Here is a 114,017-nt window from a genome sequence, read left to right on the forward strand (position 1 = left end):
GACCCGACGCGCACCCGCAAGCTGCTGATGCACGCCAGCGAAATCAGCAAACTGATCGGCAAGGTCGAACGCGCCGGCTATGCCCTGGTTCCACTGGACCTGCACTACACCAGGGGCCGCATCAAGCTCAGCCTGGGCCTGGCCAAGGGCAAGAAGCAATACGACAAGCGCGAGTCGGAAAAACAGCGCGACTGGGACCGCGAAAAAGACCGCCTGATGAAAACGGGCAGAAGCTGATCTTCTGGCGCTTGGTGCCTAACCCTTGCCCATGCCCCGCCCCAGCAGGCCGCGCACGGCTTCCTGGATATCCGCCGGCAGCACCAGGGTCTTGGCATTCGCCGATTCGGTGAGTTTGCCCAGGGCAGAGAGATAGCGCTCGCCCAGCATGTAACGCATCGGCGCTTCCTGATCGCCGATGGCGGCGGCCACACGGCGGATGGCCTCGGCACTGGCATCGGCCAACTGCACCTGGGCTTCGGCATCCTGCCTGGCGGCGGCCAGGCGCGCTTCGGCCTCGAGGATGGCTGCCTGCTTGGCGCCTTCGGCCTTGGTCACCATGGCCTTGCGCTCGCGCTCGGCGGAAGCCTGGGCTTCCATCGCCCGGACCATGGATTCGGTCGGCTTGATGTCCTGTATTTCCACGGACTTGACCGTCAGCCCCCAGTCGATCGCCTCGTCGGCGATGCTCTCGCGCAGCCGGGCCTTGATCTGGTCGCGGCTGGAAAGCGCTTCATCCAGCTCCATGTCGCCGACGATGGAACGCAGCGTGGTCATGATCAGGTTGCGGATGGCTTCGGAAAAATCCGTCACGCCATAAACCGCCTTGATCGGATCGGTGATCTTGATGAAGGCAATGGCATTCACCAGGATCACCGCGTTGTCCTTGGTGATCACTTCCTGCTCCTGCACATCGAGAATGATGTCCTTGGTCACCAGCTTGTAGGCCACATTGTCGAGGTAGGGAATGATGATGTTCAGTCCCGGATACAGCGTTGCATGGTATTTGCCCAGCCGCTCGACGATCCATTCCGTACCCTGCGGCACGATGCGCAGTCCCTTGGCCAGGGTAACTGCGGCAAACACCAGCAATGCGATGACAACAACGGTACCTGCGCCCATTCGATTCTCCTTCAGGGTTTTCCGACTTTCAACAAACTACCTTCCACCGCCAGCACCTTGACGCGCTCGCCGGTATTCAGCACCACATCGGCATCAGCGATGCAGGGCCAGACATCGCTGCCGAGCATGGGCTTTTGCAGGCGGATCTCGCCTTTCTGAAAAGGCCCCACAGCGCGCGTCAGCAGGCCGATCTCGCCGACCAGGCTGACTTCCGACATGCCGATGCGCGTCTTGTGCGCATCACGCCTGAAGACCTTGAACCAGACGATCAGCAGGCTCACGGAAACCACCAGCCAGAGCAGCAGTTGCGCCGTCAGGCCAGTTGCCGGCAACAACGCCAGCAAGGCGGCCACGGCCAGCGCGCCCAGACCGAACCAGATCAGGACGAAGCCCGGCATAACCAGTTCGGCAACGGTCAGCAAGATACCGCCCACTACCCAGTGCCACCATTCAACCTGCATGAGTCTCCCTTTCCCCTCCGCTGCTTCCGTGCATCCACCGATTGCGCATGCCTTTGCGCACCCATCGGCTGCACTCTAACACGCCCGGGAAGCGCCGATTCATTCCCTCCATGAGCGCAGCGCGCCGTGTACAGTGAATCGTGGATAGTGGAGCGTGGATAGTGAATTTGCTGGCAGCTTCACTGCGCCGGCAGAGTCAAAGACGCCAGCAAGCGCGTCACGAACGCTGCCGTCTGTCGATCCGCATCCACTTGCGGGTTGTATTCGCTGACCTCGAAGCCGACGAAATTTTCCCGATGCGCCAAGCCGCGCAATTCCTCGAGCAAGGCATCGGCATCGAGGCCGTCCGCAACCGGAGTATTCACGCCATGGGCAAACTGCGGATCGAGCGCATCCAGATCGAGCGAAATGCCGAAAGGCTGGCGCTGGCCGCTGCCGGCAACACCGCCAACCCGCGCCAGCGCTTCGGCAAAAGTCGCCGACAGGCCACGCTGACAGATCTCTGCCATGCCAAAAATACGCACATCGAGCCGTTGCAGCAGTTGCAGCTCGGCGCTTTCAAAACTGCGCGCGCCGAAAACGCAGGTGCGGCCGGCCTCGATCACCGGACGGTTTTGCTGCCACGGATTGGGCATGCAACCCAGCAGGGCCGCCAGCGGCATGCCATGCAGATTGCCGCTGGGTGTACTGAGGCTGGTGTGCGCATCGAGATGCGCATCGATCCAGAGCAGTCCGGGCTTTTCCATGCACGTCCGCGCCACCCCGCGCCAGGCCCCGTGGGCAATGGCATGATCGCCGCTGAGCACCACCGGAATCACCCGCTGCTGCGGCCTGCTGGCCAGAACGGCAGCAACGATGCGCTCTTCCAGCAGGGAGGAAATCCGCCGCAGCGCTTCCTCGCGCGACAGTCCGGCCGCGTCGGCAAGGCTCAGCGGTTCATCCCAACTGCAGGCGACCCGGTTGCGGCGCACGCCGTGACCGACATCGGCCAGATGCAAGGCCTGGGCCGCCTGCATGCTGCCGTCGCAAGCGACAGGCGGCACGCCGTAACCGCTGCTAACGCCAATCAGGCGCAATGCCGGTGCAGCCCGGGCCGCCTGGGCTGCTTGCACCACCACTGGCGCCGCATCCCCGCCCATCGCTGCAATTTCCTTGCTTTCCGCCATCCCGGCCACTCCCTCGCCTTCCACGTGCAAGGAAAAAATACTACACGGTAAACTGTACCGCTCCACACTCCGCAATCCACACGCCGGCAAGCCTCCTCATGCTCAGTTATCGCCACGCCTTCCACGCCGGGAATCACGCCGATGTGCTGAAACATTTCGTCGTCACTCAGCTCATTCAGCATCTGTGCCAGAAGGACGCGCCCTTCTGGTACATCGACACCCACGCCGGCGCCGGCAGATATGCGCTGGACAGCGGCTACGCCAGCAAACTGAAGGAATACCAGGGCGGCATCGGCCGCCTCTGGCAGCGCGATGATCTGCCGGCACCGCTGGCCGCCTATGTCGACCTGGTCAGACGGATGAATCCCGATGGCGAGCTGCGCAACTATCCCGGCTCGCCGTGGATCGCCCACGCCCTGCTGCGCGAGCAGGATCACCTCAAGCTGTTCGAGCTGCACAGCAGCGACAGCCAGTTGCTCGGCCAGCAGTTTCGCAGCGCCGGCCGGCGCGTCCAGGTGCAGCCGGTCGATGGCTACGGCGGACTCAAGGCGCTTCTGCCGCCCGCGCCGCGCCGCGCGCTGGTGCTGATCGATCCCGCTTATGAAGACAAGCAGGAATATCGCAAGGTCGTCGAAGTATTGCAGGATGCGCTGCACCGCTTTGCCACCGGCACCTATGCGCTCTGGTATCCGCAACTGGCACGCCACGAAGCGCGGCAACTGCCGGAAAAACTCAAGGCGCTGCCGCTGCGTAACTGGCTGCATGTCAGCCTGAGCATCGCCTCGGCGGATGGCGGCGCAACGAGTATGCCGGGTACGCCGGGTACGACTGGCACGCCCGGCATGATCGGCAGCGGCATGTTCATCATCAACCCGCCGTGGACGCTGGCGGCAACGCTGGAAGAGGTGATGCCCTGTCTGGTCGCCCTCCTCGGCCAGGACGCGACGGCCGGTTATCGGCTGGAACAGGGCGAAACGAAGCCAGGGGCAACGCAACCTCCAACCGCGCGAGAACGGACAGGATCGCGGCTTGCCGGCCGGAAATGATGCAAATCAGCCCTCGAACGAGGGCCTCAACAGCGCCATACGCCTTGGATCCCGTGTAGAATGCGTCCCCTGCATCGGTATCCCGTATCGTTTCCGATACCGCTGCATGCGCTCCGCAAACCCTATCGCGTTGAAGCCCCCCGCCCTCTGGTGTCGTGACAAGGACACCCTCCCGGCGCAAAGCTTTTGTGCCGGAATTTCGCAGAATTTTTCCGAAGATCTGTTTGTTTCGTTGGTTGGCGTAGCACCCTCAACCCGCAACCGGGATTGCAGGCGGCGCATGACTCGTGCCGCCCGCATGCGCGTCCTCATCCTTTTTGATCGCGCATTTCCCGCACGCCAACCCATGAAAGAAAGAACGCTCGTGAACTTCTCCGAACTCAATCTCCATCCCGCCCTGCTCCAGGCCATTGCCGACGCCGGCTACACCACCGCCACGACGGTCCAGCAGCAGTCCATTCCCGCCATTCTCGAGGGACGCGACCTGATGGTCTCCTCGCAAACCGGCTCGGGCAAGACCGCGGCCTTCATGCTGCCGGCCATCCACAGGCTCGCCTCGGCCCCCAAGCCGAGCGGCAAAACCCCGAACCAGCAGCGGCAATCGGCCATGAGCCAAGGCCAGCGTCCGCGCTTCCAGCCGGCCCAGCCCAAGGTGCTGGTGCTGGCGCCCACGCGCGAACTCGCGCTGCAGGTGACGGCCGCCACTGAAAAATACGGCGCCCAGTTGCGCTTCATCAAGTCCGTCGCCATCCTCGGCGGCATGCCTTACCCGAAGCAGATGCAGTTGCTGGCGCGCAATCCGCAAATCCTCGTCGCCACGCCGGGGCGGCTGATCGACCACATGGAATCCGGCAAGATCGATTTCTCGCAACTCGAAATGCTGGTGCTCGACGAGGCCGACCGCATGCTCGACATGGGCTTCATCGACGACATCGAACGCATCGTCGCCGCCACGCCGGCCACGCGCCAGACATTGCTGTTCTCGGCCACGCTCGACGGCATGGTCGGCCAGATGGCCAGCCGCATCACCCGCGACCCACTGGTCATCCGCATCGCCGGCGCCACCTCGAAACATGAAAACATCGCCCAGCGCCTGCACTTCGTCGACGACCTCGCCCACAAGAACCGTCTGCTCGATCACCTGCTGCGCGACATCAGCATCGACCAGTGCGTCGTCTTCACCGCCACCAAGCGCGATGCCGACCTGCTGGCCGAGCGCCTCAGCCTGTCCGGCTTTGCCGCTGCCGCATTGCATGGCGACATGCACCAGGGCGCGCGCAACCGCACCCTGCGCGCCGTGCGCAACGGCGAAGTGCGCATCCTCGTGGCGACCGACGTCGCCGCGCGCGGCATCGACGTGCCGACCATCTCCCACGTCTTCAACTACGATCTGCCGAAGTGCCCGGAAGATTACGTGCATCGCATCGGCCGCACCGGCCGCGCCGGGCGCAACGGCCAGGCGGTATCGCTGGTGAATCACGGCGAACGCTTCAACGTGCGCAACATCGAGCGCTTTACCAGGCAGCCGATTCCCGTCGAAACCATCGTCGGCCATGAACCCGTGCGCGCGCCCTCCAGCTTCGACAAACCGCGCAAGGGCAACAACTGGAATCCGGGCAAGCCCGGCACGCCCGGCAAGCGCTCGTGGCAGAAGCAAGCCGACAAATCGACGGGAAAACCCAGGACGCATGACTTCCACTCGCGTCCAGCCCAGCCGCGCGGCAACGACAACCAGCAACGCCGCAGCGCCGGCCAGCGGCATCAATTTGGCGGGCGCTGAACCTTGTCCTTGAAGATTTCCTGAAGATTTCCCTTTGATCCGCGTGCGCGCCCCACTATGCTCTGGTATCCTTCCGGCCTTTACAAAACCCTTGTGAACCCATTGTATTGACAGGGTTTTTTGATCCGCCTGCATTTATTGGAAAGACCGTCATGTCACACGATCACAGCGCCGCGCAAGAAGATCCCCGCAGTTTCAGGAATGAATTCATGCAGATTCTGCATACCCTGGCAGTGCCGATGTTTCACGAGTTCGCCTCGGATGCGATCGGCAATGGCTTTCCGGCAGACAAACGGGAGGGGCTGGATGCCGATGGCAATCCTTATGCGGCCGTGCGTTTCACCCTCGATCGCACGGCAAGCCTGGACAGCAATCCCGGTAATGAGTGCGAGCTGGTCTTCAAGGGCTTGCTCGCCGAGGAAAAAGTCGACATCCGGGCCGTCTACGATCAGCGCCCGGGCAAAGAGGCTGCCTACCACGAACAACTGGACATCCAGATGATCAACCAGGTCGGCCTGGAAGATCAGCTCACCGACTTCCTCTCGGCCGCCATGGCGGTCCGCCGTGGGCAGCCGATCCCGCCGCGCAAGCGCGAGCAGACGAGCGAGCAGAAGAGCCGCACCGCCGAACTCATGGCGATGCCGCCGGACCAGCCCCAGGTCATTCCCATCGTCTGGAAAAAGCGCGAGAAAAAGTAGGCCGCCCCAGCCTCAGGCGGGCAGCGCCCGTTCCACCAGCCGCACCCAGTAGGCAATCCCCAGCGGGATGATGGCATCGTTGAAATCGTAATGCGGACTGTGCAGCATGCAGCCCGCCCGTCCGCTGCCTGCCTGCCCGGCCACGCCCACACCATTACCCAGCCAGACATAGCAGCCGGGGCGCGCCTGCAGCAGATAGGCGAAATCCTCCGCGCCCATGCTGGGCCGCAAGTCGCGGCGCACCCGCTCGCGGCCGAGCGCCCGCGCGGCGGCTTCGGCGCACAGCGCGGCCTCCGCCGCGCTATTGATGGCCGGTGGATAGCCGCGCGCGTATTCGAGCTGCACCTCGACATCATGCGCAGCCGCGATGCCCGCGCAGATACGGCGCATGCCGGATTCCATCAGCGCCTGCTGGGCTGCGCTGAAAGTGCGCACCGTGCCGCCCAGTTGCGCTTTCTCCGGCAGCACGTTGTCCGCATGGCCGGCATGAAAGCGCGTCACGGAAAGCACGGCCGGCTCCAGTGGGTCGGTATTGCGCCCGACCAGCATCTGCAAAGCCTGCACCAACGCCGCCCCGGCCAGCACCGTATCGGTCGTCTGCTGCGGCATCGCCGCATGACCGCCCCGGCCCGTGACGAGAATCTCGAAACGATCGGCACCGGCCATCACCGGCCCCGCCATGACCGCCATTTCACCGATGGGCAAACCCGGCCAGTTGTGCAGGCCATACACGGCATCCAGCGGAAAAGCCTCGAGCAACCCCTGTTCCAGCATCACGCGCGCGCCGCCCTCATGCTCCTCGGCGGGCTGGAAGATGAAATGCACCGTGCCCTCGAAACGCCCTTCATGGCGCAGTGCCGTCAGCGCCTCGGCCGCACCGAGCAGCATGGCCGTATGACCGTCATGACCGCAGGCATGCATCTGTCCGGGATGGGTCGAGCGATGGGCAAAGCAATTGAGTTCTTCGAGCGGCAGCGCATCCATGTCGGCGCGCAGGCCGATGGCGCAACGGCCATTGCCCGCCTGCAGCGTGCCGATCACTCCGGTGCCCGCCAGGCCGCGGCGCACCGTCAGCCCCAGCCGTTCGAGATGCGCCGCGACGATGTCGGCGGTGCGCCACTCGCCGAAAGCCAGTTCCGGATGGGCGTGGAGGTCGCGACGAATCGCCGCAATGCGCGGCACCAGTTCCGGCAATAATTCCTCAAGCGTCATGTCTCACCTTTCCTGACGACAGACTGAATTATCACTCAACCGGATTCAGCTTCCGCCGGCTTGCTCCGGCTTCCCACGCGTTTGGGCCTGCCGGCGACGGTAGCGGAGCGCACTTCGGCAAACGCAGGACCGATGCCGGCAATATCGAAGCCCTGATCGACGAGCGTGGCGAAAATCGCCATTGCATCGGTCAGGCGCGTCGAGGCGTGCATGCCGTAATGGAACAATGAAACACCGAGCGCACCGCCAAAAAAGGCCGCAATCAGATTCTCGGTACTCAGCGCCGGATTCAGTTCGCCGGTACGCTTGGCCTCCTCGAACATGCCGTTCAATGCCTGATAGAGGCCATTGTTCTGCCTGAGCAATTCGGCCAGCAGCTCCGGATGGCGGCGCATCTCGATCGGGACGGCGGCAAGAAAACCCGTTACCGTCGCATCCCGGTCGGCAGCCGCCGCCGAGGCCATCAGGATGCGCCGGAAGCGCTCGCGCAATGTCGGGCATTCCTCCAGCGCACGCAGGTATTCGGGCAGCAGCACGCTCTGCGCATCGACCAGCGTCGCGACATAAAGCTCCAGCTTGGAAGAAAAATAGGAATACAGCGCCGCGTGCGTCATGCCCACGGCGCGGCCGACATCCTTGAAAGTCGTCTGCGCGTAGCCTTTTTCGGCAAACTGGCGCCGCGCCGCCAGCAGGATCTGGGTCAGCTTGGCTTCCTTGTTGCTTCCGCGCGGTCTGCCAACGCGGGCGGGCCTGAGTGTCATGCGTCAAAATCCCCTGCTATCCACGAAGCCGAACCGGCAGCGCGCCCAGGCGCCTCCAAATCCCCTCAAGCACCGGCAGCCTCCACGCCACTCAGAGCAGCATCTCTCCCAGCCACCAGGCAACGGCCGCAATCAACGCGCTGCAGGGAATCGTCAATACCCAGGCCCAGACGATACTTCCTGCCACGCCCCAACGCACACTGCGGGCACCGTTTGTCGAACCGACCCCCACGATGGCCCCGGTAATGGTATGCGTCGTCGATACCGGAATGCCGAGGGCCGTGGCCAGGAAAAGCGTGACGGAACCGCCGGTTTCCGCGCAGAAACCGCCCACCGGCTTGAGTTTGGTGATCCGCTGTCCCATGGTCTTGACGATGCGCCAGCCGCCGAACAGCGTGCCCAGGCCAATCGCCAGATAACAGGAAATGATCACCCAGGCCGGCGGCATCGAGTCGCCGGCAGCGACATGGCCGCTGGCAATTAGCAGCATCCAGATGATGCCGATCGTCTTCTGCGCATCATTGCCGCCATGCCCCAGGCTGTAGAGGGAAGCCGAAACCAGTTGCAGGCGGCGGAACCAGCGATCGATGCGCCAGGGTGTCGCCCTGACGAACAGCCAGGAGACGATCAGCATCAGCAGCGAACCCAGCAGAAAACCGAGCAGTGGAGAAACCAGGATGAAAGCCACCGTCTTGCCGATGCCCGACCACACCAGCGCATCGTTGCCCGCCTTGGCCGCGCCGGCGCCGACCAGACCGCCGATCAGGGCGTGCGAGGAACTCGACGGAATGCCGTAATACCAGGTGATCAGATTCCAGGATATGGCGCCGATCAAGGCCCCGAAAATGACGTAGTGATCCACGATGCCGGGGTCGATGGTGCCCTTGCCTATGGTTGCCGCCACCTTGAGCTGGAAGACGAACAGGGCGGCAACGTTGAAGAAGGCAGCAAACATCACTGCATGATTCGGTTTCAGCACACCGGTGGAAACCACGGTGGCGATCGAGTTGGCGGCGTCGTGAAAGCCGTTCATGAAATCGAACAGCAGTGCCAGCGTAACCAGCACAACGACCACCCAGAGCCCTATTTCCAGCGAGTGCATGGCGAACGGTCAGGGAACGGTGAGTAAGTGGAAAAAAGGCAGCGGGAGAGGAAAGCGCCGAGTGCGGACATGCCCATCGGGCGCTTTCAGGAGTTTTCGAGCACGATGCCCTCGGTGATGTTGGCCACATCGTTGCAGCGATCCGTCACTGACTCAAGCAGCTCGTAGAGCATCTGCAGCTTGATGATTTCACGCACCTCCGTCTCTTCACGGAACAGCCGGGAAATGGCCGCGCGCATGACGTGATCCGCATCGTTCTCGAGTTCATCGATCTCGCGGCAGACCTTCAGGATCGTTTGCGCATGCTCCATGTTGTGCAACAGGCTGACCACGATCTTCACCCGCTCGCAGCAGGACAGGCATATCTCGGCCAGTTTTCGGGCTTCCGGCGCGATCTTGCGAATATCGTAGAGCACCAGCGATTCCGCGACATCCTGGATCATGTCGAGGATGTCGTCCATGTTGGAAATCAACTGGTGAATGCTGTCACGATCGAAAGGCGTGATGAAGGTTCGGTGCAGCAGCGTAACCGTCTCGTGCGTGATCTGGTCGGCGCGCTTCTCGATGGAATCGATCAGCTTGACATGATCATCGGCCGTCTGCACGGTATTGCCCAGCTTGGCCAACAGGGCCTCCAGCTCAACCGCACCCGCAACGATCTGCTCCGCGTGTGCGTTGAACAACTCGAAAAACTTGCCCTCTGTGGGCATGAAGCGTCCAAACATCTTGGTTTCTTTTTGTTACAAAGGTCGGCATGTTACCAATAAACCCGCCTCCCTGTTGATGATTTTTGCCCACGGTGGGATGTTACAATGCGCAGTTCCGAATCATTCAGGACGCCACGCATGAAACGCAACCGGCTCCCGCGCCAGACACGGCAGACGCCGGATTTCGACGAACTCATCCGCCTGGCAAATGGCTTGGGACACTCCTGCTGCCGCAACGAGGATGCCCACTGGGAGGCGCGCCTTGCCCGCCGCATCGACCACCTGCTCGAAGACGGCGACGAAGCCACCCTGACGGCCGCGCTGGATCATCTGTATGCAGCCAAGGGACCGGCCTACGATGCCCTGGCCGAGATGATCGAGACGCGCTGCGAGAGCCGTCCGGCTGTCGCCCCGGCCGCAGCAAAGAACGTCCCTGCCGCCGCGTTCTCACCACCCGGCACCAGCCTCGTGCTGTTCAATGCGCCCCTGCTCGCCTGGTCGCGCTATGCCATTCCGTTTGGTTCGATCAGCGCGGCGGTGCTGGCCAGCTTGCGGGTACAGTTGCAGGCCCACGTGTTTGCCGAAGGCGTGCAACTGGCGCTGGCCGACTACCTGTTCAGCCCCGACCAGTTGCCGCAAAGCTATTGCGAAACCGCGCAATTGGCCGGGCGTCTGGGTGAATGCGCAATGCACGGGCGCGACCTGAACCTCGATCCGGCGCAACTGCCGGAAACTGCCAGCTTTCTTTCCGACACCCGCTATCTGCTCGGCGTTGCCGCCGTCGCGTCCGGCGCCGCGCTGTTCCGCTGGCAGGAAGACGATGCCGGCAGCGAGCGCGGCGAAGTGCTGCGGCGCTGGCAAACCCAGGGGGGCGAAGCCTTGCGCCCGCTGCTGCCCGGCTGCGCCAGCGAACTCCTGCTGCCGCAGTCCTATCACACCGCCTGCCGCAATGCCGATCGCAGCTCGCGCCCCTACTCGCTGCGCGCCTCGGTCAGCTATCTCGGCAGCATGCTGGACATCGCGGCCAACCAGTTGCGCGCCGTCATCGCGCCTTTCTACGAGCAACAACTGGAGGAATATCGCATCGGCTTCACCCTGCAAAACTCCAACCAGGTGATCCACGGCGTCGTCTGGGCCTTGCTCGACGCCGAAGACGACAATACCGACATTCCGGCGCAGATCGAAACCCTGCTGCGCGAAATCGGCATCGGTGAAATTCTCCAGCTCGATCATCGCCTGCCGCTCGAATACTGCGACGACTGCGGCAGCCCGCTTTATCCGGATCCCGAGGGCGAGCCGGTGCACGCCGAAATGCCCGAGGACCAGATCGAAGTCCTGCCACGCCATCTGCATTGATTCGGCTTGCGCATCGTTGCATCCTTGCGCGCCATCCGCACCACTGTTGCCCAGCATTGATCCTTGCCTCCCGTCCTGCGACGGGAGCCGACGGCCAACGACCCGGGAGCCAAGCATGTCAGACAAGATCATCAAATCCGCTGCCGAATGGCAAGCCTGCCTCAGCCCGCTGCAATACCACGTGACCCGCGAGAAGGGCACCGAACGCGCGTTCAGCGGCGAATACTGGAACACGCACGCGCCGGGCATCTACCGCTGCGTCTGCTGCGGTACGCCCTTGTTCGATGCAGCCGACAAATTCGACGCCGGCTGCGGCTGGCCGAGCTTCAGCCAGCCGCTGGCTGCCGCGGCCATCAGCGAAGCGGACGACCACAGCCACGGCATGGAGCGCACCGAAGTGCTCTGCAAGCGTTGCGATGCCCATCTGGGCCACGTCTTCACCGACGGCCCGGCGCCGCACGGCCTGCGCTACTGCATCAATTCCGCCGCAGTGAAGCTCGAAGCCGCGCAGCCCGACAAAACCTGAGCAACTTACTCAACAATTTGTATAATCTCCGCACCATGAAATTTCTTTTCGACCTGTTTCCAGTCATCCTCTTCTTCCTCGCCTTCAAACTGTCCGAAAAAAGGCCGGAAGCCGCGCTGGACTTCATCACCCAGACCCTCGCCCCGCTGGGTATCGGCAGCGCGATCACGCTCGCCCAGGCCCCCATCCTGGTCGCCACGCTGGTCGTCATCGTCGCCACCGCCCTGCAGATTTCCTGGGTCTGGCTGCGTCACGGCAAGGTCGACAAAATGCTTTGGGCCAGCCTGATCCTGGTGGTCTTCTTCGGCAGCCTGACGCTGATTTTCCATGATGAAGCCTTCATCAAATGGAAGCCGACCGTGCTCTACTGGCTGTTTGCCGCCGTCCTGCTGGGCGCGCCGCTGCTGCTGAAGAAAAACCTGATTCGCGAAATGCTCGAAGCCCAGGTGCAACTGCCCGAACCGCTGTGGCGGAAACTCAATTTCGCCTGGGTCGGCTTCTTTCTGTTGCTGGGCGCCCTCAATCTGCTGATCGCCTTCGGCCTCGATCTGTCGACCGACATCTGGGTCAATTTCAAGCTGTTCGGCACGATGGGGCTGATGTTCATGTTCATCCTCGGCCAGGGCGTCTATCTGGCGAAATACATCGAGGAAAAATGACCATGCTTTACGCCTTGTACGGCGAGGACGCCGCCGACAGCCTGGAAAAACGCCTGGCCGTGCGCGCCGAGCATCTGGCCCGCCTGCAGACGCTCCATGACCAGGGCCGGCTGCTGCTGGCCGGCCCGCTGCCGGCCATCGACGCAGCCGATCCCGGCCCGGCCGGCTTTGCCGGCAGCCTGATCGTCGCCGAATTTCCCTCCCAGGCCGAAGCGGAACGCTGGCTGCAGGCAGATCCCTATGTCGCTGCCGGCGTCTTCCGCAGCCACTGGGTGCGCCCCTTCAAGCAGGTTTTTCCCAAGTAATCCCGACCGGAACCGCCATGAGCAAGATCGACACCATCCGCGCCCGCCTCGCCTGCCTCGAACCGCAATCGCTGGAAGTCTTCGACGACAGCCACCAGCACCTCGGCCACGGCGGCTACCGCACCGACGGCAGCCACTTCCGCATGCAGATCGTCTCGGCCCGGTTCGAAGGCAAAAACAAGGTGGCCCGCCACCGCATGGTCTATGCCGCCCTCGGCGAGCTGATGAAAGAAGACATCCACGCGATGAACATCGACGCCAGGACGCCGGCCGAGGCGGCTGCCGCCCGGACAGCCTAGACAACCCGGCAACCCAGGCAGCCCGGACAGCTCAGGGCTCGACGTAGAAACGGATGCGCTGGATCTTTTTCTCGTGCATGTTGAACTCGAAGAAAATCACGCCTTGCCGCAGTTGCGCGGCAGCGGCGGGATCCGCCAGGGAAAAGCTGGCCGTGACGTAACTGCCGGCCGCCAGGGTCTTGCCGGTCTGCAGATTCCCCTGCAGTTCGGCGAGCCGCTCCATCCCCGCCAGCGGCGCTTCCGCCGGCCAGGCCAGACCGGCGAAATCCGAACTCAGCAGCGTCTTGATGCGCTCGAAGTCGCGCTGGTTGTACGCCGCGACAAACTCGGCAACCTGCGCCTTGCCGGTTTGGCCGATGCCGAAAACACCGGACATGAACTGCAGCATGCCGCGCCAGCCTAGCTGACCGATCATGCGCTGCCCCAGGGCAAGGCCGGCCGTCAGGCTGGCCAGACCGAAGGACATCTGCTGCTTGAGCATGGGCCAAAGCTCCCAATGCGCGGCCAGATGCTGCACCTTCAACTCGCCATCCTCCTCGATCAGCTCATAGTGCGCGTGCATCGGCACGCGCAGGGTGATCTGCGGCGACATGCCGATTTCTATTGTCAGATCGCGCACCACGCTGTTGCCGCAGACGATGTCGCGGTCGACGTGAAAGACGATCTGCATCGGCGCAATGAAGCAATCGTAGAAACGGGAGAGCGGACCATTGCCGCGCACGCCGGTCCGTTTGTCGAACACGCCGCTGACGTGCGCCGGCGCGCCAACCGGATCCTCGACGATGTTGTAACGGGCAAAAATCGCCATCCAGGCCTGCTTGTCGTGGATGGCAACCGCTTGCGGCGATTTCATGATGGTCGCAATTCGATCATCGCGGCTGAATTGAGCGTGCATTGTCCGGCCCCTCCCTGTGTCTGTCGTCGGCAGTCAAAAGTCCGGATGATATTCATAAAACCCGGCACTGCAAAATGACCTGTTCCAGCCAGCCGGCAACCTGCCGATTATACTTTTGTCGAATTGTCACAATGCTTTATTTCTGGAATAGTGCAAGCCATTACAACAGCATGCCGCCTCCCCAATGGCATTCCAGAACTCAAATTCATTGCCCCATTTCGATCAGCCGCCGTTACGCCTGCTCGGCGTAACGGTGGTTATTTTTGCGCTGGTTTCGCTGCTGCTGCATTCACCCGTGCATGGCACCCACATCAACCTGGGTGGCAGAGGCTTCGGCTTTGCCTTCGCCCTGCTGCTGTTCGCCGGCCCGCGCCTGTGGCCCGGCGTCGTCGCCGGAACTGCCGCAGCCTGTCTGCTTGCAGGCCAGGGGATACTGCTGGCGCTGGCGACCGGGCTGGGCAACGGGCTGGCAACCGCGCTGGTCATCGACATGCTGAAGAAGCACGATTTCGATCGCAGCCTGTCCCGTCTCAAGGACTATCGCATGTTGCTGATGTACGGCGCCTTCATCGCGCCCGGCATCAGCGCGGCCTGCGGGACGCTTCTGCCGCTGCTGTCGGGCGCGGCAGCGCCGGGCAACCCCCTCAACGCCTATGTCGAATGGTGGCTGGGCGATTCGATGGGACTGCTCAACGCCGCGCCGGCATTGCTGATCTGGTTCGGCAACACGCGCAAGCTGCCGCGCCGCCAGTACATGTCCGAGTTTGCCGGACTGCTGCTCATTGCCAGCCTGATTGCCGCCGTCATCTTTAGCGAACGGGCATCATACGGACTGCTCGTCGACACGATCCCCAGCCTCATGTTGATGGCACTGATCGTCTGGGCGGCGATCAGCTTCGGGCGTCACGCCACATCACTCTTGATCGTCGTCTTTTTCTCGCTGGTACTTGTCAGCATTCGCCACAATGTCGGCATGTTTGCCGACGAGCAGCATTACGCAACGCTCCTGAGCCTGTGGTGGTTCATTGCACTGTTCAGCATGGTCGGCATGACCCTGGCCATCGTACTCCACCAACTGCGCCAGACGCAGACGGAGCTGCATCTTGCAGCCCAGGTATTCGCCAACAGCCACGAAGGCATCGTAATCGTCAATACGCAAAACCGCATCGTATCGGTCAATGCGGCATTCACGACAATCACCGGATATGCCGCTGCGGAAGCCATCGGCAAGACCCCGGAACTGCTGCGTTCCGGCAAGCATGATGCAGACATGTACGACAAGATGGCCAACCAGTTGAACGAAATCGGCCACTGGGATGGGGAAACATGGAACCGGCGCAAGGATGGCAGCATTTTTCCGGTACAGGTGTCCGTCAGCACCGTACGCGACAGCCACGGCGATATCGAAAACTACATCAGCATCTTTTCCGACATCACCGAGCGCAAGGCCAGCGAGGAGCGCACCCGCCATCTGGCGCAGTACGACTTCCTCACCGACCTGCCCAACCGCGCCCTGCTGCTCGATCGTCTCGCCCATGAACTGGCCAGCGCCAGGCGCTACAACACACGCTTTGCCGTCATGTTCATCGATCTCGACCATTTCAAGCCGGTCAACGACACCCATGGCCACGACGTCGGCGATTCGCTGTTGTGCGAAGTGGCCCGGCGCCTCAAGGAGAACGTGCGCGACAGCGACACCGTTTCGCGTCAGGGCGGCGACGAATTCATCATCCTGGCACCCAACCTGGCGGATACCGAACAGGTGGCCCTGTTCGCTCAGAAATTGCTGCTCATCCTCGCCGAACCTTACCGGATTGCCGGCCACGAACTCCGCATCACGCCCAGTATCGGCATCGCCATCTATCCCCACGACGGCGAAGACATCGACAGCCTGATCAAGAACGCCGACACGGCCATGTATCGCGCCAAGAGTTCGGGCCGCAACAATCTGCAATGCTATGGCCACTGTCAGCCTGCGCCCGGCTGTGACGAGCATTGATGCACGGAGAGGTGCAGCGCGGCCTCAGCCTTCTTTGCGCTTCACTCTCCTTCCCTGACTGCCAGCGCCGTACTCTTACTGCTTCTCGAACACCAACTGCCCGCGCTCGGCGCGCACCTTGATCAGATCCTTGGCGGCGAAGCGGCCTTCGAGTATCTGCCTGGCAAGCGGATTTTCCAGGCGATCCTGGATCGCCCGCTTCAGCGGCCGGGCGCCATACACCGGATCGAAACCGGCCTTGGCGATCTCGGCCAGGGCGTCGTCATCGACCTGCAGGCCGATTTCCAGACGCGCCAGGCGGCGCTGCAGATAGCCCAACTGGATCCTGGCGATGCCGGCGATGTTCTTTTCATCCAGCGCATGGAAAACCACGATCTCGTCGATGCGGTTCACGAACTCGGGGCGAAAATGCGTCTTGACCTCGCCCATCACGGCCAGCTTCACCACCTGGTAATCCGCTTCGGCCATGCTCTGGATCATCTGCGAGCCCAGGTTGGAAGTCATCACGATCACCGTGTTCTTGAAGTCCACGGTGCGGCCCTGGCCATCGGTCATGCGGCCGTCGTCGAGCACTTGCAGCAGCACGTTGAAGACGTCCGGATGCGCCTTCTCGACTTCATCGAGGAGAATCACGCTGTAAGGCTTGCGACGCACCAGCTCGGTGAGGTAACCGCCCTCCTCGTAGCCGACGTAGCCCGGCGGCGCGCCGATCAGGCGGGCGACGGAATGCTTCTCCATGAACTCGCTCATGTCGATGCGGATCAGGTGATCCTCGGAATCGAAGAGGAATTCGGCCAGGGTCTTGCACAGCTCGGTCTTGCCGACCCCCGTCGGGCCGAGGAACAGGAATGAGCCATAAGGACGGTTCTCGTCCGACAGACCGGCGCGCGAGCGGCGGATGGCGTCCGACACCAGGCGCACGGCTTCGTCCTGGCCGATCACCCGCTGATGCAGGCGCTCTTCCATCTTCAGCAGCTTGTCGCGCTCGCCCTGCATCATCTTGGAGACCGGAATTCCCGTCGCGCGCGAAACCACCTCGGCGATCTCCTCGGTGCCGACCTGGGTGCGCAGCAACTGGTTGGGCTGTTTTTCACCATTGCCCGACTTCTCGGCGGCCTTCAACTGAGCTTCCAGTTGCGGCAGCTTGCCGTATTGCAGCTCGGCGACCTTTTCCAGTTTGCCTTCGCGCTGCAGCTTGTTGATCTCGGCGCGCAGCCTGTCGATTTCTTCCTTGATGTGCGCCGAACCCTGCACGGCGGCCTTCTCGGCCTTCCAGATTTCCTCCAGGTCGGAATACTCCTTGCCGAGCTGCTCGATCTCGTCTTCGATCAGGGCCAGACGCTTCTGCGAAGCCTCGTCCTTTTCCTTCTTCACCGCCTCGCGCTCGATCTTGAGCTGGATCAGGCGCCGTTCGAGCTTGTCCATCGCCTCCGGCTTGGAGTCGATTTCCATCTTGATGCGCGCGGCCGCCTCGTCGATCAGGTCGATGGCCTTGTCGGGCAGGAAGCGGTCGGTGATGTAGCGGTGCGAAAGCTCCGCCGCGGCGACGATGGCCGGGTCGGTGATGTCCACGCCATGGTGCAGTTCGTACTTCTCCTGCAGGCCGCGCAGGATGGCGATGGTCGATTCCACGCTCGGCTCATCGACCAGCACCTTCTGGAAGCGGCGCTCCAGCGCGGCATCCTTCTCGATGTACTTGCGGTATTCGTCGAGCGTGGTCGCGCCGATGCAATGCAGCTCGCCGCGCGCCAGGGCGGGCTTGAGCATGTTGCCGGCGTCGATCGCGCCCTCGGCCTTGCCGGCGCCGACCATGGTATGGATCTCGTCGATGAAGACGATGATGCGGCCCTCGTCCTGGGCGATTTCCTTCAGCACCGCCTTCAGGCGCTCCTCGAACTCGCCGCGGTACTTGGCGCCGGCCAGCAGCGCCGCCATGTCGAGCGAGAGCACCTTCTTGCCCTTCAGCGTCTCGGGCACCTCGCCATTGACGATGCGCTGCGCCAAGCCTTCGACGATGGCCGTCTTGCCCACGCCCGGCTCGCCGATCAGAACCGGGTTGTTCTTGGTACGCCGCTGCAGGATCTGGATGGCACGGCGAATCTCGTCGTCGCGGCCGATCACCGGATCGAGCTTGCCCAAGCGGGCGCGTTCGGTCAGATCAAGCGTGTATTTGCCCAGCGCCTCACGCTGCCCCTCGGCTTCCTGTGAGCTCACGTTCTGACCGCCACGCACCGCCTGGATGGCCTGTTCGAGCGCGGCGCGGCTGACGCCATGCTCCTTCAGCAAGCGGCCAGCCTCACCCTTGTCGCCAGCCAAGGCCAGCAGGAACATCTCGGATGCGATGAACTGGTCGCCCGCCTTCTGCGCTTCCTTGTCGGTCAGATTGAGCAGGTTGCCCAGATCGCGGCCGACGCTGATCTCGCCGCCATGGCCTTCGACCTTGGGCAGGCGCTCCAGGGACTTTCTGAGCGCGCCCTTGAGGGCAGCGGCATTGGCGCCGGCCCGCGCCAGCAGCGAGACCGTGGCGCCGTCTTCCTGTTCGAGCAGCGCCAGCAGCAGGTGTTGCGGCTCGATGAACTGCTGGTCGTTGCCGATCGCCAGACTCTGGGCATCGGCCAGCGCCTGCTGGAACTTGGTGGTGAATTTATCGTAACGCATGATGGCGCGGCTCCTGTATGAGATTCAATTGGAGCGCAGATGGGGTTGCCAAGTCCCAATTCAAGAGCCATGCGCAGCGGAAAAACGCCGAACAAGCGCCGAACAGCCCCGATCCATGGCCGGCCGGCAGAAAAGATCTGCCCATGCCGGCTTCATCGGCAGTGGGCCACGTCAAAGTTCGAGATACACGCGACCCGCATCAATCCTGACCGCGATGCAGGGCACCTGGCCGACATCGGGAGCCACGGCCTGCCCATCCGTCAGGCCGATGTTCATGCCATGCAGGGGACAAGTGACGCGACGGCCATGCACGATGCCCTGCGACAGCGGCCCACCCTTGTGCGGGCAGCGATCATGCATGGCGAACACCTCGTCCTCGGCCGTGCGGAACACGGCGATGTCGGGCCCAGAGGTCTTGACGACGCGGCTGCCCAAACGCGGGATTTCGTCCAGCGCGCAGACCAGTTTCCATTCCTTCATGCTGTTCTCCCCATACTCTCCCTATGCCTTGGCGATGTCGATGATCTCGTACTGGCGGCGCAGCGGCTGCGCCGGCGCCTGATCGACGGCCTTTTTCCACGGGTCTTCGTAGCCCCGCAGCGCGTCGAGCAGGCGCGCGCCGAGTTCCTTGCGCCGCACGGCATCCTCGACGACGTTCTTCTTCACATGATCGAGGCCGACGCGCTGGACGTAATGCACGGTGCGGTCGAGATACCAGGCTTCCTCGCGGTAGAGCTGGAGGAAGGCGGCCGTGTATTCGAGCACGTCCTCACGTGTCCCGACCTTGCAGAGAAACTCGGCGACTTCGGTCTTGATGCCGCCGTTGCCCGCGACGTAGATCTCCCAGCCGGATTCGACGCCGATCACGCCGACGTCCTTGATGCCGGCCTCGGCGCAGTTGCGCGGACAGCCGGAGACCGCCAGCTTGACCTTGTGCGGGCTCCACATGCCGAACAGCATTTCTTCGAGGTCGATGCCCATCCGCGTCGAATTCTGCGTGCCGAAGCGACAGAACTCTGCACCGACGCAGGTCTTCACCGTGCGGATGCTCTTGCCGTAGGCATGGCCGCTCGGCATGCCGAGATCCTTCCACACCTTGGGCAGGTCTTCCTTCCTCACGCCGAGCAGGTCGATGCGCTGGCCGCCGGTGAGCTTGAGCATCGGTACCGCGTACTTCTCGGCGACGTCGGCGATGCGCCGCAGTTCGGCCGGCGTGGTGACGCCGCCGAGCATGCGCGGCACAACCGAGTAGGTGCCGTCCTTCTGGATGTTGGCATGGCCGCGTTCGTTGACGAAGCGCGACTGCGGATCGTCCTCGGCCTCGTGCGGCCAGGTCGAGATCAGGTAGTAGTTGAGCGCCGGGCGGCAGGTCGCGCAGCCGTCGGGCGTGCGCCATTCGAGGAAGTGCATGGCCTGCGGAATCGACAGCAGCCTGTGCTCGCGGATCGCCTGGCGCACTTCGGCGTGACTGCGCTCGGTGCAGGCGCAGAGCGGCCTGGTCTTGCTGTCGGCCGGCGCGTAGGCGCCGCCGATGGTCGAGGCGAGAATCTGTTCGACCAGGCCCGTGCAGGAACCGCAGGAGCTGGAGGCCTTGGTGTGCTTGCGCACTTCGTCGAGGGTGAACAAGCCCTGCTCCTTGATCGCCTTGACGATGCTGCCCTTGCAGACGCCGTTGCAGCCGCAGACCTCGGCGCTGTCGGGCAGCGCCGCCGCCTTGTTCTGCCCGGCATGGCCGGCGTCGCCGCCGTGACGGTTGCCGGCGCCACCGAACATCAGGTGATCGCGAATCTCACGGATGTTCTGGCCGTCGCGCAGCATCTGGAAGTACCAGGCGCCGTCGCTGGTATCGCCGTAGAGCACGCCGCCGACCAGCCTGTCGTCCTTCACCACCAGCTTCTTGTAGACGCCACCGGCCGGATCGTGCAGGACGATTTCCTCGAAGCCTTCACCCGCGTCGCCGCCGCCGAAATTGCCGGCCGAGAACACGTCGATGCCGGTCACCTTGAGCTTGGTCGAGGTCACCGAGCCGGCATAGCGGCCGATGCCGAACCGGGCGAGGTGGTTGGCGCAGACCTTGGCCTGCTCGAACAGCGGCGCCACCAATCCATAGGCGGTTCCGCGATGGTTGGCGCATTCGCCGACGGCGTAGATGCGCGGGTCGTAAGTCTGCATGGTGTCGTTAACGACGATGCCGCGATTGCAGTGGATGCCGGCGGATTCGGCAATCCCGGTATTCGGGCGGATGCCGACCGCCATGACGACGAGATCCGCCGTCACTTCCTCGCCATCCTCGAAGCGCACGGCGGCGACGCGGTCATCCGGGCCGGCGACGAGTTCGCAGGTGCGCCTGCCGAGGAAGAATTCGAGGCCCTTGTCCTCAAGCGACCGCTGCAGCATGCTTGCGGCGGTTTCGTCGAGCTGGCGATCCATGATCCAGTCCGCGATATGCACCACGCCGACCGCCATGCCGCGCAGCTTGAGTCCGTTGGCCGCTTCCAGGCCGAGCAGGCCGGCCCCGATGACGACCGCCCGGCTACCGTGTTCGGCGGCGGCGATCATCGCATCGGTATCCGCGATGTCGCGATAGGCGATGACGCCAGGCAGATCCTTGCCGGGAATCGGCAGCATGAAGGGATGCGAGCCGGTCGCCAGCAACAGCCGGTCGTAGGTCTCTTCGGTACCATCTTCGGCCACCACCTTGCATGCGCGCCGGTCGATCCTGACGACCTTCTTGTTCAGATGCAGGCGGATGCGGTTGTCGCGATACCAGTCGAGATCGTTGAGCACGATGTCCTGCAGCGTCATCTCGCCGGCCAGCACCGGCGAGAGCAGGATGCGGTTGTAATTCGGATGCGGTTCGGCGCCGAACACGACGACATCGTAAAGATCCGGCGCGAGCCTGAGCAGTTCTTCCAGCGTGCGGCAACCGGCCATGCCGTTGCCGACGAGAACCAGCTTGAGTTTTTTCATGCCTGCCCCTCGATTGCAAATGAGCCCGAAGACTCTTCAGCAATCGCCGTGCCAGGAGGCTGGACTGGCCTGCACTCAACGGTTTCGATGGATTCGCATGGCATCGACCCCACCCATGCGGTGCGTCCGCGAGCAGACTGCCCCATGAAGGTGCAGCGCAGCGATTGCCGCACGGCGGCGCGCATTGACCCCCACTCGCCCCCATGATCTACTGCCAGCGTCCCCTTCGCAGAGCTCAGGAAACGACATGGACAGGCCTTGCGACCTGCTGATCATCGGTGGCGGCATCAACGGTGCGGCCATTGCCCGCGATGCCGCCGGGCGCGGTCTGTCCGTCTGTCTGGTCGAGCAGGGCGACATCGCCGGAGCAACGTCTTCGGCCAGCAGCAAGATGATCCATGGCGGCCTGCGCTACCTGGAACATTACGAATTCCGCCTGGTGGCCGAAGCGCTGGCCGAGCGCGAAGTGATGCTGAAGATCGCGCCTCACCTGGCGCGCCCGCTCGCCATCGTCATGCCGCACGTGAAGCGGCAACGCCCGGCCTGGATGATCCGTCTGGGGCTGCTGCTCTATGACAACCTGGGACGCCTGCGCCACGACGCGCCACGCACCACGCTGCCTGCCTCCAGTACCGTCGACCTGCGCCGCGCGCCCTTTGCCGGTCTGCTGCATGCGGTGCATGGCAAGGGATTCGTCTATTCCGACGTCATCGATGACGACGCGCGCCTGACCCTGGCCACCGCGCGCTCGGCCGCCGGCCTCGGCGCCGTGATTCGCACCCGCACCCGCTGCCTCGCCGCCCACCGCGACGGCACATGCTGGCGCATCCAACTGGAACATCACGGCCAGCGCAGTGAAGCCGCTGCCCGCGCCGTGGTCAATGCGGCCGGCCCCTGGGTGAGCGCAGTGCTTGCCGCCTGCCTGCCGCAACGGCAACCGCCGCAGCACGGCAGCCACCGGCCAGCGGTCCAGCTCATCAAGGGCAGCCACATCGTCGTGCCGCGCCTGTATGCGGGCGATCACGGCTGGCTGCTGCAGAACGACGATCATCGCGTCGTCTTCGTGCTGCCCTTCGAGGAGGATTACAGCCTGATCGGCACCACCGAAATAAAACTCGAACGCAGCGATGCCGATACCGTCGCCGCTCTCGACGCCCCGCCAACCGCCTCGGCCGGGGAAATCGACTATCTCTGCCGTGCCGTCGGCCGTTTTTTCCGCCAGGCGCCGCAGCCGGCCGATGTCGTCTGGAGCTATGCCGGGCTGCGCCCGCTGTTCGATGACGGCCACGGCGATCCGGCGGCGGTGACCCGCGATTACACCTTCCTGCTGGACGCCCCGCCAGACGCCGCGCCCCTGCTCTCCATCTTCGGCGGCAAGCTGACCACCCATCGGCGCCTGGCCGAAGCCGCCCTCACCCGGCTTGCGCCCTGGTTCCCCGACATGGGCCGCGCCTGGACGGCCAGCCAGGCCCTGCCCGGCGGCGAGTTCGCCGATTTCACGCAACTGCTGGCCGAACTGCGGCGCAGCTATCCGGCGCTCCCGGCCGGCCTGTTGCAGCAGTTGGCGCGCCGTCATGGCAGCCTGACGGCCGCCGTGCTCGGCACAACCTGCGGCCCGGATGAACTCGGGCGCGATTTCGGCGGCGGACTGTTCGAGCGCGAAGTGGCCTGGTTCGTCACGCATGAATGGGCGCAAGACGCCGACGACGTCCTGTGGCGTCGCAGCAAGGCCGGATTGCGCATGCGCCCGGCCGAACGCGCCGCCTTTGCCGCCTGGTTTGCCGAACGCTACCCGGCGCCTGGGCTGGAAGCAAAGGAATAGGAATAAAGGAATAGAGGAGTCAACCGCGCATGAAGTCCTGCATCCTCGCCCTCGATCAGGGCACCACCAGCTCGCGCGCCATCCTGTTCGACGCCAGCGGCAGCATCCGCGGCATCGCCCAGCGCGAATTCCGCCAGCACTATCCGCAGCCGGGCTGGGTCGAGCACGATGCCGAGGAAATCTGGCACAGCCAGCTCGGCGTCGCCCGCGAAGTGCTGCAGAAAAATGCGCTCACGGCCGACGACATTGCCGCCATCGGCATCACCAACCAGCGTGAAACCACCGTGCTCTGGGAACGCAGCACGGGCCGGCCGCTGGCGCCAGCCATCGTCTGGCAGGACAGACGCACCGCCGATATCTGCGATGAACTGCGCAATGCCGGGCACGCGGCCCTGTTTCAGCAGAAAACCGGCCTGCTGCTGGATGCCTACTTTTCCGGCACGAAACTCAAGTGGCTGCTCGACAAGATTCCCGGCGCGCGCGAACGCGCCCGGCGCGGCGAGCTGGCCTTCGGCACCATCGACACCTGGCTGCTCTGGCAACTCACCGGCGGGCGCTGCCATCTCACCGACGTCTCGAACGCCTCGCGTACCCTGCTCTACAACCTGCACGACAAATGCTGGGATGAGGAGCTGCTGGCCCTGCTTGATATCCCGCGCGAACTGCTGCCGGCAGTGCGCGGCAACAGCGAAATCTACGGCATGACCGAAGCGCACTGGCTGGGCGCGGCCATCCCGCTGGCCGGCAGCGCCGGCGACCAGCAGGCCGCCACTTTCGGCCAGGTCTGCCTCAGCCCCGGCATGGCCAAAAACACTTACGGCACCGGCTGCTTCATGCTGCTCAACACCGGCAAGCAGCCGATGGCCTCGCGCCACCAGTTGCTGACCACGGTGGCCTGGCAACTCGGCGACCGGAGCGACAGCACCGAATACGCCCTCGAAGGCAGCGTCTTCATGGGCGGCGCGACCGTGCAATGGCTGCGCGACGGTCTGGGCATCATCCGACAATCGGATGAAATCGAAGCGCTCGCCGCCAGCGTGCCGGACAACGGTGGCGTGTACCTGGTCCCCGCCTTCACCGGCCTGGGCGCGCCGCACTGGCAGCCTCATGCGCGCGCCAGCCTGTTCGGCATGAGCCGCGGCACCACGCGCGCGCACATCGCCCGCGCCGCGCTGGAGGCGATTGCCTATCAAAGCGCCGACGTGCTTACCGCCATGCAGAACGATGCCGGCCTGCGCCTGCGCGAACTGCGCGTCGACGGCGGCGCCGCCCGCAACGACCTGCTGATGCAGTTCCAGGCCGACCTGCTCGATGTCGCCGTGGTGCGCCCCCACATCACCGAAACCACGGCGCTGGGCGCGGCCTATCTGGCCGGTCTGGCGGTCGGTTTCTGGCAGTCGGCGGATGAACTGAGCGCCCTGTGGCGGAGCGAGCGGCGTTTCGAGCCGGCGATGCCGCCCTCCCTGCGCGCCAGCCTGCTCGACCACTGGCGGGCCGCCGTGGCGCAAACCATCGCCTGGCAGCGACAGACCGGGGGTTGAGGCAAAGCAGCGCGCCCGGACACGCAAACATTCAAACAACCGTTCATTGTGCAGTGCACAGAAGGTGCTAGACTAAAAATCCAGTCCCGATCATTCAAGCCAGCAGATTTTGTCATCCACCCAATCCGAGGAGGCATCATGAAATCCGATCAACTCAGCGAATTGCAGCGCAAGAACCTGGAAACCTGCATGAAGCTGGCACAAATTTCCTTCGACAATTCGCAGCGTCTGGTTGCCCTGCAACTCGACATCATCAAAAAACTTTTCGAAGACGGCATCGAAAATGCCAAGGCCCAGACGGCCAGCAAGGATCCGCAGCAAGCCCTTGCCCTGCAGTCCCGCTACGCCCAGGACAGCACCCAGGCCGTCATGGATGCCACGCGCCAACTCAGCGAGCTGTACACGGCTTCCTGCGGTGAATGCGCCCAGTTGCTCAGCGAGCAGTACGCCAACGGCAACAAGGACATGATGGCCTCTTTCCAGTCGCTGTTCAGCACCCTGCCCGGCCAGAACACCAACCTCATGGAAAGCATGACGCAGGCGATGAACACCGTCTCGAATGCCTTCGAGCAATTCGCCAAGGCGGCAACCACCACTTTTGCCACCGAAGCCAAAACCTCCGCAGCATCGGCAACACCGGCAACGAAACGCCGCCACGCCTGAGACATAGGGTCTGAAAACGGCGGCTGCATCGCCGCCGCGCGGAACGCTCGCTGCCACCCTGCTCAGCCCCGCCAAGCGGGACTGAGCATTTTTTTCATCACCGTTCCCAGCGTGCCGCCGCGCGATCGTCCGTCTCGCGCGCATCGACCCAGCGCGCCGCTGCGGCGTCGCCCGCGCCGACTTCCTTTTTCCAGAACGGCGCGCGGGTCTTCAGATAATCCATGATGAATTCACAGGCGGCAAACGCCTCGCCGCGATGCGCGCTGGCGACCAGCACCAGCACGATGCCATCGCCCGGCGACAGCGGGCCGTAGCGATGGATCACCCGCACCCGCGCCAGTTGCCAGCGATCGTGCGCCGCGTTGACGATTTCTTCGAGCGCGCGTTCGGTCATGCCGGGGTAATGCTCCAGGGTCATGCCGCTGACCGCCGCATCCTCATTCACGTCGCGCACCAGACCGACGAAGCTGGCGATGGCGCCGATGCTCTGCTGATTGGCGCTCAGTGCCGCAATTTCAGCAGCGACATCGAAAGCTTCCCGTTGCACGCTGACCGACATTTCAGCCTCCGGTCACCGGCGGAAAAAAGGCGATCTCGTCACCATCGGCAATCGCCGCTTCAGCATCGGCCATTTTCTGGTTCACGGCAGCGCGCAGGCTTTGCGACTCGACCAGTTTGCGCCAGACGCCGCCGCGCCCGGCCAGATGTTCGCGCAAGGCGGCAAGGCTGGTCACGCCGGCGGGCAAGGCCAGTTCCTCGCCGCTGCTGTCCAGCGCTTCGCGCAAACTGGCGAAATAAAGAATTTTCAGAGCCATGGAGGAAACTCACCAAACGGGAAAGAGGAATTGCGGGTGCCGCGCAGCATGTTGGACAGCGTCCGGACGAATCAGTTTAGCAGTTCGAGCCGCAGCAGCTTCATGCCAGACCCACCTGTTCGAGAATGAAGGCGGCGATCGTTTCGCTGTCGTTGAGATCCAGCACCGGCAAGGGCACCTGCAGCAGCGCATCGGCGGCGATGGCGATGATGTTGGGGTTGTCCGGATACAGCAGCGCCTTGCCATTGGCCGGGCGATGCACTTCGATCTTCGGAATGGCCGTGTATTTGAAGCCCTCGACCAGCACCAGGTCGCAGGGCGCCATCAGCGACAGTTGATGTTCCAGCGACGGCTCCTCCTCGTCGCGCAGCTCGTGCATCAAGACCCAGCGCTGGTTCGAGACGAGAAAGACTTCCGTTGCACCGGCCTCGCGGTGGCGGTACGAATCCTTGCCCGGCCGGTCGAGATCGAAACCGTGGTGGGCATGCTTGACCAGCGAAACGCGCAACCCCTGCGCGACGAAGCGCGGGATCAGCCGCTCGATCAACGTTGTCTTGCCGGAATTGGAGTAACCGGCGAAACCGAATACTTTCATCGTCTCATTCCCAAATCAATGTGCGGCCTGCAACATACAGCTTGCAAGTAGCAACTCACATTACAACCCGCCCATCGCGGGCAAATCCTTGCACGGTACGGCCAGCACCGGCGCGAAACCGCCGCCCGGCGTGCGGAAATTGGTGGTCTGCCCCTGCCACAGGCGGGCAGCGACGAGCTGAACCTGGCCGTCATAAACGTAATTGCGCAAGTCGAGCTTGAGATTGGCCGGCACCCCGGCCACGCTCAACTGCCGCGACGAAGGGGGCGCCAGCGCCTGCGCCACATAGGCTTCCCCGCCATGCATGATCTGCTCGAAGACGCGCCGCGTCAGCTTGTCGCCACGATAGGCGGCCTTCGAGCCATAACCGCCTGCCGGCTTGAAAAACAACTGGCGGCGGCGTGCCCAGAGTGCATCGGCATGCGCGGCATCGACCTGCTCGGTACGCGGAATGCCGGCCGCCAGCAGCTCGCGCGTCGCGGCGGCAACGCCCCAGCGGGCGAGCAGTTCATCGTCACAAAGGGCGATCAGGTTGCGCTTGTCGGCATACAGCGCATGGCCATGCGGATGGGGCGTCAGCACGACGCCATCCGCCAGCCAGGCAGCCCGCAGCGCCGCATTGCCGGCCGCCTCCAGGGCGAAGTCGGTCAGGCGGTTGTAGACCAGGTCGATCGGCCTGCCCTCATGCCACAGCCGGCCCGCCCGCCATTCGAGTTCGCGCGGATCGCAGATCACCGCCTCCAGCCCGTGTCGCTCGAACAACTGGCGGAAGAGAATGAATTCCGGATAGAGATATTGCAGCGCCGGCGTTTCATCAACGATGGCGATGCTGCGCAACACCTCGCCGGGCCGCGAGATCCGCCATTCGGCAAGAAACATTTCCATGAACAACTGCTCCGGCGCAGCGCCCGCCACCCGGCCCGGCAGCAGCGTATCGACGCTGTCGCAACAGGCCCGGCGGGCGCGTGCCAGCAGGGCATTGAGCAGGCCGCCGCCGGCATTCGTATTGATCTCGATGAGCTGCGGCCAGCCGCCCGGCGCGGCGGGCAAATGGAAATCGTAACCGAGGAAAACGCCATGCGCCCTGGGGACATGCCTTGCCGATTCGGGCGCATGGGCCAGCACATGCCCGGCATAGACCGGCAGCCTCACCACGCTCTCGACGGCAGCGATCAACGCCGCCATGCGCTGGATATTCTCCTCGCCGACGAATACCGTCGAATCCGAGAACAGATGCGGCCGATCCGTTTCTATCAACTGCGCCAGCAGCTCGCCATCGGGCGCATGCGCCAGCTCGCCGCGCAGCGCCTGGCGATCGAGAGAAACGCACTGGCAATCGAGATTCAGTCTTTCCGCCAGGGAATGGCAATCCTGCCTGCCGAAGCGCACAGGCTTCACCGTCGTCATGAGGCACCATCGCTGTTCCGCGCCGTGCCGAAAAAGGCTTCGACATCGGCGGCATCGCGGCTGCGCCGCATCGGCGGCAGGGATTGCCAGACGCGCCGACCATAGGGCTTGCCGACCAGGCGCGGATCGCAAATCATCAGCACGCCGCGATCGTTCTCGTCCCGGATCAGACGGCCGGCACCCTGCTTCATGCTGATCACGGTACGCGGCAACTGATATTCCATGAAGGGATTCTTGCCAGCCTTGCGCATCTGCTCGATGCGTGCGGCCAGCACCGGATCGTCGGGCGGCGCGAACGGCAGCTTGTCGATCACCACCAGCGAAAGCGCGGCGCCCCGCACATCCACGCCTTCCCAGAAACTCTGGCTGGCGATCAGCACGGCATTGCCGAGACGGCGGAAACGCTCCAGCAACTCCCCCTTGGCCCCGACGCCTTGCAGCAGCAGGGGAAACTCGATGCCGTCGCGCGCAAAACGCGCCTCCAGCGTTTCGTGGATGCGCCGCATGGCGCGCAATGAAGTGCACAGCACGAAAGCCCGCCCCCCGGCCGCGACGATGGCCGGATAGGCTGCCTCGACCACCGCCTCGGCGTAGTCCGGATGATTCGGATCGGGCATGCCGGTCGGCGCGTACAGCAAGGCATTGCCGGCATAATCGAAAGGACTCTCCCAGTAGCCGGTTGCCGCCGCGCCCAGGCCGAGTTCGCCGCAGTAGTGGGAGAAATCGCGCCCCACGGCGAGGGTTGCCGAAGTGAAGATCCACGCCCGCGGCTGGCCTTCGAGCTGGCGGCGAAAAATGTCGGCCACGTCGAGCGGCGTCAGATTGAGCGCCAGCGCATGGCTGAAGATCTCCACCCAGCGCACCTGGCCGGCATCTTCCGGTTTGCGCCAGTCTTTCAGGCGCTGATGCAGTTCCTCATTGCGCTGCAGACAACTGGCCAGCCCCTCGGAGCGCTCCGCCTGGGTTTGCAGATGCCGCGACAAGTCCTGCAGCATCTCATCGAGCACCTGCAAGGCTGCCTGGAACGCCCGGTTGTCGGCCAACTGCGCAACCGGCAGACGCGCATTTTCCTGCGGCACGGCAAGGCGCAGGTCGCGCGCCGCCTTTTCCAGCGCCCGGGCGGCATCCTGCAACGGCGGATAATCCTTGGCCGCGGCGACGGCTTCGAGGCGCACATCGCGCGCCAGATCGACGAGCTGACCGCTGCCCAGGCTGCTGCCGAAGAACATGCCGGCGACTTCCGGCAACTGATGCGCTTCGTCGAAGATCACCGTATTGCAGGCGGGCAGCAACTCGCCGGCACCTTCGTCGCGCAGCATCACATCGGCAAAGAACAAGTGATGATTGATCACCACAATGTCGGCAGCCAGCGCCTCGCGACGCGCGGCCAGGACGAAGCATTCAGCATGATGCGGACATTCCTGGCCGAGGCAGTTTTCGCGCGTCGACGTCGCCGCCGCCCAGGCGCCGGAATCCTCGGGCACCGCGGCCAGACGCCCCTTGTCGCCGGTTTTGCTGGTCTTGGCGAAACGCGCAATGCTGCGGATGTGCCCCGCTTCCTCGCGCGACTGGAAACGCCCATCGGCAATGGCGCGTTCGAGATGGTAATGGCAGACATAATTGGCGCGCCCCTTGAGCAGCGCAATGCTGGCCGGCACGCCCAGCGCCTCGCGCACGGCGGGCAGATCGCGCTCGAACAACTGATCCTGCAGCGTCTTGGTTCCCGTCGAGATGATGACCTTGCCGCCGGAAAGCAGTGCCGGCACCAGATAGGCGAAAGTCTTGCCCGTACCCGTGCCGGCTTCGGCCACCAGCACGCTGTCGTCGCGTATTGCGGCGGCAATCCGCAGCGCCATTTCCAGTTGTTGCGGACGCGCCCGATAACCGCCGATCGCCTGCGATAGCTTGCCATCCGCGGCAAAGGCGGCGGCAACGGCGGGGAACTTGGCAACGACGTCGGCAACGTCGCTGGTGGCGGACAAATCGGACATGATGGCGCTTGGAGCAGAACCGGCGATGTTATCACGGCGCGCCGGGGCGCCATGTACACATGTGCCATGCGCCATGTGCCGAGCGCCACGCCGCCCGCCCGGCCGCACCGGAGGCGCGGGCGCGATGCCCGGACGCTCTAGCCGTAGCGATCCGTGCGCGGCATGCCGGCCACCGCGTGGCCATAGCGGTAATCCGCCAGTGGCCGCGCTCCGCCCGGCGCCCGCTCGGTTGCGGCAAGCTGCGCCGCGATCCCGGCATCGGCGTCGGTGTCGGCATCGGTGTCAGCGTCGGCAGATTCAGTGCCGGCGCGCTGCCGGACCTCCTGCAGCATCTCGGCCTCGGCCAGCGAACGATCGTCTGCCGCCTCCTGGATGCGCGTCGGCAAACCCATCTCGTCCAGCAATGCCAGCAAAGGCTGCGGCGGCAGTTCTTCGACATTCACCATCCGCCGCGCATCCCAGATGCCGCGGGCGATCAGGATGGCTGCCGCCACGGCCGGCACGCCCGCCGTATAGGAAATCGCCTGGCTGCCGACTTCACGGTAGCACTCGGCATGATCGCAGACGTTGTAGATGAAGATTTCGCGCGGCTGGCCGTCCTTCATGCCGCGCACCCGGTCGCCGATGCAGGTCAACCCCTGGTAGTCCGGCGCCAGTGAAGCCGGATCGGGCAGCAGCGCCTTGATTACGTGCAGCGGCACCACCTCCCGTCCATCCTGCAGACGAACCGCCCGTTCGGACAGCAGGCCGAGCTTGTTGAGCACGGTGAACACATTGATGTAGTGGTCTGAAAAACCCATCCAGAAACGGAGATCCGGCACGTCCAGGTGGCGCGACAGCGAGTGCAGCTCGTCATGCCCGGTGAGATAGGTGGTTTGCCTGCCGACAGCCGGCAGATCCCACTCGGCGCGTTGCTCGAACATCCTGCTCGCGGTCCACTGGCGGTTCTGCCAGGACCAGACCGTGCCGGTGAACTCGCGGAAGTTGATCTCCGGATCGAAGTTGGTGGCGAAATAGCGGCCATGCGAACCGGCATTGGTATCGATGATGTCGATGGAATCGATGCGGTCGAAGAACACGTCCTGCGCCAGGCGGGCATAGGCATTCACCACGCCGGGATCGAAGCCGATCCCCAGGATGGCGGTCACGCCAGCGGCGGCGCATTCGTTGCGCCGCTTCCACTCATGGTTGGCATACCACGGCGGCGTCTCGCAGACCTTCGCCGGATCCTCGTGGATGGCCGTGTCGATATAGGCCGCGCCGGTTTCGATGCAGGCGGAGAGCACCGCCATGTTGAGAAAGGACGAACCCGCCTGGATCACGATGCGCGCGCCCGTGGCGCGTATCAGCGCCGCCGTCGCCGGCACATCCAGCGCGTTCAGGGCATGCGCCTGGATGACACCCGGCTGTTGCAGACTGCGTTTGGCAATCACCGATTCGACGATGCCATGGCATTTTTCCAACGTCCGCGAGGCGACGTGAATCTCGCCCAGCAGCGCATTGTTCTGCGCGCATTTGTGGGCCACCACATGGGCAACGCCGCCGGCACCGATGATGAGGATGTTCCTTTTCATGGCTGTTTGCTCCGTTCGCTAAGGAATCCTTTGCAGGAAAATGTTGAAGGCTCGGTCAGCCGAGGCTGGCCACATACTCCGGATAATCAAATTCGCGCACCACGCGCACCTGGCCGTCCAGCTCGCGGACGGCAATCGCCGGCATCCGGATGCCGTTGAACCAGTTCTTCTTGACCATGGTGTAACCCGCCGCATCCTGTATCGACAGACGCGCGCCGACTTCCAGCGGCGCGGGGAAGTCGTATTCGCCGAAGATGTCGCCGGCCAGGCAGGTCTTGCCGCAGATCATGTAACGATGAGGACCGGCATTCGGCTCGATGCGCGCCGGCTGCCGGTAGATCAGCAGATCCAGCATGTGGGCTTCGGTCGAGCTATCGACGATGGCCAGATGCTTGCCGTTGTAAAGCGTATCGAGCACCGTCACCTCCAGCGTGGCGCTCCCCTGCACCACCGCCTCGCCCGGCTCCAGATAGACCTGCACGCCGTGGCGTTCGGCAAAGCGGCGCAGGCGCTCGCCCAGTGCTTCCAGCGGATAGCCCGGCGCGGTGAAATGGATGCCGCCGCCCAGACTCACCCAGCTCACTTGCTGCAGCAGATGGCCGTAGCGTTCTTCCAGATGGGTCAGCAATTCATCGAAGCGCGCATAGTCGCGGTTCTCGCAATTGTTGTGGATCATGAAGCCGTCCAACTGCCCGATCACCGCCTCGATCCGCGTCGCGTCGGACTCGCCGAGGCGGCTGTAGGGACGCGCCGGATCGGCCAGGTCGAAGCCGGATGCGCTGATCTGCGGGTTCAGGCGCAGCCCGCGCGGGATGCCGGCCGCCTGACCGGCAAAGCGCTCGAGCTGGGAAATCGAGTTGAAGATGATCTTGTCGGCCTGGCCGACGGCTTCGGCAATCTCGTGATCCGCCCAGGCCACACTGTAGGCATGGGTCTCGCCGCCGAACTTCTCGCGCCCCAGCTTCAGCTCGAACAGCGATGAGGACGTCGTGCCATCGAGGTATTCGCACATCGAGTCGAACACCGGCCAGGTGGCGAAACACTTCAGCGCCAGCAGCAGGCGCGCCCCGGACAGCGCGCGCAGACGCGCCGCCTGCTGCAGATTGGCCTGCAGGGCGGCCTTGTCGATGAGGTAGCAGGGCGTCGGAGTCAGTATCGTCATCGTTCCTGAAATGCAGCGCTATCGGTTGACCCGCTGAAACGCGCGGAGGGTGAAAAGTGAAAGGTAAAGAGCAGATGGCTGCTGGAAAGCAACAAGCACACAAACGCAACCGCCAGAAACGGCTCGGCCGTCACGCAGAAGGCTGCAGCGCAGCAGTAAATCGCGGGAAGCAGCGCCGCCTGGATCAGGCCGGCGTTCGGCTATGGCACACCTGGTCCTGCATCGGATACAGGCGTATCGGCAACATGGCTCGGCGATGAGCGATATTGCGCGCGGACAGGCAGCGACGACGCGCAGACAGGCGCGTGTGCCGCATGCGGCGGCGGAAATGCTTTTCCTTTTGGGAGGTGTTCAGAGACACTGAGACAATCCCCAATTGGACGAGGGCGTCTTTATGCATGGCGACCTTTCCCAACCAGTAGATGGTTCTTTCGAGAACGCGAAAGAAGCGTGCATTCTAACGGGAAACCGCCACCAAGTGCGGCAAAAGATCGGCGGCTTCAGCGATGGGGCAAATCGGGCGGCGGCGGCAGCCGCCCGTTCACTCTTCCGCCAGCAACTTGATTCGATACAGCCGCTCCAGCGCTTCGCGCGGCGACAGGGCATCGGGATCCAGTTCGCGCAGGGCCTCGAGCGCCGGATGCGGCTCGGCTTCGGCGGGCGGCGCGGCCTGGGCGGCAGCGAACAGATCGGGCTGATGCGAATCGGCGCGCTGCGCGAGCTCGCGGTTTTCCAGCAGGCTCAAGTGGCGCTTCGCATCGCGAATCACGCCGCCGGGCATGCCCGCCAGCGCGGCCACCTGTATCCCGTAACTCTGGCTCGCCGGACCTTCCTCGACGGCGTGCAGAAAGACGATGCGGCTGCCGTGCTCGACGGCATCCAGATGCACGTTGATGCACTCCGGATGATCCTGCGCCAGGCGCGTCAACTCGAAATAGTGCGTCGAAAACAGGCTGAAGGCGCGGTTCTTCCCGATCAGGTGGCGGGCGATCGAATACGCCAGCGCCATGCCGTCGAAAGTCGACGTGCCGCGGCCGATTTCATCCATCAGCACCAGCGATTTATCGGTGGCGCCATGCAGGATCGCCGCCGCCTCGGTCATCTCGACCATGAAGGTCGAACGCCCCGAAGCCAGATCGTCGGAAGCGCCGATGCGCGTATAGATGGCATCGACCGGGCCAATGCACACGGCGCGCGCGGGAACGAAGCTGCCGCAATGGGCCAGCAGCACGATCAGCGCCACCTGGCGCATGTAGGTCGATTTGCCGCCCATGTTCGGCCCGGTCACCAGCAGCATGCGCCGCGTCGTGCCGAGCTGGGTGTCATTGGCGATGAAGTCATCGACCTGGGTTTCGACCACCGGATGCCGCCCGCCCTGGATGCCGATGCCCGGCGCGCTCTGGAATTCAGGCCGGCAGTAATCCAGGCGCCGCGCCGCATCGGCAAAGGCGTTGAGGCCATCGACAAGCGCCACGGCGCGGGCAATGCGCTGCAAGACGGGAACGTGCGCGGCAAGGCTGTCCAGCAGTGCTTCATAAAGCTGCTTTTCCAGCGCCAGCGCGCGCTCGTTGGCGGACAGCGCCTTGTCCTCGAAAGCCTTGAGCTCCGCGGTGATGTAGCGTTCGGCATTCTTCAGCGTCTGGCGCCGACGGTAGTCATCCGGTATTTTTTCCACATGCGCATGGCTGACTTCGATATAGAAGCCATGCACCCTGTTGAATTCGACCTTGAGGCTGCCGATGCCGGTCCGCGCTTTCTCGCGCGCTTCCAGCGCCAGCAGGAATTCGCCGCAGTTGTTCTGCAGACCGCGCAGCTCGTCGAGCCGCTCATCGTAGCCGTCGTTGATGACGCCGCCTTCGCGCAGCACGACGGAGGGTTCGGGACGGATCGCGCGCTGCAGCAGATCCAGCACATCCCCGGGCGTGGCCAGTTGCCGGCGGGCATCGAGCAACAGCGGCGCATTTGCCGCGGCCAGCGCCTCGCGCAGCCCGGCAAGCGCGGCCAGGCTGTCGCGCAGCGCGGAAAAATCGCGCGGCCGGGCGCTCTTGAGGGCAATGCGGGCGGTGATGCGCTCGATGTCGGACACCTGGCGCAAACCGTCGTGCAAGGCGTTGCTGTCACCTGCGCCGCCCCCGCTGCCCATTTCCAGCAGTTCGCCGACGGCCTCGTGGCGTGCCGCCGCCAGTTGCTGATCGGCCAGCGGATGATGCAGACAGTGACGCAGCCAGCGCGAGCCCATGCTGGTCGCACAGCCGTCGAGCAGCGAAAGCAGCGTCGGCGCCGGCTCGCCGCGCAGGGTTTCGCTGATTTCCAGATTGCGCCGGGTCGCCGCGTCCAGGCGCAGGTATTCGCCCGCCGTCTCGACCTTGAGCGCGGTGACATGCACCAGCGCCTGGCGCTGCGTGGCGTGAGCGTACTGGAACAACGCCCCGGCCGCGCCCAGGCCCAGCGCAAAACCCTCGCTGATGCCGGCATCTTCCGGCAGAAAGGCGGCCAGATCGCGCGTGCCGAAATGTTCGGCCAGCAGATGCGCGGCTGCCGCCGCATCGAAATGCCAGTCCGGCAAGCGGCGCACGGCCGCCCCGCGCGCATGCTCGAAACCGGTCGGTTCGCTGCGCAGCCCGTCCGGCATCAGCACCTCGGCCGGGTGCAGGCGCTCGAATTGCGCCGGCAGCGCATCGACGGCGCATTCGAGCGCGCGCAGCTCGCCGTTGGCGAGATTCAGCCAGGCCAACCCGGCGTGCTGGCGCTCGCAACACACGGCCAGCAGCAGACTTTCCGTCTTGTCGTCGAGCAGGGCCGCATCGGTCAGCGTGCCGGGCGTGACGATGCGCGTCACCGCCCGCTCCACCGGCCCTTTGCTGGCCGCCGGATCGCCGATCTGCTCGCAGATGGCCACCGACTCGCCGAGCCTCACCAGCCGCGCCAGATAGCCTTCCATCGCATGAAACGGCACGCCCGCCATCGGAATCGGCTGCCCGGCCGACTGGCCGCGCTTGGTCAGCGTGATGTCGAGCAGGCGCGCCGCTTTTTCGGCATCGGCAAAGAACAGCTCGTAGAAGTCCCCCATGCGGTAGAACAGCAGCATGTCCGGATGCCGGGCCTTGAGGCCGAGATACTGCTGCATCATCGGCGTGTGCTTGGCCTGCTCCATGCCGTCCTCGCCAGGTGGGCGCGTCGCCTTTTCCATGTGTCGGTCAATGTGCGTCGTGTCGAATCCGGCGATTTTAAGTGATTGCAGTTCCGGCGACAGTACCTTGATTTGCCGCAATGTGGCAGGCGAGCTGCGCTGCTACGCTTCGCAAGTACAATGTTTCATTTCCAAAGTATTTCCAAAGCAATACGAGCAATACGCCTTGCCATGTTTGCCATGAAAAAACCGCCACTCCTGCCCATCGTCCTGCTGCCCGCCCTGCTGTGCCTGCCGCCGCCGGCGCTGGCGGAAACGACGAACGCAGACACGGACGGCGCGCAACCCGGCGCCAAGCGCCGGGTCGAGCTGGTGCGCATGGTGCGCCAAGACTGCGGCTCCTGCCATGGCATGACGCTGAAAGGCGGTCTGGGCTCGCCCCTGCTGCCGGAAAACCTGCGCGACAAACCCGCCGACGGCCTGGTGGCAACGATCATGCAGGGACGGCCGGGCACGGCGATGCCGCCGTGGCAGGCCATCATCAGCGAAGCGGAAGCCGAATGGATCGTGGCGCGGCTATTGACGGGATTTCCACAGGAGTAAGGCAATGATGGGAAAAACAGGATGGCGAACGATGACGCGCGGCCTGGGCGGCGCGCTGCTGCTCCTGCTGGCCGGCTGCGCCCAGCAACCGCTGCGCGGCACCGGCGATCTGGGCGTGGTGATCGAGCGGGCGGATGCGCGTGTGGCGGTGGTCGACACCAGCGCCCGGGCAATCGTCGCGAGCATCGGCGGCCTGGGCGATCTGTCGCATGCCTCGGTGGTGTTCTCGCGCGACGGGCGCCATGCCTACGTGTTCGGCCGCGACGGCGGATTGTCCAGGCTCGATCTGCTGCGGCAGCAGGTCGTCAATCGCGTCGTCCAGGCCGGCAACAGCATCGGCGGCGCGATTTCCCAGGATGGGCGGCTGGTGGTGGCACAAAACTATGAACCGGGCGGCATCAAGGTATTCGATGCCGAAACACTGGAACTGCTCGCCGACATTCCCGCCGAATACGGCAGCGAGGGCAAACGCTCCAAGGTGGTGGGCCTGGCCGACCTGCCCGGCAACAGGTTCGTTTATTCGCTGTTCGATGCCGGCGAAATCTGGGTGGCCGATCTGTCCTCGCCCCGCCAGCCGAAGCTGACGAAGTTCCGCGACATCGGCAAGCAGCCCTATGACGCGCTGGTGACGCCCAATGGCCGCTACTACCTGGCCGGGCTGTTCGGCGAGGATGGCATCGCCCTGCTCGATCTGTGGCGTCCGGAACTGGGCGTGCGCAGGATCCTTGCCGGCTACGGCCGTGGCGAGCAGCCCTTGCCGGTCTACAAGATGCCGCATCTGCGCGGCTGGTCGATCGCCGGCAATCGCGCCTATCTGCCGGCCATCGGCCGCCATGAAGTGCTGGTGGTCGATACAACCAGTTGGCAGGAAGTCGGCCGCATCCCCGTCAAGGGCCAGCCGGTATTCGTCATGGCGCGGCCGGACGGGCGCCAGGTCTGGGTGAATTTCGCCTTTCCCGACTATGACCAGGTGCAGGTAATCGACACCCTGGAAGAACGCATCATCCAGACCCTGGCCCCGGGCAAGGCCGTGCTGCACATGGAATTCACCCCGCGCGGCGAAGCGGTTTGGATTTCGGCGCGCGACGCCAATCGCGTGGCGATCTACGATACGGCCAGCCTGCAACTGATCGGCGAGTTGCCGGCCAGCTCCCCGTCGGGCATTTTCTTTACCGCGCGCGCGGCGAGGATCGGGTTTTGAACCAGCGCAACGAGACCCTGGATTTCCGCCTGCTCAACGAATTTCAGCGCGATTTCCCGCTGATCTCGGCGCCTTACGGCCTGCTGGCGCAGCAACTGGAAGTCGATGAACTGGAAGTGCTGGAAGCCCTGCGCCGCCTGCACGAGGAAGGCGCGATCAGCCGAGTCGGCGCGGTGTTCTCGCCACGCCGCATCGGCGCCAGCGTCCTGGCGGCCCTGGCCGTGCCGGCGGAGCAGCTCGACGCAATCGCCGACGAAGTCAGCGCCCATGCCGAAGTCAATCACAACTATGAACGCGAGCACGACTGGAATCTGTGGTTCGTCGCCACGGCGCCCAGCCAGCCGCATCTCGATCGGTTGATGGAGCACATCGCCAGCGAATCGGCCTGCCCGCTGATCCGCCTGCCCTTGCTGGAGGAATTCCACATCGACCTCGGCTTCGACCTGAGCAGCCACGCCCGGCGCCGTACCGCCAAGGTCATGACGCGTCCGGCCGAATTGCCGGAAAGCGCCTGGCAACTCGAAGCCGATGAACAACGCCTGATGGCGGTGCTGCAGAACGGCCTGCCGCTGGAACTGCATCCCTACGCGCTACTGGCGGAGCGCGCCGCGCTGGACGAAGCGCGGGTGCTGCAACTGCTGGAATCCTGGCTGGCACGCGGCTTGGTCAAACGCTTCGGCGTGATCGTGCGCCACCATGAACTGGGCTGGACGGCAAACGCCATGTGCGTCTGGGACGTGTCCGATGCGCAGGTTTCCGCCATCGGCGAGCGGCTGGCCCGGCAGGCAGGCGTCACCCTGTGCTACCGTCGCGCCCGCGATCTGCCGACCTGGCGCTACAACCTCTATTGCATGATCCACGGACGCGAACGCACGAAAGTCGAAGCGCGCGTGGCCGAAATCAATCGCGACCTCGGCCTGCACGCCTATCCGCACGAAGTACTGTTTTCGCTGCGGCGCTACAAGCAGCGCGGCGCGCGATACGTCGATCTTGGCGGAGTGGCCTGTGTCTGAGCGCCTCGCTGCCGTTCGCGCCGCCGCGCCTCAGGCTCTGAGCGCCACGGAAAAGCGCATCATCAATGCGCTGCAAGGCGATTTTCCGCTCTGCGATGAACCCTATCGCGCCGTCGCCGAAAACCTGGGACTCAGCGAGGACGCGCTGCTGGCGCATCTCGAAGACATGCTGGCACGCCGCGTGCTGACGCGCTTCGGCCCGATGTTCCAGGTCGAGCGCATGGGCGGCAGCTTCGTTCTGGCCGCGCTGGCCGTGCCCGAGGCGCGCTTCGAGGAAGTCGCGGCCGCCGTGAACGCCCTGCCGGAAATCGCCCACAATTACCGCCGCGAGCATGAACTCAACATGTGGTTCGTCATCGCCACCGAAACCCCGGAGGGCATCGCGCAGACCATCGCCAAGCTGGAAGCGGCGACCGGCCTCGCGGTGTTCGCCTTCCCCAAGCTGCGCGAATATTTCGTCGAAATGAAGCTGCAAGCATGAATACCGCCGCCTCCATCCCCATCGACGCCGAGGACAGGCGCCTGATCAAGGCCACCCAGGGCGGATTGCCGCTGGTTGCGCGGCCTTACGACGCGCTAGCGCAGCAGCTCGGCATGAGCGGCGGCGAAGTGCGGCAACGCTTGCAGCGCCTGCTCGATTGCGGCGTCATCCGCCGCATCGGCGCCGTGCCGAATCACTACGCCATCGGCTATACCGCCAACGGCATGAGCGTCTGGGACGTGGCGGACGAGAGCATCGACGCGCTGGGGCAGGCCGTCGGCCAGCTCGCTTTCGTCACCCACTGCTACCAGCGGCCGCGCCGCCTGCCGGCCTGGCCCTACAACCTGTTCGCCATGGTGCATGGCCGCGATCGCGCGGAAGTCGCCGCCCAGGTGGCGCAGATCGCCGCCCTGCTCGGCCCGGCCTGCCGCCGCCACGACGTGCTCTACAGCACCCGCATCCTGAAGAAAACCGGCTTGCGCCTGACCGATTGAGGAATCATCCATGTTTCGCATCACCCAGTACCTGCAGGAAGTGCTCCAGCCGACAGCGCTGACGGAAAAGCGCAATCCACCCGCGCCCGTGGTGATCTGGAACCTGATCCGCCGCTGCAACCTGACCTGCAAGCATTGCTACTCCATCTCCGCCGACAAGGACTTCCCCGGCGAACTGGGCACCGAGGAAATCTACGCGGTGATGGATGACCTGAAACGCTTCCGCGTGCCGGTACTGATTCTTTCCGGTGGCGAGCCGCTGCTGCGGCCGGACATTTTCGACATCGCCCGGCGCGCCAAGTCCATGGGCTTCTACGTTGGCTTGTCCTCGAACGGCACGCTGATCGACAAGAACAACATCGAGCAGATTGCCGCGTGTGACTTCAACTACGTCGGCGTCAGTCTGGACGGCATGCGCGAAACCCACGACAGATTCCGCCGCATGGAAGGGGCGTTCGAGGCGTCATTGGCCGGCATCCGCCTGTGCCGCGACCTGGGGCTGAAAGTCGGCGTGCGCTTCACCCTGACCCAGGACAACGCCCACGACCTGCCGGCGCTGCTGAAACTCATCGAGGATGAGGACATCGACCGCTTCTATTTCTCTCACCTCAACTACGCCGGGCGTGGCAACAAGCACCGCGAGGACGATGCCCAGCACCGCATGACGCGCGAGGCCATGGATCTGCTGTTCGACACCTGCCTGGAATATCTGCAGCGCGGCGTGGAAAAAGAGTTCACCACCGGCAACAACGATGCCGACGGCGTCTACCTGCTGCACTGGGTACGCCGGCATTTCCCCGCGCAGGAGGCGCACATCCACGCCAAACTGGTCCAGTGGGGCGGCAACTCCAGCGGAGTGAATGTGGCCAATATCGACAACCTGGGCAATGTCCATCCCGATACCATGTGGTGGCATCACAACCTGGGCAACGTCAAGCAGCGGCCATTTTCGGAAATCTGGCAGGACACCTCCGATCCGCTGATGGCGGGCCTCAAGCAGCGCCCGCGCCAGGTCAAGGGACGTTGCGGCGCATGCCGGCACTTCGACATCTGCGGCGGCAACACCCGCGTGCGCGCCCAGCAGGTCAGTGGCGACCCCTGGCAGGAAGATCCGGGCTGCTATCTGACGGATGCGGAAATCGGCGTCACGACGAGCGGCGAGCGGCTGCAAACCACACCCTGGTCACGCAAGGAGCAAGCGAAATGAATTTGCATCGACCCATCCATAGCCTACGCACGCTGTACACGCTGCTGGGCTGCCTGCTCCTGGCGCTGACGGCCGCCCCCGGCTTCGCCGCAGCGCCCGCAGCGCTTTATCAGCAGCACTGCGCCAGTTGCCATGGCGCGGATCGCCTAGGTGGCATGGGCCCGGCGCTGCTGCCGGAAAACCTGCAGCGGCTGCGCAAGAGCGAAGCGCTGAAAACCATTGCGGAAGGCCGCATCGCCACCCAGATGCAGGGCTTTGCCAACACGCTTCCGGCAGATGAAATCCAGGCATTGAACGACTGGATCTACACCCCGGTCGTGCCCGCGCCGACCTGGACAGCGCAGCAGATGCTGGACTCGCGCATCGTCCAGCATGCGCCGGGCAGCCTGCCCGACCGGCCCACAGCCATCTACAAGGGCGTGGACATGATGAATCTGTTCATCGTCGTCGAAACGGGGGATCACCACGTTTCCATCCTCGACGGCGACAAGCTGGAACGCCTTCACCGCTTTCCGACGCGCTACGCCCTGCATGGCGGACCGAAGTTCACCCCGGATGGACGCTACGTGTTCTTCGCCTCGCGCGATGGCTGGGTGACGAAGTTCGACATCTGGAACCTGGCCACGGTGGCCGAGATCCGCGTCGGCATCAACACCCGCAACGTCGCCGTCTCGGCGGATGGCCGGTATGTGATCGCCGCCAACTACCTGCCGCATACGCTGGTCGTGCTGGACGCCGACCTGCGGCCGCTGAAAACGCTGGAAGCGCGCAACCAGAAAGGCGACCAGAGCTCGCGCGTCTCGGCCGTCTATGATGCCGCCCCGCGCCAGAGCTTCATCGCGGCCATGAAGGACATCCCCGAAGTCTGGGAAATCAGCTACGACCCCAAGGCCGAGCCGGTGTATGAAGGGCTGGTCCATGATTACCGCATGGGCGAAGGCAATCCCGTGCCCGGCCAGTTCTACCCGCGCCGCACCCTGCTGGCGGACGTGCTCGACGACTTCTTCTTCGACGGCACCTACGAACACCTCATCGGCGCCTCGCGCGAAGGCCAGCTCGGACAGGTGGTGAATCTCGATTCGCGGCGCAAGATCGCCGACGTCGGTCTGCCCGGCATGCCGCACCTGGGCTCGGGCATCAGTTGGCAATGGCAAGGGCGCACGGTACTGGCCAGCCCCAACCTCAAGGAAGGCGTGGTCAGCATCATCGACATGGCGAACTGGCAGACCATCAAGCAGATTCCCACCCTGGGCGCGGGCTTCTTCATGCGCAGCCACGAGGACAGCCGCTACGCCTGGGTCGATTCGATGATGAGTCCGAACAGGGATACGCTGCAAGTGATCGACAAGGAAAAGCTGGAGGTCGTCGCCCAACTGCGCCCGGAGCCCGGCAAGACGCTGGCCCACATCGAATTCACCCGCGATGGCCGCTACGCCCTGGCCAGCCTGATGGAACAGGACGGCGCCCTGATCGTCTTCGATGCCCGCACGCTCAAGGAAGTCAAACGCATCCCGGCGGCCAAGCCGGTCGGCAAATACAACCTGTATAACAAGATCAACCGTTCGGAAGGCACCAGCCACTGAGATCCGGCCACGCTGCGCGAAACCGGAACCGCCCGACGGTTCAATAATTCGATAATTCAAAAATACCTTGAAAACCATCGTCTTGCAGTCCTACCGCACGCACGGCATTCCCGGCTGGATTGCAACCTGCCTGCGCAGCGTAGCCGACTGGGCAAGACAATCCGGCTTCGATCACGCCCTCATCGGCGACGAGTTTTTTGACTATGCGCCGGCCTGGGCAAGAGAACGCTGCGGCGCGCAGATTTTCCCCGTGACCGATCTGGCCCGCCTGTACCTGATCCGCGACTATCTTGGGCGGGGCTATGACCGGGCAATCTGGCTGGATGCCGATGTGATCGTGTTTGCCCCGCATCTCCTGAAGGTGGATACCGCGTCGGGCTACGCATTCAGCCACGAGGTCATGCTGGGCAAGGCGCCCGACGGAAGCGTGCGCCTGTCCGCGCCGAGCATCAACAACGCCGCCATGGTGTTCGAGGCCGGAAACCCCATGCTCGAGTTTTATCGATTCGCCACCGAAGCCGTATTGCGCCATGCGCCCCCCGGGAAAATCGAACGCACCACGGTCGGTCCCCGGTTTCTGGTAGCGCTCAACGGCGCCATGCCCATCGAACGCTTGACTTCAGTGGGGCTGTTCACCCCGAAACTGATGGCGGACATTGCGCAAGGCGGCCACACGCTCTGCGCCATCTACGCGCGTCAATTCGGCTTCCCGATGGGAGCGGCGAATCTGTGCCATTTCACGCGCCATTTGGCGGATGACGCCGGCCGGCAGCAGATGGACCGGATTTTCGAGCAGGCGATCAGCCAGTTGTTGACCACGCAGGGAGAAATTCTGAACAGGCATCTGCAGCATGCTTCCAGGGCAGCCGACCCGGCAAGTCCGCCAAGCAATGCAAATGATGGCTCGGGGGCAGAGCCACCCGAACCCGGCGTGCCCGCCGCAACGGCAAGGCCTGCCACGTTCACTCCTCCCAGATTCTCGATCATCACGACCTGCAAGGGCCGGCTGCACGACCTGAAGAAAACACTCCCCGAATTCCTGAAGCAGGCCTGCACGGAAGTCATCGTGGTCGACTACGACTGCCCGGATGGCACAGCGGAATACGTATCCCGGACGCATCCTTCCGTCCGCCTGGTGAAAATAACGCATCAGGCCCGATTCAACGTAGCGCATGCGAGAAATCTGGGGGCGGCCCAAGCCAAGGGCGAGTACCTGGCATTTCTGGATGCCGACGTGGTGATCGCCGAGGATTTCGCAGCGCGCATCGAACGCCGGATGAAGGCGCGGACATTTGCATTGTTTGGCCCGCAGGGGAAAAATTCGGTGCGCGGCAGTTGCGTGGTCGATCGCGAATCCTTCGCCACCATTGGCGGCTATGATGAGTTGCTGTCCGGATATGAAGGCGAGGATCTCGAACTGTATGCGCGCCTGAGACTGATCGGCTGTCGACAACTCACGCTCGGAGCGGACATGATCCTGGATGTGATCGAACAGGACACCGAGGAACGGGAACGCTTTCGCGCCCCGGATTTGAAGCGGCAGTTTCTGCGCGGCCAGTTGTATTCCTCGGCCAAGGAAATGGTGATGGCCGTGGAAGGCGCGCCCGTTTTGCCCGCCGGATTGAAAGAAAAACTGCTTGCCGAAGTCGATCGGAACCTGGAAGCGGTGTACAAGGGAGAAAAGGACTTTCTGCTGGAAGTCAATCTGCCGGACAAATACAAGCGCGGTTTCCTGAAGGAATGGGAGTTCTCCCGATCAATAACGGTCAAGGCAAGGCGCCGCCCGTAACGAGCGGAACCCAGCGCAGCGAACGGTTTCCGGATACGCAAACAACGGATACGGATGCGGCTTCGGGCTTCGATCCGGCCGGCCGCTCTACCGCGAAAGATTGAAACTTTCTTCATATATCAAGTAAAGTACCCGGGCTTTGCTTCAAAAGCGCCACCCAGCGCCATCTGGGCGAACCAGGCATATCAACAAGGAAAAGTGAAACCTGGTTTCCCAAGTTTGGTTGATTTAAATCAATGACAGCACCAGGGACAAACTTGAAACTTGCACACCGAGGGCTTCAATGTGTTTTTTCTTGCCATTTCACAGAAAGGAAACAAGTCATGACAACACGTAGGTTTGCTGGCAATGCACTGCGTATGGCCGTTTTGCCGTTGGCACTGTCCGGCGCCTTTGGCGGTAGCCATGCGCTGGCGGCTGCGGAAACGCAGGCCAATCTGCCGACCATGCCGACCCTGACGGCTGAAGAGAAGGAAACCGCGAAGAAGATCTACTTCGAGCGCTGTGCCGGCTGTCATGGCGTGCTGCGCAAGGGCGCGACGGGCAAGAATCTGGAGCCGCACTGGAACAAGAAGCTGCCGGACGGCTCGATGCAGGAAGGCGGCACGCTGAAGCTCGGCCAGAAGCGCCTGGAAAACATCATCACCAACGGCACCGAAGGGGGCATGGTGAACTTCGACGACATCCTGACCAAGGATGAGATCGAGCTGATGTCCAGGTACATCCAGACCACCCCGGATGTGCCGCCCGAGTACAGCCTGAAGGAAACGCTGGACTCCTGGAAGGTGATGGTGCCGGTCGATCAGCGGCCGAAGAAGCAGATGAACAAGATCAACCTCAACAACGTCTTCTCCGTCACCCTGCGTGACAGCGGTGAAGTGGCGTTGATCGACGGCGACACCAAGGAAATCCGCAGCATCGTCAAGACCGGCTATGCCGTGCATATCTCGCGTCTGTCGGCTTCCGGTCGCTATGTCTATGTGATCGGTCGCGACGGCCGCCTGTCGCTGATCGACCTGTGGATGGAAAAACCGGCCGTCGTCGCCGAAGTCAAGGTCGGCTTCGATGCCCGTTCGGTGGATACCTCCAAGTTCAAGGGCTATGAGGACAAATACGCCGTGGCCGGCTCCTACTGGCCGCCGCAGTACGTGATCATGGACGGCGACACGCTGAAGCCCCTCAAGGTCGTCAGCACCCGCGGCATGACGGTGGACGGCGAGTATCACCCCGAGCCGCGCGTCGCCTCGATCGTTTCCTCGATGATCAAGCCGGAATGGGTCATCAACATCAAGGAAACCGGCCAGATCCTGCTGGTGGATTACAGCGACATCCAGAACCTGAAGACCACCACCATCGCGTCCGCCAAGTTCCTGCATGATGGCGGCTGGGATGCGTCCAAGCGCTACTTCCTGGTGGCGGCGAATGCCTCCAACAAGATCGCGGCGGTGGATACCAAGACCGGCAAGCTGGCAGCGCTGATCGACACGGCGAAGATTCCCCACCCGGGCCGCGGCGCCAACTTCATCCATCCCAAGTTCGGCCCCGTCTGGACCACCGGCCACCTGGGCGATGACGTCCTGACCCTGATCAGCACGCCATCCGAAGACAAGAAGTTCGCCCAGTACAAGCAGTACAACTGGAAGGTCGTCCAGGAGGTCAAGCACGTCGGTTCGGGCAACCTGTTCGTCAAGACCCATCCGGTGTCCAAGCACCTGTGGGCCGATGCGCCGCAGAACCCCGAGCGCGAGTTGGCCGAATCGGTGGCGGTCTATGACATCAACGACCTGTCCAAGCCGAAGAAGGTCCTGAACGTCGCCAAGGACTCGGGACTGCCCGAAACCAAGGCCATCCGTCGCGCCGTGCAGCCCGAGTACAGCAAGGACGGCAGCGAAGTCTGGATTTCGCTGTGGGGCGGCAAGACCGACCAGTCCGCCATCGTCGTGTATGACGACAAGACGCTGACCGTGAAGAAAGTGATCACCGATCCGAAGATGATCACCCCGACCGGCAAGTTCAACGTCTATAACACACAGCACGACATCTATTGATGCCGCAACGAGGCGAGGGAGCAGTGTTGCTCCCTCGCTTTTTTTCGACCTGTCGCGTATACACGTATGCATACACATGCGCGCACGCACACACCATACCCGGCCCCAGCGCTGACGCAGGGAAAACGTCACCTGGATCCGCTGCATCGAACATCAAGGACGAAACATGACTGACGGCGCCCCAAAAAACGAAAAATCCGGCCTCTGGAGCATGCTCAAGCGCCCAAGCGCAAAATATTCCCTGCTGACCCTGCTGGTGGTCGGTTTCTTCTCCGGCATCCTTTTCTGGGGTGCCTTCAACACCGGCATGGAAGCCACCAACAACCTCGATTTCTGCATCTCCTGCCATGAGATGCGTGACAACGTCTATCAAGAGTACAAGCAGACCATCCACTATTCCAACCGCACCGGCGTGCGCGCCACCTGCCCCGACTGCCACGTGCCGAAGGACTGGACGCACAAGATCATCCGCAAGGTACAGGCCTCGAAAGAGCTGTACGGCAAGGTCATGGGAACCATCGACACCAAGGAAAAGTTCGAGGCCAAGCGGCTTGAACTGGCTCGTCATGAGTGGAAACGCATGAAAGACAACGACTCGCGCGAATGCCGCAACTGTCACAGTTTCGACGGCATGAACGGCGAAATGCAGAAGCAGCGGGCGCGCAAGCAGCACGAGAATGCCAGGGAAGACAACATGACCTGCATCGACTGCCACAAGGGAATCGCTCACCATCTGCCCGAGGACATGACCGAAGACGACCTGTGAAACGCGCCATCCTGGCGGCAGGCCGTTAAAATAGGCAAGGATTCGATATTCAAAACCTCAAGGAGTTCTCCATGCAACGCACTCTGATCACCTCTTCCGCCTTTGGACTGCTGCTCGCGCTGGGCGCCGGCCAGGCACTGGCCGCAGCACCTGACTGGAGCAAGGTAGCGAGCAAGAAAGTCGTTCTGCTCTATCCGGGCGTCTCCCCCATCGAATGGATCACCACGGGCACCAAGCACGGCGGTGCGCGGGCGCTGAAAAAGGGCGATACCTGTCTGGACTGCCACGAGAACGAAACGGCCGACATGGGAAAGAAAATCGTTTCCGGCCAAAAGAATGAACCGGCGCCGATCAAGGGCAAGGCCGGCAGCATTCCCGTCGATGTCCAGGCCGCCAATGACGGCACCAATCTCTACCTGCGCTTTACCTGGAAGCAGCCTGCCGGCGGCGGCGAGAAAATGGACAAGGACAATCCGGTCAAGCTGGCCATCATGCTCGAGGACAACAAGGTCGAGCGGGCGGCCCAGAGCGGCTGCTGGGAAACCTGCCATGGCGATGCCCGTACCATGCCTGGCGCCAAGGATGACAAGAAGACCAAGTATGTCATCGGCGGCGATCTCAAGAGCGGCAAGTTCTATGACCTGATCCAGTGGAAGAGCAATGGCAAGGCCACGGACGGCTACATCGCCGACAAGCGCGTCATGGAAGGCGGCAAGGGGCTGGTGGATGCCAAGGGCGAGAAGAAAGGTGATACCTGGACCGTGACCATCACCCGCAAGCTGGCCGGCGGCGGCGAAGGCGACATCGCCATGGCGGCGGGCAAGACCTATAACCTGGGCTTTGCCATCCATGATGACAGCACCCTGGGACGCTTCCATCACGTCTCGCTGGGCTATGCGCTCGGCATCGACACCAAGGCAGACATCACGGCGGCCAAGTACTGAGGACAGGCGCAAGGTCACCATCGCTCCGTCGCCATGCGCAAACCCTACCTGCGAGCGCCGGCATCGTCGGCGCTCGCTGTTTTTAGGGTCGCAATTTTCCGCATACCGGAACTGCACGCGCTGCCGCCACGCATCGAGAGAAGCGAAAATATCTCCTATACCTCCTTATTGCGCCCGGTCACGCCAGCGATGAATGGAAAAATCCGGGTACGAGCACAGGCATGAGCAGCATGGATACGCAAAAACTCATACAACGCATCGGCACGGTGTATCTGGTGGGTGCCGGCCCCGGCGATCCGGAGCTGTTGACCCTGCGCGCCGCGCGCCTGTTGCGTGAGTGCTCCGCCGTCGTGTATGACAACCTCGTCGGCCAGGGCGTGCTCGACATGATCAACAAGGATGCCAAACGCATCTATGTCGGCAAGGAAGCCGGTCGCCACACCCTCTCGCAGGAAAAAATCAACGATCTGCTCGTCGAACTCGCTACCGCAGGAGTCGATGTCGTCCGCCTCAAGGGCGGTCATCCCTTCATCTTCGGCCGGGGCGGCGAGGAGATCGAACAGCTCATCGAGCACGGCATCCCCTGCGAGGTCGTGCCTGGCATCACTGCGGCATCCGGCATGTCTGCCTGCGCCGGCATTCCCCTGACCCATCGCGATTTCGCCCAGGCCTGCATCTTCGTCACCGGCCATCTGCAGGACGGCAGCGTAGACCTCGACTGGCCGACGCTGGCGCGCCCCCATCAGACCATCGTCGTCTATATGGGGATCGCGGCACTCGCTGAAATCTGTCATCAACTGGTACGCCACGGCCTGCCGGCAAGCACGCCGGCGGCAATTGTCCGCCATGCCACCCTGCCCGACCAGCAAGTCATCGTGGCTGCGCTGGATTCACTGCCGGCAGAGGCAAAAGCCGCCGGCATCACCAGCCCGGCATTGATCATCGTCGGTGAAGTCGTATCGCTGCGCGCCCGGCTCATTCAGCCGGAACGAAGAACCGCATCAGCCGGAATTCCGGGGGGACTACCTGACAAGCCCTGTCGATTAACCTGCAGTTGATTGATGTCAAGGAGGCCAACTTATTTGAAACTTATATTGCTTCCTGTTTTTCAAAGAAACATTTAAAATACTTTTTTTCAACTTGAGCCATGGAGACGAGATGAGCGGAGGCACATTCACCACGTCGATGGCCAGGAATATCTTCTACGGAGGAACGGTGTTCTTCTTCCTGATATTTCTGGCACTCACGTATCAAACCGAGAAAGCATTGCCGGGACGCGATAACCGGCAAAACCTGACACCGGCTGCCGCCGAGGGCAAGAAGCTCTGGGAAGTCAATAATTGCATTGGCTGCCACAGCCTGCTGGGCGAAGGTGCTTACTTCGCACCGGAACTCGGCAACGTCTACAAGCGCCGCGGCCCGGATTTCATCAAGGCCTGGATCCAGGCACAGCCGACCGGCACGCCGGGACGCCGCCAGATGCCGCACTTTGATTTCACCGACAAGGAACTCGACGATCTCGTCGAATTCTTCAAGTACGTCTCGGAAATCAATACTGCCAACTGGCCGCCTAACATCGAGGGTTAAGAGGGGATAGTCATCATGCAATATTCATCTCAAGCGGTTGCCAAGCCGTATTTCATCGCCGCGCTCGGCCTGTTCTTCGGTCAGATATGTTTCGGTCTGATCATGGGACTGCAGTACGTGGTCGGGGATTTCCTGTTTCCGGAGATTCCTTTCAACGTCGCGCGCATGGTACACACCAACCTGCTGATCGTCTGGTTGCTGTTCGGCTTCATGGGGGCAACCTACTTCATGGTGCCCGAGGAATCGGAAACCGAACTGCACAGCCCGAAGCTGGCGCTGGCGCTGTTCTGGATATTCCTGGCTGCCGGTGCGCTGACCATCCTCGGTTATTTGACCGTGCCCTACGCCGAACTGGCGCGGCTGACCGGCAATGACCTGCTGGAAACCATGGGCCGCGAGTTCCTGGAACAGCCGCTGATCACCAAGGTCGGCATCGTCATCGTCGCCCTCGGCTTCCTCTTCAACATCACCATGACGGTACTGAAGGGACGCAAGACCGCCATCATGAGCGTGCTGCTGATCGGCCTGTGGGGCCTGGCGATCTTCTTCCTGTTCGCCTTCTACAACCCGGTCAACCTGGTGCGCGACAAGTTCTACTGGTGGTGGGTGGTGCACCTCTGGGTCGAAGGTGTCTGGGAACTGATCCTCGGCGGCATCCTGGCCTTCGTGCTGATCAAGATCACCGGCGTGGACCGCGAAATCATCGAGAAGTGGCTCTACGTCATCGTCACTCTGACGCTGATCTCGGGCATCCTCGGCACGGGTCACCACTACTTCTGGATCGGTGCGCCGGAGTTCTGGCAGTGGGTCGGTTCGGTGTTCTCCGCGCTGGAGCCCATCCCCTTCTTCGCCATGACCCTGTTCGCCTTCAACATGGTGAACCGCCGTCGTCGCGAGCACCCCAACAAGGCGGCCACCCTGTGGGCACTGGGTACCGGCGTGATGGCCTTCCTCGGCGCCGGCGTGTGGGGCTTCCTGCATACCCTGGCACCGGTGAACTTCTACACCCACGGTTCGCAGATCACCGCTGCCCACGGCCACATGGCGTTCTACGGCGCGTATGCAATGGTGGTGCTGACGATCATCTCCTACGCCATGCCGATCCTGCGCGGCCGTGCCGCCAACAGCAACTCGGCTCAGGTACTGGAGATGTGGGGCTTCTGGCTGATGACCATCGCCATGGTCTTCATCACCCTGTTCCTCACCGCCGCCGGCATCCTGCAAGTCTGGCTGCAGCGCGTGGCCGAGGAGCCGATGTCCTACATGGACACCCAGGCGCAGATCTCGCTGTTCTACTGGATGCGCGAATGGTCTGGGGTAATCTTCCTCATCGGGCTGCTCGTCTATCTGTACAGCTTCTTCAAAGACGGAGAGCACGCCAAGGCCTGAGGCGGTGTTCCATAGCCGGTACGGAAAGACTTTCGTCCGTACCGCCAAGACGAAACCCCGGCTCCGGCCGGGGTTTCCATTTTGAAAAGGAATAACCACAATGAGCACATCATCATTGATGGCATCCGGCGAGGCCGACAGCGAAGTTGCTCAACCCCAACTGCATGCCGAAGGCTCGCTGCCGGGCGATCTGGCAGTCTGGATATTCATCTGGTCCGAACTGCTGGTCTTTGCCTTGTTCTTCATCGGCTACGCCGTGGTACGGACCTACAACATCGAGGAATTCGTGACCTACCAGGACACGCTGGACCGCACCTCGGGAGCGATCAACACGGCCCTCCTGCTGACCGCCAGCTGGTTCGTGGCACGCGCCGTGGCAGCCATCCGCGTCGGCCGCTCGGCCCTTTCGGCAAATTTCCTGATGGCCGGCATCGTCTGCGGCGGCGGATTTCTGGTCGTCAAAATGTTCGAATATTCGGCCAAGTTCGCCCAGGGCATCGACCTGACCACCAACACCTTCTATTTTTTCTATCTTGCGCTGACCTTCTTCCATTTCATGCACGTCGTCCTCGGCATGATCATTCTCCTTGCCGTCTGGAACAAGACGCGCCAGGGCGGCTACAGCCCGGCCGACCATCACGGCATGGAAACCGGGGCCAGCTACTGGCACATGGTGGACCTGGTCTGGCTGATCCTGTTCCCGCTCGTTTATGTCATCAGGTGATCAAAATGAAGACACGCACACTCGATCTGACTTTTGCCGCGCTCATGGTGATCACCTTCATCATGTGGCAGATCGGCGAACACCACGGCCAGGGCCCGCTGGTAGCCGGCGTTCTGTTGGCGCTGGCCGGCATCAAGGGCTGGTGGGTGGCCGATGAATTCATGGGCCTGCGCCACGCCGCCATGCACTGGCGGCTGATCCTTTTGCTGTGGCTGATCATCGTCGTCCTGGGTATCGGCATCGCCTATTACTTCAGCCTGGGCTGAGCCTAATTCTGAGACTGATTACGCCCCAGAATTCCGCACCTCCCGCCGGCAGGACTGGCCCCGCCTATCCACCCGCCGGCGGGATTGTTATATTGAACGCAACCTGAACCCGGAGTCACGATGACGCAGCAGGACATTCCCTATTACGCAGCCGCTGGCAATGAAGTGTCGCTCTTCGAGCAGGCCTGGAAGAATCATCTGCCCCTGCTCATCAAAGGCCCGACCGGCGTCGGCAAGACGCGCTTCGTCGCCCACATGGCCGCCCGCCTCGGCCTGCCCTTGCATACGGTGGCCTGCCATGACGACCTCACGGCGGCCGACCTGATCGGCCGCCACCTGATCGGCGACAACGGCACCACCTACTGGAGCGATGGCCCGCTGACGCGAGCCGTGCGGCAGGGCGGCATCTGCTATCTCGACGAAATCGTCGAGGCGCGCAAGGACACCACCGTGGTCATCCATCCGCTGGCGGACCACCGCCGCACGTTGCCGATCGACCGCACCGGCGAGGTCCTGCACGCACCGGACAACTTCATGCTGGTGGTGTCCTACAACCCCGGCTACCAGAACTTCATGAAAAGCATGAAGCCGTCGACGCGTCAGCGCTTCGTCGCCCTGAGCTTCGACTTCCCGGCAGCCGAACGCGAGGAGGCCATCCTGCGCAGCGAAACCGGCTGCGACGAAATGACCGCGCGCCGCCTGGTCTCGATCGGCCGCAGCCTGCGCAACCTGAAGGATGTCGATCTGGAGGAAGTACCCAGCACGCGTCTGCTGGTCTATGCTGCAGTGTTGATCAAGAACGGCATGGACCCGGTCGTCGCCTGCCGCAGCGCCATGATCGAAAGCCTCTCCGATGACCGGGAGATCACCGAAACCCTGATGGAAGTCGTCCTTGCCACTTTCGGCCGCTAGTCCACACCGTTCAGCCCATCACCATTCCCTGTCCCCTTCTCCTTTTTCCCATCCCTGCTGATGCCATGAACGAAACCAGCGCAACCGGCGACGACGACTTCGACAGGGTGCTCGCCATCACCGCCGAAGCGCTGTTCCTCGCCAATCTGCTGCTGCTTCCCGGCATCTCCTTCCTGATCATCATCTGGCTGCGCTGGCGCTACAACCCGCAGGCCGGCGCGCTCGCCCGCTGCCACATCGCCCAGACCTTCTTCGTCAGCCTGTGGGGCGGACTGCTGCTGGTCATCTTCAGCCTCGGCTTCATCGCCCTGGCCGGTCTGCATTCCCAATGGACCTGGGTGGTGGTGATCATCTATTTCACCTGCATCCACTCGACCCTGGTCCTGCTCGGCGTCTTCGGCCTCGCGCGCGCCATCGCCGGACAGGAATACGTCTACCCACTGATCGGCGTGCGCTGCCGCTGACGGCAGCAACGCGCCTTCTCCGCAAACGGCATGGAAGAATACATCGGCGAACTCTGGCACCGCCTCATCAGCCGCGCCGCGCTGCGTGAATACGCAGCCGCCGCCATCACCCTCGATGAAGTCGAACGCAGCGCCGGCCTGCTGTTCCGCGCCTTCGGCGGCGATCCCGGACTGCGTATCGCCCCGGCCGCCGACACGCGCCACGGCGGCCGCCTGCGCCTGTTCCAGCGCATGGCGCACAGCGGCGACAAACTCGCGCTGGCGGCACGCGATGCCGAAACGCTGCACCTGCCCGCGCGGCTGGCGCTGTTTCCCGAGAAGGCGCTCAACCGCGATCTCTACCTGTGGCTCACCGCGCTGGCTGCGCGCACCGATGAACGGAACGACGACTGGCTTGCCGCCAATCAACGCGCCACGCTGGCCGTGCTCGCCGATTACCCCGGACTCGAACCGCGCTATGCGCGTCTGGTCGCCGCCACCCTGGCGCAGCGCATCGACCCGGCACGCCTGCCGGCCGACGAAGCCGCGCGCGAAAACGCCATCCGCCGCGCCCTGCAAGCACCCGGCAGCGTCGGCGAACTGCCGCCGCTGACGCGCAAAAAAGCCCTCAGCATCCAGCCCGTGCCGCTCTGGCTGCGGCCCTTGCCGGAAATCGAACTCAAATCCGCCTCCGGCAAAAAACAGCATGAAAGCGCCGAAGGCGGCGGTACCGAACAAAAAGGCGGCGACAAGCGCTATCAGGCCGAGCGCACCGACATGCCGGAAAACGAATCGCCCTTCGTCCTGATGTTCCGCGCCGAAAGCCTGCTGTCGTGGGCCGAATACGTCAAGGTCAATCGCGACACCGAAGAGGATCCGGATCCGGACATCGCCAGCAAGGCCGAAAGCATGGACAAGCTGACGCTGGCCCGCGACAACAAGGCCGTCGCCAGCAAGGTGCGCTTCGATCTCGACCTGCCCTCCGCCGCCGAAGATGACGTACCCATCGGCGAAGGCATTCCACTGCCGGAATGGGACTGGAAGCGCCGCCGGATGAAGCCCGACTGGTGCCGCCTGCAAACCATGGAAGCACGGCACGCGCCGCCCACGCCGCTGCCCGAGCATCTGCACGTCGCGGCGCGCCGCCTGCGCTCGCAATTCGCCGCGCTGGCCTCCGCCAAACGCTGGCAGAAAAACCAGCCGGAAGGCGAGGAACTCGACATCGAAACCTGCGTGCGCGCCTTTGCCGACCGCCGCGCCGGCCATGCGGGCAGCATGCCGGCCTATCTGTCACGCACCCAGCAGGTGCGTGACCTGTCCTGCCTGCTGCTGGCCGATCTGTCGCTATCCACGGATGCAGGCATCGCCGACGACATGCGCGTCATCGACGCCATCCGCGACGGCATGCTGCTGTTTGCCGAAGCCCTCTCGGCCTGCGGCGACAGCTTCGCCATGTACGGGTTTTCGTCGCTGAAGCGCGGCAACATCCGCTTTCACGAAATCAAGCCCTTTGACGCCGTCTATGACTCAGCCTGCCGGGGACGCATCGCAGCCATCCGGCCGGGCTACTACACGCGCATGGGCGCGGCCATCCGACGCGCCACCGCGCTGCTCGAAGAACAATCGCAAGCCCAGCGCCTGCTACTGATCCTGTCCGACGGCAAACCCACCGACATCGACGCCTACGAAGGCCGCTACGCCATCGAAGACACGCGCATGAGCCTGGTCGAGGCCCGCCGCGCCGGCATCCAGCCCTTCTGCCTGACCATCGACCGCGAAGGCGCCGATTACCTGCCGCATCTGTTCGGGCCGGGCGGTTTCCTCGTCCTGCGCCATCCGGAAGAACTCGCGCGCCGCCTGCCCCTGCTCTACTCCCAGCTCACCCGGCCGGGCTGAATCGCTTCAGCCTGCGGCAACGCTGGCGCAGCGGGCGGCGATGTGCGCCAGCGCCGCATCCACCTGATCGACGAGGATCAGGCAGAGGTCTCCTGCCTCGAGCCGGCTCAAGGCGCGGTCGATGGCGAGAAATTCACCGTGGATTTCCTCGATCTCCCGCGTCCGCGCAGCCCCGTGCAGGCCGCGCCGCAGGATGGCCAGGACTTCGCCATCGGCGCGGCCGCGCTGGCACTGATCCTGATAGAGGATCACCCGGTCGAAGGCGCCACCGAGGATTTCGCTCTGCTTGCGGATGTCCTCGTCGCGCCGGTCGCCCGCGCCGCTGATGACCACCATGCGGCTTTGCACCGGCAGGGTTTCGATGGCCTGGACCAGCGCCTGGATGGCATCCGGATTGTGGCCGTAATCGGCGATCAGCGTGGCGCCGCGATAGTCGAAGCGATTGAAACGCCCCGGCGTGCTTGCGACACCGCCGGCAAAGCTCGCCAGGCCGGCCAGGATGGTTTCCCACGGCAGCTTCAAGGCCCAGGCGGCGGCGACTGACGCCATGACGTTTTCCACCTGAAAACCGATGCGGCCGTCATCCGTCAGGGGCACGGCCGCGAGTGGAATGCGCTGCTCGAACTCGCCTTCGCTGGCGACGATGTCGTTGCCGGCGACATGCACGATGCGCTTGCCCTGGGCGCGGTGCACGCTCATCACCGGATGCTGCGGATCGCGGGCAAAGTAGGTGACCTGCCCCGGGCAGATGCCGGCCATGTCGGCCACCACCGGGTCGGCCGCGTTGAGTACGGCCATGCCGCGCGGCGCAACGTTCTGGACGATGACGCGCTTGACGACGGCCAGATCCTCGACCGTATCGATGTAGGCCAGCCCCAGATGATCGCCCTGGCCGATGTTGGTGACGACGGCCACATCACAGCGATCGAAGGCCAGCCCTTCGCGCAGGACCCCGCCACGGGCGGTTTCCAGCACGGCAGCGTCGACTTCGGGATGCAGCAGCACGTTGCGCGCGCTCCTCGGTCCGCTGCAATCGTCGCTGTCGATGCGCTGGCCGTCGATGTAGATGCCATCGGTGGTGGTCATGCCCACGCGCAATTGCTGCTGGCCGAGCAGATGGGCGATGAGACGCACGGTGGTGGTCTTGCCGTTGGTGCCGGCGACGGCAACCAGCGGAATGCGCGCCTCCCCCGCATCCGGGTACATGAGGTTGATGATGGCTTCGCCCACCGGACGGCTCTTGCCGTAGGAAGGCGCCAGATGCATGCGCAGCCCCGGCGCGGCATTCACTTCGACGATGCCGCCGCCCTGTTCCTCAATGGGATGGAGCAGGCTGTCGCAGACCAGATCGATGCCGCAGACATCCAGCCCGACCATGCGCGCGGCTTCCACGACGCGCGCCGCCACATCCACATGCACGTCATCGGTAACATCGGTCGCCGTGCCGCCGGTACTGAGGTTGGCGTTGTCGCGCAGGATGATCGGCATGCCACGGGGTGGAATGGAAGTCGCCTGCAAGCCCTGTTCGGCCAGTTTGGCGTGGGCGATGTCGTCGAGCGGGATGCGGGTCAAGGCGGTGGCATGGCCATCGCCGCGCCGCGGATCGCTGTTCACCTGGTCGACCAGCGTCTGCACGCTGCGTTCGCCATCGCCGATGACGTGGGGCGGATCGCGGCGGGCAGCGGCCACCAACTGGTTGCCCACCACCAGCAGACGGAAGTCGAGACCACGCAGATGGCGTTCGACCAGCACTTCGGAACTGATGCTGGCCGCCGTGGCAAAGGCCGCTTCCAACTGGTCGCGGCGGCTGATATTGACCGTCACCCCCTTGCCCTGATTGCCATCCTGCGGTTTGACGACGACGGGCAGTCCGATCTCCAAAGCCGCCTGCCAGGCTTCTTCCAGCGTGCTGACCGGGCGGCCCCGGGGAACGGGAATGCCCGCCATGTCGAGCAGTTGCTTGGTCAGATCCTTGTCCTGGGCAATGGCTTCCGCGATGGCGCTGCTGCCATCGGTTTCAGCCGCCTGGATACGCCGCTGCTGGCTGCCCCAGCCGAATTGCACCAAGCTGCCCGCCGTCAAGCGACGATAGGGAATGCCACGGTTGACCGCGGCCTGGACGATGGCCCCCGTGCTGGGGCCCAGCCGCACCTCTTCGTCCAGGTTCCTGAGTTGCCGCAGGGCATCGTCCAGATCGAAAGCCGTGCCATCCAGCGCCGCCTGGCACAGGGCGACGGCCAGCGTCAGCGCCAGACGGCCGACCTCTTCCTCGGTGTATTCGGCAACGACCTGATAGGTGCCGGCTTCCAGGGTCGGCGTCGTCCGGCTGAAGGTGACCGGACAGCCCGCCTGGGCCTGCAGCCCCAGGGTCGCTGCTTTCAGCGCATCGGCCAGGGAAATCGGCAGCCCGTGCTGCAGAGGCTGGAGCAGGCCGATTTGCGGAAAGCACTCGCGCAAGCGGGCCTCGAAACCGGGAAGCCGGCTGATGTCGCGCTCGCTTTCCGGCAGATGGACGATGGCTTCGATGGCGGTATTGCGCGTCCATAGATTGGGGCCGCGCAGTGCCCGGATACGTGAAACTTCCATGTCGGGATTTCCTTGGGAACGGGAGGTCGCAGGAGGTCGCGAGAAATCGGCAAATCGCGGTCGGCACGTCAGCAAGTCGCGCCGGCAGGCTGAAGCGTGTCGTGCGGGCCGCCTTCGGGCGGGAGGACGACGGAGAGCTCTGCCAGAAAGGTTTCGATGCCGCTGTGAATCTCCTCACGCGGAATGCCCAGAAACCAGGCGGCGGCCACGGCGGCCAGAATGCTGCAGGACTCGCCCTGCCCGGCCAGCGGGTTGTGAATGTGCATGTGAATGTCGATGTCGACCAGACGGCACAACCGTATCTGGTCGTCCCGGGTGGTCAGCCACAGGCCGCCATCGCGAGCCATCACGGCGCGTCCTCCCTGCTCGACGTGCGTCTTCACCCGTGGATTTTCCGCATCGATCGTGTACAGGATCACTTCGCCGTCGCACAGTTCAGCCATGCCCGCGAGCAGGGGATCATCGGCATTGAGAATCGCCGCCCCGCCGGGCAACACCACATCGACTTGGGTGCGCAGAATCTTGTAGACCTGCCCGGCTTCGCGGATGTCGTGATCGCCCAGATCCTCATCCTGCCCGGCATGGGTGACGATGCCGATCAGGCAACGGTCGTAAGCCAGGCCGCCTTCCAGTATGGAACGACAGCCGTTTTCAAAGACCGCCGCGTTCAGGACGGGATTTGCCAGCAGTCGCCGGGCCGTGGCGGCATGGCTGCAATCGCCGCGCATGATGCATCGGTCTTCGACGAAAAGCCCCTGCGTGCTGGCCAGCCCGACTTTCAGGCCATTGAAGCGGGCCAGGTGGGCGATGAGCCGCGCCGTGAAGGTCGTGCCGCGTGAACCGGAAACGCCGATGACCGGGATGCGGCCGCCATGGTGCGCCTCACCCGCAGGAAACAGATGCTCGACGATGGCTTCGCCGACCGGGCGCGGCTGTCCTTCCGCCGGCTGCAGGTGCATGAGCAGGCCGGGACCGGCATTGATTTCGACGATGGCGGCTTCCTGGCTCTCCAGGGGCTGGCTGATGTCCTGCGCCAGGAGATCGATGCCGGCAATGTCCAGACCGATGACGCGGGCAGCCAGGCAGGCCGCCCGCGCGAAGCTGGGATGGACGCTGTCGGTCACATCGCAGCGGACATTGCCATGACGCTGGATGAGGACGCGCTGCCCTGCGGCGGGGATGGCCGTGGCACTCAGTCCTTGCCGTTCGAGCAGCAGACGCATCGCCGGCTCGCGCGCCAGATCGATGGTTTCCAGCGGGAATCGTTCGGCTTCGCCGCGGCGTGGATCGGTATTGACTTGCTGGTCGATGAGCGCGCCGACGGTCGCCCGGCCATCGCCGACGATCCAGGTCTGTTCGCCGCGCGCTGCCGCCACCAGACGCCCGCCGACCACCAGCAAGCGATGCTCGTCGCCGCGGATGCAGCGTTCGACGAGCACTTCATCGTCTTCCTGACGGGCGACGTGGAAGGCGCGCATGACTTCGGCCGATCCGTTCAGATCCAGGGAGATTCCCCGGCCATGATTGCCGCGCAAGGGTTTGACCACCACCGGCAGACCAATGTCCTGGGCGGCCTCCCAGGCTTCCTCGGCGCTTGCGACGATCCGGCCACCGGGCACGGGCAGGCCGCAGGCATGCAGCAACTGCTTGGACAGATCCTTGTTGCGGGAAATGCCTTCGGCGATGGCGCCGGTCTGGTCGGTTTCCGCCGTCCATAGCCGGCGCTGCCGGCTGCCCTGGCCCAGTTGCACCAGATTGCCATCGTTCAGGCGCAAGGCCGGAATGCCGCGCGCGGTGGCGGCGGCAACGATGCTGGCCGTGCTGGGGCCCAGACAGACGCGGTCAGCCAGCTGGTAGAGGCGGTCGATGGTCGCGGCGACGTCGAAAGGGCGATCCTCGATGGCGGCGAGCAACAGATCGCGGGCCGCATGAAGGCAAGCCCGGCTGAGTTCCTCGTGCGGACAGCGCACCACCACCTTATATACGCCGCGCCGCGAAGTTTCACGCGCCCGGCCGAAGCCCCCCGGCTGTCCGGCCAGTCCCTGCAACTCCAGGGTGAGGTGTTCGAGGATATGGGCGGGCCAGGTGCCCTCCCGCAGGCGCAGAAGAAATCCCCCGGGCTCACCGACGCTGCAGCGGTGTTCGGCCAGGCCGGGCAGCCAGGCGATCAGGCGCTCGTAAAGCCCGGGCAGGGTGTTGGAAGGACAGTCTTCGAGGTCTCCGATATCCACCCAGGCTTCCAGCGCCGGGCGGTAAGTCCACATGCTGGGACCGTGCAACAAGGTAGTGCGCAGAATTTCTATATGTCTGCTCATGATGATGGCGTGTGACGCATGGTGCGTGGCGTGCGGAAGATCCGCAGGATGGCTGTCGTTTTCCGTAAAACCTGGATATAACGCAGCAATGCGCCGCAAGTTTACAGACTCCTGAAAATAGTCGTCGCGATTTTGTGTTGCAAATTCTGTCCGGCTCGAAGGCTTGGGTATACTGCCGGCCTGGCCAGGAATGGCCATAGGTTCCAGGCCGGATCGGCAGCGATGATGGCCTGTTTTTGTGCTGGCAACCGGGTTGGCGCAGTGCGGATCATCGATCATTGCGCGCCCGACAGGAAACCTGGTCGATGACGAAACCGTCCCGCCCCTCCACACCCGTGGCCGGAAGCCCGGATGCGGATTTGCCGCCCGGCTTGGCCGAGCAATTGGCTGCCGATGAAACCGTGCTGGCCTGGCTGATCACGGATCTGGATGGGCATTTGCACTATCGCCGGGGGGGACTGGTCGTCACCTCCACGCGCTTCCTGGCCTGGCTGGCGGATGAGAACCGCTGGCAAGCCTGGCCCTGGCGGGCCGGGCTGCAATTGCGTCAACACGATCATGCCGGCGTAGCCAGACTCGAACTGATCGACGCTCAGTCCCGCCTGGCCTGCTGGCATCACACCCTGGCATTGAACCCGGCCGCCCGGCATCTGCTGCGGCAGTTCGAACGCAGTTGCACGCACTTTCTGGACAGGCAGGCGTGGGCAGCCAGCAACGGCCCGGCTCGACGCGAACCGGGCGAAACGGAGGAAACGACGCTGGAAGCCGAACAGGCTGTCCGCGCCGTCCCCCAGACCGAATCCCTGGCGCCGCCTTCGACCTGGACGCTGTTGCGTCTGTGGCGCTTTGCCAAGCCCTATCAAGGCCAGTTGCTAGCCGGTTTTCTGCTGACGCTGGCCTCGACGGCCGCCGCCCTGGTGCCGCCCTATTTATCCATGCCATTGATGGACAACGTGCTGATCCCGTATCAGAACGGTCAGCCCATAGACAACCATCTGGTGCTGCTCTACCTGAGCGGGCTGTTTGCAGCCGCGCTGCTGGCCTGGGGACTGGGCTGGGCGAAGACGTATATTTTGGCGCTGGTCAGCGAGCGCATCGGGGCAGACCTACGCATTGCCACGTTCGATCATCTGTTGCGCCAGTCCCTGGAATATTTTGGCGGGAAGCGCACGGGAGATCTGATGGCGCGCATCGGCTCGGAAAGCGATCGCATCTGCGTCTTCCTGTCCCTGCATCTGCTGGATTTCGCCACCGACGTGCTGATGATGGTGATGACCGCGGTGATCCTGTTTTCCATCAATCCCTGGCTGGCGCTGGCGACCCTGCTGCCGCTGCCGCTCATCGTCTGGCTGATCCACCAGGTGCGCGACCGGCTGCGCAGCGGTTTTGAAAAAGCCAACCGAATCTGGTCGGAAGTAACGAACGTGCTGGCCGACACCATCCCGGGCGTGCGCGTGGTCAAGGCCTTCGCCCAGGAAGAACGCGAAGTGGCGCGTTTTCGCGAGGCCAACCAGCACAATCTGCTGGTGAATGACCGGGTGAACAAAGTCTGGTCGCTGTTTTCCCCTTCGGTCACCCTGCTCACTGAAATCGGCCTGCTGGTGGTATGGGGCTGCGGCATCTGGCTGGTGGCGCAGGATCAGATCAGCGTCGGGGTGCTGACCGCCTTCATCGCCTATATCGGACGTTTCTATACCCGCCTGGACTCGATGAGCCGCATCGTTTCGGTGACGCAGAAAGCCGCCGCTTCGGCCAAGCGCATTTTCGAGATTCTCGATCACGTATCGAGCGTGCCCGAACCCGCCCAACCGGTGCCGCTGGCGCAGCCCAGCGGTCATATCGAACTGCGCAATGTGCATTTTCGCTATGGCCATCGCGACGTCATCCATGGTCTGGACTTTCGGATCCAGGCCGGTGAAATGATCGGCGTGGTGGGTCATAGCGGCTCGGGCAAGAGCACTCTGGTGAATCTCATCTGCCGCTTTTACGATGTCACCGATGGCGCCATCCTCATCGATGGCATCGACATTCGCAGCCTGGCCCTGACGGATTTTCGCCGCCACGTCGGCCTGGTCCTGCAGGAGCCGTTTCTGTTCTTCGGCACCGTGGCCGAGAACATCGCCTATGGCCGGCCGCAGGCCAGTCGCGAGGAAATCGTCCAGGCCGCGCGGGCGGCCCATGCCCACGAATTCATCCTGCGCCTGCCGCAAGGCTATGACTCCCTGCTGGGCGAGCGCGGACAAGGCCTGTCGGGCGGAGAGCGCCAGCGCATCTCCATCGCCCGGGCGCTGCTCATCGACCCGCGCATCCTGATCCTGGACGAAGCGACTTCCTCGGTGGATACGGAAACCGAGAAGGAAATCCAGCAGGCGCTGGACAACCTGGTGCGCGGCCGCACCACCCTGGCCATCGCCCACCGCTTGTCGACGCTGCGCCGCGCCGATCGCCTGGTCGTGCTGGATCGCGGGCGCATCGTCGAAGTCGGCGATCATGCCAGCCTGATGGCGCGGCAAGGCGCCTACTGGCGCCTCTATCAGGCCCAGGCCCAAGCCAAGGCACGGCACGAGCTGGCCGGGCAGACGGAGACCGATGATGAGTGAAAAGGCGCATTTCCTGCTGGAGCGCAATGCCTTCGGCCGCCTGAGGTTCACCGATGCGCGCGGCCAGGTCTGCGAAGACGCGGTGCCGGTGCGCGCCTTTCCCATCGCCGCGCCCGATCAGGGCATCGCCCTGATGAGCCCGGCGGGGCGCGAACTGGCCTGGCTGGACGACCTTGCCGACCTGCCGCCGCCATTGCGCCAGTTGATCGAGGAAGAACTGGCCGGCCGCGAGTTCATGCCCGAGATCCAGCGCATCCGCCAGGTGTCGAGCTACGCCACCCCCTGCACCTGGAAAGTGGAAACGGATCGCGGCGCGACGACCCTGATGCTCAAGTCGGAAGAGGACATCCGCCGCCTGAGCCATTGCACCCTGCTGATTGCCGATGCGCATGGCGTCCATTTCCTGATCCGCGACCTGCAGCAACTGGATCGCACGAGCCGCCGCTTGCTGGATCATTTCCTCTGAACGCCGACGCAGCCCTGTCCTGCGATGCTTTCCAAGCGGCACGGGCAATGCTAAAAAGACAATTTCACGATTTTCCGCAAAGATTTTCCGCAAAGGCGACATCATGGAAAAACATACTCCGAAAGATCATCAAAACCACGGCGCCGACGAACCCTGCGGCTGCTGGATCGGCACGGGGGAGGCCATCGTCTGCCCGACCTGCGGCGCCGCCTATTTGCCCGCCAACGTCAAGCACTTTCCGCGCTGGCATTGCTATGACTGCGAAGGCCTGGTCTACGCCCAGGCCACGGGCATGCCTGAACTGCCCTGAGCCACTCTGATCCCCACCCTTCTCCGCTCTACCCACTCCGACCGCTTCGCAGATCGCAACCCATTCCGGGGCAACCATGGCCATCCCAACAGACCGCAGCAGTCTGACCAACCGCACCCGCATCATCTTCGCCAGCCTGGTCGGCACCACCATCGAATTCTTCGATTTCTACATCTACGCCACGGCGGCCGTTTCGGTTTTTCCCTTGCTGTTCTTTCCACGCGGCGATGCCGGCGCGGCGCTGCTGGCCTCCATGGCCACCTTTGGCGTGGCCTTCGTGGCGCGGCCGATCGGCTCCATCCTCTTCGGTCATTTCGGCGACCGGCTGGGACGCAAGGCCACCCTGATCGGCTCATTGCTGTTGATGGGCATCGCCACTTTCCTCATTGGCCTGCTGCCCACCTATCAACAGATCGGCCTGTTTGCCCCCGTCCTGCTGACCATCCTGCGCTTCTGCCAGGGACTCGGCCTGGGCGGCGAATGGTCGGGCGCAGCGCTGCTGGCAGCGGAAAACGCCGAACCCGGCAAACGCGCCCGCGCCGCCATGTGGCCGCAATTGGGCGCCCCCATCGGTTTCATCCTCGCCAACGGTTTCTTCCTGCTGCTGACCCTGGGCTTCCAGTACGATTCGACCAGCGCCACGCATCAGGACGATTTCCTCGTCTGGGGCTGGCGCATCCCCTTCCTGCTGTCCATCGTCATGGTCGCCCTCGGCCTCTATGTGCGCGTCAAGCTGCATGAAACCCCGATCTTCGCCAAGGCCGTCGAACGCGGCGAAAAACTGCGCCTGCCGCTGCTGCACGTGATGCGCAACAACGGCTACGAGCTGCTGATCGGTACCTTCATCATGCTGGCCACCTATGGCCTGTTCTACCTGATGACCACCTGGATACTTTCCTATGCCATCGGCAGCACCGAGCTCGGCTTTCTGGGCATCGGCTACCGCGACTTCCTGGTCCTGCAGTTGATCTCGGTGCTCTTCTTCGCTGCCTTCATCCCGCTTTCCGGCCAGCTCGCCGATCGCTACGGGCGACGCAACTTCCTGCGCACGGTCACGGCCGCCATCATGCTCTTCGGCCTGACCTTCGGCCATTTCCTCGCCGCGGAGAACCTCGGCACCGGCGCCCAGGCAAATACCGGACTGCTGCTGCTCTTCCTCAGCCTCGGCATGACGCTGATGGGCCTGAGCTTCGGCCCGATGTCGGCCATCCTGCCGGAACTCTTCCCCACCAACACGCGCTATACCGGCTCGGGCATTTCCTACAACCTCTCATCCATTCTCGGCGCCGCGCTCACGCCCTTCGTCGCCACCTGGCTGGCCAGGGAATACGGCCCCGGCTCGGTCGGCCTCTACCTCGCCGGCCTCGGCGTGCTGACCTTCATCGCCCTGACCCTCTGCAAGGAATCCACGCACACCGATCTGGATGCGATGACCAGCGACATCGTCACCACCGGCATCGAATCCTCGTCGCCATAAACGGTTCCAGGCATTCGCTCTCCGGCAAAACCGGCTTCCAGTGACTTCCAGCCTTCCGTCTTTTGCGCAAAACGCCTCCCTAGTCCTTCAACGTTAACGCCCAACACCCGAGCAGGTTTTTTTGACCATGGCAATCTCGCGCAACCGTTCCACCTAGAATCCGGCATGGCTTACGATATTGCAGCGCTGCTCAAGATTATTGGCGCATCCCTCGATGATGCAGCCCTCGCCGCCAAGCGCATGGCGGCAACCTCCCTCGACGATGTCGGCGCATCCACCAAAACTGCCGCAGCAAAGTCGGCAGGCGTGGTCATCGACGATGCAGCAGCCATGCCCCAGTACGCACATGGCCTGCAGGCAGCCCGGGAACTTCCCGTTGTCGCAAAAATCGCCCTGGGGTCGCTGGCCAACAAGGCCATCCTGATTCCGGGCGCGCTTCTCCTGTCCCTGTATGCCCCCTGGGTGATCCCGCCACTCCTGGCCATCGGCGGGCTATTCCTGTGCATCGAGGGTATCGAGGGCCTTTGGGAAAAGTTTGCGCCCCACGCCGCCGCCGAGAAAGACCAAAGCGAGGTGCTATCGCCTCAAGAGGCTGAAAGAAAGAAGGTTCGGGAAGCGATACGCACCGACGGCGTGCTTTCTGCAGAGATCATCGTCATTTCCCTCGGAACGATGATGCAGGCCCCCCTGCCACAGCAGGCGCTGGCGCTTGTCGCGGTCGGATTGAGCATTACCGTCGGCGTTTATGGTGCCGTGGCGCTCATCGTCAAAATGGACGATTTCGGCCTGGCTTTGCTGGCCAGGGGCATCAGCGGGAATATCGCCAGTCTCAGGCGCGCTGGCCAGGGGCTCGTGGATCTGATGCCGAAAGTGCTGGTCGGGTTGTCTTATCTGGGCACGCTGGCCATGCTGGCCGTCGGGGGTGGAATCCTCTCTCACCACATTCCCCATGTGGCATACCTTTCCGAACTGGCAGGACCCTTGTCAGGACTGCTAGCCTTGTTGCTGGGAACGGGTGTGGGAGCAGCCGCTGGTGCGGTTGCCGCATTGCTGCTTCATGCGGTTCGACGATAGCAGGTTGCGCCTGCCGCATAGCGGTATTTCGACGTTGACACTCTCCCGGCCTAAACGCCGAGGACTCTCAAGCCAAAAGCAAAACAAAGAGCCGCGCACATGAGGCATTGCAGGCCGTGATGGCGCTGCTTTTTCTTGTTCGCCGGTGGAGAAGACAGAATTGCCACGGGCGCTTACGTGGGGTACAAAACAAAAACGCCCAGAAATGGGCGTTTTTACTTGATGCTTGGCGGACGGAGGGATTCACATTTGAGTGCAGTCGTTGATTCCAGCCGATCACTCTAAAAAACACCCCCAAACATACCCCCAGACAACTCCGCGCAGACGTCAGACGGAAAAGTCAAGTTGCACCGTGCTACCGTTCCCAACGGCGGGAGGTGCGTCCCAGGGCTGCCGCAACCAATACCTGGCCTGCCGTTCCCATATTCCGAAAAGAACCCAAGCGGGTTATGGGTCGGCTCTCTCACCCGCCGGGCCGTGCATAGCATCTTCGGTGCCGAAAGCTATCAAATTTCTCGATCCGCCCGATCAAGCCCCCGCGACGTTACTGGCGCTATCGGAATCGGGTATTTGTCCAAGTTGGGCAGATTGTCATCAATGCGCTGAGATATGCCATTGAGGACGCCAGAATGCACAAAACTCACTGAAGGCATGGACAACCGCCAGTAGCAAGCCACCTCGTTCAGTAGCGGCTGAATCTCGGCTTCCAACTTGGCAACCGACTGACCGAATAACTCACGCCAGCAAGCAATGCGGGCTTGCTCTGTACGATCAAGGGCAAGCTCAAGGTTCTTCGCGATACTTTCCGCTTCCAGACGATCCCGCGTAATACGCTCGGGATCCTTTTCCTTTCTGGCCTGCTCCAGTCGATCGAGCGCGCCGCTCAAAATGATTTCGAGCGTCTCCTGATCCATGAAGGCATCCATGAACATGTCGAGGTGTTTGATCGGAATCATGCGCCACCTCGCACGATTCCGACACGCCCAAGTGCGACAGTGCCAAAATCAAAGGCAACGGCAAGCAATACGCCGTCACGCCGCTGTTTGTCGTGCGCAATGTAGCCAACAAACACATTGCCGCCGCTACCCTCCAGATGCATCAAGCCAACCGCAGGCGACAGATTCGGATCAGCCGTGAGATACCAGCGGCCATTGGCAAGCCATGGAGAAACCACCACATAGACCGTATTCCCCAGGCCGGATTCATGTATCAGCTTGCGCGCGGCAAATTCAAGATCAGACGCCACAACAAGGTTTTTCGTCCCGAGATTGGCGATTGCACCTGCGGGTGTAATCTGGTTGCGTAGCGCGGCCATCGCACTCCCAAGAGCATTTTCGCTGAATGCAGATCCGACGATGTTCCCCATTCCAGCATGGAACATGTATTCGCCATCATCCAGAACCGGATTGCCTTCGAGCAGTGCATACACTTTCTCGGCTTCACGCCGCGCGGCCGCCGCTCCCACATTGGCCGCCAGACCGGCAATCAGCTCAACATCGTCATCGACGAGTACCTGCCGGCTGATGAATATCCGCTTCGTATAGGATGCCAGCCCAGCCTTCAAGCCGACTTGATCACTCAGGCTGACATCGGACGAGGTTTCGCCCCCTTCGCTTTTTTCATCAAGATGGATGTCAGTATCGAGGTTCGGGAAGGTGTGCTCACGAAAGTCTGGCAGCTCGCGCATGTCACATATGAGCCGATGATCCAGAAGACCGACGCGCTTACGGAGCGTGACAGACTTGAATACATTGGCAAGAGTGTTTCCGAAATCCTTGGTGCCAAATCCCGAAGTGCGTTCACTGGCATTTGGCATCCGGGCCACGCATCCTGCTGCCAGCATGGGAAGAAGCTTGTTATTTTGCCGATCATCCAGCAGTTCAATCGCTTTTGGATGTGCGGCTGCGGGAGAGATCACACCGGCGCGAACGCCGATTGCATCACAAATCGAGGTGATTGAAGCACTTGCGTTATACATAGCATTGTCCTTTGGTTGGTTGAAGACAATGCTATTTTTTCTGTTGGTCACTTCCAGTTCCAGACGATTTTGGGAAGTTGGATAACAACCCGTATAGCTTCCCTTGGGAAGCAAGTCGCCGCGCTCCAGACGTGAACGCGCGGTGTATTTCTGCATCCGGGGAAGACAAGGTATCGACAGACATACGGCCTCGTTTCAGCATGAGGGAAACGACAGACTCATATCGTTTGATTGCGTGCTCCAGCTTGCCGGCCAATTCCCAAGGGGAAAGCCCGCGGCCTGAATCAATCGCAACCGCCGCATCTACCAGCGCGGCATTTCTCACGCGCATACGGCCAGCATCATCGAAACCAAGCGCATTCTCCAGGGGCATCCCGCGCAAGTACCTGCGCATACCATCCTCAAGCCAGGCGAGCGCCTCTTGCGTTGGGGGCATCCCCGCCGCAAGAGCCGTAGCCATAACCATTGGATCGGTGGTCATCAGGCCGCGCCGCCATCCTCGATATTGCTCATCACAAAGAGCGGCAGCGACTTGCATGCCATCTCATTGCATCCGCTGGCGACCTCGGTCATAACGGCCTCGCATGCTGCCTGCAGCCAGTCCCGGCAGACCCGGTGCAGATCGTCATGAATCCGTTTGAGACGCTCCACCATGGCCCGTACGGCATCCACCAGCACATCGGGAAGCCGGTTGATCAGCATCCGGACGCCAAGCGTGCTGGCGCTCTTGATTGCGTAATCACTCGCCATCGGTTTCGGTGCATCCGGGTGCCGGCATACATTCATGCCACACCGATCCAACCCACTGAGACCACTCAGACTCATAAACCGGAACCCCCTATAGAGACCTCAAAAACTCTGAAATCCCGCGATCGTTTCGCGCCGCATGGAGAGGGGTGCGGGAGTACCTGCGGCCCAACCGGCAGACCTGAGAGGGCAGCCACCCCTGTCGAGTATCGAAAAAGTCGAATAACTCTCCCGTCCACGCCGGTGTCTGAACCCGCCTCGAATCGGGTTATTCGACTTTTTCGACATTCGACGGGGAGAATCATTTGCGTCTCTAGGTGTTTCATATATAAGAAGAAAGACTTCTTTTTTATGTACTTTGGCGAATAAGTCGACTATGTCGACAGACACTTTGGATTAACGCGATACCAAACACTGGGGGGTGCCCCCTTGTTGTGTTCCTTGAACTCCCGCAGCACATCACGCCGGATCAATCGCTCTGCCGCCTTGGTCAGACGTTCGACGGAACGAAAGCGGCCTTCCATCGCCTTTTGGCAAGTGGAACGCTTGAACGAAGCATGATTCCCGGCCTGTATCCAGCGCAGGACAGCCGTTGCATCGGCGTCTGCAGCATCGGCCCCAAGGATGGCGAAAGCTTCCTGTGCATGCGGTATCAGGCGTTGTGCCAGGTCGAGTGCCCTGGTAACTGCCCCCTCACTCACGCGCTCAACACCCGGCCCGATTTCGGCGATCTCGATCAATCCTGCGACACGGGCCACCGCACCGGGTAGCTTGGCGCTCCAGTCGCTGATTGACTCCAGTTTGCCGCCGTCACCCTGCTGCCGCTCGATTACCTCGCAGAAATCCAGCCAAATTTCTCGCGCCGGATCGGTGAAGGCAATGCGCCGGGGTGTGTCAGGGAGCAACGTGCGGCGCTCCAGCAGGCCGAATACGCCGGCATCGTAAGCCGCCTTCACACGCTCGGGGATCGGCACGCGCCGCCGCACATCGCGCTTGCCAACCGTACTTTCCGGCATGGCGTAGAGAAAGCGGGCCAGCAATCCGCTATCTCGAAAGCGTCGATTGCTCGCCACGTCGGCCAGGATACCGGGCTGCAACGCCAGACCGAACGATAGCGCCGGTCGCGCCAAATAGGCCTCACGCTCTGCACGATCAACACGAACAGGCGAACCAGCATGCGATTGCAGAAAAACATCGATATTGGCGCAGCCACCGCTGTACAGCCCGGCCATCACCATGAAGATACCGGCCTCATCGGTCAGTACCGCCATGCGCTCGCCATGCTTCACCAGCATGGCCTGTAACGTCTCAGCCGTCACATCGCCGGTAAAGAGGCGCGGCGCGTGGATATCTTCAGGCATATCGAGCTTGGCTTTCTCGATTTCGAGATTGATCAAATTGCGATCTTTGTCATTTTTCGCGCTGGCCGCATCGCGGATCAGTTTTTCAATCCGTCGCTTCGCCACCTCGCGCCGGGTCGAAATCCGCGCAACCTCAGTACGCAGCGCATCACGCTCACGCTTTTCCCAACGCATCAATGGATCGGTCAAGGCATTAATCACCGCCGTCTTGCGCGCGCCGCTCGGCATGCCAACCAGCGTCCATAGCGCCAGCGGCTCGGTATAGTCATCATCCTCACCATAGGGAGCAACCTCGAAGCGTCGCTGCAGGATCGTCGCCAGGACGGACAACGCCAGCATGACAGCCATTGCCGGCGGCGTCTGTGTGCTGTCGGCAATGGCTGCCGCCATGTCACCCACCCAGCCAGGCAGCAGCGATGCAGGAATCTCCGGCACGTTAATCGCGCCGGGAATCAGGGGATCAGGCCAATTCGCTTCGGCATGCTCCCCCTGTGCAATCCCCGGTGTCAGGGCATTTGTGATTGCCGCCGCCACCGCTTCCTTGCCCTTCGCCTGGTGCAAATCGTTGAAGTCGATTCCTCTCTTTTTCGCACTCATGCTGTTACCCCCGTGAAATCCGGAACAGCCACCATGCCGCGTACCGCGCGCGCTGCCGACATGGCCATGGAGACGCCGGGGTTCCCCGGCGTCTCGCTATCGTTGTCGGCACAGACGATGATCGCCAGGCGGGGAAACTTCGTCCGTAGCACCCTCGCCACCGGCTCCAGATTGCCCGCATCGAAACAGCAGGCCGTGGCGTAGCCCGTCGCCTCAAAGACACTCGCCGCTGTCGCGTAGCCTTCCGCCAGACACAGCACAGTGCGCGGCTGGCCGATGGCGAAATAACAGCCGCGCTTGCGACCGCCGCTCAGGAAGCGTTTATCGCCTTCCGGGGAGATAAATTGCAGACTGCACAACGCCCCGGAAGCATCACGCACAGGTATAACCAGCTGCGCGCGCAATTGGCGTAGCCCATAGGCATTCACACCCTTGCGGCGCAAATAGGGGTGATTGTTGGTGGCCAGCTTGCAGCGCATCAAGAGATGCTTCGCACGCTTTGCCGCCTCGGTGTGGCGTTGTATTTCATCCTGCAGGCGTAGCTGGCGCATCGCATCGGCCCGCGCTCGCCAGGCATCGTGCTCTGCGCGGCTCCACTCGCGTTCAGGTTTCGCGGCCCAGGTTTGCCAGCCCAGGCCGTCCCGCCAGTTGATGAAGCCGCCCGCCGGCAGGCCGTCGAGATGAAGCACATAGGCACCATCAAGACGGCCCGACTTGCCGCCTTCGACCTTGCAGCGATGCAGCGCGGCATCGGCCTCGATGTGCCCAGGTACAATGCCGCGCGCCGCCAGGACTGCGGCAAATTGGTCAATGATTCGCCTCGTCATTGTCGCGCCTCGCTGCCTTGCATGTATGCCTCTATCGCAGCCAAGAAAGCGTTGCGCTCGTTGCCACCTCGCTCGTGCATTGCGAAGCATTTTCCGCAGACGCGATACTCAATCACGATGGGAATATGTACCACCGCAGCGACCGAATAGAGACGCACCACCTTGCGCGGCTTACGTGCTGCGGTAAAGGGTTTCCGGCAGCAAGCGCAATCACGGTTCGGGGTGCCGATGCGAATTTCGCCCTTGATGTCAGAAAAAGCCGGGATCAGATCAGCAACCTTTTTTTCATGAGGCAGCGCGATCATTGAATGAAGCTCGCAATCCGGCGAATCGGAAGCGGTATTTCGCCTGGTCATTTTTCCGCCCCCCGCGTTGCTGCAACAGCATGCGCCGCTGCGCGCAGTGTCGATTCAATCCCCTCCACGGCAGCCAGGGCATCCGCGAAGCGCCCCACCGTATCCGCCGCGCCGGTTGGGTGTAATGGTTCAAGGTCGTCGGGGATCGCTTCACCCATATGGGCATGAAGCGAATAAGCGTTGCGGAGGCGCTCGATCTCGCCAAAGCTGGATAGACCGATGACCAGCACCTCACGGATAACGCGACAGGTTTCCAGGTCGATTACTGCACTCATTTCACACCTCCTTTTGCCGCAATCTCGCGTAACGCGCCTGCGGCCTCTTCGCGCATGCCGTCCGCCTTGTTAAGGGAAGAATCAACCAGGCTGCGAACATGCTCCAACAGGATCGGTAGGCAGTCATTCGACACGCGCAATCCATGTGCGTAACCGTTACCAGTCACCTTGTTGTGGCTTGGGTGAGTGTCATGGTGTGCCGGCGACCGTTCGAGGGCACATAGCACGCGAGCCGCGTCCGCGATGGCAGCTGCCGCTTCAAGCTCACCGCAAATCACGGCATAAGAATCCTCAATGGAATCGAGGGCGACTTTTCGGCCGGAACGATTGGTACTCATGCCGCACCCCCATTCGACAGCTGCGCAATGGCGGTATTGCCGACGAACAGATGCCGGGGATTGATGCAGGCCGGATTGCCGCAGGAATGGCGTACCGACATACCAGGCTTTGGCGGTGCGACAAACAGGCCGTAGGCCAGGCGGTGCGCCGGAAAAGCCACATGCTTGCCCTGGTACGGTAGCGACACGCGGGCAAAGCCGTGGCGATCACGGCGCAAGGGGGCTTCGATACAAACGTCGGGGAATAGCGCCAGCAGACAGGCGCGGGAGGATTTCAGCATGGTCATGCTCCTATTCAGCGGTTTGCCATTTCCGCCTGCCCGTCGCCAAACGGGGTGGGCGGAACCGTGCAGGTTGGCGAACCGGTGAATAGGAACCGGCAGACCCGAAGGTCTCCCGCACGGCCCGCCCATAGGGCTTGCCATGCTGCGGACGAAAAAAAACCGCTGGGAGGCGGTCGTCCGCCTATTCGTTACCGGGTCGCCAAACCCGACTGCCGTTTTTTTCCGGCAGCGGTGTGGAGTATCTACTGTTCTTCCGGCAAGTGTCAAGTGAATGGGCATGATCAGCCCTCACTTTTCTCGGCAAGGGCTTTGCGTACTTCGCCCAGGTTCCAGCGTGTGCAGCGAATGCCGATACGCTGCGGCGCAGGCAGAATGCCGGCCCTGGCCCAACGCCAGATCGTTGTTGGGGCTACGCCGACGAGTTGCGCGATCTCACGGTCAGAAACGCGCGCCGAATCCGGCAGATCGTCGATTGAATTGATACGGGATGCCATGCTGTACCTCGTTTGGTAAGGCACCGCGCCGGGATGGCGCGGGGTGCACGGCACGCACAGTACAAACAGCAGTTAAGTATTTCTATTCACTAAATCATCATTTCTTGAATAGCCTCTTGTAATGTCGCTTGATAGTCGATACAGACTCAGCCTCTCCATTTTCTGAAGCTCTGGCCCTAAACTCCGCCACCATGCTTGCAGCTTGCTCTTCTGATGCCCCTTTGGAAATATGGAATGCCATCATATGGGCGTTCGTATCTTGCCAACCTCGATCAAGCAAACCAGATTCCCGCCTCCCTCGGCCCACCTTGGACACACCGAAGATATAGTCAAGATTTTCTCCACCGTTCCATCGCTTCAGCGCGGCATTTATGGCCTTGATAAATGAGATAGGAGGATAGTGGCCGCGCCTAACAAAATCATCCATGCGAGCAATAATGAACCGCCATGCCCCTGGATCGTCAGTCGATTCGGCAAACTCCACCATGATGCTGGCGTATATATCTATATCAGCTTGCTGCATGACCACATTGGGTGCGGAAAAAGCTTGCTGAGCGACCGCAGCATGTGCAGCCCAAAACTCTTCATCGGATATCATCGTCAAAACTCTTTCACGCCACAAAGGGGATTACTTGCGCCCCTTTGCGCAGCTCGTCGAGCTGATCGGCCCAAGCCTGCATCAGCTTGCGACGATCTTCCAGGTACAAGGCATGGTTGTAAGCTGCGGCCACCTCATCGCGCTCGGCATGGGCAAGCTGCGCCTCAATCACCTGATGGCTATATCCCAGCTCATGCAGGCGCGTTGATGCCATACCGCGAAAACCGTGGCCGGTCATTTCTTCGCGCGTGTAGCCCATGCGCCGCAAGGCTGCATTGACGGTGTTGTTGCTCATGGCGCGCGCGCCGCTGCGCTCGCTGGGGAAAAGATACAGGCCGCCGCCGGTCAGCGGCTGTAGCGCCTCGATTACCACCAGCGCCTGTTTCGACAGTGGCACAATATGCAACGCCTTCATTTTCATCTTCTCGGGCGGAATGCGCCATTCAGCCGCTTCCGTGTCGACCTCCATCCACTCGGCATGCCGCAGCTCGCCGGGGCGAACAAAGGTCAGTGCGGCGAGCTTGAGCGCCAGGCGGGTTATCGGGCTGCCTTCGTACTCGTCGATGGCGCGCATCAATCCGCCAATGGCCTTCGGGTCTTTCAGGCAGGCAAAGTGCCGCGCCGCAGATGAGGGCAGGAAGTCGGCAAGCTTCACATCCGATGCCGGGTTGCGCTCCACCAGGTCATGCGCCACGGCATAGCGGAAAATGCGGCTGATGGTTGAAAACACTCGCCGCGCAGTCTCGCGCTTGCCGGCCTTGTTGATGTCCTTGACGGTGCGCATGATGTCCGATGCCTTCACCTCACCGACAGCCAAATGCCCCAGCCCAGCCGTCGCATAGTCGCGGTAGGACTCCAGTTGGCCGATGGTGCGCAAATGCTTTTGCGCTGTCATTTCAGCAGCCCAGACCTCGGCAACCTTGGCAAACGTCACAACCTCCGGCGGTCGCTCGATCTCGGCACGCTTGGCGCGCGCGTCGGCTTTCTCGGCAGCCGGATCAAGACCATCAGCGATCTTGCGCCGCGCCGTGGCCACCAGCTCGCCAGCACGCACCAGGGAAATATCCGGGTACTTCCCAAGGCTGAGGAGCTTTTCCTTGCCATCAACGCGATATTTGAGCCGCCAGAGCTTGCCACCGGCGGGTGTCACCAGCAAAAACAGGCCGCCGCCGTCACTCAGCTTGTAGGGCTTTTCACGCGGCAAGGCCTTGCGAATCGCCAGATCATTGAGTCGCCCCATCGAAAGTACCCCCAGGATTTTTTGCCCAAAGGCAAGATACCCCCAAGAATACCCCCAGAATGGGGGTAATTCAATGTAATGGCATGCACTGCTATGCACCAAACAAAACCCCCGAGAGCTTGCGCTGTCGGGGGTTTCGGGCCTTTCTGCTACTTCTTGCTACTCAGTTCTGGCGGAGACGGAGGGATTCGAACCCTCGATCCAGGTTTTGCCCGGATGCTCCCTTAGCAGGGGAGTGCCTTCGACCTCTCGGCCACGTCTCCGAATTTCGGGAAGCCGCGATTATATACATCATTGCAACAGAATAGGATACCGAGCGCTGATATCGTGCCGTTTCATCCCACGCCCGATATCACACATTCCGACATTCACCACTACCGCAGCCACCGCATTCTGCTAGAATGCGCGGCTCATCCGGAGAGGTGGATGAGTGGTTTAAGTCGCACGCCTGGAAAGCGTGTTTAGGTGAAAGCCTAACGCGGGTTCGAATCCCGCCCTCTCCGCCAGAAAGCCAAAACCCGTTGATTCTTCGACGGGTTTTTCTTTTTCCCTCGCCACATGCGTGCCAAACCAAAGGTTCGGATTCGCAAATCGCGAGCCTCCCATTTGCCGAGTCACCCACATCCGCACCACGCACGCGCCGTGGCGGACGATGCCTTGCCGATGTTCGGCCGGAGCGACTACACCTGCGGGCTCTCTGACGCCGTGTTGACCGAAGCCACCGCTGCTGCGTCTTTACGGCGTATCGCTGCGCCAGGCGGCTTTCAAGCACGAGGGCGTACTGCTGGCCCAGCGATGCCGTTCATCATCGACAGGTGCTTGAACCTGCAGAAAGCCGATCCAAGTCATTCCCGCTTGCACGGGAATGACAACGGCACATGCCGCCGCTTCGAGCGCCCGTTCTTCTTCACGCGCTTATCCAATACGAACGAGCTGCAGCTTTTAGCTCATCCTTGCATCACGTTATGTCAGCCTGTATATTACGGGACTGTTTTCATTTTGAGAAAAGGGTGACTGCCATGTTTGCGCGTTTCAAAATTTCGCTGTTTGCCGTTTGCCTTGGATTGCTCTCGTTTGCCGCCAGCGCGGCCGAAATCACCGTTTCCGCGGCTGCCAGCCTGACCAATGCGTTCAAGGAGATCGGCCAGGCATACGAGGCGCAGCATGCCGACGCCAAGGTGTTGCTGAATTTCGGCGCTTCCGGCGCGCTTTTGCAGCAGATGGCCAAGGGGGCGCCGGTCGACGTGTTTGCTTCGGCCGACCAGGAGACGATGGACCAGGCGCAGCAGCAGTCGCTCGTCTCGGCCAAGACCCGTCAGGATTTCGTCCGTAATGCGCTGGTATTGATCACGCCTGTCGACGGCAAGCTGTCGATGAAGTCCCTGGCCGATCTCGGGCAGGCCGGCGTGCAGCGCATTGCCATCGGCAATCCCGCCAGCGTGCCGGTGGGCCGCTATGCCAAGCATGCGCTGGATGCGGCGAAGCTCTGGTCGGCTGTCGAGAGCAAGTTGATCAACGCCACCAACGTGCGCCAGGCGCTCGACTATGTTGCGCGCGGCGAGACTGATGCGGGATTCGTGTATGCGACCGATGCCGCGGTCATGAAGGACAAGGTGCGCGTCGCCTTCGAAGTGCCGCTGGACATCGCGATCAGCTATCCGATTGCCGTTGCCTCTTCGAGCACCAATACCGACGAGGCCGCCCGCTTCATCGCCTTCGTGATGTCGCCGGCGGGACAGACGATTCTCGCCAAGTTCGGCTTCCAGAAACCCTGAACGCAGTAGTTAACAGGCAACAAGCCACAGGAAGCCCGCGTGCATGGATCTGAACCTGCCGGCGCTTACCCTGTCCCTGAAGGTGGCGGGATGGGCGACGGCGTTCAATCTCGTATTCGGCGTCAGCATCGGCTTCATGCTCGCGCGGCTGCGCTTTCGCGGGCGCGATCTGCTCGATACGCTGCTGACCTTGCCGATGGTGATGCCGCCGACGGTGCTCGGCTACTATCTGCTGGTCATCATCGGCCGGCGCGGCCCGCTCGGCGGCTGGTTGCACGAGCACTTCGGCATCAATCTGATCTTCACCTGGCAGGGGGCGGTGATCGCCGCCATGATCGTATCGTTTCCCCTGGTGTTCAAACCGGCGCGGGCGGCCTTCGAATCCGTGGATCGACAGATGGAGCAAGCCGGCCGCGTGCTCGGCCTCTCGGAGCTCGGGGTGTTCTTCCGGATTACCCTGCCGCTCGCCTGGCGCGGCATTCTGGCCGGCCTGCTGCTGGCGTTCGCGCGGGCGCTCGGCGAGTTCGGCGCGACGCTGATGGTGGCCGGCAGCATTCCGGGCAAGACGCAAACGCTGTCGGTTGCCGTCTATGAAGCCGTTCAGGCCGGGCAGGACGACGTGGCGAACACGCTGGTCCTCGTGACCTCCGCCGTTTGCATCGCGGTGCTGCTGCTGGCCGGACGCATCGCGCCCGGGCGCGTCGTCCAACAGGCGCATTGAGGCCCGGGATGAGTGACCAGCTCACGATCGATATCCGCAAGACGCTGCGTTCCGGCGCACGCCGCTTCGAGCTCGATGTGCAGTTGCGTTCGACGAGCCGGCGCATCGTGATCTTCGGGCCGTCCGGCGCGGGCAAGAGCCTGACGCTGAAGGCCGTCGCCGGGCTGCTGAGGCCCGACAGCGGCCAGATCCGGCTCGGGGGCGTCACGCTGTTCGACAGCCAGGCCGGCATCGACCTCACTCCCCAGGCGCGCAAGGTCGGTTATTTGTTCCAGGATTACGCGCTGTTCCCCCATCTGACCGTGCGGCAGAACATCGCTTCGTCGCTGGTGGGCGGCTGGTTCAATCCGTCGCGGAACTTTCGCCACGAAAGTGTCGAATACTGGCTCGCCGCCTTTCATCTGGAAGCGCTGGCGCACCAGTATCCGAGCGAATTGTCCGGCGGACAGCGCCAGCGCACGGCCCTGGCGCGCGCCCTCGTGGCGCATCCGCGGGCCTTGCTGCTCGACGAACCGTTCGCCGCCCTCGATCCGGCGCTGCGCAGCAGCATGCGCCTGGAGCTTGCGGAGCTGCAACGGAGGCTCGACGTGCCGATGATATTGATCACGCACGATCCGGAAGATGTGACGACGTTCGGCGATCATGTGCTGAGTCTGAACGGGGGTCGGGTAGACGAGCGACCGTTCGCGCTCTCGGCTGAGCCAGAGATCGCCGCATCCCTTGCCGCCTGATTTTTTTGACAATCGTTATATATGACTCGATATATCTAGGATCGTCATGGAAAACCACGTTGCATCGATCGTTCGTACTGGCGGCATCGGGAACGCAATGGCCCGCATCGAGCGCGAAGGCTATAGCCTGGCCGCCCTGGTGGCGCCTGGCGGGCGCAACAGCGCCGTTCGCGGTCTGCGGGATGCCGGCGCGGCCATGAAACCCTTTTCCCTCGCCTTCGAAAAGGCTTTCGGCAACGAGGATGCGCCGGCAGCGCTCACCGAGGAGCAAGTGCCGTTGCGCCAGAGACGCAGAATCTGGGAAATGCCCAGCGCCTGGCATTGCACCCTGGCCGGCACCTGCCTGTCCATTGCCGATCTGCGCCATCTCATGAAATCCGGCGAACACGACGATGCCATCGTCGGCGACTATGGCCTCCACTCCTACATCGTCAACCATTGCGGCAACCGGAATGCGATCACCGAAGAGATCCATCGCCTGCTGAACCACCGCCATGCCGGTTCCCTGCGTCACTTCGCCAGGTTCAAGGGCGCCGATGCCGTGCTCGCGGCATGGAAGGATGCGTTCGCGGCCGGCAACATCGCCGGCAGCCTGTGGGCGGCATGGACGCACGGCGATATCGGCGAGTATGAAGGCTCGGTGATCTACGGCGATCTGCACATGCTTTCGCATCAGTTGTGCGCGCAGGCGCAGCCCAGCCAGATTCGCATCGCCGAACTCGAAAAGGACAATGGCCGCCAGAACGCGGAAATCCTTCGCCTGCGCCAGGCGCTCGCCTCCATGCGGAGTGAACGGGCGCAGCGGGTCGTCGAACTGGAAGGCCGCGTGGCCGAACTCGAAGGCAAGCTCGCTTGCGCGCGCAAGACGGAAACGACCCTGGCCGAAGCGGGCAATGCGCTCAGCCAGAACAGGTCGCTGCGCGAACGCAATGATCTGCTGAACCGGCGGCTGGCCGCTCTGGAGCAACGCAGCCAGGCGCAGCAGAACAGAATCACCGAATTTGAAAATGAATTGGCCCGGGCGCGCAACGCAACGCAACGGAAGCTCGATCCCGCGCTGGCATCCTTCGCGGCCACGGCATCAGTGGCCGCGTCGGCAGTTGAAGCGGCTGAAGCAACCGAAACGGCATGCCGCCTGGCAGAAAGAGCCGCCGACATCCCGCTCGGCGGCCGCCGCATTCTGTGCATCGGCGGACGGCCCGGCCTGATCGCACACTATCGGCGCTTGGTCGAATCGAACGGGGGCTGCTTCATTCATCACGATGGCGGCCAGGAAGACAACGAGCATCGCATCGATGCGATCGTCGCCGGCGCCGACGTCGTGTTCTGCCAGGTCGGTTATCTGTCGCACCCGGCCTATTGGCGCATCAAGGAAGCCTGCAAGCAACGCGGGCTGCCGTGCATCTTCCAGAAGTCGGGAGGCATCACGGCCTTTTCCCGCGATCTGGAAATGATTGCCGAGGATGCATTTCGATCACCCCAGGCTTCCCCGCGCACCCTGTTCGGCCAGAACCGGGTAAGCGGGTATTCCGCATGACGGTCGCCGCCACCCATTCTGGCCGGCCTCATCGCGATCACCCCGCCGCCATCGCGGCGGCATGTTTTCCACCGGCCCGGCGGCTCGCTCCGACGCCCCGCAGCCTGATTTCAACGCAACACAAGAAGGGAATGAAACAATGCGTCGTTTTTTACCGATAACCGCCGCCTCGTTCCTGCTGCCCGCGGCATCGCTGGCGCAGACGGGCGAATCCGCATCCGCGCTCCTGTCCGAAGTCGTGGTGAGCACCGGCGCCTTCTCCGCGCAGGAGCGAACCACCGCCACCAGCAGCTTCGTCATCGATGCGGAAACCATACAGCGCTCGCCCGCCCACAACCTGAGCGAACTGCTGATCGAGCAGGGCTTCATGGTCGAGGCCACGCCGACCGACCACGGCGAGAACACGCTGCTGATCCGCGGCTTCCACACCGAGCATCTGATGACCGAAGCCAATGGCAAGGTGCTCGTTCTCATCGACGGCCGGCGCTCCGGCGTGGCCAATGTCCGGCAGATCGTGCTGAACAACATCGAACGGGTCGAAGTACTGCGCGGCCCAGAGATGTTCAAATATTCGATGGGCTCGCCCGGCGGCATCATCAACATCATCACCAGGCGGGGCGGGCCGGAACACTTCAGCGGTTCCGTGCGCGCGGGCTATGGCAGCTACGACACCGCCAGGATCGGCGTGGACATCAACGGCCGGGCGAACAATTTCGATTACACGCTGGGCTATGAATACGGCAGCGTGGGCCATGACTACAAGGATGGCGACGGTAAGACGGTGCACAACACCAAGACCGACGGCACCAGAGGCCTGAATTTCAACCTCGGCTACACCTTCGGCAACCGGCACCGCATCGGCATCGACGGCTACCAGTACGACGTGGACAAGGCGCATCGGCCCTCCTACGTCGACGAGGATGGCGTGACCCGCAACAACAGCTACACCGACCGCAAGACCCAGCTCCTGCATCTCAACTACGAAGGCGCCAGCGACGACGGCCGCCTGTCGTGGAAGGCGAACGTGGGCACGGGCAAGGACATCTACGAAACCTACGAAGCGGCCTCCCGCTACCCGAAAGGGCAGAAGGCCGGCACGGACCGCGCCCAGGGCAGCCTGACTTACGCCACCGCGCGCTTCGACCTCAGCGGCGGCATCGATTACATCAAATACGACGTCGAGAACTCGTCCACCGCCAGGGGCACCTTCCTGCAGAAGAACACCGGCCTCGATCCCCAGTGGCGCGGCCTGGGCTATCCCATGCACCCGACCAGCACCACCACGCTCTGGGGCGCCTACCTGGTGGGCACGCTCAAGCTTCAGGACGGCGCGCTGAACCTCTCCGGCGGCCTGCGCTACGAGCAGGCGCGCGCCAAGGATCTGTCGGTCGGCGACGAGCACTTCGACCGCGTCGCCTACTTCACCACTCGCGGCATTACCGACCGCAACCTGCTGCCCACCAGCCGCGACTTCGACCACCTCGCGCCGACCCTGGGCGCGACCTGGCTGCCCATGGACTGGCTCAAGCTGCGGGCCAACTATACCCAGGGCTGGCGCGCGCCCTCGGGGCGGCAACTGTTCGCCAGCAGCTTCTATGAGGACTACGGCGCGCCGGGCGATCCCAGGCTCAAGCCCGAGCTGACCGATGCCTTCGAGGTCGGCTTCGACATGGCCCGCCCCGACTGGCGCTTTTCCAGCACCTACTTCTATTACGAGGTCAAGGACAACGTCTACATTTACCCCGGCGTCAGGCCGAACGGGACCAGCCCGCAGGGCCGCGTGATGATGAACGTCGAGCGGCGCATCCAGGAAGGCGTGGAAATCCAGGCCAGCGCCAACGTTGCCGGCCTCCTCGGCTACCGCGATCTGGAGTTGCGTCCCTACGTCAATGCGACGCACATGATCCGCAAGAACGAAGTCATCCAGGAAGGCGGACCGGGGCTGCTCGGCACCTGGTGGCCGATCGCCCGGACGCCGGACACCGTGGCCAGTTACGGCATCCGCTTCAACCATCAGCCCACGAAATTCTCCGGCAACCTGAGTTTCAACTATTACGGCGAGCAGTACGGCGGCAGGTCGAATGTCGGCGACGGCCCGCTAATCGGCTTCGGCAAATTCACCGTGGTCAATCTGAGCCTGCGCAAGCGCCTGTGGGATTTCGGTCAGACGCAGAACCTGGATCTGAAGCTGGATCTGAACAATCTTACCGATCGCATCTACTCCTATCTCGGCCGAGTTCCAGTGGATGCCTATGCCTACCCGGGGCGCAATGCCTACGCCACGCTGATTTACAACTTCTGACTCCCGACAGGGCGCGCGTCTCCGCAGGCTGATTCTGCTGCCTCCGCTGCCTCCAGAGACGCCGCCCGGATTTGGATTTGAATTTCGATGCCACACGCGTACGAGAAGACGCATTTCCGCAGGCTGGCGCTGGCGCTCTGTCTCTGGGGCGTCTGCCAGACTGCGGCAGCGGCAGCCGAAGCCTCCCCCGGATGCACCGTCAACGCGCGGACGCAATCCACCCAATCCATCGTCGACATGGCCGGGCGGACCGTCGTCCTGCCGCGGGAAGTGAAGCGTATCGCCACCGTCGGCCCGGTGCCCGTCATCAACGGCTACCTGTTCGCCCTAGGCGCCGGGGAACGGATCGTCAACGGCCTGCCGTCACGCTTCACGCAATCGGACAGATGGCACCTGCAGACCGCCATCGCGCCCCATCTGGCCGGACAGCCGGTGCTGCAAGGACAGACCGGCAGCGATGTCAGCCTCGAAGTCCTGGTCAAGCTCGCCCCGGACATGGTCATCACCATGGAGACGCCCAGGATCAAAACCCTGGCGGCGGCGAAAGCGCCCATCGTTTACCTCGAATGGGGAAATGCCGCCGACATCCGGCGGAACATGGCGCTGCTCGGCTGTGTGCTCGACCGCACGGCAATGAGCGAAGCCTATCTGCGCTACTTCGACGCCACGCTGGCGCGCGTGCGCGCGGCCCTGGCCGGCGTCGCGCCGGCCGACCGGCCCAGGGTGCTCTACTTCAACCCGCACACGATGACCACGCCCCTCGCCATCGCCAACTGGTGGATCGAGGAAGCAGGCGGCAGGAGCGTCACGGCCGCGATGGCGCGGGGCGGCACCGCGCACTATTCCCACGAACAGGTGCTGCTGTGGAATCCCCAGGTACTCATCGTCAGCTCGCCGGAGCAGGCGACGGCGATCCTCCGGGACGAGCGCTTCGCCCGGATCGACGCGGTCAGGCATGCCAGGGTACACGTCATGCCGACCGGCATCCATTCCTGGGGCCAGCGCACCGTCGAGCAGCCATTGAGCGTCCTCTGGGCAGCGCAGCGCTTCCACCCCGAGCGATTCGCGCGGCTGGACATGGCAGGCGAAGTGCGCGCCTTCTACCGCGACTTTTTCGGCAGCGAACTTTCCTCGGCGCAGGCGCGCGAAATTCTCGAAGGCGCATCGCGCGACGGGATGCCCGGACGCCGATCAAATGAAAAATGAATCCAACCCGACAACCTCCGGACAAGGAGCACATGATGAACATGGCATTCAGACACACCGACCTCGGCACGCTCGCCGCGCCGCCGGCCATGGCCACGCTGCAGCGCATCGGCGACGGTTTTCGCGATTACCAGGTAGTCCGCGCCGGCTTCGCCAGCGGGCTGTTCGACTGGCTGAAGGACAACGGCCCGGCCGAAAAGAGCACCATCGCCGGCGCGCTCGAACTGCGCGGGGCGCATCTGGGCGCGTTCCTGCAAACGCTCGAAGACCTCGGGCTGCTCGCGCGTCACGGTAGCGCCTACATCCTCGCGCCGGGCATGGAAGCGGTGCTGTGCAAATCGAGCGCCTGGTGCCAGGCCGAGACGCTCGCCGCGCTGGCCGCCCCGACGTGCGGCTGGTCGGACATGGCGGCCTTCATGTCCGCGCGCTGGGTGCAGCCGGCGCGGGGCGCATCGAGCATCGAGCGCCACCCCTTGCTGCAGGATGCGCGTCAACTGGCGGCCAGGCTGCTGAAGCGCGAGGCGGTGGCCAGGGCGCGCACCCTGATCTGCTTCGACGGAGCGGATGGCCTGTTGAGCGCCGCCTTGTGCCAGGCGCTGCCCGAACTACGGGCCAGCGTCGTCGTTCCCGCCGGCGCCGTGCCCCAGGCCGAGATGCTGCTGGCCGAATGCAATGTCGCCGACCGCTGCAAGGTGCTGCCCGGCACGCCGCTCGATCTGCCGGCAAACGGCATGTTCGATCTGGCGATCCTGTTCCACAGCCTCTATCCGGTACGCAAGTCGACCGTGGATGCGTTGTCGGCGGTTGCGGCCCGCCTTGCATCGGGTGGCGAACTGTGCAGCGCCCACTGGTTCTGCCTGGAAGCCTGCGAGAGCGCGCCCGGCGGCCGGCGCGACCTCGACAAGGCCGTGCTGACCGACAGCCATCCGCTATGCCACGTCGAGCAGTTCGGCCAGCGCCTCGAAGACGCCGGCCTCGTCGATGACGGTCGTGAAGACCTGCCCGGTGAGTTCGGCAACACCAAGCTGCACTTCGGCCGCAAGGCCTGAGGCAGCCGCGATGAATATGAATGCACGCACCATGGAAACCCGGCGCTTGCCGCACGGGGCGGCGGGCCTGCTCGCCGAACTGCACGCGCATGTGCTCGAAAGGCTGGGCGCCGAGGCGGATGAGCTGACGATAGACCGCGCCGTGCTCGGCATCTTCTTTACCGGCGTCAAGCTCTCCAACGGCGCGGGCGGCCTGTGCGCCACGCCGGTGAAGAGCGTGCCCGAGGCGGTGTGCTGCCCGAGTTCGGCGAAGGCCATGCCGACGCCGGGCAAGATCAAGGGACGCAAGGCGCTCCAGCTACTGGACGATCTCTATCGGCCGCAGGATCTGCGCCGGGCGCTGGCCATCGCCACGCTCAACGCGCTGGCCGAAACCCTGTGGATGCGCGACGGCCCGCCGACCGGCATCGATCTGCGCTTCGGCGATGCCTTCGAGGCGCTGCCGCTGGCGCCCGGCGCGCAGGTGGCCCTGGTCGGCGCCTTTCCGCCCTACATGCGCGAACTGCGCAAAAAGGGACAGCCCTTTCACGTCCTCGAACTCGATCCGGCGACGCTGAAGCCGGACGAACTGCCGTTCTACGTCCCGGCCGAACGCGCCGCCGAGATATTGCCGCACGTCGATGCCTTCATCACCACCGGCACCACGCTGATCAACGGCACGCTCGAAAGCCTGCTGCACATGCTGCGCCCCGGCGCCGAAGCGGCGATCATCGGCCCGACCGCGACGCTGGTGGTCGAACCCTTCGCGCGTCATGGCGTGACCATCATCGGCGGCACGCGAGTGGTTGCGCCCGACGAGTTGCTGGAACTGCTGGCCGAGGGCGGCTCGGGCTACCACTTCTTCGGCAAGACGGTGGAACGGGTAACCATGGTGCTGCCATCCAGGGCAGCGGCATCGTAAGCAGCGCAACGACCATGGCTGAAATCGCTGCGCCTTCAGTTTCGCTTTCACCTTCGCCCCTGCCGCGCGCCGCGCGCCTGCGGCACCCGGCCTGGCGCTGGCTGGTCGCGCCCATGCTGATGCTCGTCGCGCTGCTCGCCGCGCTGTCGCTGGGCCGCTATCCCCTGCCGCCGGGCGAGACCCTGCGCTTCGTTCTCGCTGCGCTGGGGCTGGTGTCGATGGAGGCGGAGCAGTATGTGCTGCTGCATAACCTGATCGTGGAAATCCGCTTGCCACGGATATTGGCGGCGATACTCGTCGGCGCCTCGCTGTCCGTCTCGGGCGCGGCCTACCAGGCGCTGTTCCGCAATCCGCTGGTCTCGCCCGGCCTGCTCGGCGTGCTGGCGGGTGCGGCGGCCGGCGCGGCATTCGGCATCGTCATGGGCGGTAGCTGGCTGGTCGTCCAGACATCCGCCTTCCTCTGCGGCCTGGCCGCCGTGGGCGTGGGTGTGGGCATCGCCCATCTGTTCGGCGGCAGCTCGCTGATCATGCTGGTCCTGGGCGGCATCCTCAGCGGCGCGCTGTTCACTTCGGTGCTGTCGATGCTGAAATACCTGGCCGATCCGGACAGCCAGTTGCCGGCGATCGTGTATTGGCTGATGGGCAGTCTGGGTCAGGCGAATCTCGACGACATGACGGTGGCGGCGGTGCCGTTGTGCCTGGGCATCGCCGTGCTGTGCCTCATGGGGCGCGCCCTTGACGCGCTGGCCATGGGCGACGACGAGGCGCGCACGCTGGGCATCCCGGTCGCGGCGGTGCGCCTGATCACCATCGCGGCGGCAACCCTGATTTCCGCGTTGACCGTTTCGATCGCCGGCATGATCGGCTGGATCGGACTCATCGTGCCGCATATCGCGCGGCTGCTCGTCGGCCCCGGCAACGCCCGCCTGCTGCCGGCCGCGGCCTTCCTCGGCGCGGCCTTCCTGCTGTCCGCCGACAGCCTGGCGCGCAATGCGTTTGCCGCGGAGCTGCCGATCGGCATCGTCACCGAGTTGCTGGGCATTCCCGTGTTCATGATCGTCCTGAGCCGGGTCAGGCGCGGGTGGTCGACATGATCGAGGCGCGCGGCATCCGCTTCGCTTATCACGGCCGGCGCGTTCTGGACGGCGCCAGCCTGTCGCTCGCGGCCGGGGAGCTCGTCTGCCTGCTGGGCGCCAACGGCGCCGGCAAGAGCACGCTGCTCAAGCTCATGCTCGGCGTCCTGAAGCCGCTTCACGGCACGGTGACGCTCGATGGCCGCGCCCTGCCCGGCTACTCGCGCCGGCAGTTGGCCCAGCGCATCGCCTACGTGCCGCAGGTGCATGTCGCGCCGTTTCCCTACTCGGTGCGTGAAATCGTGCTGATGGGGCGCCTGCCGGCCGCCGGCATCTTCCGCGCGGCAAGTGCCGCCGATCATGACAAGGTGGAGGAAATCATCCAGCGCATCGGCATCGCTCACCTTGCCGAGCGGCCCTATACGGAAATTTCCGGTGGCGAACGGCAACTGGCATTGATCGCCCGCGCCCTGGCGCAGGAAGCCAGCCTGCTGGTGATGGACGAACCGCTGGCCAGCCTCGACTACGGTCATCAGATGCGCCTGCTGGCGCGGCTGGAGCAGCTCGCGGCAGAGGGTTACGGCATCCTGATGACGACCCACGATCCGGATCAGCCGCTGCTCGGCTGCGACCGCGTGGCACTCCTGATCGACGGCCGCATTGCCGCCGATGGCCGTCCCGATGCCGTGCTGACGCCGGAATCCATCGAGCGGCTGTACGGCGTCCGCGTTCATCTGGTGCGCGCTGCGGATGGCGCCGGCATCGCCTTCCGCTCACGTGAAAGGCGCGACGCATGCGCGGCATGAGCATGAATGCACATATTTCGATGTTGTCTACGCGCCGACTCCGTAGCGTCAGCGTCTTGCGCAAGCCGGAGGCCCGGCCGTGATGCCGAATGAAGAATTTCTCGCCGGTGCCGGCGCGGAACGTATCCGCGCGGCGCATCACGGCGCAGACTCGCGCTGGTTGCGCGGCATCGCGCAATGGACGCTGGTCGTCGCCGCGCACGCCGTCATATTGTGGGGCGCGTTGCAGATCTCGCCGCAGGCCAGGCAGGCGGTGGGAGAAATCATCCAGGCGACACTGATCGCGCCGCAGGCACAGCCGCAACTCGTTCCGCCACCGCCCGAACCGCCCCGGCCGAAGATCGTGCCCAAGCTGCGTCCCACGCCCCCGGCGCCGGTATTGGCCGCCGCGCCGCGCGATGAGGCGCCGGCGGCCGCCTTCATCGTCGATCCGCCACCCGCAGAGCCTGCTCCCGCCGCCCCGGCCGCAACCGCAGCAGCGGCGCAGGCCGAACCGGCGCCCCTGATACCGCCGATATTCAATGCCGACTATCTCGACAATCCGTCGCCGATCTATCCGGCCTTGTCGCGCCAGCGCGGCGAAACCGGACGGGTGCTGCTGCACGTCCATATCCTGGCAAACGGACGGGCCGAACGGGTCGAGCTCAAGACTTCATCCGGCTTCGAGCGTCTCGACCGCTCGGCGCTCGAAGCCGTGGCCCGCTGGCGCTTCGTACCTGCCCGGCGCGGCAACGAACGGCTTGCCGCCTGGGTGCTGGTTCCCATTTCCTTTGTCATGTAGAGGTGCAGTCATGAACGAAACCGCGCTCGGTTTTTCCCATTTCCTCGCGCAGGCCGATCCGGTCGCGCGCTTCATTCTCGCCACGATGCTGCTGGCATCGCTGGTGACCTGGGGCATCATCGTCGACCGGCTGATCAGTTTCGGCCTGCTGCGCAAACGCAACGGCGCCTTCCTTGCGCGATTCCGCAAGGCGCGCTCGTTCGACGAAGCGGTGCGGGAGGTCGAAAACGAGGTGGCGGACGAACCCTGCGCCCGGCTGACGCGCATCGCGCTCGACGCGAGGCTGCACTACACCGCCTGCGATGCCGCCCACCTCGATGCGGCCGGCGGCCTGTCCGAATTCATGACCCGCGCGTTGCGCCAGGGCATCGAGGAGGAAACCGAACGTCTCGAGCGCGGACTGTCCATACTGGCTTCCGTCGGTTCGACAGCGCCCTTCGTCGGCCTCTTCGGCACGGTATGGGGCATCTATCATGCGCTGATCGCCATCGGCATGTCCGGACAGGGCACGCTCGACAAGGTGGCCGGGCCGGTGGGCGAAGCCTTGATCATGACGGCGATCGGCCTGGCGGTGGCGATTCCGGCGGTGCTCGCCTACAACGCCCTGACGCGGCGCAACCGGATCGTGCTCGGTCGTCTGGATGCCTTCGGCCACGACCTGCTGACCCTGGCCGTCACCGGCACGCCCATCGAGCGGGGCAAGCGCGCCGCGCCGCTACGTCTCGCGGAGGCCGTGTAATGGGGCTCGGTACGCTCGGCGGCAGCAGCAGCGGCCGCCCCATGGCGGAAATCAACGTCGTTCCGCTGGTGGACGTCATGCTCGTGCTGCTGGTGGTGTTCATCGTCACCGCGCCCCTACTGACGCACGCCGTCAAGCTGGAGCTGCCGCAGGCGCGCAGCCAACCCAACGTGACCCGGAGCGAACACATCGAAATCGCCGTCCAGCGCGACGGCACGATTTTCTGGAACGGAACGCCACTCCCGCGCGAGGAAGTGGAGCGGAGGGCCGCCGCGCTCGCGCTCGATGCGCCGGACAGCGAGATCCATCTCAAGGGCGACGACGCCGTGCCCTACGGCGAGATGGCGCGCCTGTTGTCGATGCTTGCGCGGCAGGGGCTGACGCGGATCGGCTTCGTCACCGATCCGCGCACGGAGTGAAACCGGGAAAGCCCATGCCACCGTTCAAGGCAAGCAAGACGAAAAAATATTTCGCAATGAATCAATGAATCCAGCAAGGAGAACCCATGGCCATAGAAATGAAGGAATCCTTCCAGGTTGCCGCACCGATCGGGAAGGTATGGGATTTCATGATGAAACCGGAAATGGTCGTTGCCTGCATGCCCGGCGCCGGGTTGAAGGAAATCGTCAGTCCCGAGAAGTTCATCGGCACCGTCAAGCTCAAGGTCGGCGCGGTGACCGCGCAGTACGAGGGCACCATCACCTATGCCGAAGTCGATGAAGCGGCGCGGCGCCTCAATCTGCTGGCCGAAGGCAACGAGCGCGGCGGCGGCACGGCCACCGCCACCATCGCCTGCCAACTGGTGAGCATCGAAGGCGGCACGGACGTGCAGTTCGAATCCAGCGTCGATCTCACCGGCAAGCTGATCCAGGTCGGGCGCGGCATGATCGAAGGCGTGGCCGGGCAGATCGTCAAGAAATACATCGCCAACGTGCGCAAGATGCTGGAGGTGGAAACGCCGGCTGACGGGGCTGCGCCGGCGTCGGTTTCGGCTGCGGCCTCTTCCGCGGCGGGCGAAGCCGCCGCGCAGACCGCGCCCGCCGCCGCACCGCCGCAGGAAGATTCCATCAACATGGGCGCCATCGTCTTCAAGGCGCTGTGGATGAGCATCGTTGGTTTTTTCGGCAAGTTGTTCGGCGGAAAAAAGACCGGAGGACAGGCATCGTGCTCGAAATAGCCCGAGCCACCCATCAGGAAGCGCCGCTGCCCGACGGGAGGAACCCCATGACGGCCACCGTCACTCGACGCGAGCAGATGGTCGCGCAGTTCATGTGCGCCCCGGCGCGCGGGAGTCTGGCGACGGAGAGCTTCGCGCGCAGGACGATTTCCGGCGTGATGCGCAATGCGCAAGCCGGCGAACTTCCCTTGTTTGCCTGGACGCTCGGCCTGGCGCAGCCGGCGCTGCTGGAGGTCGTCGCGACGCACTTTCCGGAACTGGGCGTCCTGGAGCCCATGCCGGAGCAGGATTATGAGATTCTCATGCGCGGCGCGCCACCGCTGTTCACGGACATGGTCGGCTTGCTGATGAACCATGGCGCGGCGGAAAGCGATCGCCGCCATACCGAGTGGCTCGCGCGCGCCATTGCGGCTGCGGCGATGGGAGAGCGTCATCTATGGCAGGACGCCGGCCTGAGCGACAGAGCCGAATTGTCTTCCCTGCTGGCGCAGCATTTTCCCGCCTTGCATGCGCGCAACACGCAGAACCTGAAGTGGAAAAGATTCCTCTTCGGCGAGCTGGGCGCCCTCCTCGGCATCGAGGATCTGCGGCCACCCGGCTGTGGCAAGTGCGAGCAGATAGCGTTATGCTTCCCGGAATATAAGCGTCAGGATTAGGATCATGGGCAAGATCGAAAGACCAGCCGAAGTCGAAGTCAAAGTTCGTGGTTCGATCTGGCTGACGATGAGCGGCGAGAATTTCGGTGGCGCGGGACGCGTCGATCTTCTCGCCCGCATTGCCGAGTGCGGTTCGATCAGCCAGGCCGCAAAGACCATGAAGATGAGCTACAAGGCGGCGTGGGATGCCATCGATGCGATGAACAATCTTGCCGGCGAACCCCTGGTCGAGCGCCAGACCGGCGGCAAGGGCGGTGGCGGTACGCAATTGACTTCCCGCGGCAAACGGCTCGTCGAGAACTTCAAGATCATCGAAAAGGAACATCGGCTCTTCATCGAACAACTCAGCCGGCAGGCCGAGGGCATTACGCACGACTTTCTACTCATCAGGAGATTGAACATGAAAACCAGCGCAAGAAACCAGTTCCTGGGCAAGGTGACGGCCGTCAAGAAGGGTGCGGTCAATGACGAAATCGACCTCGAAATCGCCGGCGGCCTCAAGATCGTCGCCATCGTGACCCACGAAAGCACCGAGGGGCTGGGGCTGAAAGTCGGCGCGGAGGCCTTCGCGCTGGTCAAGGCCTCGTCCGTCATCATCGTGACCGATGGCAGCGGCGCGAAGTTCTCGGCGCGCAACCGGCTTGTCGGCACGGTCGCCCGCGTGCAGGAAGGCGCGGTAAACAGCGAGGTAGTGATCGAAGTTCCCGGCGGCGGCGCCATTGCCGCCGTCATTACCAACGAAAGCTGCAAGACGCTCGGCATCGCCGCCGGCAAGCCGGCGACGGCCATCTTCAAGGCGTCGAGCGTGATCGTCGGCGTGCCGGCCTGACCGCCTGACATATATGAGCCAGGAGAAATCCACCGGCTCTCCACGGGCACAGACTGTGCAGACTGTCTACGGCTCTCCGCAAAATCCGTGGCGTCGCCCCGACGGCAGCGTCATCGCCTGCGTGGAGAAGCTCAAGGTGATGGGCGAAAACATGGCGGAACTGCGGGAGTGCGCCCTGGCCGCGATCGAGGACGCCGTGCTCATGGGCTGCGACGAGCAGCAGGTCAAGGAGGCGCTGGTCGCCGAGATCCGGGCGCTGCACTCGGGATACGCGCCGGCCGAATAGCGCCGGCACCGTAACGGCGCAGCACCTGGCCCTGGCCGGCGACTTCCCGCCGGTGGCCGGTGCTGCCGATCTCCTCAATCAAAGTAGGTCTTCAGGTATTTCTCCATCACCGGCGTCGGTTTCCACCACTTCTGCACCGACAGGTCCTCGGCCACCATGTTGGCGCCGATGTAACCTGGACCGCCGAGCACCAGACCGCCGGGGAAGGTCGATACGCCGCAGACGTACAGCCCTTCGATGGGCGTGCGCGTGCTCGAACAATCCTGGTTGGGCCGGTAGCAGCCCATTTGCAGGGGGCGGTAGTCGCCGTGCTTGATCGAGCCGCGCCGCATGTTCGGAAAGCGGATTTCGATTTCTTCGGGATCCTCCATGATCGTGCTGATGATCTTGCCGCGCAGGTTCGGCGCCGCCCGCAGCACTTTCTCCAGCATCGCCTCCTTGATCTCCTCGCGACGGTTGACCCAGCCGCCTTCGAGGCCGTACGGGGCGTGAATCTGCAGCATCGAAACGTGCTTGCCCGGGCGGTCGCTGAGTGTGGGGTCGAAGCGGCTCTGGCAAGTGGAATGGCCGCCGAAGTTGTCGAGGTCGATCTTGCCCTTGACGACGTTGTCCCAGTGCGCGAGCAACTGATCCATGCTCTCGATGCCGATGATGGTGGCAAACGCATCGTTGATGAAGCGGTCGTCGGTCTTGAACATCGGCGCTTCGTCGGAGGCGAAATGCAGGGTGTTGAAGCTCCATTTGTCCCACGCCCAGCCTTCGACCGAACTGGTCAATGCCGGCGGGAGGTTCTCGCGGCCGACCATGTCGAGGAAGGTGGAATGCGGATCGAGCGTCGACATCACCGCCTTGGCGCGAATCTCGCGGTCTTCATGGGCGAGATGCACGCCAACCGCGCGGCCGTTTTCCATGATGATCTTGTCGACCGTGGCGGCTTCGAGGATCACGCCGCCATTCTTGACCACCTGGCGAGCCAGCGCGCTGCCGAACTTGTGCGAACCGCCGTAGCAGTAGCATTTGTGCATGGCGCGGTCGATCAGCACCGGCACCATGAAGCCGAGGCCGGTTTCATGTGGATCGAGCCCCCACATGCAGGAGGTGTAGAGCAGCAGCGTGCGGATCTTGTCGTTCTCGAAGGTCTCCGTAATGATCTGCACCGGACTCTTCTCGCCGAGTTCGAGCAGTTCCTGGCCGATCTTGGTGCGTTGCAGCGCCATGGTCAGTTCGATCGGCGTCATCGGCGGCAGGTAGGTCGACGGCGCGATGATCTCATCGACGATGCGGCGCCAATCGCGGATGACTCTGCCGAAGGCATTGGCGTCCTTTTGCGAATACTTGCTGAACGAATCCTTCGTATCGTTCGCCATGCGCGACAGCAGCACCGACGAACCGTCGGCGAACTGGATGCCAGTCTGCGCGTTCGGCCGGATCCAGGTGAGCGCCTTGCCGTCGAGCTCGAAGTCGCGGATCGCCGGCATGTAATCCACCATCATGTGGTAAAGAACATGAGGGTTGGTCGAGAAGCAGGGATAGAGATTCTCTTCGGTGGCGAGTCCGCCGCCGCACTCGAAGCGGCGTTCAACCACGCAGACGCTCAGGCCGGCCTTCGACAGGTAGGCACCCGCGATCAGGCCGTTGGGGCCACCGCCGATGATGACGACGTCGAATTCGCTCTTGTTCGGAAACTCTTCCTGCATGTGGCCGTACAGGTTGTTCGGGTCGTACTGGAACTCGGATGTGTATTTGAAATTTGGCATGGTCGTGGCTCCTCAACCTTCGTTGCGCTTGTTGCGATTCGCGGGGATCTTTCCCTCTTCGGGGATGTAGTAGGGCGAGGCATACCACCAGTCGCCGGGGTCCGCGATGCCGTCTTCGATGAGGATGTGCATCAGGTTGTAGGGAATCGCCATCAGGCACAGGCCGCCGGGGTGGCCCGAGGTCTGGTGCGCATGGTAGAGCCCGTCGATGGGCGTGCGGTAACGCGCGAGCTCGGGAATCGGCCGGTTGGTCCATAGCTGATCCTCGTCGTGACGGCTGCCGCACCAGGTGCCGCCGATGATGCCGGTGTTGCGGAACTCGACATCGCGACCGGTAGCGCTCCAGTGATGGATGAGGTTGTCGTCGTCGAGGCCGTCGACCATCTGGCTGTAGGCCTTGCGCATGTACTCGTCCATTTCCTTCTTGTACTTGTCCAGCGCGTCCTCGCCTTCGAGGTGGTAATCGGGCGAAGTGACCGCCATCTCGAACGCCTGCGAGATATAGCCGCGCGAAGCCGGATAGTTGGCCTGGCAATCGGTCGTGTCGAAGTTCTGCGGCGGCCCCTGGAACCACATCGCGCGTTCCGGCGGCACCGTCGGCTGGCCCTTGCGGCCATCGACGTCGGTGACGTTCTCGTAATAGATGTCGCGCGTATCGCAAGGGAAAATGCCCAGGTAGGGCTGCTTGTTGGCGCCGACGTAGGCGTCTCCACGCGCCCATTTCGGTTTCAGCGTCAGTTGTTTCTTGGTATGGAATACCGAAACGTAGAGCGTCTGGTTCTTCAGGCTGATGTCCTTGACCTTGCGGATGAAGCCCGGGTCGAGATGGCGCGGGCCGATCATCTTGAGGAAGGCCTGATGCACGTCGATGGCCATGATGACGGCCTTGTTCGCGCGTATGGTCTTGCCGCCCATCGCCGCCGTCTCGCGCAAGCGGACGCCGACCGCGCGGCCATCCTCGATGATGATTTCCTCGACCGGGCAGCAGGTGCGGATCACCGCGCCCTTGTGGACGGCGGCGCGATGAATGGCATGCAGATAACCGTGCAAGCCCCCGCGCGGGATGCTGCTGCGCCCGGTGTTGGGCAGGGTCAGCAGATGCACCGAAAGTGCCGCGGGAATCGCAACGCCTTCCCAATGCCCTGCGGCGCCGGACGCCCAGGCGGCAAAGGCCATGCCCGCCTTGAAGTGCTCCGATTCGCAATGCTCGTCGAGCAGATCGAGCATCGTCATGTTGCGCAGTTCCGGCGTGTAGAGATCGGGCTGGTGTTTCTTGTAGACCTGCATGTAGGGGACATTGTCGTCGGTGACTTCGACATTGGCCGGATGAGGCGGGCACCAGAAAGTAGCCCGCATGAGCTCTCGGGTATACACCCCCGACGTCCCCATCAGCCCGCCGATTTTTGCCCAACCCATCTTGTCCGTCTCGGTGTGCTCCCGCCAACCGTCGGAGCAAGCCAGCGCGACCGCCGTGCTGGCCGTCCCGTAATCCGGCTGCCAGGACATGCGAAAACCGTACTTGTGCAATTCGAGCTGCTCGAAGCCCGGCGCCGGCGATGCATACATCAGCATCGCATGCGGATAAATGCGCACGCCGGCAAGCGGTTCCTGGGTTTCGCAGGCGCCGCCGCACTCGGTGCGCTCTTCCAGCACGATGACGCTGAGACCGCATTTCGCCAGATAGGCGGCGGTGGCCATGCCATTGGGGCCGGCACCGATGATCACGATGTCGTACCGTTCGTCCTTGCTCATTGCTCCTCCTTGGATAAGTGCATCGTTTGGCTTGCTTGCTTTTTCGTGACTCAAGACTCCGTCATTCCCGCGAAGGCGGGAATCCATGAACTCAACGACCTCCTGAACCTTCTGGACGCCCGCCTGCGCGGGAATGCCTCACATGTCCTAGTACTCGCCGGGATGCCCCGGCTCCTTGGACCAGGCCTTGAGGTTGAGGAGATAGGCGATCACTTCGAAGCTCATCAGCGCCTTGATCAGCATCCACAGATCGCGCCGGCTCAGGCCGCTGCGTATCTTCCAATGCACCGGCGAGATGGTGTGCACTTCCATGATCAGATAGTCGCCTTGCCGCTTCAGGCCGACGATCTCGGCAAGCAGTTCCGTCTTGCCGAGGCCCGTCGATCTCATCAACATGGTTCCGCGCCGGGTTGTCGCGGTACTGCCTGCTGCCGCTTGCTGCTTTGGTGTTGCTTGTGCGCTCATGCGTACTCCTTTCAATGATTGCTTTGGAAAATCGGCTGGTCGTGCTCGTGCGTTCGTGCGTGCGTTCGCATATGCGCTTGCTGCGTTCCGGACTCATGACGGCGTCGCCATGAGTCCGGAACCCGGCGGGAATAAAAAATGCCATTGTCTTGATGGACAACGGCCCAAGGACACCCCAGGGGAGGGGCACCAGTTCATGCTTGCGGGCTGGCGGCGCCATTGGCGGGAGCAGATCGCGTTTCATTGGGTAGGCGAGGCGTCGAGGCAAAGCGCAACCATCTCGATATATTTAATTTGATATAACGAAGAACGTAAGGAACGGAATGCTGGCGGTGTCGATGTGGGATTTGCCAAATCGGCAAAAGGATCAAGCAGGGCGTTTCAGGCAGAGATCACGGGATGTCACTGACGAGATCCCGCTCTCATGGAAATCTGGATTGCTGATTGAGCACGTAATATACAGATGAATATAACGAAGCATAGCCGAAGCGTGGCGATGGCTTCCCCAAATTGGGTATAGCAGTTGTCTCGCCCTACCCTGCCGCGGCAGCCCCTGGAACAGCCTCAAGGACTTTTGCCGCAGGACTCATCAGGATCGCCATCTGCCTTTCCAGAACGGGGTAACGAATTGAATCAGGCAATGACCGAGCGCACAGCATGGACGCGGACACGAGTTCGGGCGCGGAAATTCCTCATTCCTCCCGGCGGGCAGGCCGGCTGAAACATCCTGCAATACATTCATGCCAACTTTCACATCCCGGCGACGTTGATTGGGTAGGATGGAAACCATGTACAACGATCAGCGAGGCCGGCAATGAATCCGTTTTTTCAGAGCGTATCTACATCGACATCTGCATTCACCTGGCTTTCCCGGGTGTTTTTCCTGCTTTGCCTGCCCGTGTTCACGGCCGGCGCTTCGCTGGCGCAAACGGGAGCGGCGCAGGAACAGGTTGCGCCACGGCCTTACACCCAGGCAGAACTCGATCAGATGCTGGCGCCGGTTGCCCTGTATCCCGACGCCCTGCTCTCGCAAGTTCTGATGGCGGCCACCTACCCCCTGGACGTCGTCGAAGCTTCGCAATGGTCACGCAGCCATCCCGATCATCAGGGCCGGCAGGCGGTGGAAACCGTGGAGGCGGATCCGCGTTATCAGTGGGATCCGAGCGTCACGTCGCTGGTTGCGTTTCCGCAACTGCTCAGGCGCATGGAAGAAAACATCAGTTGGACCCGGCGCCTTGGCGAGGCTTTCGTCTACCAGCAGACCGAGGTGATGGACTGCGTGCAGCGCCTGCGGCTGCGCGCCATGGAGCAGGGCAATCTGCGCTCCAGCGAGCAGATCAATGTCTATCCGCAAGGCCAGATCATCAGCATCGAGTCGGTGAATCCGCAGGTCATCTACGTGCCCTACTACAATCCGAATTTCGTCTACGGCAACTGGTGGTGGCGCAGTTATCCGCCCGTGTATTGGGCGCCTTGGCCCGGTTATTTCGCAGTGGGTTACAACGTGCCCTACGTCGGCTCTAGCCTGATCTGGAGCAGCGGCATCAGCATCGGCGTGAATTTCTTCTTCGGCATCTTCGACTGGCGCCAGCACCGCGTGTATATCCGCCCGGATCGTTCGCCCCGTCATGATCCACGCCGCTATCAGCCGTATTCCTCGCCCAGGCTGGGTTCGGTACTGGTCTGGCGGCATCATCCCGCACCACGTCCGGCAATGCATCCGCACCCATCGATACGGCATGATGCGCGGCCTGGAGCGCGGCCACAGGTACAAGTACGACCCGGCCCATCGCAACCTCGACATCCGTCACCACCCGCCGTGGCACCGGGCCGCCCCGCCATGCAGGACGAGCGCAGCGACCACAATGACCGCAGCGACCGCAGGCAAGCCGGCGAAAGAAACGAATGGACGAATCCGCGCCAGGAAAACCGGGAACGCAGTCATCTCGACCAGCCCGGACAAACTCAGCCTCAGCCTCGGCCTCCGCTGCAGCGCAATTTCAACGCTGCCGGCAATGCCGATGCTCCCAGCGATTCCAGGCAGGATATGCGCAGCGTGAATACCGGAAGCGGAGACGCGACCTTGCCGGCGCCACGCCCTTTCATGCTGCCGGCCAGCGCTCCCCGCGCTGAGGAATCACGCCGCGCCAATTTCAACGCCAACGCCGATCCCGCCCCTGCCATGGCACCAGAATCCCCTCGCAACGCCAATACCGCCGGCCCCGGTAATCGAGAAATCGGACAAGCCGAACCCGTGCGTGAAAGCCAGCCCAGGATCGAACGTGACGCAAAAATCGAGCACAGCGACTTCATGCAGGAACGCAGCCGCAATCAGCGCAATCAAGCAAACAACTGGAATCAGGAGCAAGGCCGCGGCATGCGCATGAATGAACGCGGCTCGCGCCGATGAGCGCGCCTAATCGGCGCCGGCTCGTGCAACGACGGGGATCTGCCAGTCGCCGCCAATCGCCTTGAGCAAGGCGACCCCGGCCTGCAGGCGACGCTCATGAATCTCCAGGCTGCTGCGCTCGGCGGCCAGCGCGGCGGTCTGCGCCGTGGCGACGTGCAGATAGCTCACCGTGCCGGCAAGATACTGGTTGTTGCCCAGCCTCACCAATTCCTGCGCGGCAGCCAGCGCCTGCTGCTGCACCTCGGCTTCTTTCGCCAGCAGGCGCAGCGTGACCAGAGCATCTTCGACTTCACGGAACGCCTCGAGCACGCTCTGGCGATACTCGGCCACCTGCCGATCGTAGGCGGCAAGCGCGCCCGCCGTCGCTGCGCTGCGCACGCCGCCGTCGAACAGGGCCAAGGCCAGCGTCGGGCCCAGCGACCAGAAACGGTGCGGCGCGGTCAGCAACTGCGCGAAGCGGTCGTTCTGGTAACCCAGCGTGCCGGCAATGGTCAGCGCCGGAAAATACGCCGCCTGCGCCACGCCGATGCGAGCATTTGCCGCCGCCATGCGCCGTTCGGCCGCTGCGATGTCGGGCCGGCGTTCCAGCAACTGCGAAGGCAGACCCGGCGGAATCATCGGCGGCTGCGGCAAGGCCGTTTCCTCGGCCAGACTGAATCCAGCCGGCGGCTTGCCCAGCAGCGCGGCGATGGCGTGTTCGAGACGGGCGCGCTGCAGCGTGAGCTCCAGGCTCTGCGCTTCGGTCGTCCTCAACTGCGCTTCGGCCTGAACCACATCGCTGCGTCCGGCCACACCGGCCTCGTAACGATTGCGGGTAATTTCCAGGGCGCGGCGATACTCGGCCACGCTGCGCTCATACAGTCGACGCTGGGCATCGACGATGCGCAACTGCAGATAGTTCTGCACCAGCAAGGCCCGGGCGCTGAGCAAGGCGCCCTGCAGATCGGCCGCGCCGGCCGCCGCCAGCGCCTCGGCGGATTCGACATTGCGCCCGATGCGCCCCCACAGATCCGCCTCCCAGCTCGCCGTCAGCGCCACGCTCTTCGTGCTGCGCGCCGCGCCTGCCGGCACATTGCCGCTGCCGGCGGCAACGCCGCGACTACTGGCCAGCGCGGCATCGACTGAAGGCCAACGCGCCGCCCGGCTCGTCTCCAGACTTGCCAGGGCCTGACGGTAACTGGCCGCAGCCGCCTGCACGTTCTGGTTATTGACGGCAACTTGTTCGATCAGCTCGTCCAGCCGCGCATCGCCGAAGTGCGTCCACCATGCGCCAGCCGCCCGCTCGCCCTGCGCTGCCGCGGGTTGCCAGCTTGCCTCGGCAGAAGCCTCCTTGTAAGCGGCCGGCACGTCGACTGCCGGCCGCACGTACTCGGGGCCGACGGCGCAGCCGCCCAGGCCCGCCAAAGCCAGTACCATCCAGGCGCTGCGCCAGGTACGCAATTGCCTTGCCCTCATCGTGTTCCCTTCTTTCGTCTCTTCATGCCCTTGCCTCTTCAATCGCCGCCGCGGCTGCGGGCGCGCGGCGCCGCGCCCACCACAGACGCGCGCGATCCAGATACAGGTACACCACCGGCGTCGTATACAGCGTCAGCAACTGGCTGAGGATCAGGCCGCCGACGATGGAAATCCCCAGCGGCCGGCGCAGCTCGCTGCCTTCACTGAAACCGATGGCCAGCGGCAGCGCGCCGAACAGCGCGGCCATGGTGGTCATCATGATCGGACGGAAACGCAGCAGGCAGGCGCGGCGGATGGCCTCCAGCGGCGCGAGGCCGTCATCGCGCTGGGCGGCGATGGCGAAGTCCACCATGATGATGGCGTTTTTCTTGACGATGCCGATCAGCAGGATCACGCCGATCAGCGCAATCAGACTGAACTCGGTGTCAAAGGCGAGCAGCGCCAGAAGCGCGCCAACGCCGGCCGAGGGCAGCGTCGACAGGATGGTCAGCGGATGAATCAGGCTTTCATAGAGCATGCCCAGCACCAAATAAACGGCGATCAAGGCAGTCAATATCAATATCGGCTGAGTGTCCAGCGAATCCATGAATGCCTTCGCCGTACCCTGAAAACTGCCCTGCAGGCCGGCCGGCATGCCGATCCGCTGCATGATGCGCTCGATCGCTCCGGTGGCCTGCGACAATGAGACATCCGGCGGCAGGTTGAAGGACAGCGTCGTTGCGGCGAACTGCCCCTGATGATTCACCGCCAGCGACGTTGCCGTGTTCTCGAAATGCGCAAAGGCCGCCAGCGGCACCAGGCTGCCGGCCGCTTCTCCCTGCGTGGCGGCAACGTGGATCTGCTCGAGTATCTCCGGACTCTGCCAGTATTCCGGCGCGGCTTCCATGACCACCCGATACTGATTCAGCGGATGATAAATCGTCGACACCTGACGCTGGCCGAACAGGTTGTTGAGCGTGGCGTCGATGGTCTTTTGCGTCACGCCCAGCCGCGCCGCCGCCATGCGATCGACGATCACCGAAGTCTGCGCGCCCTTGTCCTGCTGGTCGCTATTCACATCCGCCAACTCCGGCGCCTCGCGCAACGCCTGCAGCAGGCGCGGCCCCCAGGCGCGCAGCTCATCCAGATCGTCGCCCTGCAGGGTGTATTGGAACTGGGCATTGCTGGCCCGGCCGCCCACGCGGATATCCTGCTGGGCCAGCAGAAACAGCGTCGCGCCCGGTACCTGCGCAAACTGCGGGCGCAGACGCTCGATCACCTGTTCGGCAGAGGCATCGCGCTGCGCCCGCGGCTTCAGCGAAATGAACAGGCGCCCGCCGTTGCGCTGGCTGCCGCCGGTGAAACCGACCACGTTTTCAACCGCCGGATCGGCGCCGACGATGGCCACGAACGCCGACAGCTTGTCGCGCATGGCCTGGAAGGAAATCGCCTGGTCTGCCTGGATGATGCCCATCAGGCGGCCGACATCCTGCTGCGGAAAGAAGCCTTTGGAGACGACGCTGTAGAGATAGAAATTGCCGAGTATGGTGGCCAGCAGCACCAGCAAGGTGAGTCTGCTGTGGCGCAAGGCCCGGTCGAGGCTGCGCGCATAGCCCTTGCTCAGCCACTGCACGAAACGCTCGGCACGGCGAGCCAGTGCGCCGGCTGGTCGCTCGTTCGCCGGAGATTTCAGCAGGCGGGAGCACATCGTCGGCGTCAGCGTCAATGACACCAGCAGCGAGACAAGGATGGCCGCCGACAGCGTCACGGCAAACTCGCGGAACAGGCGGCCGACGATGCCGCCCATCAGCAGGATGGGAATGAATACCGCGATCAGCGACAGGCTCATCGACAGCACCGTGAAGCCGACTTCACGCGCGCCGCGCAAGGCGGCCGCGCGCGGCGCCATGCCGGCCTCGATGTGGCGCGAGATGTTCTCCAGCACCACCACGGCATCATCGACGACGAAGCCGGTGGCGATGGTCAGCGCCATCAGCGACAGGTTGTTGAGGCTGAAGCCGCTCAGATACATGACGGCGAAAGTGCCGATCAGCGATACCGGCACCACCACGCCGGGAATCACCGCGGCGCGGAGGTTGCGCAGAAACAGCAGTACGGAAAGCACCACCAGCGCCGTGGAAAGCACCAGGGTCCGTTCGACCTCACGCAGCGAGGCGCGGATGGTCGTCGTGCGATCCATGGTCACCTCGACGTCGATCGCCGCCGGAATCGAGGCGCGCAACTGCGGCAGCAGCGCCCTGATGCGATCCACCGTGGCGATGATGTTGGCGCCGGGTTCGCGGTTGATGATCAGCATCACCGCCGGCTTGCCGTTGGCCAGGCCGGCATTGCGCAGGTCCTGCACCGAATTCTCGATGCGCGCCAGATCGCCCAGGCGCACGGCAGCGCCACTGCGATAGGCGACGATGGCCGGCAGATAATCGCTGGCCTTCAGCGCCTGATCGTTGGCGCGAATCTGCCACTGCCGCCCGTCCGCTTCGAGCATGCCCTTGGGGCCCAGGGTATTGGTCGCGACGATGGCCGCGCGCGCCTCCTCCACGCCGATGCCGTAGGCGTCGAGCCGCTCGGGCAGCAGTTCGACCCGCACCGCCGGCAACGAGCTGCCGCCGACATTCACCTGGCCGACGCCCTCGATGCGGGCAATCTTCTGCGCCAGGATGGTCGAGGCGGCATCGTACATCTGGCCGCGATTCAGCGTCGGCGAAGTCAACGCCAGAATCATGATCGGCGCTTCGGAAGGATTCACCTTGCGATAGGTCGGATTGCCCGGCATGCCGCTCGGCAGCAGCGCGCGCGCGGCATTGAGCGCGGCCTGCACCTCGCGCGCGGCGCCGTCGATGTCGCGTCCCAGGTCGAACTGCAGGGTGATGTGGGTCGAGCCCAGGGAACTGGTCGAAGTGATTTCCGTCACCCCGGCGATCACCCCCAGCGAACGCTCCAGCGGCGTGGCCACGGTCGCCGCCATGGTTTCCGGACTGGCGCCGGGCAGCGAGGCTTGCACCGAAATGGTCGGAAAATCGACTTGCGGCAAGGGCGCGGCCGGCAGTTGGGTGAAACCGAGGATGCCGGCCAGAACGATCGCCAGCGTCAGCAGCGTGGTGGCCACCGGGCGGGCGATGAAAGGCGCGGAAAGATTCATGCGCCGCGCCGCGCCAGGCGATCGAAGGCCAGATAGACCACCGGCGTGGTGAACAGGGTCAGCACCTGGCTGACCAGCAGACCGCCGACCATGGCCAAGCCCAGTGGCTGGCGCAGCTCCGAACCGACGCCGCCGCCCAGCATCAGTGGCAAGGCGCCGAACAGCGCGGCCAGCGTGGTCATCAGGATCGGCCGGAAGCGCAGCAGGCAGGCTTCACGTATCGCGGCCAGCGGCGGCTTGCCTTCGTTGCGCTCGGCAGCCAGGGCGAAGTCGATCATCATGATGGCGTTCTTCTTGACGATGCCGATCAGCAGGATGATGCCGATGACGCCGATGATGCCCAGATCCTGCCCGGCCAGCAGCAGGGCCAGCAAGGCGCCGATGGCGGCCGATGGCAGGGTCGACAGGATGGTCACCGGATGAATGTAGCTCTCGTACAGCACTCCCAGCACGATGTACATGGTGACGATGGCGGCCAGGATCAGCAGCAGGGTATTGTCGAGCGAAGCCTGGAAGGCCAGCGCCGCGCCCTGAAAACCGGTTTCTACGCTCGCCGGCAGGCCCAGCCCGGCTTCGGCCTCGCGAATCGCCGCCACGGCCTCGCCCAGCGCCACGCCCGGCGCCAGATTGAAGGAAATCGTCGCCGCCGGAAACTGGCCGAGGTGATTGATCACCAGTTGCGCCGGCCGCTCGACGATGCGCGCCACCGCCGTCAGCGGCACCTGGCGGCCCTGGGACGTGATGACCTGCAGCGTATTCAGCGCCTCGATGCCCTGTGCGAATTCCGGCTGCACTTCCAGCACCACCCGGTAGAGATTGGACTGGGTGAATATCGTCGATATCAAACGCTGGCCGAAGGCGTTGTACAGCGTGTTGTTGATCATTGCCGGCGTGATGCCCAGGCGGCCGGCGCTGTCGCGATCGATCTCGACATACGCCTGCAGGCCGTGATCCTGAACGTCGCTGGCCACATCGGCCAGAGACGGCAACCGGCGCAGGACATCGACCAGCCGGGGCGCCCAGTGCGCCAGTTCGGCGGGATCCGCGCTCTGCAGGCTGAACTGATACTGGGTGCGGCTGACGCGATCCTCGATGGTCAGATCCTGCACCGGCTGCATGTACATGGTGCTGCCCGGCACCTTCGCCAGCTGCGCCTGCAGGCGGCGGATCACCGTTGCCGCATCGGCATTGCCGCCACGCTCGCCGCGCGGCTTGAGATTGATCAGCATGCGGCCGCTGTTGAGCGTGGCATTCACGCCATCGACGCCGATGAAGGAGGACAGGCTTTCCACCGCGGGATCGGCCAGTACGACATCGGCCAGCGCCTGCTGGCGCTCAGCCATCGCCGCATAGGAAATCGACTGCGGCGCCTCGCTGATGCCCTGGATCAGCCCGGTGTCCTGCACCGGGAAAAAACCCTTGGGCACCACCAGATACAACACCACCGTCAGCACCAGCGTCGCCACGGCGACCAGCAAGGTCGCGCCCTGACGCTCGAGCACCCGATCCAGCAGCCGGGCGTAGAGCGCGATCAGGCCATCGAAGAACGCCCCGCTGGCCCGGCTGAAGCGGCTCTGCTGCGCGACTGGCACATGACGCAGCAGGCGCGCGCTCATCATCGGCGTCAGGGTCAGCGAAACCACGGCGGAAATCAGGATGGCCACCGCCAGGGTCACGGCGAATTCATGGAACAGGCGGCCGACCACATCGCCCATGAACAGCAGCGGAATCAGCACCGCAATCAGCGAAACCGTCAGGGAAATGATGGTAAAGGCAATCTGCCGCGCGCCTTTCAGCGCAGCGGCCAGCGGCGGCTCGCCCTCCTCGACGTAGCGCGCGATGTTCTCGATCATGACGATGGCGTCATCGACCACGAAGCCCGTGGCGATGGTCAGCGCCATCAGCGTCAGGTTGTTGATCGAAAAACCCGCCAGATGCATGATCCCGAACGTACCGACCAGCGACAGCGGCACCGCCACCGCGGGAATCAGGGTTGCCGGCAGATTGCGCAGGAACACGAAAATCACCAGCACCACCAGGACGATGGCCAGCAGCAGTTCCATCTGCACATCATGTATCGAAGCGCGGATGGTCGTCGTGCGATCCGTCAGCAGCCTGACCTCCACGCTCGCCGGCAGCGTGGCCTGCAACTGCGGCAGAAGCTGCTTGATCCGGTCTACGGTTTCTATGACGTTCGCGCCGGGCTGACGCTGGATATTGAGGATGATGGCAGGCGCCTGCCGGGACGGTTGTTCGCCAGCAACCTCGGCAGCGCCGCCCAACCCCATCCAGGCGCCGAGGCGCAGATTTTCGGCACCCTCGATCACCGTGGCGACATCGCCCAGCAGAATCGGCGCGCCCTGGCGCCAAGCCAGCACCAACTGGCGGTATTCGGCCGCCGAACGCAACTGATCGTTGGCATCGATGGTCGAGGCGCGCAGCGCGCCATCGAAGCTGCCCTTGGCCATATTGACGTTGGCATTGCCGATGGCCAGGCGCACGTCATCCAGACTGAGACCGTGCGAAGCCAGAAGTTGCGGATTGACCTGCACGCGCACCGCCGGCCGCTGGCCGCCGGCAATGCTGACCAGCCCCACGCCCGACAGTTGCGAGAGTTTCTGCGCCAGCCGGGTATCGACCAGATCCTCGACCTGCGGCAGCGGCAAGCTGCTCGAAGTCACCGCCAGGCTGATGACCGGCGCATCGGCCGGGTTGACCTTGCTGTAGATCGGCGGCATCGGCAGATCGTCCGGCAGGAAGGAACCCGCCGCATTGATCGCCGCCTGCACCTGCTGCTCGGCAACGTCGAGCGTCAGCGCCAGGCTGAACTGCAGGGTGATCACCGAAGCCCCCGCCGAGCTGCTCGAAGACATCTGCTTGAGCCCCGGCATCTGGCCAAATTGGCGCTCCAGCGGCGCGGTGATCAGCGCCGTCGTCACATCCGGACTGGCCCCCGGATACAGCGTGGTGACCTGTATCGTCGGGTAATCGACCTGCGGCAAGGCCGAGACCGGCAGAATGCGGTAGGCCACCAGGCCGACCAGCAGAATCGCGATCATCAGCAGCGAAGTCGCCACCGGCCGCTGTATGAAAAGCCGCGAGGGATTCATCACGCGCCGCCGTTCTCAGCGGCGTCCGCCTGCCGGCAGCGCGGCCTCGTGCTCATCTTTATCGACAGTGCCGGCGCCGGGAATCTCCACCAGGCTGCCTTCGCGCAGCTTGTCCGCGCCATCGATCACCAGCCGCTCCCCGGCCCGCAGCCCCTGATCGATCACCACCCAGCCCGCCGACTGCACGCCCGGCCTCACCTTGCGCACGCTCACCCGCAAGGCATGGTCCACGACATGGACGAAGCTGCCATCCACGCCCTGATGTATCGCCGCCGACGGCGCCAGCACGACCTTCCTCAGCGTCGCCACGGTGAGTCTGGCATTCACGAACTGGTTGGGGAACAAGGCCTGATCGGCATTGGCGAACTGCGCCTTGAGACGCACGGTGCCGGTGGCTGGATCGATCTGGTTGTCGATGGTCAGCAGCTTGCCCTGGGCCAGGCGCCGTCCGCCTTCGCGCTCCAGCGCCTCCACCTGCAGCGTATCTCCTGCATGCCAGCGCGCGCGCACGGCATCGAGCCGTGCCGCAGGAATGGCGAAGAGCATGTCGATGGGCCGGGTCTGGGTAATCGTCACGATGCCATTCGTGTCGGCGGCGCGCACCATGTTGCCGGCATCCACCTGGCGCAGGCCGAGACGCCCGGACAGCGGCGCCGTGATGCGGGTGAAATCCAGTTGCAGGCGGGCATCAGCCACCTGGGCACGTCCGGCCTGCACCACGCCCTCGTACTGCTGCACCAGCGCTGCCTGGGCATCGACCTGCTGGCGGGCGATGGAATCCTTGCTCAACAAATCCCGAAACCGCTCCAGGTCCAGCCGCGCATTTGCCAGCAGCGCCTCGTCACGGCGCAACTGGCCGCTCGCCTGGTCGAGCGCTGCCTGATAGGGACGCGGATCGATCAGCGCCAGCACCTCGCCGGCCTGCACCATCTGCCCTTCACGGAAATTCACCGCCAGCAACTGGCCATCGACGCGCGCCCTGACCAGCGCAGTGTTGTGCGCCACCACCGTGCCCAGCGCGTCGATGCTCACCGCCATGTCGCCCTGTCTGGCCTCGGCCACCTGCACCGCGACAGGACGATCGTCCGCACTATCGCCAGCCTGCTGCCTGCCAGCCCCAGTCGAAATTCCCGCCGCCGTCTGCTGGCGCGCCGGCCAGAAATAAGCGGCAAGCGCAACGGCCAATCCAGCCAGCAGCCAGACAACAAGCAGGTTTTTTCTCATGCGACGATCCATCTTCCGGGCAGGCGGCAATCATAACCGCATCACCCCGTGTTCATGCGGTCTTGCGGAATCGGCATGATTTCACAAATCCGGCTCACTATTACTTTATGCTTACATTTTGCAATAACTTTTCTATCACAAACGCTATAAATCAACTAGACTGAATATCCCTGATGTCTAAGTTTTTCTGGAGACTGGAGAGGTTCATTATGGCCAAGAGCAAAAAAATCGATATGGGCAATCTTGCCGAGTTGCGCCGGGCACACGGCGAAAACCAGGAAGTGTTCTGGCGTCGTTTCGGTGTGACCCAAAGCGGCGGATCGCGCTATGAATCCGGACGCAACATCCCGACACCGATCGCCATCCTGGTCGGTCTGTGGGCAACCGGGCAGATCAACGACGAGGCACTGCTGCAAGCGCGCAAGGTCATCAATCGTCCGCTAGTCATCAAAACGGTCGAATACTTCACGTAATTATCCGCACCCGGCACCTGCTGCCGGCCACTCGCAGCGCGGCGCGGCAAAATGCGCCTGCCCGCGCGCCGCAGGCAGGCGTGGAGCGGCACGTCTGCCAGGCGTCAGTGACAGCCGCCGGCTTCACAGAGGTGCGCGATGATGCTGCGCACGCTGCCCATGGCCTGCTGCAGCTCGGCTTCGAGGTGTTCGAAGGAAATTTTCTGCACGCTGTCGCCCCGGCCGGCTGCCCAGTTGGCAACGGCCGAGATTGCCGCATAGGGCACCCCGGCCTCGCGGGCAAGCACGGCCTCGGGCATGCCGGTCATGCCGACGACATCGGCCCCGTCGCTCTCGAAGCGGTCGATCTCGGCTGCCGTCTCCAGGCGCGGCCCCTGTGAAACGGCATAGACTGCGCCATCACCCACGCTGACGCCGGCACGCCGCGCCGCATCCAGCAACAGCCGGCGGACGTCTTCATCATAGGGATGCGTGAAGTCGATATGCACCACCGGCGCATCCTGTTCGTCATAGAAAGATGAAATACGCCCTGCGGTGTAGTCGATCAGTTGATGCGGCACGACCAGCGAACCGGGCGCCAGGTCGGCACGAATGCCACCGACCGAAGCCACCGAAACAATCCGCGTCGCGCCCGCCGCCTCGCTGAGCGCCCAGATGTTCGCCCGATAATTGACACGATGCGGCGGAATGGTATGGCCAAAGCCGTGACGCGCCAGAAAGACAATTTCCTGATTGCCGATGCGGCCGAAGGTCAGCGCCCCGGAAGGCTCGCCATAAGGCGTGCGCACCACTTTCTGATGCGAGACATCCAGATTGGAAAGTTGGGTCAGTCCGCTACCGCCGATGATTGCCAGCATGGTGGGTACATTCACGATGAAGATGAGCGGGAATTGTAGCAGTCGACAGCGACGGCTACCCGAAATGCGGGGAAACTGCGCCGCCAACCGCCACCGCAACCCATGAAACTGCAGAAGTTGCTGATTGCAATGCTATAATCCCGCTCTTTTGTCCACACCCCTACCCCCATGTCCCGCGCCATTCGCAACATCGCCATCATCGCCCACGTAGACCACGGCAAAACCACGCTGGTCGATCAACTGCTGCGCCAATCCGGCACTTTTGCCGCCCACCAGCAAGTCGCCGAACGCGTCATGGACTCGGGCGACATCGAAAGGGAACGCGGCATCACCATCCTGGCGAAAAACTGCGCCATCGAGTACCAGAACACCCACATCAACATCGTCGACACCCCGGGCCACGCCGATTTCGGCGGTGAAGTGGAGCGCGTGCTGTCGATGGTCGATGGCTGCCTGTTGCTGGTCGATGCGGTCGAAGGACCGATGCCGCAAACGCGCTTCGTCACCCGCAAGGCGCTGGCCCTGGGCCTCAAGCCCATCGTCGTCATCAACAAGGTGGACCGCCCCGGCGCCCGCCCGGACTGGGTCATCAACCAGACTTTCGACCTGTTCGACAAGCTCGGCGCCAGCGAGGAACAACTGGACTTCCCGGTGGTGTATGCCTCGGGCCTGAACGGTTTCGCCATGCTCGATCTCAAGCAGCCCGGCACCGACATGCGCCCGCTGTTCGACGCCATTCTCGAACACGTGCCCCAGCCCAGGGTCGACGCGGATGCCCCGCTGCAACTGCAGTTGTGCTCGCTCGACTATTCCAGCTATGTCGGCCGCATCGGCATCGGCCGCATCACCCAGGGCCGTCTCAAGGCGGCGCAGGAAGTCGCGGTGATGTACGGCGACGAATCGCGCGGCAAGGCCAGGATCAACCAGATTCTCGTCTTCAAGGGCCTGGAACGCGAAGCCACCCAGACGGCTGAAGCGGGCGACATCGTGCTGATCACCGGCGTCGAGCAGGTCGGCATCGGCGTGACGATCTGCGACCCGGCCCAGCCGATGCCGCTGCCGCCGCTGAAAGTCGACGAACCGACGCTGACCATGAACTTTCAGGTCAACACCTCGCCGTTTGCCGGCAAGGAAGGCAAGTTCGTCACCAGCCGCCAGATCCGCGAACGCCTGCACAAGGAATTGCTCGCCAACGTCGCCCTGCGCGTCGAGGATACCGATGATGCCGACGTCTTCCTGGTCTCCGGCCGTGGCGAACTGCACCTGACCATCCTGCTCGAAAACATGCGCCGCGAAGGCTATGAACTGGCCGTCTCGCGCCCGCGCGTGATCTTCAAGGAAATCGACGGCATCAAGCAGGAACCCTATGAACTGCTGACCATCGATGTCGATGAAAACCACCAGGGCGCGGTGATGGAAGAACTCGGCCGCCGCCGCGGCGAACTGCAGGACATGCAGCCGGACGGCAAGGGACGGGTGCGCATCGAATACCGCATCCCGGCACGCGGCCTGATCGGTTTTCAGGGCGAATTCCTGACGCTGACCCGCGGCACGGGCATCATCAGCCATGTCTTCGACGAATACGGCCCGGTCGTCGGCGACATGGCCGAGCGCCGCAACGGCGTGCTCGTATCGCAGGAAAACGGCGCCTGCGTAGCCTACGCCCTCTGGAAACTGCAGGATCGCGGGCGGATGTTCTCTTCGCACGGCGACCCGGTATATGAAGGCATGATCATCGGCATCCACAGCCGCGACAACGACCTGGTGGTCAATCCCATCAAAGGCAAGCAACTCACCAACATCCGCGCCTCCGGCACCGATGAAGCCGTGCGCCTGGTACCGCCGGTCCAACTGACGCTGGAATCCGCCGTCGAATTCATCGCCGACGACGAACTGGTCGAAATCACCCCGAAATCCATCCGCCTGCGCAAGCGCTTCCTGAGCGAAAGCGAACGCAAACGCATGAGCCGCGCAGCAGCGGCCTGAGGCTTGTTATTTCAGGATACGGTCGTGCAAACGGTTCTACAGCAGGCCGAAGCGTTGTCGTCTGGGTAGTCAGTCTCACGTGGAGGAACTGTTTGAAATGAGTGATCGAGAAATTAACCTTAGAAAGTGCGGCTAGTCGGCAAAATTCCATGAAACTACCCAGCGTGCTTTGCTGGTGCCGGAGAGCAAATAATGCAACCGTTTTCAATCACCCTTTTCGCCACTTCCGGTGACCCCGAAGGGATTCGTCACCTCGACAAGTCGAACTGGTCGGGCTACGGCGTCGTCTTCAACAGGGAGCTTTTCCATCTGTTGAAGCAGGAGCCGGGTTTCTCACAGGCCGGCATCTACATCCTCGTCGGCAATGCCGCCGAAGAGACGATCTACATCGGCGAGGCTGATCCTGTTGGCGATCGGCTGAAGAACCACGTCTCAAACAAGGAAGGCTGGGTGTGGGGTGTCTACTTCTTCGACCGCAACCACAAGATCGGCAAGACCGAAGTTCAGTACCTGGAATCGGCACTGGTTGCGCTGGCCAAGAAGCATGACCGTGCCATTTTGCTGAACAAGAACAATCCGACGGCTCCGACGATGGCCCCTGCGGCAAAGGCTACCGCGCAGGCGTTCCTCGCCGATATGTTGCTGATCCTGCCGATGCTCGGCATCAACGCCTTCACGCCGCCGAAGCAGGAAGACCCGAACGATCAGGTACAGCCCGTGGGGTCGGAGAACGACAAGTTCGACACCATCGTCGTCCCTGCTCGCGAGGAAGGGTTCAAGCAACGTTTCCTGAATGAGAACTGCTGGTTCGCCGTGAGGATCAACGCGAAGCACATCTCAAAGCTGAAGTTCATCGCGGCCTATCAGGTTGCCCCCGTTGCTGCCATCACGCACATTGCCGAGGTCGATGCCATCCTGCCTTACAACGACACCGGCAAGTACATGATCAAGTTCAAAGGGCCAGCGACGGCGATAATCCCGATCCCACGCCCGGAAAACAGCGAGGTCAATATGCAGTCGTCGCGCTACGCACTGCGGGAGAAGCTGCTGGCGGCAAAGAATCTGGACGAGGTCTGGGCGTAAGGGCGAGGCGCGTCGGACGAAAAAAAACCAACCGCGAACGGTTGGTTTTTTGAATAGTGGTGGAGCTGGCGGGAATTGAACCCGCGTCCGCAAGTCCTCTACAGGCAGTACTACATGCTTAGCCTCGTCATTTGATTTAACTCACGTCCCGCCGCCGGGCAGGCTGAACGTTTGCGATCCGCTGGATTTTCGAGACGTACCACGCGGCGGGGCACATCCTTATCTCACGTAAATGACACTGCTGTCGGTGTTACCCGGCCCGGCCCGTGAGCAGTCCGGTGCAGCGCCCGCAGGGTTTAAGCTGCGAGAGCGAAACGCTCGTCGTTGGCGTTTGTGGTTTTCCAGATGGATTTACGAGGTCACTGGTCCTCGGCATGCACTGCTCTGCTTCGCAACCCACGTCGAAGCCATGTCAGCCCCAGGTGAAGTGCTTGTTACACCTGCTTCGAGTACGTCTTCACCGGTTGGTTCCGTCTTTTTCGGCAATCGGCTCGGATGCACTGCGCAGGTCGGCGGATTCTAGCACTGCCTCAGGCGGAGGCGTACCGTTCATCGAGATCCAGCAGATCCAGAACCTGCGCGGGCGTTTCGATCATGGCTGCGGCATTCCAGTTTTCCGGAGGATTTTCCTCGCCCAGATAACCCCAGGCCGCGATGACAGTGATCATTCCGGCCGCATGGCCGGCGATGATGTCGCGCTCGTCGTCGCCGACGTACAGACTGCGCTGCGGCCGCGCCGCGGCGTCCTGGCAGCCACGCAACAGGGGATCGGGGGCTGGTTTGGGCCTGGCGGTGGTGTCACCACTGACAATGCAGGCGCAACGCGCAGTCAGCCCCAAGGCGTCGAGCAGCGGCAGGGTAAAGCGCTGTGGTTTGTTGGTCACGACGCCCCAGCGCACCCCCCGCTCATCCAGGGCGGCGAGCAATTCGGCAACGCCATCGAACAGAACGGTATGTTCGCAAACGGAGGCGGCATAGTGATCGAGAAATCGCCGCGCCAGCCCTGCGTAGGCTTCCTGGTCCGGCGTGATGTCAAAGCCGAGGCCCAACAGGCCGCGCGTGCCGTTCGAGGCGTGTGGCCGTATCGCCGCCGCCGATAGTGCTGTCCGCCCCTCCTCGATCAACAGCCGGTTGAGAGCCGCGCCAAGGTCGAGCGCCGTATCGGCCAAGGTGCCATCGAGATCAAAGAGGACGGCATCGACCATCGCGCGCATTCAACCTTCTCAACCTTCAGTCTTCAGTCGCCTGGATTCGCAGGCAGCGTGGCCCGCATCAGGTAGTTCACGCTGGTGTCGGCACCCAGGCTGTAGGTCTTGTCGAAGAGGTTGTAGCTCATGCCGATGATTTCATCGACGGCCAGACCACTCTGGCGGCAATAGCGAGACAGCTCGGCGGGACGCAGAAAGCGCGCGTAATCGTGCGTCCCGCGCGGCAGCAGATCAAGGATGTATTCAGCACCGACGACCGCAAATAGATAAGCCTTGGGATTGCGGTTGATGGTGGACAGAAACACCCGGCCGCCCGGCCTGACCAGCGCCGCGCAGGCACGCACGGTACTCGCCGGATCGGGAACGTGTTCGAGCATTTCCATGCAGGTGACCACATCGAAGCTGCCGGCCGCCTCGGCGGCCATGTCTTCTGCGGCAATCAAACGATAGTCGAGCGCCAGTTCCTCTCCACTTTCCAGCAGATGCAAGCGCGCCACGCTCAGGGCCCGCTCACCCAGATCGATGCCGGTCACCCGGGCACCGCGTGCGGCCATGCTTTCTGCAAGAATGCCGCCGCCACAGCCGACGTCGATCACCCGTTTGCCTGCCAGACCGCCACAGGCGGCGTCGATCCAGTCCAGACGCAGCGGATTGATGTCATGCAGCGGCTTGAACTCCGAATTCGGATCCCACCAGCGGTGAGCCAGTTCGGCAAACTTGTCGAGTTCGCGGCGATCCGCATTGCCATTGTGGGCGGCGCTTCCGTTCATTCAGACTCCTTCAGCCTTCGCAGCTTTTGCAGCTTTCTTGCGGCTTTGATCAAGGCAAAAAAAAGCCCTGC

At 63.3% G+C, this 114,017-nt stretch carries 104 protein-coding genes, 2 tRNA genes and 1 other RNA gene (1 of these 107 cut by a window edge); 61 read left to right on the forward strand and 46 right to left on the reverse strand.

The features are described from left to right. A protein-coding gene (gene smpB, locus SDENCHOL_RS09930) for an SsrA-binding protein SmpB (protein WP_154717087.1) crosses the window boundary here: on the forward strand, positions 1-237 show its 3' portion. Its footprint begins 213 nt before the window's first position; only the last 237 of its 450 coding nucleotides appear in the window; its start codon lies off the left edge, out of view; it ends in the stop codon at positions 235-237. Positions 238-255: 18 nt separating this feature from the next. Here smpB and SDENCHOL_RS09935 read toward each other — a convergent pair whose 3' ends face one another. The 3 genes from SDENCHOL_RS09935 to SDENCHOL_RS09945 form a co-directional block, all read right to left on the reverse strand. Continuing rightward, entirely contained in the window at positions 256-1,119 is an 864-nt protein-coding gene (locus tag SDENCHOL_RS09935) for an SPFH domain-containing protein (RefSeq protein ID WP_154717088.1), read from the reverse strand. 11 nt (positions 1,120-1,130) lie between these two features. Then, on the reverse strand, positions 1,131-1,580 hold the full coding sequence (locus SDENCHOL_RS09940) for an NfeD family protein (RefSeq protein ID WP_154717089.1): 450 nt from the start codon (positions 1,578-1,580) through the stop codon (positions 1,131-1,133). Between the two features lie 179 nt (positions 1,581-1,759). Continuing rightward, positions 1,760-2,746: an arginase family protein gene (locus SDENCHOL_RS09945; protein WP_154717090.1), complete on the reverse strand. Its 987-nt coding sequence runs from the start codon at positions 2,744-2,746 to the stop codon at positions 1,760-1,762. A gap of 98 nt (positions 2,747-2,844) precedes the next feature. Here SDENCHOL_RS09945 and SDENCHOL_RS09950 point away from each other — a divergent pair, with 98 nt between their 5' ends. The 3 genes from SDENCHOL_RS09950 (at position 2,845) to SDENCHOL_RS09960 (ending at position 6,270) form a co-directional block, all read left to right on the forward strand. Beyond that, on the forward strand, positions 2,845-3,792 hold the full coding sequence (locus tag SDENCHOL_RS09950) for a 23S rRNA (adenine(2030)-N(6))-methyltransferase RlmJ (RefSeq protein WP_154717091.1): 948 nt from the start codon (positions 2,845-2,847) through the stop codon (positions 3,790-3,792). A 364-nt stretch (positions 3,793-4,156) separates the two neighbouring features. Next, the gene (locus SDENCHOL_RS09955; protein WP_154717092.1) at positions 4,157-5,572 is read left to right on the forward strand and encodes a DEAD/DEAH box helicase; all 1,416 of its coding nucleotides are present in this window, start codon (positions 4,157-4,159) and stop codon (positions 5,570-5,572) included. A 152-nt stretch (positions 5,573-5,724) separates the two neighbouring features. Continuing rightward, positions 5,725-6,270, forward strand: a complete 546-nt coding sequence (locus SDENCHOL_RS09960) for a hypothetical protein (RefSeq protein WP_231912963.1) — start codon at positions 5,725-5,727, stop codon at positions 6,268-6,270. A 12-nt stretch (positions 6,271-6,282) separates the two neighbouring features. Here SDENCHOL_RS09960 and SDENCHOL_RS09965 read toward each other — a convergent pair whose 3' ends face one another. The 4 genes from SDENCHOL_RS09965 to SDENCHOL_RS09980 all read right to left on the reverse strand — a co-directional run bounded on the left by SDENCHOL_RS09965 (position 6,283) and on the right by SDENCHOL_RS09980 (position 10,055). Continuing rightward, positions 6,283-7,482, reverse strand: a complete 1,200-nt coding sequence (locus SDENCHOL_RS09965) for a M20 aminoacylase family protein (protein WP_154717094.1) — start codon at positions 7,480-7,482, stop codon at positions 6,283-6,285. A gap of 35 nt (positions 7,483-7,517) precedes the next feature. After that, positions 7,518-8,243, reverse strand: coding sequence for a TetR/AcrR family transcriptional regulator (locus SDENCHOL_RS09970; protein WP_154717095.1), 726 nt, complete (start codon positions 8,241-8,243; stop codon positions 7,518-7,520). A gap of 91 nt (positions 8,244-8,334) precedes the next feature. Further along, complete coding sequence (locus SDENCHOL_RS09975; protein ID WP_154717096.1) at positions 8,335-9,345, reverse strand: inorganic phosphate transporter; 1,011 nt, start codon at positions 9,343-9,345, stop codon at positions 8,335-8,337. Between the two features lie 86 nt (positions 9,346-9,431). Further along, positions 9,432-10,055: a DUF47 domain-containing protein gene (locus SDENCHOL_RS09980; RefSeq protein ID WP_197706896.1), complete on the reverse strand. Its 624-nt coding sequence runs from the start codon at positions 10,053-10,055 to the stop codon at positions 9,432-9,434. A 135-nt stretch (positions 10,056-10,190) separates the two neighbouring features. On the opposite strand from SDENCHOL_RS09980, the gene SDENCHOL_RS09985 reads away from it, so the two are divergent. The 5 genes from SDENCHOL_RS09985 (at position 10,191) to SDENCHOL_RS10005 (ending at position 13,197) form a co-directional block, all read left to right on the forward strand. After that, positions 10,191-11,408, forward strand: a complete 1,218-nt coding sequence (locus SDENCHOL_RS09985; protein WP_154717098.1) for a DUF2863 family protein — start codon at positions 10,191-10,193, stop codon at positions 11,406-11,408. A gap of 115 nt (positions 11,409-11,523) precedes the next feature. Beyond that, positions 11,524-11,934, forward strand: coding sequence for a peptide-methionine (R)-S-oxide reductase MsrB (gene msrB, locus SDENCHOL_RS09990; RefSeq protein ID WP_154717099.1), 411 nt, complete (start codon positions 11,524-11,526; stop codon positions 11,932-11,934). 35 nt (positions 11,935-11,969) lie between these two features. Beyond that, positions 11,970-12,593 carry a septation protein A gene (locus tag SDENCHOL_RS09995; protein WP_154717100.1) on the forward strand — a complete coding sequence of 208 codons (624 nt, stop codon included), beginning with the start codon at positions 11,970-11,972 and terminating at the stop codon, positions 12,591-12,593. Positions 12,594-12,595: 2 nt separating this feature from the next. After that, entirely contained in the window at positions 12,596-12,898 is a 303-nt protein-coding gene (locus SDENCHOL_RS10000; protein WP_154717101.1) for a YciI family protein, read from the forward strand. 17 nt (positions 12,899-12,915) lie between these two features. Further along, the gene (locus SDENCHOL_RS10005; protein ID WP_154717102.1) at positions 12,916-13,197 is read left to right on the forward strand and encodes a BolA family protein; all 282 of its coding nucleotides are present in this window, start codon (positions 12,916-12,918) and stop codon (positions 13,195-13,197) included. A gap of 31 nt (positions 13,198-13,228) precedes the next feature. Here the strand turns inward: SDENCHOL_RS10005 and SDENCHOL_RS10010 are convergent, their stop codons facing one another. After that, a complete protein-coding gene (locus SDENCHOL_RS10010; RefSeq protein ID WP_154717103.1) occupies positions 13,229-14,050 on the reverse strand; it encodes a hypothetical protein in 822 nt (273 codons plus the stop codon). Between the two features lie 250 nt (positions 14,051-14,300). Here SDENCHOL_RS10010 and SDENCHOL_RS10015 point away from each other — a divergent pair, with 250 nt between their 5' ends. After that, on the forward strand, positions 14,301-16,091 hold the full coding sequence (locus SDENCHOL_RS10015) for a sensor domain-containing diguanylate cyclase (RefSeq protein WP_231912964.1): 1,791 nt from the start codon (positions 14,301-14,303) through the stop codon (positions 16,089-16,091). Positions 16,092-16,166: 75 nt separating this feature from the next. Here SDENCHOL_RS10015 and clpB read toward each other — a convergent pair whose 3' ends face one another. The 3 genes from clpB to nirB all read right to left on the reverse strand — a co-directional run bounded on the left by clpB (position 16,167) and on the right by nirB (position 21,719). Further along, complete coding sequence (clpB, locus tag SDENCHOL_RS10020) at positions 16,167-18,749, reverse strand: ATP-dependent chaperone ClpB (protein WP_154717105.1); 2,583 nt, start codon at positions 18,747-18,749, stop codon at positions 16,167-16,169. Between the two features lie 171 nt (positions 18,750-18,920). Beyond that, complete coding sequence (gene nirD, locus SDENCHOL_RS10025) at positions 18,921-19,229, reverse strand: nitrite reductase small subunit NirD (protein ID WP_154717106.1); 309 nt, start codon at positions 19,227-19,229, stop codon at positions 18,921-18,923. A gap of 21 nt (positions 19,230-19,250) precedes the next feature. After that, the gene (nirB, locus tag SDENCHOL_RS10030) at positions 19,251-21,719 is read right to left on the reverse strand and encodes a nitrite reductase large subunit NirB (RefSeq protein WP_154717107.1); all 2,469 of its coding nucleotides are present in this window, start codon (positions 21,717-21,719) and stop codon (positions 19,251-19,253) included. Positions 21,720-21,966: 247 nt separating this feature from the next. Between nirB and glpD the strand changes: the two genes are divergently transcribed. The 3 genes from glpD to SDENCHOL_RS10045 all read left to right on the forward strand — a co-directional run bounded on the left by glpD (position 21,967) and on the right by SDENCHOL_RS10045 (position 25,745). Next, positions 21,967-23,541 carry a glycerol-3-phosphate dehydrogenase gene (glpD, locus tag SDENCHOL_RS10035; protein WP_154717108.1) on the forward strand — a complete coding sequence of 525 codons (1,575 nt, stop codon included), beginning with the start codon at positions 21,967-21,969 and terminating at the stop codon, positions 23,539-23,541. A gap of 29 nt (positions 23,542-23,570) precedes the next feature. Further along, a complete protein-coding gene (gene glpK, locus SDENCHOL_RS10040; RefSeq protein ID WP_154717109.1) occupies positions 23,571-25,082 on the forward strand; it encodes a glycerol kinase GlpK in 1,512 nt (503 codons plus the stop codon). 138 nt (positions 25,083-25,220) lie between these two features. Continuing rightward, positions 25,221-25,745: a phasin family protein gene (locus SDENCHOL_RS10045; protein ID WP_154717110.1), complete on the forward strand. Its 525-nt coding sequence runs from the start codon at positions 25,221-25,223 to the stop codon at positions 25,743-25,745. 97 nt (positions 25,746-25,842) lie between these two features. On the opposite strand, the gene moaE is transcribed toward SDENCHOL_RS10045, so the two are convergent. The 8 genes from moaE to mutS all read right to left on the reverse strand — a co-directional run bounded on the left by moaE (position 25,843) and on the right by mutS (position 36,479). Next, positions 25,843-26,304 carry a molybdopterin synthase catalytic subunit MoaE gene (gene moaE, locus SDENCHOL_RS10050; RefSeq protein ID WP_154717111.1) on the reverse strand — a complete coding sequence of 154 codons (462 nt, stop codon included), beginning with the start codon at positions 26,302-26,304 and terminating at the stop codon, positions 25,843-25,845. A gap of 1 nt (position 26,305) precedes the next feature. Further along, on the reverse strand, positions 26,306-26,560 hold the full coding sequence (gene moaD, locus SDENCHOL_RS10055; protein ID WP_154717112.1) for a molybdopterin converting factor subunit 1: 255 nt from the start codon (positions 26,558-26,560) through the stop codon (positions 26,306-26,308). 100 nt (positions 26,561-26,660) lie between these two features. Further along, on the reverse strand, positions 26,661-27,155 hold the full coding sequence (mobB, locus tag SDENCHOL_RS10060) for a molybdopterin-guanine dinucleotide biosynthesis protein B (protein WP_154717113.1): 495 nt from the start codon (positions 27,153-27,155) through the stop codon (positions 26,661-26,663). A gap of 60 nt (positions 27,156-27,215) precedes the next feature. Further along, complete coding sequence (locus tag SDENCHOL_RS10065) at positions 27,216-28,562, reverse strand: hypothetical protein (RefSeq protein ID WP_154717114.1); 1,347 nt, start codon at positions 28,560-28,562, stop codon at positions 27,216-27,218. Continuing rightward, positions 28,559-30,553, reverse strand: a complete 1,995-nt coding sequence (locus SDENCHOL_RS10070; RefSeq protein ID WP_154717115.1) for an ATP-dependent DNA helicase — start codon at positions 30,551-30,553, stop codon at positions 28,559-28,561. Before SDENCHOL_RS10070 ends, SDENCHOL_RS10065 begins: the two co-directional genes overlap by 4 nt. A 137-nt stretch (positions 30,554-30,690) precedes the next feature. Beyond that, the gene (locus SDENCHOL_RS10075) at positions 30,691-32,127 is read right to left on the reverse strand and encodes a saccharopine dehydrogenase family protein (RefSeq protein ID WP_154717116.1); all 1,437 of its coding nucleotides are present in this window, start codon (positions 32,125-32,127) and stop codon (positions 30,691-30,693) included. A gap of 55 nt (positions 32,128-32,182) precedes the next feature. Further along, complete coding sequence (locus tag SDENCHOL_RS10080; RefSeq protein WP_197706897.1) at positions 32,183-33,289, reverse strand: carboxynorspermidine decarboxylase; 1,107 nt, start codon at positions 33,287-33,289, stop codon at positions 32,183-32,185. A gap of 541 nt (positions 33,290-33,830) precedes the next feature. Beyond that, positions 33,831-36,479 carry a DNA mismatch repair protein MutS gene (mutS, locus tag SDENCHOL_RS10085; protein WP_172955055.1) on the reverse strand — a complete coding sequence of 883 codons (2,649 nt, stop codon included), beginning with the start codon at positions 36,477-36,479 and terminating at the stop codon, positions 33,831-33,833. 180 nt (positions 36,480-36,659) lie between these two features. Here mutS and SDENCHOL_RS10090 point away from each other — a divergent pair, with 180 nt between their 5' ends. The 20 genes from SDENCHOL_RS10090 to SDENCHOL_RS10185 all read left to right on the forward strand — a co-directional run bounded on the left by SDENCHOL_RS10090 (position 36,660) and on the right by SDENCHOL_RS10185 (position 55,765). Next, positions 36,660-37,022: a c-type cytochrome gene (locus tag SDENCHOL_RS10090; RefSeq protein ID WP_154717440.1), complete on the forward strand. Its 363-nt coding sequence runs from the start codon at positions 36,660-36,662 to the stop codon at positions 37,020-37,022. A 31-nt stretch (positions 37,023-37,053) separates the two neighbouring features. Further along, positions 37,054-38,223, forward strand: coding sequence for a cytochrome D1 domain-containing protein (locus SDENCHOL_RS10095; protein WP_197706898.1), 1,170 nt, complete (start codon positions 37,054-37,056; stop codon positions 38,221-38,223). Beyond that, positions 38,220-39,236, forward strand: coding sequence for an Lrp/AsnC family transcriptional regulator (locus SDENCHOL_RS10100; protein ID WP_154717118.1), 1,017 nt, complete (start codon positions 38,220-38,222; stop codon positions 39,234-39,236). Before SDENCHOL_RS10095 ends, SDENCHOL_RS10100 begins: the two co-directional genes overlap by 4 nt. Further along, positions 39,229-39,717, forward strand: a complete 489-nt coding sequence (locus SDENCHOL_RS10105; RefSeq protein WP_172955056.1) for an Lrp/AsnC family transcriptional regulator — start codon at positions 39,229-39,231, stop codon at positions 39,715-39,717. The genes SDENCHOL_RS10100 and SDENCHOL_RS10105 overlap by 8 nt, the downstream gene beginning before the upstream one ends. Next, positions 39,714-40,211, forward strand: coding sequence for a winged helix-turn-helix transcriptional regulator (locus tag SDENCHOL_RS10110; RefSeq protein WP_197706899.1), 498 nt, complete (start codon positions 39,714-39,716; stop codon positions 40,209-40,211). Before SDENCHOL_RS10105 ends, SDENCHOL_RS10110 begins: the two co-directional genes overlap by 4 nt. 10 nt (positions 40,212-40,221) lie before the next feature. Further along, positions 40,222-41,418 carry a heme d1 biosynthesis radical SAM protein NirJ gene (gene nirJ, locus SDENCHOL_RS10115; RefSeq protein ID WP_154717120.1) on the forward strand — a complete coding sequence of 399 codons (1,197 nt, stop codon included), beginning with the start codon at positions 40,222-40,224 and terminating at the stop codon, positions 41,416-41,418. Further along, positions 41,415-43,001: a nitrite reductase gene (locus SDENCHOL_RS10120; RefSeq protein WP_154717121.1), complete on the forward strand. Its 1,587-nt coding sequence runs from the start codon at positions 41,415-41,417 to the stop codon at positions 42,999-43,001. The genes nirJ and SDENCHOL_RS10120 overlap by 4 nt, the downstream gene beginning before the upstream one ends. A 67-nt stretch (positions 43,002-43,068) precedes the next feature. Beyond that, positions 43,069-44,790 (forward strand): glycosyltransferase family 2 protein, encoded by a 1,722-nt coding sequence (locus tag SDENCHOL_RS10125; RefSeq protein ID WP_154717122.1) that lies wholly within the window; start codon positions 43,069-43,071, stop codon positions 44,788-44,790. 323 nt (positions 44,791-45,113) lie between these two features. Next, positions 45,114-46,838 (forward strand): cytochrome D1 domain-containing protein, encoded by a 1,725-nt coding sequence (locus SDENCHOL_RS10130; RefSeq protein ID WP_154717123.1) that lies wholly within the window; start codon positions 45,114-45,116, stop codon positions 46,836-46,838. A gap of 166 nt (positions 46,839-47,004) precedes the next feature. Further along, positions 47,005-47,604, forward strand: a complete 600-nt coding sequence (locus tag SDENCHOL_RS10135) for a NapC/NirT family cytochrome c (protein ID WP_154717124.1) — start codon at positions 47,005-47,007, stop codon at positions 47,602-47,604. A 71-nt stretch (positions 47,605-47,675) separates the two neighbouring features. Continuing rightward, positions 47,676-48,548, forward strand: a complete 873-nt coding sequence (locus SDENCHOL_RS10140) for an ethylbenzene dehydrogenase-related protein (protein WP_154717125.1) — start codon at positions 47,676-47,678, stop codon at positions 48,546-48,548. Between the two features lie 33 nt (positions 48,549-48,581). Then, a complete protein-coding gene (locus SDENCHOL_RS10145) occupies positions 48,582-48,773 on the forward strand; it encodes a hypothetical protein (RefSeq protein WP_154717126.1) in 192 nt (63 codons plus the stop codon). Continuing rightward, positions 48,770-49,606, forward strand: a complete 837-nt coding sequence (gene cobA / locus SDENCHOL_RS10150; RefSeq protein WP_154717127.1) for a uroporphyrinogen-III C-methyltransferase — start codon at positions 48,770-48,772, stop codon at positions 49,604-49,606. Before SDENCHOL_RS10145 ends, cobA begins: the two co-directional genes overlap by 4 nt. Positions 49,607-49,706: 100 nt before the next feature. Then, on the forward strand, positions 49,707-50,135 hold the full coding sequence (locus SDENCHOL_RS10155) for a c-type cytochrome (RefSeq protein WP_197706900.1): 429 nt from the start codon (positions 49,707-49,709) through the stop codon (positions 50,133-50,135). Positions 50,136-50,150: 15 nt separating this feature from the next. Beyond that, on the forward strand, positions 50,151-51,524 hold the full coding sequence (locus SDENCHOL_RS10160; RefSeq protein WP_154717128.1) for a cbb3-type cytochrome c oxidase subunit I: 1,374 nt from the start codon (positions 50,151-50,153) through the stop codon (positions 51,522-51,524). Between the two features lie 100 nt (positions 51,525-51,624). Next, a complete protein-coding gene (locus SDENCHOL_RS10165) occupies positions 51,625-52,248 on the forward strand; it encodes a cytochrome c oxidase subunit 3 family protein (RefSeq protein WP_154717129.1) in 624 nt (207 codons plus the stop codon). Positions 52,249-52,253: 5 nt separating this feature from the next. Continuing rightward, complete coding sequence (locus tag SDENCHOL_RS10170; RefSeq protein ID WP_154717130.1) at positions 52,254-52,514, forward strand: cytochrome C oxidase subunit IV family protein; 261 nt, start codon at positions 52,254-52,256, stop codon at positions 52,512-52,514. A 120-nt stretch (positions 52,515-52,634) separates the two neighbouring features. Next, a complete protein-coding gene (locus SDENCHOL_RS10175) occupies positions 52,635-53,426 on the forward strand; it encodes a CbbQ/NirQ/NorQ/GpvN family protein (RefSeq protein ID WP_154717131.1) in 792 nt (263 codons plus the stop codon). Between the two features lie 65 nt (positions 53,427-53,491). Beyond that, positions 53,492-53,890, forward strand: a complete 399-nt coding sequence (locus SDENCHOL_RS10180; protein ID WP_154717132.1) for a hypothetical protein — start codon at positions 53,492-53,494, stop codon at positions 53,888-53,890. A 30-nt stretch (positions 53,891-53,920) separates the two neighbouring features. Next, positions 53,921-55,765 carry a nitric oxide reductase activation protein NorD gene (locus SDENCHOL_RS10185; RefSeq protein ID WP_154717133.1) on the forward strand — a complete coding sequence of 615 codons (1,845 nt, stop codon included), beginning with the start codon at positions 53,921-53,923 and terminating at the stop codon, positions 55,763-55,765. Between the two features lie 6 nt (positions 55,766-55,771). On the opposite strand, the gene cphA (SDENCHOL_RS10190) is transcribed toward SDENCHOL_RS10185, so the two are convergent. Next, on the reverse strand, positions 55,772-58,351 hold the full coding sequence (cphA, locus tag SDENCHOL_RS10190) for a cyanophycin synthetase (protein ID WP_154717134.1): 2,580 nt from the start codon (positions 58,349-58,351) through the stop codon (positions 55,772-55,774). 68 nt (positions 58,352-58,419) lie between these two features. Then, a complete protein-coding gene (cphA, locus tag SDENCHOL_RS10195) occupies positions 58,420-60,666 on the reverse strand; it encodes a cyanophycin synthetase (RefSeq protein ID WP_154717135.1) in 2,247 nt (748 codons plus the stop codon). Between the two features lie 305 nt (positions 60,667-60,971). Here cphA (SDENCHOL_RS10195) and SDENCHOL_RS10200 point away from each other — a divergent pair, with 305 nt between their 5' ends. The 5 genes from SDENCHOL_RS10200 to SDENCHOL_RS10220 all read left to right on the forward strand — a co-directional run bounded on the left by SDENCHOL_RS10200 (position 60,972) and on the right by SDENCHOL_RS10220 (position 66,593). Next, positions 60,972-63,266, forward strand: a complete 2,295-nt coding sequence (locus SDENCHOL_RS10200; protein ID WP_154717136.1) for an ABC transporter ATP-binding protein — start codon at positions 60,972-60,974, stop codon at positions 63,264-63,266. Continuing rightward, a complete protein-coding gene (locus SDENCHOL_RS10205) occupies positions 63,259-63,732 on the forward strand; it encodes a DUF1854 domain-containing protein (protein WP_154717137.1) in 474 nt (157 codons plus the stop codon). Before SDENCHOL_RS10200 ends, SDENCHOL_RS10205 begins: the two co-directional genes overlap by 8 nt. 103 nt (positions 63,733-63,835) lie before the next feature. Continuing rightward, positions 63,836-64,042: a hypothetical protein gene (locus SDENCHOL_RS10210; protein WP_154717138.1), complete on the forward strand. Its 207-nt coding sequence runs from the start codon at positions 63,836-63,838 to the stop codon at positions 64,040-64,042. 76 nt (positions 64,043-64,118) lie between these two features. Beyond that, positions 64,119-65,519 carry an MFS transporter gene (locus tag SDENCHOL_RS10215; RefSeq protein ID WP_154717139.1) on the forward strand — a complete coding sequence of 467 codons (1,401 nt, stop codon included), beginning with the start codon at positions 64,119-64,121 and terminating at the stop codon, positions 65,517-65,519. 165 nt (positions 65,520-65,684) lie between these two features. Continuing rightward, positions 65,685-66,593: a DUF808 family protein gene (locus SDENCHOL_RS10220; RefSeq protein ID WP_197706901.1), complete on the forward strand. Its 909-nt coding sequence runs from the start codon at positions 65,685-65,687 to the stop codon at positions 66,591-66,593. Between the two features lie 506 nt (positions 66,594-67,099). On the opposite strand, the gene SDENCHOL_RS10225 is transcribed toward SDENCHOL_RS10220, so the two are convergent. The 14 genes from SDENCHOL_RS10225 to SDENCHOL_RS10285 form a co-directional block, all read right to left on the reverse strand. Then, on the reverse strand, positions 67,100-67,549 hold the full coding sequence (locus SDENCHOL_RS10225; RefSeq protein ID WP_154717140.1) for a hypothetical protein: 450 nt from the start codon (positions 67,547-67,549) through the stop codon (positions 67,100-67,102). Then, a complete protein-coding gene (locus tag SDENCHOL_RS10230; protein WP_172955057.1) occupies positions 67,546-68,622 on the reverse strand; it encodes a hypothetical protein in 1,077 nt (358 codons plus the stop codon). The genes SDENCHOL_RS10225 and SDENCHOL_RS10230 overlap by 4 nt, the downstream gene beginning before the upstream one ends. Beyond that, positions 68,603-69,052, reverse strand: coding sequence for a hypothetical protein (locus SDENCHOL_RS14235; RefSeq protein WP_172955058.1), 450 nt, complete (start codon positions 69,050-69,052; stop codon positions 68,603-68,605). Before SDENCHOL_RS14235 ends, SDENCHOL_RS10230 begins: the two co-directional genes overlap by 20 nt. After that, positions 69,052-69,321 (reverse strand): hypothetical protein, encoded by a 270-nt coding sequence (locus SDENCHOL_RS10235; RefSeq protein ID WP_154717142.1) that lies wholly within the window; start codon positions 69,319-69,321, stop codon positions 69,052-69,054. Before SDENCHOL_RS10235 ends, SDENCHOL_RS14235 begins: the two co-directional genes overlap by 1 nt. A gap of 371 nt (positions 69,322-69,692) precedes the next feature. Further along, entirely contained in the window at positions 69,693-71,276 is a 1,584-nt protein-coding gene (locus tag SDENCHOL_RS10240; protein WP_154717143.1) for a DUF3987 domain-containing protein, read from the reverse strand. Next, entirely contained in the window at positions 71,273-72,103 is an 831-nt protein-coding gene (locus tag SDENCHOL_RS10245; RefSeq protein WP_154717144.1) for a toprim domain-containing protein, read from the reverse strand. Before SDENCHOL_RS10245 ends, SDENCHOL_RS10240 begins: the two co-directional genes overlap by 4 nt. Next, complete coding sequence (locus tag SDENCHOL_RS10250; protein ID WP_154717145.1) at positions 72,100-72,408, reverse strand: hypothetical protein; 309 nt, start codon at positions 72,406-72,408, stop codon at positions 72,100-72,102. Before SDENCHOL_RS10250 ends, SDENCHOL_RS10245 begins: the two co-directional genes overlap by 4 nt. 47 nt (positions 72,409-72,455) lie before the next feature. Further along, complete coding sequence (locus tag SDENCHOL_RS10255; protein ID WP_154717146.1) at positions 72,456-72,734, reverse strand: hypothetical protein; 279 nt, start codon at positions 72,732-72,734, stop codon at positions 72,456-72,458. Beyond that, on the reverse strand, positions 72,731-73,072 hold the full coding sequence (locus SDENCHOL_RS10260; RefSeq protein ID WP_154717147.1) for a hypothetical protein: 342 nt from the start codon (positions 73,070-73,072) through the stop codon (positions 72,731-72,733). The genes SDENCHOL_RS10255 and SDENCHOL_RS10260 overlap by 4 nt, the downstream gene beginning before the upstream one ends. Beyond that, complete coding sequence (locus SDENCHOL_RS14240) at positions 73,069-73,353, reverse strand: HNH endonuclease (protein WP_172955060.1); 285 nt, start codon at positions 73,351-73,353, stop codon at positions 73,069-73,071. The genes SDENCHOL_RS10260 and SDENCHOL_RS14240 overlap by 4 nt, the downstream gene beginning before the upstream one ends. Before the next feature lie 284 nt (positions 73,354-73,637). Beyond that, entirely contained in the window at positions 73,638-73,850 is a 213-nt protein-coding gene (locus tag SDENCHOL_RS10270) for a helix-turn-helix transcriptional regulator (protein WP_154717149.1), read from the reverse strand. Positions 73,851-73,947: 97 nt separating this feature from the next. Then, positions 73,948-74,448, reverse strand: a complete 501-nt coding sequence (locus SDENCHOL_RS10275; protein ID WP_154717150.1) for a hypothetical protein — start codon at positions 74,446-74,448, stop codon at positions 73,948-73,950. A gap of 13 nt (positions 74,449-74,461) precedes the next feature. Beyond that, positions 74,462-75,688, reverse strand: coding sequence for a tyrosine-type recombinase/integrase (locus SDENCHOL_RS10280; protein WP_154717151.1), 1,227 nt, complete (start codon positions 75,686-75,688; stop codon positions 74,462-74,464). 170 nt (positions 75,689-75,858) lie between these two features. After that, positions 75,859-75,951 (reverse strand) — tRNA-Ser (locus tag SDENCHOL_RS10285). 153 nt (positions 75,952-76,104) lie between these two features. Here SDENCHOL_RS10285 and SDENCHOL_RS10290 point away from each other — a divergent pair. The 19 genes from SDENCHOL_RS10290 (at position 76,105) to SDENCHOL_RS10380 (ending at position 92,257) form a co-directional block, all read left to right on the forward strand. Further along, positions 76,105-76,194, forward strand: a tRNA-Ser gene (locus SDENCHOL_RS10290). Between the two features lie 136 nt (positions 76,195-76,330). Then, entirely contained in the window at positions 76,331-76,702 is a 372-nt protein-coding gene (locus SDENCHOL_RS10295) for a hypothetical protein (RefSeq protein WP_172955061.1), read from the forward strand. A 5-nt stretch (positions 76,703-76,707) separates the two neighbouring features. Next, the gene (modA, locus tag SDENCHOL_RS10300; RefSeq protein ID WP_154717153.1) at positions 76,708-77,463 is read left to right on the forward strand and encodes a molybdate ABC transporter substrate-binding protein; all 756 of its coding nucleotides are present in this window, start codon (positions 76,708-76,710) and stop codon (positions 77,461-77,463) included. Positions 77,464-77,506: 43 nt separating this feature from the next. Beyond that, positions 77,507-78,184 (forward strand): molybdate ABC transporter permease subunit, encoded by a 678-nt coding sequence (gene modB / locus SDENCHOL_RS10305; protein WP_154717154.1) that lies wholly within the window; start codon positions 77,507-77,509, stop codon positions 78,182-78,184. Between the two features lie 8 nt (positions 78,185-78,192). Further along, on the forward strand, positions 78,193-78,915 hold the full coding sequence (locus SDENCHOL_RS10310) for a sulfate/molybdate ABC transporter ATP-binding protein (RefSeq protein ID WP_154717155.1): 723 nt from the start codon (positions 78,193-78,195) through the stop codon (positions 78,913-78,915). 46 nt (positions 78,916-78,961) lie between these two features. Further along, positions 78,962-80,452: a DUF2325 domain-containing protein gene (locus tag SDENCHOL_RS10315; protein ID WP_154717156.1), complete on the forward strand. Its 1,491-nt coding sequence runs from the start codon at positions 78,962-78,964 to the stop codon at positions 80,450-80,452. Positions 80,453-80,591: 139 nt separating this feature from the next. After that, positions 80,592-82,754, forward strand: a complete 2,163-nt coding sequence (locus tag SDENCHOL_RS10320; protein WP_172955062.1) for a TonB-dependent receptor — start codon at positions 80,592-80,594, stop codon at positions 82,752-82,754. A gap of 87 nt (positions 82,755-82,841) precedes the next feature. Continuing rightward, positions 82,842-83,960, forward strand: a complete 1,119-nt coding sequence (locus SDENCHOL_RS10325) for an ABC transporter substrate-binding protein (protein ID WP_154717158.1) — start codon at positions 82,842-82,844, stop codon at positions 83,958-83,960. A 35-nt stretch (positions 83,961-83,995) separates the two neighbouring features. Then, positions 83,996-85,009, forward strand: coding sequence for a hypothetical protein (locus tag SDENCHOL_RS10330; protein ID WP_154717159.1), 1,014 nt, complete (start codon positions 83,996-83,998; stop codon positions 85,007-85,009). 10 nt (positions 85,010-85,019) lie between these two features. After that, positions 85,020-85,910 carry a DUF364 domain-containing protein gene (locus SDENCHOL_RS10335; RefSeq protein ID WP_197706902.1) on the forward strand — a complete coding sequence of 297 codons (891 nt, stop codon included), beginning with the start codon at positions 85,020-85,022 and terminating at the stop codon, positions 85,908-85,910. Positions 85,911-85,924: 14 nt separating this feature from the next. Beyond that, positions 85,925-87,004 (forward strand): FecCD family ABC transporter permease, encoded by a 1,080-nt coding sequence (locus SDENCHOL_RS10340; protein WP_154717160.1) that lies wholly within the window; start codon positions 85,925-85,927, stop codon positions 87,002-87,004. Next, positions 87,001-87,789, forward strand: coding sequence for an ABC transporter ATP-binding protein (locus SDENCHOL_RS10345; RefSeq protein ID WP_154717161.1), 789 nt, complete (start codon positions 87,001-87,003; stop codon positions 87,787-87,789). Before SDENCHOL_RS10340 ends, SDENCHOL_RS10345 begins: the two co-directional genes overlap by 4 nt. Positions 87,790-87,871: 82 nt before the next feature. Then, positions 87,872-88,570 carry an energy transducer TonB gene (locus tag SDENCHOL_RS10350; RefSeq protein ID WP_154717445.1) on the forward strand — a complete coding sequence of 233 codons (699 nt, stop codon included), beginning with the start codon at positions 87,872-87,874 and terminating at the stop codon, positions 88,568-88,570. Positions 88,571-88,580: 10 nt separating this feature from the next. Further along, entirely contained in the window at positions 88,581-89,309 is a 729-nt protein-coding gene (locus SDENCHOL_RS10355; RefSeq protein WP_154717162.1) for a MotA/TolQ/ExbB proton channel family protein, read from the forward strand. Beyond that, positions 89,309-89,728, forward strand: coding sequence for an ExbD/TolR family protein (locus tag SDENCHOL_RS10360; protein ID WP_154717163.1), 420 nt, complete (start codon positions 89,309-89,311; stop codon positions 89,726-89,728). Before SDENCHOL_RS10355 ends, SDENCHOL_RS10360 begins: the two co-directional genes overlap by 1 nt. 86 nt (positions 89,729-89,814) lie before the next feature. Then, positions 89,815-90,486, forward strand: a complete 672-nt coding sequence (locus SDENCHOL_RS10365; RefSeq protein ID WP_154717164.1) for an SRPBCC family protein — start codon at positions 89,815-89,817, stop codon at positions 90,484-90,486. Positions 90,487-90,533: 47 nt separating this feature from the next. After that, positions 90,534-91,142 carry a nitrogen fixation protein NifQ gene (locus SDENCHOL_RS10370; protein WP_154717165.1) on the forward strand — a complete coding sequence of 203 codons (609 nt, stop codon included), beginning with the start codon at positions 90,534-90,536 and terminating at the stop codon, positions 91,140-91,142. Positions 91,143-91,146: 4 nt separating this feature from the next. Then, the gene (locus SDENCHOL_RS10375) at positions 91,147-91,971 is read left to right on the forward strand and encodes a TOBE domain-containing protein (RefSeq protein WP_154717166.1); all 825 of its coding nucleotides are present in this window, start codon (positions 91,147-91,149) and stop codon (positions 91,969-91,971) included. Between the two features lie 55 nt (positions 91,972-92,026). Then, the gene (locus SDENCHOL_RS10380; RefSeq protein ID WP_154717167.1) at positions 92,027-92,257 is read left to right on the forward strand and encodes a hypothetical protein; all 231 of its coding nucleotides are present in this window, start codon (positions 92,027-92,029) and stop codon (positions 92,255-92,257) included. Between the two features lie 74 nt (positions 92,258-92,331). Here the strand turns inward: SDENCHOL_RS10380 and SDENCHOL_RS10385 are convergent, their stop codons facing one another. The 3 genes from SDENCHOL_RS10385 to SDENCHOL_RS10395 form a co-directional block, all read right to left on the reverse strand. Next, positions 92,332-94,014: a phytoene desaturase family protein gene (locus tag SDENCHOL_RS10385; protein WP_154717168.1), complete on the reverse strand. Its 1,683-nt coding sequence runs from the start codon at positions 94,012-94,014 to the stop codon at positions 92,332-92,334. Positions 94,015-94,026: 12 nt separating this feature from the next. Continuing rightward, a complete protein-coding gene (locus tag SDENCHOL_RS10390; protein ID WP_172955064.1) occupies positions 94,027-95,766 on the reverse strand; it encodes a phytoene desaturase family protein in 1,740 nt (579 codons plus the stop codon). A 147-nt stretch (positions 95,767-95,913) separates the two neighbouring features. Further along, the gene (locus SDENCHOL_RS10395) at positions 95,914-96,231 is read right to left on the reverse strand and encodes a hypothetical protein (RefSeq protein ID WP_154717170.1); all 318 of its coding nucleotides are present in this window, start codon (positions 96,229-96,231) and stop codon (positions 95,914-95,916) included. 814 nt (positions 96,232-97,045) lie between these two features. On the opposite strand from SDENCHOL_RS10395, the gene SDENCHOL_RS10400 reads away from it, so the two are divergent. Beyond that, entirely contained in the window at positions 97,046-98,641 is a 1,596-nt protein-coding gene (locus tag SDENCHOL_RS10400) for a DUF3300 domain-containing protein (RefSeq protein WP_154717171.1), read from the forward strand. A gap of 6 nt (positions 98,642-98,647) precedes the next feature. Here the strand turns inward: SDENCHOL_RS10400 and SDENCHOL_RS10405 are convergent, their stop codons facing one another. Genes SDENCHOL_RS10405 through SDENCHOL_RS10420 form a run of 4 tightly spaced genes read right to left on the reverse strand, consistent with a single transcriptional unit; the run spans position 98,648 to position 107,569 of the window. Further along, positions 98,648-100,096 carry an efflux transporter outer membrane subunit gene (locus tag SDENCHOL_RS10405; protein WP_154717172.1) on the reverse strand — a complete coding sequence of 483 codons (1,449 nt, stop codon included), beginning with the start codon at positions 100,094-100,096 and terminating at the stop codon, positions 98,648-98,650. A 22-nt stretch (positions 100,097-100,118) separates the two neighbouring features. After that, positions 100,119-103,235 carry a multidrug efflux RND transporter permease subunit gene (locus tag SDENCHOL_RS10410; protein WP_154717173.1) on the reverse strand — a complete coding sequence of 1,039 codons (3,117 nt, stop codon included), beginning with the start codon at positions 103,233-103,235 and terminating at the stop codon, positions 100,119-100,121. Next, complete coding sequence (locus SDENCHOL_RS10415) at positions 103,232-106,345, reverse strand: MdtB/MuxB family multidrug efflux RND transporter permease subunit (protein ID WP_154717174.1); 3,114 nt, start codon at positions 106,343-106,345, stop codon at positions 103,232-103,234. Before SDENCHOL_RS10415 ends, SDENCHOL_RS10410 begins: the two co-directional genes overlap by 4 nt. A gap of 15 nt (positions 106,346-106,360) precedes the next feature. Then, the gene (locus SDENCHOL_RS10420; protein WP_197706903.1) at positions 106,361-107,569 is read right to left on the reverse strand and encodes an MdtA/MuxA family multidrug efflux RND transporter periplasmic adaptor subunit; all 1,209 of its coding nucleotides are present in this window, start codon (positions 107,567-107,569) and stop codon (positions 106,361-106,363) included. Between the two features lie 209 nt (positions 107,570-107,778). Here SDENCHOL_RS10420 and SDENCHOL_RS10425 point away from each other — a divergent pair, with 209 nt between their 5' ends. Further along, a complete protein-coding gene (locus SDENCHOL_RS10425) occupies positions 107,779-108,042 on the forward strand; it encodes a helix-turn-helix domain-containing protein (protein WP_197706904.1) in 264 nt (87 codons plus the stop codon). Positions 108,043-108,146: 104 nt separating this feature from the next. Here SDENCHOL_RS10425 and SDENCHOL_RS10430 read toward each other — a convergent pair whose 3' ends face one another. Continuing rightward, positions 108,147-108,899: an S-methyl-5'-thioinosine phosphorylase gene (locus SDENCHOL_RS10430; RefSeq protein WP_154717176.1), complete on the reverse strand. Its 753-nt coding sequence runs from the start codon at positions 108,897-108,899 to the stop codon at positions 108,147-108,149. Between the two features lie 168 nt (positions 108,900-109,067). On the opposite strand from SDENCHOL_RS10430, the gene typA reads away from it, so the two are divergent. Both typA and SDENCHOL_RS10440 read left to right on the forward strand, forming a co-directional pair. Next, positions 109,068-110,885: a translational GTPase TypA gene (gene typA, locus SDENCHOL_RS10435; protein WP_154717177.1), complete on the forward strand. Its 1,818-nt coding sequence runs from the start codon at positions 109,068-109,070 to the stop codon at positions 110,883-110,885. 192 nt (positions 110,886-111,077) lie between these two features. After that, positions 111,078-111,968 (forward strand): GIY-YIG nuclease family protein, encoded by an 891-nt coding sequence (locus SDENCHOL_RS10440; RefSeq protein ID WP_154717178.1) that lies wholly within the window; start codon positions 111,078-111,080, stop codon positions 111,966-111,968. 57 nt (positions 111,969-112,025) lie between these two features. Here SDENCHOL_RS10440 and ssrA read toward each other — a convergent pair. The 3 genes from ssrA to ubiG form a co-directional block, all read right to left on the reverse strand. Next, positions 112,026-112,388: a transfer-messenger RNA gene (gene ssrA / locus SDENCHOL_RS10445) on the reverse strand. 110 nt (positions 112,389-112,498) lie between these two features. Beyond that, the gene (locus SDENCHOL_RS10450) at positions 112,499-113,182 is read right to left on the reverse strand and encodes an HAD family hydrolase (protein ID WP_154717179.1); all 684 of its coding nucleotides are present in this window, start codon (positions 113,180-113,182) and stop codon (positions 112,499-112,501) included. A 23-nt stretch (positions 113,183-113,205) separates the two neighbouring features. Next, positions 113,206-113,946, reverse strand: a complete 741-nt coding sequence (ubiG, locus tag SDENCHOL_RS10455; RefSeq protein ID WP_154717180.1) for a bifunctional 2-polyprenyl-6-hydroxyphenol methylase/3-demethylubiquinol 3-O-methyltransferase UbiG — start codon at positions 113,944-113,946, stop codon at positions 113,206-113,208. Between the last annotated feature and the right edge of the window lie 71 nt (positions 113,947-114,017).

The organism is Sterolibacterium denitrificans (assembly GCF_900174485.1).
In the GTDB taxonomy this organism is placed as follows: domain Bacteria; phylum Pseudomonadota; class Gammaproteobacteria; order Burkholderiales; family Rhodocyclaceae; genus Sterolibacterium; species Sterolibacterium denitrificans.

Coding starts and splice junctions, on each gene's coding strand:
- SDENCHOL_RS10405 (WP_154717172.1), bottom strand. CDS start 100,096: ATGAGGGCAAGGCAATTGCGTACCTGGCGCAGCGCCTGGATGGTACTG.
- SDENCHOL_RS10415 (WP_154717174.1), bottom strand. CDS start 106,345: ATGAATCCCTCGCGGCTTTTCATACAGCGGCCGGTGGCGACTTCGCTG.
- SDENCHOL_RS10145 (WP_154717126.1), top strand. CDS start 48,582: ATGCGCAAACCCTACCTGCGAGCGCCGGCATCGTCGGCGCTCGCTGTT.
- SDENCHOL_RS09935 (WP_154717088.1), bottom strand. CDS start 1,119: ATGGGCGCAGGTACCGTTGTTGTCATCGCATTGCTGGTGTTTGCCGCA.
- glpD (WP_154717108.1), top strand. CDS start 21,967: ATGGACAGGCCTTGCGACCTGCTGATCATCGGTGGCGGCATCAACGGT.
- SDENCHOL_RS10235 (WP_154717142.1), bottom strand. CDS start 69,321: ATGGCGAGTGATTACGCAATCAAGAGCGCCAGCACGCTTGGCGTCCGG.
- SDENCHOL_RS14235 (WP_172955058.1), bottom strand. CDS start 69,052: ATGACCACCGATCCAATGGTTATGGCTACGGCTCTTGCGGCGGGGATG.
- SDENCHOL_RS10160 (WP_154717128.1), top strand. CDS start 50,151: ATGCAATATTCATCTCAAGCGGTTGCCAAGCCGTATTTCATCGCCGCG.
- SDENCHOL_RS10075 (WP_154717116.1), bottom strand. CDS start 32,127: ATGAAAAGGAACATCCTCATCATCGGTGCCGGCGGCGTTGCCCATGTG.
- SDENCHOL_RS10080 (WP_197706897.1), bottom strand. CDS start 33,289: ATGACGATACTGACTCCGACGCCCTGCTACCTCATCGACAAGGCCGCC.
- modB (WP_154717154.1), top strand. CDS start 77,507: ATGGATCTGAACCTGCCGGCGCTTACCCTGTCCCTGAAGGTGGCGGGA.
- SDENCHOL_RS10255 (WP_154717146.1), bottom strand. CDS start 72,734: ATGAGTGCAGTAATCGACCTGGAAACCTGTCGCGTTATCCGTGAGGTG.
- SDENCHOL_RS10370 (WP_154717165.1), top strand. CDS start 90,534: ATGACGGCCACCGTCACTCGACGCGAGCAGATGGTCGCGCAGTTCATG.
- SDENCHOL_RS10210 (WP_154717138.1), top strand. CDS start 63,836: ATGGAAAAACATACTCCGAAAGATCATCAAAACCACGGCGCCGACGAA.
- SDENCHOL_RS10450 (WP_154717179.1), bottom strand. CDS start 113,182: ATGCGCGCGATGGTCGATGCCGTCCTCTTTGATCTCGATGGCACCTTG.
- SDENCHOL_RS10340 (WP_154717160.1), top strand. CDS start 85,925: ATGGCTGAAATCGCTGCGCCTTCAGTTTCGCTTTCACCTTCGCCCCTG.
- SDENCHOL_RS10090 (WP_154717440.1), top strand. CDS start 36,660: ATGAAAAAACCGCCACTCCTGCCCATCGTCCTGCTGCCCGCCCTGCTG.
- SDENCHOL_RS10335 (WP_197706902.1), top strand. CDS start 85,020: ATGAATATGAATGCACGCACCATGGAAACCCGGCGCTTGCCGCACGGG.
- SDENCHOL_RS10135 (WP_154717124.1), top strand. CDS start 47,005: ATGACTGACGGCGCCCCAAAAAACGAAAAATCCGGCCTCTGGAGCATG.
- SDENCHOL_RS10250 (WP_154717145.1), bottom strand. CDS start 72,408: ATGATCGCGCTGCCTCATGAAAAAAAGGTTGCTGATCTGATCCCGGCT.
- SDENCHOL_RS10225 (WP_154717140.1), bottom strand. CDS start 67,549: ATGATTCCGATCAAACACCTCGACATGTTCATGGATGCCTTCATGGAT.
- SDENCHOL_RS10005 (WP_154717102.1), top strand. CDS start 12,916: ATGAGCAAGATCGACACCATCCGCGCCCGCCTCGCCTGCCTCGAACCG.
- SDENCHOL_RS09970 (WP_154717095.1), bottom strand. CDS start 8,243: ATGACACTCAGGCCCGCCCGCGTTGGCAGACCGCGCGGAAGCAACAAG.
- SDENCHOL_RS10330 (WP_154717159.1), top strand. CDS start 83,996: ATGAACATGGCATTCAGACACACCGACCTCGGCACGCTCGCCGCGCCG.
- SDENCHOL_RS10170 (WP_154717130.1), top strand. CDS start 52,254: ATGAAGACACGCACACTCGATCTGACTTTTGCCGCGCTCATGGTGATC.
- SDENCHOL_RS10260 (WP_154717147.1), bottom strand. CDS start 73,072: ATGAGTACCAATCGTTCCGGCCGAAAAGTCGCCCTCGATTCCATTGAG.
- SDENCHOL_RS10155 (WP_197706900.1), top strand. CDS start 49,707: ATGAGCGGAGGCACATTCACCACGTCGATGGCCAGGAATATCTTCTAC.
- moaE (WP_154717111.1), bottom strand. CDS start 26,304: ATGTCGGTCAGCGTGCAACGGGAAGCTTTCGATGTCGCTGCTGAAATT.
- SDENCHOL_RS09980 (WP_197706896.1), bottom strand. CDS start 10,055: ATGCCCACAGAGGGCAAGTTTTTCGAGTTGTTCAACGCACACGCGGAG.
- cphA (WP_154717135.1), bottom strand. CDS start 60,666: ATGAGCAGACATATAGAAATTCTGCGCACTACCTTGTTGCACGGTCCC.
- SDENCHOL_RS10120 (WP_154717121.1), top strand. CDS start 41,415: ATGAATTTGCATCGACCCATCCATAGCCTACGCACGCTGTACACGCTG.
- SDENCHOL_RS10320 (WP_172955062.1), top strand. CDS start 80,592: ATGCGTCGTTTTTTACCGATAACCGCCGCCTCGTTCCTGCTGCCCGCG.
- typA (WP_154717177.1), top strand. CDS start 109,068: ATGTCCCGCGCCATTCGCAACATCGCCATCATCGCCCACGTAGACCAC.
- SDENCHOL_RS10280 (WP_154717151.1), bottom strand. CDS start 75,688: ATGGGGCGACTCAATGATCTGGCGATTCGCAAGGCCTTGCCGCGTGAA.
- SDENCHOL_RS10240 (WP_154717143.1), bottom strand. CDS start 71,276: ATGAGTGCGAAAAAGAGAGGAATCGACTTCAACGATTTGCACCAGGCG.
- cphA (WP_154717134.1), bottom strand. CDS start 58,351: ATGGAAGTTTCACGTATCCGGGCACTGCGCGGCCCCAATCTATGGACG.
- SDENCHOL_RS09940 (WP_154717089.1), bottom strand. CDS start 1,580: ATGCAGGTTGAATGGTGGCACTGGGTAGTGGGCGGTATCTTGCTGACC.
- SDENCHOL_RS09995 (WP_154717100.1), top strand. CDS start 11,970: ATGAAATTTCTTTTCGACCTGTTTCCAGTCATCCTCTTCTTCCTCGCC.
- SDENCHOL_RS10215 (WP_154717139.1), top strand. CDS start 64,119: ATGGCCATCCCAACAGACCGCAGCAGTCTGACCAACCGCACCCGCATC.
- SDENCHOL_RS10010 (WP_154717103.1), bottom strand. CDS start 14,050: ATGAAATCGCCGCAAGCGGTTGCCATCCACGACAAGCAGGCCTGGATG.
- SDENCHOL_RS10270 (WP_154717149.1), bottom strand. CDS start 73,850: ATGGCATCCCGTATCAATTCAATCGACGATCTGCCGGATTCGGCGCGC.
- SDENCHOL_RS10045 (WP_154717110.1), top strand. CDS start 25,221: ATGAAATCCGATCAACTCAGCGAATTGCAGCGCAAGAACCTGGAAACC.
- SDENCHOL_RS14240 (WP_172955060.1), bottom strand. CDS start 73,353: ATGCTGAAATCCTCCCGCGCCTGTCTGCTGGCGCTATTCCCCGACGTT.
- SDENCHOL_RS10200 (WP_154717136.1), top strand. CDS start 60,972: ATGACGAAACCGTCCCGCCCCTCCACACCCGTGGCCGGAAGCCCGGAT.
- SDENCHOL_RS10205 (WP_154717137.1), top strand. CDS start 63,259: ATGAGTGAAAAGGCGCATTTCCTGCTGGAGCGCAATGCCTTCGGCCGC.
- nirD (WP_154717106.1), bottom strand. CDS start 19,229: ATGAAGGAATGGAAACTGGTCTGCGCGCTGGACGAAATCCCGCGTTTG.
- glpK (WP_154717109.1), top strand. CDS start 23,571: ATGAAGTCCTGCATCCTCGCCCTCGATCAGGGCACCACCAGCTCGCGC.
- SDENCHOL_RS10325 (WP_154717158.1), top strand. CDS start 82,842: ATGCCACACGCGTACGAGAAGACGCATTTCCGCAGGCTGGCGCTGGCG.
- nirB (WP_154717107.1), bottom strand. CDS start 21,719: ATGAAAAAACTCAAGCTGGTTCTCGTCGGCAACGGCATGGCCGGTTGC.
- modA (WP_154717153.1), top strand. CDS start 76,708: ATGTTTGCGCGTTTCAAAATTTCGCTGTTTGCCGTTTGCCTTGGATTG.
- SDENCHOL_RS10095 (WP_197706898.1), top strand. CDS start 37,054: ATGACGCGCGGCCTGGGCGGCGCGCTGCTGCTCCTGCTGGCCGGCTGC.
- SDENCHOL_RS09960 (WP_231912963.1), top strand. CDS start 5,725: ATGTCACACGATCACAGCGCCGCGCAAGAAGATCCCCGCAGTTTCAGG.
- cobA (WP_154717127.1), top strand. CDS start 48,770: ATGAGCAGCATGGATACGCAAAAACTCATACAACGCATCGGCACGGTG.
- SDENCHOL_RS10070 (WP_154717115.1), bottom strand. CDS start 30,553: ATGTCCGATTTGTCCGCCACCAGCGACGTTGCCGACGTCGTTGCCAAG.
- SDENCHOL_RS10400 (WP_154717171.1), top strand. CDS start 97,046: ATGAATCCGTTTTTTCAGAGCGTATCTACATCGACATCTGCATTCACC.
- mutS (WP_172955055.1), bottom strand. CDS start 36,479: ATGGAAAAGGCGACGCGCCCACCTGGCGAGGACGGCATGGAGCAGGCC.
- msrB (WP_154717099.1), top strand. CDS start 11,524: ATGTCAGACAAGATCATCAAATCCGCTGCCGAATGGCAAGCCTGCCTC.
- SDENCHOL_RS10385 (WP_154717168.1), bottom strand. CDS start 94,014: ATGCCAAATTTCAAATACACATCCGAGTTCCAGTACGACCCGAACAAC.
- SDENCHOL_RS10000 (WP_154717101.1), top strand. CDS start 12,596: ATGCTTTACGCCTTGTACGGCGAGGACGCCGCCGACAGCCTGGAAAAA.
- SDENCHOL_RS10275 (WP_154717150.1), bottom strand. CDS start 74,448: ATGATATCCGATGAAGAGTTTTGGGCTGCACATGCTGCGGTCGCTCAG.
- SDENCHOL_RS09950 (WP_154717091.1), top strand. CDS start 2,845: ATGCTCAGTTATCGCCACGCCTTCCACGCCGGGAATCACGCCGATGTG.
- SDENCHOL_RS10360 (WP_154717163.1), top strand. CDS start 89,309: ATGGGGCTCGGTACGCTCGGCGGCAGCAGCAGCGGCCGCCCCATGGCG.
- SDENCHOL_RS10425 (WP_197706904.1), top strand. CDS start 107,779: ATGGCCAAGAGCAAAAAAATCGATATGGGCAATCTTGCCGAGTTGCGC.
- SDENCHOL_RS09985 (WP_154717098.1), top strand. CDS start 10,191: ATGAAACGCAACCGGCTCCCGCGCCAGACACGGCAGACGCCGGATTTC.
- mobB (WP_154717113.1), bottom strand. CDS start 27,155: ATGAAAGTATTCGGTTTCGCCGGTTACTCCAATTCCGGCAAGACAACG.
- SDENCHOL_RS10365 (WP_154717164.1), top strand. CDS start 89,815: ATGGCCATAGAAATGAAGGAATCCTTCCAGGTTGCCGCACCGATCGGG.
- SDENCHOL_RS10140 (WP_154717125.1), top strand. CDS start 47,676: ATGCAACGCACTCTGATCACCTCTTCCGCCTTTGGACTGCTGCTCGCG.
- SDENCHOL_RS10350 (WP_154717445.1), top strand. CDS start 87,872: ATGCCGAATGAAGAATTTCTCGCCGGTGCCGGCGCGGAACGTATCCGC.
- SDENCHOL_RS10220 (WP_197706901.1), top strand. CDS start 65,685: ATGGCTTACGATATTGCAGCGCTGCTCAAGATTATTGGCGCATCCCTC.
- moaD (WP_154717112.1), bottom strand. CDS start 26,560: ATGGCTCTGAAAATTCTTTATTTCGCCAGTTTGCGCGAAGCGCTGGAC.
- SDENCHOL_RS09945 (WP_154717090.1), bottom strand. CDS start 2,746: ATGGCGGAAAGCAAGGAAATTGCAGCGATGGGCGGGGATGCGGCGCCA.
- SDENCHOL_RS10245 (WP_154717144.1), bottom strand. CDS start 72,103: ATGACGAGGCGAATCATTGACCAATTTGCCGCAGTCCTGGCGGCGCGC.
- nirJ (WP_154717120.1), top strand. CDS start 40,222: ATGTTTCGCATCACCCAGTACCTGCAGGAAGTGCTCCAGCCGACAGCG.
- SDENCHOL_RS10065 (WP_154717114.1), bottom strand. CDS start 28,562: ATGACGACGGTGAAGCCTGTGCGCTTCGGCAGGCAGGATTGCCATTCC.
- SDENCHOL_RS10355 (WP_154717162.1), top strand. CDS start 88,581: ATGAACGAAACCGCGCTCGGTTTTTCCCATTTCCTCGCGCAGGCCGAT.
- SDENCHOL_RS09975 (WP_154717096.1), bottom strand. CDS start 9,345: ATGCACTCGCTGGAAATAGGGCTCTGGGTGGTCGTTGTGCTGGTTACG.
- SDENCHOL_RS10430 (WP_154717176.1), bottom strand. CDS start 108,899: ATGCTGGCAATCATCGGCGGTAGCGGACTGACCCAACTTTCCAATCTG.
- SDENCHOL_RS09965 (WP_154717094.1), bottom strand. CDS start 7,482: ATGACGCTTGAGGAATTATTGCCGGAACTGGTGCCGCGCATTGCGGCG.
- SDENCHOL_RS10420 (WP_197706903.1), bottom strand. CDS start 107,569: ATGAGAAAAAACCTGCTTGTTGTCTGGCTGCTGGCTGGATTGGCCGTT.
- SDENCHOL_RS10315 (WP_154717156.1), top strand. CDS start 78,962: ATGGAAAACCACGTTGCATCGATCGTTCGTACTGGCGGCATCGGGAAC.
- SDENCHOL_RS10310 (WP_154717155.1), top strand. CDS start 78,193: ATGAGTGACCAGCTCACGATCGATATCCGCAAGACGCTGCGTTCCGGC.
- SDENCHOL_RS10395 (WP_154717170.1), bottom strand. CDS start 96,231: ATGAGCGCACAAGCAACACCAAAGCAGCAAGCGGCAGCAGGCAGTACC.
- SDENCHOL_RS10410 (WP_154717173.1), bottom strand. CDS start 103,235: ATGAATCTTTCCGCGCCTTTCATCGCCCGCCCGGTGGCCACCACGCTG.
- SDENCHOL_RS10175 (WP_154717131.1), top strand. CDS start 52,635: ATGACGCAGCAGGACATTCCCTATTACGCAGCCGCTGGCAATGAAGTG.
- clpB (WP_154717105.1), bottom strand. CDS start 18,749: ATGCGTTACGATAAATTCACCACCAAGTTCCAGCAGGCGCTGGCCGAT.
- SDENCHOL_RS10130 (WP_154717123.1), top strand. CDS start 45,114: ATGACAACACGTAGGTTTGCTGGCAATGCACTGCGTATGGCCGTTTTG.
- SDENCHOL_RS10345 (WP_154717161.1), top strand. CDS start 87,001: ATGATCGAGGCGCGCGGCATCCGCTTCGCTTATCACGGCCGGCGCGTT.
- SDENCHOL_RS10110 (WP_197706899.1), top strand. CDS start 39,714: ATGAATACCGCCGCCTCCATCCCCATCGACGCCGAGGACAGGCGCCTG.
- SDENCHOL_RS10185 (WP_154717133.1), top strand. CDS start 53,921: ATGGAAGAATACATCGGCGAACTCTGGCACCGCCTCATCAGCCGCGCC.
- SDENCHOL_RS10375 (WP_154717166.1), top strand. CDS start 91,147: ATGGGCAAGATCGAAAGACCAGCCGAAGTCGAAGTCAAAGTTCGTGGT.
- SDENCHOL_RS10390 (WP_172955064.1), bottom strand. CDS start 95,766: ATGAGCAAGGACGAACGGTACGACATCGTGATCATCGGTGCCGGCCCC.
- SDENCHOL_RS10165 (WP_154717129.1), top strand. CDS start 51,625: ATGAGCACATCATCATTGATGGCATCCGGCGAGGCCGACAGCGAAGTT.
- SDENCHOL_RS10440 (WP_154717178.1), top strand. CDS start 111,078: ATGCAACCGTTTTCAATCACCCTTTTCGCCACTTCCGGTGACCCCGAA.
- ubiG (WP_154717180.1), bottom strand. CDS start 113,946: ATGAACGGAAGCGCCGCCCACAATGGCAATGCGGATCGCCGCGAACTC.
- SDENCHOL_RS10180 (WP_154717132.1), top strand. CDS start 53,492: ATGAACGAAACCAGCGCAACCGGCGACGACGACTTCGACAGGGTGCTC.